This is a genomic window from Ruminococcus sp. SR1/5 (assembly GCF_000209835.1).
GTDB classification, from domain to species: domain Bacteria; phylum Bacillota; class Clostridia; order Lachnospirales; family Lachnospiraceae; genus Blautia_A; species Blautia_A fusiformis.
This window is the reverse complement of record NC_021014.1, coordinates 2,323,937-2,439,279: the sequence shown is the minus strand read 5'-3', so window position 1 is coordinate 2,439,279 and position 115,343 is coordinate 2,323,937. Positions and strand designations below refer to the sequence as shown.

At 41.1% G+C, this 115,343-nt stretch carries 119 protein-coding genes, 1 tRNA gene, 12 pseudogenes and 1 riboswitch; of the genes and pseudogenes, 105 read left to right on the top strand and 27 right to left on the bottom strand.

Annotated elements, in window-relative coordinates:
• Positions 1-2,604 precede the first annotated feature (2,604 nt).
• From CK1_RS12265 to CK1_RS12090, 35 genes and pseudogenes are all read left to right on the top strand, one after another.
• Positions 2,605-3,372, top strand: coding sequence for a ParA family protein (locus tag CK1_RS12265; RefSeq protein WP_015526537.1), 768 nt, complete (start codon positions 2,605-2,607; stop codon positions 3,370-3,372).
• Positions 3,372-4,304 (top strand): ParB/RepB/Spo0J family partition protein, encoded by a 933-nt coding sequence (locus tag CK1_RS12260; protein WP_015526536.1) that lies wholly within the window; start codon positions 3,372-3,374, stop codon positions 4,302-4,304. Before CK1_RS12265 ends, CK1_RS12260 begins: the two co-directional genes overlap by 1 nt.
• An 8-nt stretch (positions 4,305-4,312) precedes the next feature.
• Positions 4,313-4,834 (top strand): DUF4446 family protein, encoded by a 522-nt coding sequence (locus CK1_RS12255; RefSeq protein ID WP_015526535.1) that lies wholly within the window; start codon positions 4,313-4,315, stop codon positions 4,832-4,834.
• Positions 4,835-4,878: 44 nt separating this feature from the next.
• Positions 4,879-6,174, top strand: coding sequence for a serine--tRNA ligase (gene serS / locus CK1_RS12250; RefSeq protein ID WP_015526534.1), 1,296 nt, complete (start codon positions 4,879-4,881; stop codon positions 6,172-6,174).
• A 33-nt stretch (positions 6,175-6,207) separates the two neighbouring features.
• Positions 6,208-7,083 (top strand): DUF3881 family protein, encoded by an 876-nt coding sequence (locus tag CK1_RS12245; RefSeq protein ID WP_021650156.1) that lies wholly within the window; start codon positions 6,208-6,210, stop codon positions 7,081-7,083.
• A gap of 102 nt (positions 7,084-7,185) precedes the next feature.
• Positions 7,186-7,259, top strand: a tRNA-Arg gene (locus CK1_RS12240).
• Positions 7,260-7,796: 537 nt separating this feature from the next.
• Complete coding sequence (locus tag CK1_RS12235; protein WP_015526532.1) at positions 7,797-8,552, top strand: ParB/RepB/Spo0J family partition protein; 756 nt, start codon at positions 7,797-7,799, stop codon at positions 8,550-8,552.
• Between the two features lie 14 nt (positions 8,553-8,566).
• Positions 8,567-9,343 carry a ParA family protein gene (locus CK1_RS12230; protein ID WP_114001998.1) on the top strand — a complete coding sequence of 259 codons (777 nt, stop codon included), beginning with the start codon at positions 8,567-8,569 and terminating at the stop codon, positions 9,341-9,343.
• Positions 9,333-9,854, top strand: coding sequence for a ParB N-terminal domain-containing protein (locus CK1_RS18370; protein WP_015526530.1), 522 nt, complete (start codon positions 9,333-9,335; stop codon positions 9,852-9,854). The genes CK1_RS12230 and CK1_RS18370 overlap by 11 nt, the downstream gene beginning before the upstream one ends.
• 64 nt (positions 9,855-9,918) lie before the next feature.
• Positions 9,919-10,293: a flavodoxin family protein gene (locus CK1_RS12215; RefSeq protein WP_015526529.1), complete on the top strand. Its 375-nt coding sequence runs from the start codon at positions 9,919-9,921 to the stop codon at positions 10,291-10,293.
• 280 nt (positions 10,294-10,573) lie between these two features.
• A complete protein-coding gene (locus CK1_RS12210) occupies positions 10,574-10,876 on the top strand; it encodes an ArsR/SmtB family transcription factor (RefSeq protein ID WP_082413811.1) in 303 nt (100 codons plus the stop codon).
• Between the two features lie 15 nt (positions 10,877-10,891).
• Positions 10,892-11,911: pseudogene (gene arsB / locus CK1_RS12205) on the top strand (ACR3 family arsenite efflux transporter).
• On the top strand, positions 11,908-12,462 hold the full coding sequence (locus tag CK1_RS12200) for a DUF5714 domain-containing protein (RefSeq protein ID WP_015526525.1): 555 nt from the start codon (positions 11,908-11,910) through the stop codon (positions 12,460-12,462). Before arsB ends, CK1_RS12200 begins: the two are co-directional and overlap by 4 nt.
• Positions 12,455-12,859: an arsenate reductase ArsC gene (locus CK1_RS12195; protein WP_015526524.1), complete on the top strand. Its 405-nt coding sequence runs from the start codon at positions 12,455-12,457 to the stop codon at positions 12,857-12,859. The genes CK1_RS12200 and CK1_RS12195 overlap by 8 nt, the downstream gene beginning before the upstream one ends.
• A 181-nt stretch (positions 12,860-13,040) precedes the next feature.
• The gene (locus CK1_RS12190; RefSeq protein ID WP_021650153.1) at positions 13,041-13,919 is read left to right on the top strand and encodes a LysR family transcriptional regulator; all 879 of its coding nucleotides are present in this window, start codon (positions 13,041-13,043) and stop codon (positions 13,917-13,919) included.
• Positions 13,920-14,045: 126 nt separating this feature from the next.
• Positions 14,046-14,516, top strand: a complete 471-nt coding sequence (locus CK1_RS12185; RefSeq protein WP_005426704.1) for a flavodoxin — start codon at positions 14,046-14,048, stop codon at positions 14,514-14,516.
• A 28-nt stretch (positions 14,517-14,544) separates the two neighbouring features.
• A complete protein-coding gene (locus tag CK1_RS12180; RefSeq protein WP_015526521.1) occupies positions 14,545-15,312 on the top strand; it encodes a carboxymuconolactone decarboxylase family protein in 768 nt (255 codons plus the stop codon).
• Positions 15,313-15,322: 10 nt separating this feature from the next.
• A complete protein-coding gene (locus CK1_RS12175; protein ID WP_015526520.1) occupies positions 15,323-16,327 on the top strand; it encodes an aldo/keto reductase in 1,005 nt (334 codons plus the stop codon).
• Positions 16,328-16,348: 21 nt separating this feature from the next.
• The gene (locus CK1_RS12170; protein WP_015526519.1) at positions 16,349-16,540 is read left to right on the top strand and encodes a hypothetical protein; all 192 of its coding nucleotides are present in this window, start codon (positions 16,349-16,351) and stop codon (positions 16,538-16,540) included.
• Between the two features lie 685 nt (positions 16,541-17,225).
• Positions 17,226-17,660, top strand: a complete 435-nt coding sequence (locus tag CK1_RS12165) for a DUF6017 domain-containing protein (protein WP_278655461.1) — start codon at positions 17,226-17,228, stop codon at positions 17,658-17,660.
• Between the two features lie 9 nt (positions 17,661-17,669).
• Positions 17,670-17,966, top strand: a complete 297-nt coding sequence (locus CK1_RS12160; RefSeq protein ID WP_015526518.1) for a hypothetical protein — start codon at positions 17,670-17,672, stop codon at positions 17,964-17,966.
• 97 nt (positions 17,967-18,063) lie between these two features.
• On the top strand, positions 18,064-18,378 hold the full coding sequence (locus CK1_RS12155; RefSeq protein ID WP_015526516.1) for a hypothetical protein: 315 nt from the start codon (positions 18,064-18,066) through the stop codon (positions 18,376-18,378).
• A gap of 134 nt (positions 18,379-18,512) precedes the next feature.
• Positions 18,513-19,490, top strand: a complete 978-nt coding sequence (bsh, locus tag CK1_RS12150) for a choloylglycine hydrolase (RefSeq protein WP_015526515.1) — start codon at positions 18,513-18,515, stop codon at positions 19,488-19,490.
• Between the two features lie 38 nt (positions 19,491-19,528).
• On the top strand, positions 19,529-20,209 hold the full coding sequence (locus CK1_RS12145) for a GTP pyrophosphokinase (protein WP_005347231.1): 681 nt from the start codon (positions 19,529-19,531) through the stop codon (positions 20,207-20,209).
• A gap of 35 nt (positions 20,210-20,244) precedes the next feature.
• Positions 20,245-21,804, top strand: a complete 1,560-nt coding sequence (cls, locus tag CK1_RS12140) for a cardiolipin synthase (RefSeq protein WP_015526514.1) — start codon at positions 20,245-20,247, stop codon at positions 21,802-21,804.
• 198 nt (positions 21,805-22,002) lie between these two features.
• Complete coding sequence (locus CK1_RS12135; RefSeq protein WP_015526513.1) at positions 22,003-23,436, top strand: phospholipase D family protein; 1,434 nt, start codon at positions 22,003-22,005, stop codon at positions 23,434-23,436.
• A gap of 18 nt (positions 23,437-23,454) precedes the next feature.
• On the top strand, positions 23,455-24,126 hold the full coding sequence (locus CK1_RS12130; protein ID WP_021650144.1) for a response regulator transcription factor: 672 nt from the start codon (positions 23,455-23,457) through the stop codon (positions 24,124-24,126).
• A pseudogene (locus CK1_RS12125) lies at positions 24,126-25,167 on the top strand (HAMP domain-containing sensor histidine kinase). The gene CK1_RS12130 and the pseudogene CK1_RS12125 overlap by 1 nt, the downstream one beginning before the upstream one ends.
• 33 nt (positions 25,168-25,200) lie before the next feature.
• Positions 25,201-26,264 (top strand): annotated as a pseudogene (locus CK1_RS12120) (FUSC family protein).
• Positions 26,254-26,825 (top strand): annotated as a pseudogene (locus CK1_RS12115) (CDP-alcohol phosphatidyltransferase family protein). The pseudogenes CK1_RS12120 and CK1_RS12115 overlap by 11 nt, the downstream one beginning before the upstream one ends.
• A gap of 221 nt (positions 26,826-27,046) precedes the next feature.
• Entirely contained in the window at positions 27,047-27,457 is a 411-nt protein-coding gene (tnpA, locus tag CK1_RS12110) for an IS200/IS605 family transposase (protein ID WP_180211310.1), read from the top strand.
• Between the two features lie 17 nt (positions 27,458-27,474).
• Entirely contained in the window at positions 27,475-28,731 is a 1,257-nt protein-coding gene (locus CK1_RS12105; protein WP_015526510.1) for an RNA-guided endonuclease InsQ/TnpB family protein, read from the top strand.
• A 650-nt stretch (positions 28,732-29,381) separates the two neighbouring features.
• Positions 29,382-30,406, top strand: a pseudogene (locus CK1_RS12100) (molybdopterin-binding protein).
• 49 nt (positions 30,407-30,455) lie between these two features.
• On the top strand, positions 30,456-30,758 hold the full coding sequence (locus CK1_RS12095; protein WP_084449111.1) for a hypothetical protein: 303 nt from the start codon (positions 30,456-30,458) through the stop codon (positions 30,756-30,758).
• Positions 30,727-31,464, top strand: a complete 738-nt coding sequence (locus CK1_RS12090; protein ID WP_015526508.1) for a molybdopterin-binding protein — start codon at positions 30,727-30,729, stop codon at positions 31,462-31,464. Before CK1_RS12095 ends, CK1_RS12090 begins: the two co-directional genes overlap by 32 nt.
• A gap of 117 nt (positions 31,465-31,581) precedes the next feature.
• On the opposite strand, the gene fdhD is transcribed toward CK1_RS12090, so the two are convergent.
• Positions 31,582-32,280 (bottom strand): formate dehydrogenase accessory sulfurtransferase FdhD, encoded by a 699-nt coding sequence (gene fdhD / locus CK1_RS12085; protein WP_244091944.1) that lies wholly within the window; start codon positions 32,278-32,280, stop codon positions 31,582-31,584.
• A 222-nt stretch (positions 32,281-32,502) separates the two neighbouring features.
• Between fdhD and CK1_RS12080 the strand changes: the two genes are divergently transcribed.
• From CK1_RS12080 to mobA, 5 genes and pseudogenes are all read left to right on the top strand, one after another.
• A complete protein-coding gene (locus tag CK1_RS12080) occupies positions 32,503-32,958 on the top strand; it encodes an MOSC domain-containing protein (RefSeq protein ID WP_015526506.1) in 456 nt (151 codons plus the stop codon).
• Positions 32,948-33,433, top strand: a pseudogene (moaC, locus tag CK1_RS12075) (cyclic pyranopterin monophosphate synthase MoaC). The gene CK1_RS12080 and the pseudogene moaC overlap by 11 nt, the downstream one beginning before the upstream one ends.
• Position 33,434: 1 nt before the next feature.
• Positions 33,435-34,409 carry a GTP 3',8-cyclase MoaA gene (moaA, locus tag CK1_RS12070; RefSeq protein WP_044960389.1) on the top strand — a complete coding sequence of 325 codons (975 nt, stop codon included), beginning with the start codon at positions 33,435-33,437 and terminating at the stop codon, positions 34,407-34,409.
• Between the two features lie 3 nt (positions 34,410-34,412).
• A complete protein-coding gene (locus tag CK1_RS12065) occupies positions 34,413-34,904 on the top strand; it encodes a MogA/MoaB family molybdenum cofactor biosynthesis protein (RefSeq protein ID WP_044960387.1) in 492 nt (163 codons plus the stop codon).
• The gene (gene mobA, locus CK1_RS12060) at positions 34,891-35,574 is read left to right on the top strand and encodes a molybdenum cofactor guanylyltransferase (RefSeq protein ID WP_114002737.1); all 684 of its coding nucleotides are present in this window, start codon (positions 34,891-34,893) and stop codon (positions 35,572-35,574) included. The genes CK1_RS12065 and mobA overlap by 14 nt, the downstream gene beginning before the upstream one ends.
• 163 nt (positions 35,575-35,737) lie before the next feature.
• On the opposite strand, the gene CK1_RS12055 is transcribed toward mobA, so the two are convergent.
• From CK1_RS12055 to CK1_RS12035, 5 genes are read right to left on the bottom strand one after another with little or no spacing between them, the layout of a single operon-like run.
• A complete protein-coding gene (locus tag CK1_RS12055) occupies positions 35,738-36,601 on the bottom strand; it encodes a TylF/MycF/NovP-related O-methyltransferase (RefSeq protein ID WP_015526501.1) in 864 nt (287 codons plus the stop codon).
• Entirely contained in the window at positions 36,598-37,623 is a 1,026-nt protein-coding gene (locus CK1_RS12050; RefSeq protein ID WP_015526500.1) for an XdhC family protein, read from the bottom strand. The genes CK1_RS12055 and CK1_RS12050 overlap by 4 nt, the downstream gene beginning before the upstream one ends.
• A gap of 31 nt (positions 37,624-37,654) precedes the next feature.
• Complete coding sequence (locus CK1_RS12045) at positions 37,655-37,963, bottom strand: hypothetical protein (protein ID WP_306289101.1); 309 nt, start codon at positions 37,961-37,963, stop codon at positions 37,655-37,657.
• Positions 37,923-38,726 (bottom strand): histidine phosphatase family protein, encoded by an 804-nt coding sequence (locus CK1_RS12040; protein ID WP_015526499.1) that lies wholly within the window; start codon positions 38,724-38,726, stop codon positions 37,923-37,925. The genes CK1_RS12045 and CK1_RS12040 overlap by 41 nt, the downstream gene beginning before the upstream one ends.
• Complete coding sequence (locus CK1_RS12035) at positions 38,719-39,651, bottom strand: NTP transferase domain-containing protein (RefSeq protein ID WP_021650129.1); 933 nt, start codon at positions 39,649-39,651, stop codon at positions 38,719-38,721. Before CK1_RS12035 ends, CK1_RS12040 begins: the two co-directional genes overlap by 8 nt.
• Before the next feature lie 209 nt (positions 39,652-39,860).
• Between CK1_RS12035 and CK1_RS12030 the strand changes: the two genes are divergently transcribed.
• From CK1_RS12030 to CK1_RS11995, 8 genes are all read left to right on the top strand, one after another.
• The gene (locus CK1_RS12030; protein WP_015526497.1) at positions 39,861-40,121 is read left to right on the top strand and encodes a hypothetical protein; all 261 of its coding nucleotides are present in this window, start codon (positions 39,861-39,863) and stop codon (positions 40,119-40,121) included.
• Between the two features lie 36 nt (positions 40,122-40,157).
• The gene (locus CK1_RS12025; RefSeq protein WP_015526496.1) at positions 40,158-42,920 is read left to right on the top strand and encodes a molybdopterin-dependent aldehyde oxidoreductase; all 2,763 of its coding nucleotides are present in this window, start codon (positions 40,158-40,160) and stop codon (positions 42,918-42,920) included.
• A 101-nt stretch (positions 42,921-43,021) separates the two neighbouring features.
• Positions 43,022-45,316: a pyridine nucleotide-disulfide oxidoreductase/dicluster-binding protein gene (locus tag CK1_RS12020; protein WP_015526495.1), complete on the top strand. Its 2,295-nt coding sequence runs from the start codon at positions 43,022-43,024 to the stop codon at positions 45,314-45,316.
• On the top strand, positions 45,316-45,537 hold the full coding sequence (locus tag CK1_RS12015; protein WP_005427475.1) for a DVU_1557 family redox protein: 222 nt from the start codon (positions 45,316-45,318) through the stop codon (positions 45,535-45,537). Before CK1_RS12020 ends, CK1_RS12015 begins: the two co-directional genes overlap by 1 nt.
• Positions 45,538-46,071 carry a class I SAM-dependent methyltransferase gene (locus CK1_RS12010; RefSeq protein WP_015526494.1) on the top strand — a complete coding sequence of 178 codons (534 nt, stop codon included), beginning with the start codon at positions 45,538-45,540 and terminating at the stop codon, positions 46,069-46,071.
• A gap of 3 nt (positions 46,072-46,074) precedes the next feature.
• Entirely contained in the window at positions 46,075-46,509 is a 435-nt protein-coding gene (locus tag CK1_RS12005) for a DVU_1555 family C-GCAxxG-C-C protein (protein WP_021650124.1), read from the top strand.
• On the top strand, positions 46,506-47,831 hold the full coding sequence (gene trsS / locus CK1_RS12000; protein ID WP_015526492.1) for a radical SAM (seleno)protein TrsS: 1,326 nt from the start codon (positions 46,506-46,508) through the stop codon (positions 47,829-47,831). Before CK1_RS12005 ends, trsS begins: the two co-directional genes overlap by 4 nt.
• A gap of 20 nt (positions 47,832-47,851) precedes the next feature.
• Positions 47,852-49,027, top strand: a complete 1,176-nt coding sequence (locus CK1_RS11995) for a DVU_1553 family AMP-dependent CoA ligase (protein WP_015526491.1) — start codon at positions 47,852-47,854, stop codon at positions 49,025-49,027.
• A 33-nt stretch (positions 49,028-49,060) separates the two neighbouring features.
• Here CK1_RS11995 and CK1_RS11990 read toward each other — a convergent pair whose 3' ends face one another.
• Entirely contained in the window at positions 49,061-49,792 is a 732-nt protein-coding gene (locus CK1_RS11990; RefSeq protein WP_015526490.1) for a DUF5714 domain-containing protein, read from the bottom strand.
• Positions 49,793-50,119: 327 nt separating this feature from the next.
• On the opposite strand from CK1_RS11990, the gene CK1_RS11985 reads away from it, so the two are divergent.
• The gene (locus CK1_RS11985) at positions 50,120-50,362 is read left to right on the top strand and encodes a cation-transporting P-type ATPase (RefSeq protein ID WP_015526489.1); all 243 of its coding nucleotides are present in this window, start codon (positions 50,120-50,122) and stop codon (positions 50,360-50,362) included.
• Between the two features lie 61 nt (positions 50,363-50,423).
• On the opposite strand, the gene CK1_RS11980 is transcribed toward CK1_RS11985, so the two are convergent.
• Positions 50,424-50,597: a hypothetical protein gene (locus tag CK1_RS11980; RefSeq protein ID WP_015526488.1), complete on the bottom strand. Its 174-nt coding sequence runs from the start codon at positions 50,595-50,597 to the stop codon at positions 50,424-50,426.
• Between the two features lie 250 nt (positions 50,598-50,847).
• Between CK1_RS11980 and CK1_RS11975 the strand changes: the two genes are divergently transcribed.
• The 4 genes from CK1_RS11975 (at position 50,848) to CK1_RS11960 (ending at position 53,098) form a co-directional block, all read left to right on the top strand.
• Positions 50,848-51,243 carry a radical SAM mobile pair system MarR family transcriptional regulator gene (locus CK1_RS11975; RefSeq protein WP_502685103.1) on the top strand — a complete coding sequence of 132 codons (396 nt, stop codon included), beginning with the start codon at positions 50,848-50,850 and terminating at the stop codon, positions 51,241-51,243.
• A complete protein-coding gene (locus tag CK1_RS11970; RefSeq protein WP_015526487.1) occupies positions 51,240-51,929 on the top strand; it encodes a radical SAM mobile pair protein A in 690 nt (229 codons plus the stop codon). The genes CK1_RS11975 and CK1_RS11970 overlap by 4 nt, the downstream gene beginning before the upstream one ends.
• On the top strand, positions 51,917-52,825 hold the full coding sequence (locus tag CK1_RS11965) for a radical SAM mobile pair protein B (protein WP_015526486.1): 909 nt from the start codon (positions 51,917-51,919) through the stop codon (positions 52,823-52,825). Before CK1_RS11970 ends, CK1_RS11965 begins: the two co-directional genes overlap by 13 nt.
• Positions 52,826-52,888: 63 nt before the next feature.
• Positions 52,889-53,098 carry a DUF6219 family protein gene (locus tag CK1_RS11960; protein WP_008392833.1) on the top strand — a complete coding sequence of 70 codons (210 nt, stop codon included), beginning with the start codon at positions 52,889-52,891 and terminating at the stop codon, positions 53,096-53,098.
• Positions 53,099-53,359: 261 nt separating this feature from the next.
• Here CK1_RS11960 and CK1_RS11955 read toward each other — a convergent pair.
• From CK1_RS11955 to CK1_RS11940, 4 genes and pseudogenes are all read right to left on the bottom strand, one after another.
• Positions 53,360-53,608, bottom strand: a pseudogene (locus tag CK1_RS11955) (ATPase); the annotation flags it as partial.
• Between the two features lie 36 nt (positions 53,609-53,644).
• Positions 53,645-55,405 carry a diguanylate cyclase domain-containing protein gene (locus tag CK1_RS11950; protein WP_161209216.1) on the bottom strand — a complete coding sequence of 587 codons (1,761 nt, stop codon included), beginning with the start codon at positions 55,403-55,405 and terminating at the stop codon, positions 53,645-53,647.
• 163 nt (positions 55,406-55,568) lie between these two features.
• Positions 55,569-55,787, bottom strand: a complete 219-nt coding sequence (locus CK1_RS11945) for a hypothetical protein (protein WP_015526483.1) — start codon at positions 55,785-55,787, stop codon at positions 55,569-55,571.
• Positions 55,784-56,068, bottom strand: a complete 285-nt coding sequence (locus CK1_RS11940; RefSeq protein WP_005612369.1) for a transposase — start codon at positions 56,066-56,068, stop codon at positions 55,784-55,786. The genes CK1_RS11945 and CK1_RS11940 overlap by 4 nt, the downstream gene beginning before the upstream one ends.
• A gap of 106 nt (positions 56,069-56,174) precedes the next feature.
• Between CK1_RS11940 and CK1_RS11935 the strand changes: the two genes are divergently transcribed.
• From CK1_RS11935 to CK1_RS11895, 9 genes and pseudogenes are all read left to right on the top strand, one after another.
• The gene (locus CK1_RS11935) at positions 56,175-56,567 is read left to right on the top strand and encodes a hypothetical protein (RefSeq protein WP_287082620.1); all 393 of its coding nucleotides are present in this window, start codon (positions 56,175-56,177) and stop codon (positions 56,565-56,567) included.
• A 25-nt stretch (positions 56,568-56,592) separates the two neighbouring features.
• A pseudogene (locus CK1_RS11930) lies at positions 56,593-57,197 on the top strand (DUF1349 domain-containing protein).
• 94 nt (positions 57,198-57,291) lie between these two features.
• Entirely contained in the window at positions 57,292-57,975 is a 684-nt protein-coding gene (locus tag CK1_RS11925; RefSeq protein ID WP_353611167.1) for an alpha/beta hydrolase, read from the top strand.
• Entirely contained in the window at positions 57,966-58,439 is a 474-nt protein-coding gene (locus CK1_RS11920; RefSeq protein ID WP_015526479.1) for a TetR/AcrR family transcriptional regulator, read from the top strand. The genes CK1_RS11925 and CK1_RS11920 overlap by 10 nt, the downstream gene beginning before the upstream one ends.
• A gap of 119 nt (positions 58,440-58,558) precedes the next feature.
• Positions 58,559-58,732: an LURP-one-related/scramblase family protein gene (locus CK1_RS11915; RefSeq protein WP_015526478.1), complete on the top strand. Its 174-nt coding sequence runs from the start codon at positions 58,559-58,561 to the stop codon at positions 58,730-58,732.
• Between the two features lie 45 nt (positions 58,733-58,777).
• Positions 58,778-58,996, top strand: coding sequence for a hypothetical protein (locus CK1_RS11910; RefSeq protein ID WP_015526477.1), 219 nt, complete (start codon positions 58,778-58,780; stop codon positions 58,994-58,996).
• Positions 58,997-59,022: 26 nt separating this feature from the next.
• Entirely contained in the window at positions 59,023-59,385 is a 363-nt protein-coding gene (locus CK1_RS11905; RefSeq protein ID WP_015526476.1) for a YccF domain-containing protein, read from the top strand.
• Positions 59,386-59,819: 434 nt separating this feature from the next.
• The gene (locus CK1_RS11900; RefSeq protein WP_015526474.1) at positions 59,820-59,987 is read left to right on the top strand and encodes an AAA family ATPase; all 168 of its coding nucleotides are present in this window, start codon (positions 59,820-59,822) and stop codon (positions 59,985-59,987) included.
• Positions 59,988-60,156: 169 nt separating this feature from the next.
• Positions 60,157-60,774: a sugar O-acetyltransferase gene (locus CK1_RS11895; RefSeq protein WP_015526473.1), complete on the top strand. Its 618-nt coding sequence runs from the start codon at positions 60,157-60,159 to the stop codon at positions 60,772-60,774.
• A gap of 129 nt (positions 60,775-60,903) precedes the next feature.
• On the opposite strand, the gene CK1_RS11890 is transcribed toward CK1_RS11895, so the two are convergent.
• Positions 60,904-61,527 carry an AIM24 family protein gene (locus tag CK1_RS11890; RefSeq protein WP_015526472.1) on the bottom strand — a complete coding sequence of 208 codons (624 nt, stop codon included), beginning with the start codon at positions 61,525-61,527 and terminating at the stop codon, positions 60,904-60,906.
• On the bottom strand, positions 61,528-61,740 hold the full coding sequence (locus tag CK1_RS18360) for a hypothetical protein (protein ID WP_015526471.1): 213 nt from the start codon (positions 61,738-61,740) through the stop codon (positions 61,528-61,530).
• Positions 61,741-61,966: 226 nt separating this feature from the next.
• Between CK1_RS18360 and CK1_RS11885 the strand changes: the two genes are divergently transcribed.
• Both CK1_RS11885 and CK1_RS11880 read left to right on the top strand, forming a co-directional pair.
• On the top strand, positions 61,967-62,095 hold the full coding sequence (locus CK1_RS11885) for a hypothetical protein (protein WP_015526470.1): 129 nt from the start codon (positions 61,967-61,969) through the stop codon (positions 62,093-62,095).
• Positions 62,096-62,370: 275 nt separating this feature from the next.
• Positions 62,371-62,733 carry a hypothetical protein gene (locus CK1_RS11880; protein WP_015526468.1) on the top strand — a complete coding sequence of 121 codons (363 nt, stop codon included), beginning with the start codon at positions 62,371-62,373 and terminating at the stop codon, positions 62,731-62,733.
• Between the two features lie 131 nt (positions 62,734-62,864).
• On the opposite strand, the gene CK1_RS11875 is transcribed toward CK1_RS11880, so the two are convergent.
• Positions 62,865-63,029 carry a hypothetical protein gene (locus tag CK1_RS11875; RefSeq protein ID WP_015526467.1) on the bottom strand — a complete coding sequence of 55 codons (165 nt, stop codon included), beginning with the start codon at positions 63,027-63,029 and terminating at the stop codon, positions 62,865-62,867.
• 724 nt (positions 63,030-63,753) lie between these two features.
• Here CK1_RS11875 and CK1_RS11870 point away from each other — a divergent pair.
• The 7 genes from CK1_RS11870 to CK1_RS11840 are packed head-to-tail and all read left to right on the top strand — an operon-like array spanning position 63,754 to position 67,624.
• The gene (locus tag CK1_RS11870) at positions 63,754-64,164 is read left to right on the top strand and encodes a peptide deformylase (protein ID WP_015526465.1); all 411 of its coding nucleotides are present in this window, start codon (positions 63,754-63,756) and stop codon (positions 64,162-64,164) included.
• A gap of 56 nt (positions 64,165-64,220) precedes the next feature.
• Complete coding sequence (locus CK1_RS11865) at positions 64,221-64,589, top strand: VOC family protein (RefSeq protein ID WP_015526464.1); 369 nt, start codon at positions 64,221-64,223, stop codon at positions 64,587-64,589.
• Positions 64,590-64,599: 10 nt separating this feature from the next.
• Complete coding sequence (locus CK1_RS11860; protein ID WP_015526463.1) at positions 64,600-65,055, top strand: YaiI/YqxD family protein; 456 nt, start codon at positions 64,600-64,602, stop codon at positions 65,053-65,055.
• Position 65,056: 1 nt separating this feature from the next.
• Positions 65,057-65,398, top strand: a complete 342-nt coding sequence (locus tag CK1_RS11855; RefSeq protein WP_021650098.1) for an arsenate reductase family protein — start codon at positions 65,057-65,059, stop codon at positions 65,396-65,398.
• A gap of 18 nt (positions 65,399-65,416) precedes the next feature.
• A complete protein-coding gene (locus CK1_RS11850) occupies positions 65,417-65,626 on the top strand; it encodes a DHHA1 domain-containing protein (protein WP_015526462.1) in 210 nt (69 codons plus the stop codon).
• Between the two features lie 42 nt (positions 65,627-65,668).
• Complete coding sequence (locus CK1_RS11845) at positions 65,669-67,195, top strand: Y-family DNA polymerase (RefSeq protein ID WP_015526461.1); 1,527 nt, start codon at positions 65,669-65,671, stop codon at positions 67,193-67,195.
• 15 nt (positions 67,196-67,210) lie between these two features.
• Positions 67,211-67,624, top strand: coding sequence for a hypothetical protein (locus CK1_RS11840; protein WP_015526460.1), 414 nt, complete (start codon positions 67,211-67,213; stop codon positions 67,622-67,624).
• A gap of 28 nt (positions 67,625-67,652) precedes the next feature.
• Here the strand turns inward: CK1_RS11840 and CK1_RS11835 are convergent, their stop codons facing one another.
• The 3 genes from CK1_RS11835 to CK1_RS11825 all read right to left on the bottom strand — a co-directional run bounded on the left by CK1_RS11835 (position 67,653) and on the right by CK1_RS11825 (position 68,971).
• Positions 67,653-68,057, bottom strand: a complete 405-nt coding sequence (locus CK1_RS11835) for an HI0074 family nucleotidyltransferase substrate-binding subunit (RefSeq protein WP_015526459.1) — start codon at positions 68,055-68,057, stop codon at positions 67,653-67,655.
• Positions 68,038-68,325: a nucleotidyltransferase family protein gene (locus CK1_RS11830; protein WP_306288899.1), complete on the bottom strand. Its 288-nt coding sequence runs from the start codon at positions 68,323-68,325 to the stop codon at positions 68,038-68,040. Before CK1_RS11830 ends, CK1_RS11835 begins: the two co-directional genes overlap by 20 nt.
• 130 nt (positions 68,326-68,455) lie before the next feature.
• The gene (locus CK1_RS11825; protein ID WP_015526458.1) at positions 68,456-68,971 is read right to left on the bottom strand and encodes a helix-turn-helix domain-containing protein; all 516 of its coding nucleotides are present in this window, start codon (positions 68,969-68,971) and stop codon (positions 68,456-68,458) included.
• 793 nt (positions 68,972-69,764) lie between these two features.
• Here CK1_RS11825 and CK1_RS11815 point away from each other — a divergent pair.
• The 6 genes and pseudogenes from CK1_RS11815 to recD2 all read left to right on the top strand — a co-directional run bounded on the left by CK1_RS11815 (position 69,765) and on the right by recD2 (position 76,775).
• Complete coding sequence (locus CK1_RS11815; RefSeq protein ID WP_502685102.1) at positions 69,765-70,076, top strand: GNAT family N-acetyltransferase; 312 nt, start codon at positions 69,765-69,767, stop codon at positions 70,074-70,076.
• Positions 70,077-70,317: 241 nt separating this feature from the next.
• A pseudogene (locus CK1_RS11810) lies at positions 70,318-71,162 on the top strand (purine-nucleoside phosphorylase).
• A 37-nt stretch (positions 71,163-71,199) separates the two neighbouring features.
• A complete protein-coding gene (locus CK1_RS11805; protein ID WP_015526454.1) occupies positions 71,200-72,390 on the top strand; it encodes a phosphopentomutase in 1,191 nt (396 codons plus the stop codon).
• Positions 72,391-72,402: 12 nt separating this feature from the next.
• A complete protein-coding gene (deoC, locus tag CK1_RS11800; RefSeq protein WP_015526453.1) occupies positions 72,403-73,071 on the top strand; it encodes a deoxyribose-phosphate aldolase in 669 nt (222 codons plus the stop codon).
• Positions 73,072-73,329: 258 nt separating this feature from the next.
• Entirely contained in the window at positions 73,330-74,022 is a 693-nt protein-coding gene (locus tag CK1_RS11795; RefSeq protein WP_015526452.1) for an MBL fold metallo-hydrolase, read from the top strand.
• Positions 74,023-74,144: 122 nt separating this feature from the next.
• Positions 74,145-76,775: an SF1B family DNA helicase RecD2 gene (recD2, locus tag CK1_RS11790; RefSeq protein ID WP_015526451.1), complete on the top strand. Its 2,631-nt coding sequence runs from the start codon at positions 74,145-74,147 to the stop codon at positions 76,773-76,775.
• Positions 76,776-76,804: 29 nt separating this feature from the next.
• On the opposite strand, the pseudogene CK1_RS11785 reads toward recD2, so the two are convergent.
• Positions 76,805-76,888: pseudogene (locus CK1_RS11785) on the bottom strand (AsnC family transcriptional regulator); the annotation flags it as partial.
• A 35-nt stretch (positions 76,889-76,923) separates the two neighbouring features.
• Here CK1_RS11785 and CK1_RS11780 point away from each other — a divergent pair.
• A complete protein-coding gene (locus CK1_RS11780) occupies positions 76,924-78,279 on the top strand; it encodes an MATE family efflux transporter (protein WP_015526450.1) in 1,356 nt (451 codons plus the stop codon).
• 233 nt (positions 78,280-78,512) lie between these two features.
• Here the strand turns inward: CK1_RS11780 and CK1_RS11770 are convergent, their stop codons facing one another.
• Positions 78,513-79,658 carry an MFS transporter gene (locus tag CK1_RS11770; protein ID WP_015526449.1) on the bottom strand — a complete coding sequence of 382 codons (1,146 nt, stop codon included), beginning with the start codon at positions 79,656-79,658 and terminating at the stop codon, positions 78,513-78,515.
• A 53-nt stretch (positions 79,659-79,711) separates the two neighbouring features.
• Positions 79,712-79,864 carry a hypothetical protein gene (locus tag CK1_RS11765; RefSeq protein WP_015526448.1) on the bottom strand — a complete coding sequence of 51 codons (153 nt, stop codon included), beginning with the start codon at positions 79,862-79,864 and terminating at the stop codon, positions 79,712-79,714.
• 150 nt (positions 79,865-80,014) lie between these two features.
• Here CK1_RS11765 and CK1_RS11760 point away from each other — a divergent pair, with 150 nt between their 5' ends.
• Positions 80,015-80,890, top strand: a complete 876-nt coding sequence (locus CK1_RS11760) for an AraC family transcriptional regulator (RefSeq protein ID WP_302415853.1) — start codon at positions 80,015-80,017, stop codon at positions 80,888-80,890.
• Positions 80,891-80,972: 82 nt separating this feature from the next.
• Here CK1_RS11760 and hcp read toward each other — a convergent pair.
• A pseudogene (gene hcp, locus CK1_RS11755) lies at positions 80,973-82,534 on the bottom strand (hydroxylamine reductase).
• 160 nt (positions 82,535-82,694) lie between these two features.
• Between hcp and CK1_RS11750 the strand changes: the two are divergent.
• Both CK1_RS11750 and CK1_RS11745 read left to right on the top strand, forming a co-directional pair.
• A complete protein-coding gene (locus CK1_RS11750) occupies positions 82,695-83,387 on the top strand; it encodes a Crp/Fnr family transcriptional regulator (protein WP_022427006.1) in 693 nt (230 codons plus the stop codon).
• 157 nt (positions 83,388-83,544) lie between these two features.
• The gene (locus CK1_RS11745) at positions 83,545-84,015 is read left to right on the top strand and encodes a GNAT family N-acetyltransferase (RefSeq protein WP_015526445.1); all 471 of its coding nucleotides are present in this window, start codon (positions 83,545-83,547) and stop codon (positions 84,013-84,015) included.
• A gap of 60 nt (positions 84,016-84,075) precedes the next feature.
• Here CK1_RS11745 and CK1_RS11740 read toward each other — a convergent pair whose 3' ends face one another.
• Positions 84,076-85,584 (bottom strand): sensor domain-containing diguanylate cyclase, encoded by a 1,509-nt coding sequence (locus tag CK1_RS11740; RefSeq protein WP_015526444.1) that lies wholly within the window; start codon positions 85,582-85,584, stop codon positions 84,076-84,078.
• Between the two features lie 502 nt (positions 85,585-86,086).
• Between CK1_RS11740 and CK1_RS11735 the strand changes: the two genes are divergently transcribed.
• From CK1_RS11735 to CK1_RS11725, 3 genes and pseudogenes are all read left to right on the top strand, one after another.
• On the top strand, positions 86,087-87,442 hold the full coding sequence (locus CK1_RS11735) for an MATE family efflux transporter (protein ID WP_015526443.1): 1,356 nt from the start codon (positions 86,087-86,089) through the stop codon (positions 87,440-87,442).
• Positions 87,360-87,952 (top strand): annotated as a pseudogene (locus CK1_RS18355) (MATE family efflux transporter); the annotation flags it as partial. The gene CK1_RS11735 and the pseudogene CK1_RS18355, both read left to right, overlap by 83 nt.
• A gap of 9 nt (positions 87,953-87,961) precedes the next feature.
• The gene (locus CK1_RS11725; protein ID WP_015526441.1) at positions 87,962-88,810 is read left to right on the top strand and encodes an MATE family efflux transporter; all 849 of its coding nucleotides are present in this window, start codon (positions 87,962-87,964) and stop codon (positions 88,808-88,810) included.
• A gap of 90 nt (positions 88,811-88,900) precedes the next feature.
• On the opposite strand, the gene CK1_RS11720 is transcribed toward CK1_RS11725, so the two are convergent.
• Complete coding sequence (locus CK1_RS11720) at positions 88,901-91,720, bottom strand: bifunctional diguanylate cyclase/phosphohydrolase (protein WP_015526440.1); 2,820 nt, start codon at positions 91,718-91,720, stop codon at positions 88,901-88,903.
• Positions 91,721-92,026: 306 nt separating this feature from the next.
• Here CK1_RS11720 and CK1_RS11715 point away from each other — a divergent pair, with 306 nt between their 5' ends.
• The 5 genes from CK1_RS11715 (at position 92,027) to CK1_RS11695 (ending at position 95,271) form a co-directional block, all read left to right on the top strand.
• Positions 92,027-92,248, top strand: a complete 222-nt coding sequence (locus CK1_RS11715; protein WP_015526439.1) for a hypothetical protein — start codon at positions 92,027-92,029, stop codon at positions 92,246-92,248.
• Positions 92,249-92,250: 2 nt separating this feature from the next.
• A complete protein-coding gene (locus tag CK1_RS11710) occupies positions 92,251-92,463 on the top strand; it encodes a hypothetical protein (RefSeq protein ID WP_015526438.1) in 213 nt (70 codons plus the stop codon).
• Positions 92,451-92,756 carry an ABC transporter permease family protein gene (locus CK1_RS11705; RefSeq protein WP_306288897.1) on the top strand — a complete coding sequence of 102 codons (306 nt, stop codon included), beginning with the start codon at positions 92,451-92,453 and terminating at the stop codon, positions 92,754-92,756. Before CK1_RS11710 ends, CK1_RS11705 begins: the two co-directional genes overlap by 13 nt.
• Positions 92,757-92,759: 3 nt before the next feature.
• On the top strand, positions 92,760-93,092 hold the full coding sequence (locus CK1_RS11700; protein ID WP_015526437.1) for a branched-chain amino acid transporter permease: 333 nt from the start codon (positions 92,760-92,762) through the stop codon (positions 93,090-93,092).
• Positions 93,093-93,771: 679 nt separating this feature from the next.
• Positions 93,772-95,271 (top strand): CoA-acylating methylmalonate-semialdehyde dehydrogenase, encoded by a 1,500-nt coding sequence (locus CK1_RS11695; protein ID WP_015526436.1) that lies wholly within the window; start codon positions 93,772-93,774, stop codon positions 95,269-95,271.
• 152 nt (positions 95,272-95,423) lie between these two features.
• On the opposite strand, the gene CK1_RS11690 is transcribed toward CK1_RS11695, so the two are convergent.
• On the bottom strand, positions 95,424-96,188 hold the full coding sequence (locus CK1_RS11690) for a DeoR/GlpR family DNA-binding transcription regulator (protein WP_015526435.1): 765 nt from the start codon (positions 96,186-96,188) through the stop codon (positions 95,424-95,426).
• A gap of 210 nt (positions 96,189-96,398) precedes the next feature.
• Between CK1_RS11690 and CK1_RS11685 the strand changes: the two genes are divergently transcribed.
• The 8 genes from CK1_RS11685 to CK1_RS11650 all read left to right on the top strand — a co-directional run bounded on the left by CK1_RS11685 (position 96,399) and on the right by CK1_RS11650 (position 104,451).
• The gene (locus CK1_RS11685; protein ID WP_015526434.1) at positions 96,399-96,815 is read left to right on the top strand and encodes a Fur family transcriptional regulator; all 417 of its coding nucleotides are present in this window, start codon (positions 96,399-96,401) and stop codon (positions 96,813-96,815) included.
• A complete protein-coding gene (locus CK1_RS11680; protein WP_015526433.1) occupies positions 96,812-97,762 on the top strand; it encodes a metal ABC transporter substrate-binding protein in 951 nt (316 codons plus the stop codon). The genes CK1_RS11685 and CK1_RS11680 overlap by 4 nt, the downstream gene beginning before the upstream one ends.
• Positions 97,763-97,800: 38 nt before the next feature.
• Positions 97,801-98,463: a metal ABC transporter ATP-binding protein gene (locus CK1_RS11675; protein ID WP_015526432.1), complete on the top strand. Its 663-nt coding sequence runs from the start codon at positions 97,801-97,803 to the stop codon at positions 98,461-98,463.
• Positions 98,460-99,257: a metal ABC transporter permease gene (locus CK1_RS11670; protein ID WP_015526431.1), complete on the top strand. Its 798-nt coding sequence runs from the start codon at positions 98,460-98,462 to the stop codon at positions 99,255-99,257. The genes CK1_RS11675 and CK1_RS11670 overlap by 4 nt, the downstream gene beginning before the upstream one ends.
• A gap of 96 nt (positions 99,258-99,353) precedes the next feature.
• Entirely contained in the window at positions 99,354-100,823 is a 1,470-nt protein-coding gene (locus tag CK1_RS11665) for a S1C family serine protease (protein ID WP_015526430.1), read from the top strand.
• A gap of 267 nt (positions 100,824-101,090) precedes the next feature.
• Positions 101,091-101,297, top strand: coding sequence for a hypothetical protein (locus CK1_RS11660; protein WP_015526429.1), 207 nt, complete (start codon positions 101,091-101,093; stop codon positions 101,295-101,297).
• Positions 101,294-101,851, top strand: coding sequence for an LOG family protein (locus tag CK1_RS11655; RefSeq protein WP_015526428.1), 558 nt, complete (start codon positions 101,294-101,296; stop codon positions 101,849-101,851). Before CK1_RS11660 ends, CK1_RS11655 begins: the two co-directional genes overlap by 4 nt.
• 80 nt (positions 101,852-101,931) lie before the next feature.
• Positions 101,932-104,451: a beta-mannosidase gene (locus tag CK1_RS11650; protein WP_015526427.1), complete on the top strand. Its 2,520-nt coding sequence runs from the start codon at positions 101,932-101,934 to the stop codon at positions 104,449-104,451.
• 93 nt (positions 104,452-104,544) lie between these two features.
• Here the strand turns inward: CK1_RS11650 and CK1_RS11645 are convergent, their stop codons facing one another.
• Complete coding sequence (locus CK1_RS11645) at positions 104,545-105,954, bottom strand: alanine/glycine:cation symporter family protein (RefSeq protein WP_015526426.1); 1,410 nt, start codon at positions 105,952-105,954, stop codon at positions 104,545-104,547.
• Between the two features lies 1 nt (position 105,955).
• Positions 105,956-106,063, bottom strand: a riboswitch (glycine riboswitch).
• A 225-nt stretch (positions 106,064-106,288) separates the two neighbouring features.
• Complete coding sequence (locus tag CK1_RS11640) at positions 106,289-107,131, bottom strand: LysR family transcriptional regulator (RefSeq protein ID WP_015526425.1); 843 nt, start codon at positions 107,129-107,131, stop codon at positions 106,289-106,291.
• A 329-nt stretch (positions 107,132-107,460) separates the two neighbouring features.
• Here CK1_RS11640 and CK1_RS11635 point away from each other — a divergent pair, with 329 nt between their 5' ends.
• The 8 genes from CK1_RS11635 to CK1_RS11600 all read left to right on the top strand — a co-directional run bounded on the left by CK1_RS11635 (position 107,461) and on the right by CK1_RS11600 (position 115,235).
• Positions 107,461-108,726, top strand: a complete 1,266-nt coding sequence (locus CK1_RS11635) for an SLC13 family permease (RefSeq protein WP_015526424.1) — start codon at positions 107,461-107,463, stop codon at positions 108,724-108,726.
• Positions 108,727-108,969: 243 nt separating this feature from the next.
• Entirely contained in the window at positions 108,970-109,848 is an 879-nt protein-coding gene (gene ttdA / locus CK1_RS11630; protein ID WP_353611246.1) for a L(+)-tartrate dehydratase subunit alpha, read from the top strand.
• A gap of 20 nt (positions 109,849-109,868) precedes the next feature.
• Positions 109,869-110,501 carry a L(+)-tartrate dehydratase subunit beta gene (gene ttdB, locus CK1_RS11625; protein ID WP_015526421.1) on the top strand — a complete coding sequence of 211 codons (633 nt, stop codon included), beginning with the start codon at positions 109,869-109,871 and terminating at the stop codon, positions 110,499-110,501.
• Between the two features lie 353 nt (positions 110,502-110,854).
• Entirely contained in the window at positions 110,855-111,484 is a 630-nt protein-coding gene (locus CK1_RS11620; protein ID WP_306557266.1) for a YczE/YyaS/YitT family protein, read from the top strand.
• Positions 111,485-111,992: 508 nt separating this feature from the next.
• A complete protein-coding gene (locus CK1_RS11615; RefSeq protein WP_015526418.1) occupies positions 111,993-112,913 on the top strand; it encodes a CHAP domain-containing protein in 921 nt (306 codons plus the stop codon).
• A gap of 38 nt (positions 112,914-112,951) precedes the next feature.
• Positions 112,952-113,965: a hypothetical protein gene (locus CK1_RS11610; RefSeq protein ID WP_306288896.1), complete on the top strand. Its 1,014-nt coding sequence runs from the start codon at positions 112,952-112,954 to the stop codon at positions 113,963-113,965.
• Positions 113,966-114,267: 302 nt separating this feature from the next.
• Positions 114,268-115,077, top strand: coding sequence for a PD-(D/E)XK nuclease family transposase (locus CK1_RS11605; protein WP_306288895.1), 810 nt, complete (start codon positions 114,268-114,270; stop codon positions 115,075-115,077).
• Positions 115,078-115,082: 5 nt separating this feature from the next.
• Positions 115,083-115,235 carry a hypothetical protein gene (locus CK1_RS11600; RefSeq protein ID WP_306288894.1) on the top strand — a complete coding sequence of 51 codons (153 nt, stop codon included), beginning with the start codon at positions 115,083-115,085 and terminating at the stop codon, positions 115,233-115,235.
• Positions 115,236-115,343 lie beyond the last annotated feature (108 nt).

Genomic DNA, 115,343 nt, shown 5'->3' with positions numbered 1-115,343 from the left:
AAACAAGGTACTGCACTAATTCATGTGGCCACTGTTATGGGTACATTGTAAGCAGGTCCTGATAAATTGCAAAGTAGCTATTGGGTGTAGAACTGCGTAGCGAATACGGGTATTTTTATTCGTTTGATCCCAAATTGGATAGATATGTTTGCACACTTGAAGGTGAGTTGCCAGATACTGTCATCAGTATTCCCCATGATTTCGGTCAGATGCTTTTGTGAACTGGATGGGGAATTAACAAGTTAAGTGAATGTAATAAAAATGTGTATTTATATGAAAAATGGAGGGTAAGGCGGAAAATATGGGGGATTTTATAGAAGAACGATATAAGAGTAAGGATGAAATAAAGAGAAATAAGAGATTATTTCTGTGAAGAGAACACTATGATAATGACAATAACACAAATGTTAAGTACGATAAAAAGGACTTTATAAAAGAAAATACTGGCAAATAAATAGAAATAATAGGATATTTACGAATGAAAAAAGCATTAAAGTACAAATTATAGTACTTTAAATAAAAAGTACGATAAAACGTACTTTATATGTATACACATATAAAAAAGTCTAAAAATGCAAAATGTGCACCTGCACACATGCGGCAAAAAGATAAAATATAGATCCGTTCCTACTTTAAACATGTAAAATTTTGATTGATCGAATAAAAGAAAGCAGCTGCTTCGATTACAAAAAACAATAAGCTGTGGGTGGGAAAATACTTGTGCTCTTCCTGATAAACTGTAAAATAGCTATTTTGTGTAAAACTATGATTGAATGCAAAAATTTTTGTCCGCATGACTGGGATAAAGAGAAGACAGGGAAGTGTTTTACGGCTTGATTTAGAAGAAAAAGCCTATTAAGTGAAATTTATTTTATGCCAGTTCTATGCCGGAACTTTATTCAGATACATTTTATATTGGATATTACAAAATGAAACTATGCTTGAAAAAGCCTTTAGTTAACATGTACATAACGAATATATAACAGGATTGGAAGAAAAATGAAATAAATACGCAAATCTTTCGTAAACATAATAAAATAAACAAAAATCGAAAATTCCAGTTTCATAATATTATATTTTTTTCACGAGAGATACATGTATTTCACGCTATAAAAACACTCCGGGAAAAGAAGTTTCCATTTACTATATATAGATGCTTTTGGGGAATATAAAGATAACAGCCACATTATTTTGTGGATGGAGTTTCTTGTATTTTTTACATGCTTTCGTGATACAGATAATGCCAGAGAGAATATATCGGAGTATTTTTTGATATTTCTCATTGATTTTATAATGTGTTCGTAACTGTTCAGTACCCTTGCAGTTACAAGTCAAACCGTGTCCTGGATCGATTTCGTTGATGGCATTTTTAACCGGATCGAGGAAGTCACTTGCTTCAATTATGAATATTGGTTTGATAATCTATCTTCGGATGTTTCACGTGAAACATCCGAAGACAGATTAAGAATAAAGAGTTATAACCCCATCTTTGACAATTGCAGAAATAAAAAACAGCTGTAGTTCGTGCTTATGTGATTTATGGTAGGTTTAATGTAGATTTTAATCGAATCAAGTAATTCACCTGCTTCAATTGTGAATTACAATAAGCAGTGGTTGGGGACTTGCTTGTATCAGGAGAAGTACAGTCTCCTTCTGATAAACTGCGAAGCATTTATTAAACTATGAGCAGTAGTGAAGAGGATGTTTTTATCCGCTTGACTTAAAAAATGTTTCGCAACAACGACAACTCATATGCGCTTTACGGTAGCGTGATATAGTTTTTAATCGAGTCAGGAGGTCCCCTGCTTCAAGTGTAAGAAGCAATAAACAGCGGTTGGTGACTTGCTTATATCAGGAAGAGTACAAGCAAGTTTTAATAAACTGCGGAGCAGTTATTCGGTGTAAAGCTGCGTAGCAACTGCGGATGCTTTTGTTTGTATGACTCGAATCAGGAGGTCCCACTGTTTTTGGCTTCAATTGCAAGAAACGATAAGCAGTGGTTGAAGAACTGCTTCTTATCAGGGAAGAGTAGTTTGTAGTCCTTTTGGTAAATCGCGAAGCAGTTATTCAGTGTAGAACTGCGAATGCGTTTACAGATGCTTTTATTCGCTTGATAATAATAGTAATGTTTTTAGCGTTCAGATAAAATTTGAAAATGCTATAAATGCTGTAAAAGAAAGGAATTTCGATGCCTATGTAGCAGTGTGCAAGGTTCCATAAAAGATAATATATCTATACCGAGAAAATCGAATTATTTTCGAGATTACGATAAATCAGAACAATTTCAGCAAAATATCTATAAATGGGAACTTCATTTCTCGGTACGTTTTTATGGCGTGATGGCGTAAAATATATAGTCTGATTGACAGCAAATAAAACTGGAAGTTTATGCGGAGTTGATGGACTTTATAATCGATGTACTGTTACTGTCAAACTTCTGTTTAGTCCGGAATGAGTTTGGGTATACTACACAATAAATAAAATAATTCAAAACCTATTTTCTATTGTTTCACGTGAAACATTATGTGGCAGTTTAAAAATAAAAGTGTTATAATGATATCCAATGAGTAAAAATCCCTTAAAAAAATAAAAAGGAGGGGTACAATGGGACGAATCATTGCAGTTGCCAATCAGAAAGGCGGGGTTGGAAAATCAACGACAGCCATCAATCTATCGGCCTGCCTTGCTGAAAAAGGGAAAAAGGTTCTTGCCATCGACATTGATCCGCAGGGAAATACGACCAGTGGACTTGGCGCAGACAAGAATGCAGTAGAAAACACCCTTTATGAGCTGCTGCTTGGAGAAGCAGAGACCAAGGATACCATTATAAAGAACGTTGTAGATAATGTTGACCTGATACCATCGAATATGAATCTTTCCGGTGCAGAAATTGAACTGGTTGATCTTGAGGATAAAGAATTTATTCTGAAAAAGATCACGGATAAACTTCGCCGGAAATATGATTACATAATCATGGATTGTCCGCCGTCACTGAGTATGCTTACAATTAATGCTTTGACAGCCGCAACCTCCGTTCTGGTGCCGATTCAGTGTGAGTATTATGCATTGGAAGGTTTGTCACAGTTGATACATACCATCGAACTGGTAAGAGACCGATTGAATAAGAGACTGAAGATCGAAGGCGTGGTCTTTACTATGTATGATGCCAGAACAAATCTGTCACTTCAGGTTGTAGAAAATGTAAAAGAAAACCTGGACCAGAATATATACAAAACGATCATACCGAGAAATGTACGACTTGCAGAGGCACCAAGCTATGGAAAACCGATCAATCTGTACGATTCACGATCTACAGGAGCAGAGAGTTATCGCCTCCTGGCAGAAGAAGTTATAGGCAGGGAGGACGAGTGATGGCTGGAAGAAGAACAGGAGGCCTTGGAAAGGGTCTTGACGCACTGATCCCGAACAAAGCAGGCGGTCCGTCAAAGGAACCTGCAAAAAAGACAAGATCTGCAGTTGTAAAAAAAGACAAACCAACTGAAAAAGATAATCCGGCCGCAGAACGACTTGTGAAAATTTCCAGCGTAGAACCAAATCTGAATCAGCCCAGAAGACATTTTGATGAGGATGCGCTGCTGGAACTTTCGGAATCCATTAAACAGTACGGTGTTCTTCAGCCGTTGTTGGTATCCGATAAGAAGGATTATTTTGAGATCATTGCAGGCGAACGCCGCTGGAGAGCTGCCAAGATGGCAGGACTCAAGGAAGTTCCTGTTGTTGTAAAAGAGTTTACAGACCAAGAAATCGTAGAAATTTCCTTGATCGAAAACATTCAGCGGGAAGACCTGAATCCTATAGAGGAAGCGATGGCATACAAACGTCTGATGGAAGAGTTTCACCTGAAACAGGATGAAATCGCAGACAGAGTTGCCAAAAGCAGAACTGCAGTAACTAATTCCATGCGTCTTCTGAAGCTTTCTTCAAAAGTTCAGGAAATGGTAATTGCAGATATGATCTCAGCTGGTCATGCGAGAGCACTTCTGGGAATTTCTGATGAAGCTCTTCAGGAAACAACAGCCATGAAGGTTTTTGATGAAAAACTCAGTGTTCGTGAGACGGAAAAACTTGTAAAGAATCTGGTTTCTCCTGCGAAAAAAGTAAAAACAGAGAAAAACACAGCAGAAGATGCCATTTATGAGAGCCTGGAAGAAAAAATGAAAGGTATCATGGGAACAAAGGTATCCATTCAGCGAAAGAAGAACAACAAAGGTAAAATTGAAATTGAATATTATTCCAGAGATGAACTGGAGAGGATCATTGATCTGTTCGAATCTATCAGATAGGAGGCAGAATGAGCGGGATTTTTGAAAGCATGGGAATTGATTCCGGGATTGTGATCATTGTTTTGCTGATCCTTACCATCATTCTTCTGATCAATGTGGTGAGTAGCAATATGCGTCTCAGCCGTTTGGAACGGAAGTACAAGATGTTTATGAGAGGCGGAGATGCACAGTCACTGGAAAAAGTTTTTGTAAGAAAATTTGCACAGATCGACCGGCTGTATGAAGCAAAGGAAGATCATGATCATGACATCAGCTTTATCAAAAAAAATATGAATGTAATGTTCAGCAAATATGGCGTTGAAAAGTATGATGCATTTGATGATGTAGGTGGAAAACTCAGCTTTGCACTGGCGCTTCTTGATAAAAACAATACGGGTCTGATCTTGAATGCGGTTCACAGCCGCGATAACTGTTTCCTTTATTTAAAGGAGATCGTAAAAGGTGAGTCCTATGTTGTACTTAGTCAGGAAGAAGTGGAAGCTTTGAGAAAAGCAGTAAACTTTGGCCTTGGTGAGATTGAGAAGGAATAAAAAACTGCAAAGAGTAAGAATATTTTTAATACAGGAGGAATATCATGTTAGACATTAAGTTTGTGAGAGAGAATCCGGAGGTTGTAAAGCAGAATATCCGCAATAAGTTCCAGGACAGCAAACTGGAGCTGGTTGACAAGGTTCTCGAACTTGATAAAGAAAACAGAGAGATCAAGCAGGAGGTTGAGGCTCTCCGTGCTGAGAGAAACAAGATCTCCAAACAGATCGGTGCTCTTATGGGCCAGGGAAAAAGAGAAGAGGCAGAAGAGGTTAAAAAACAGGTTGCTGCATCCGGAACTCGTATTGAGGAACTTTCTCAGAGAGAGAAAGAGGTTGAGGAAGAGCTTCTGAAAGATATGATGGTGATCCCGAACATCATCGATCCTTCTGTACCGATCGGTAAAGACGACAGCCAGAACGTAGAGATTGAGAAATTTGGTGAGCCGGTTGTTCCGGATTTTGAAGTTCCGTATCATACAGATATCATGGAGAATTTTGATGGAATCGATCTTGACAGCGCAAGACGTGTTGCCGGTAACGGATTCTATTATCTGATGGGTGATATCGCACGCCTTCATTCCGCAGTAATTTCCTATGCAAGAGATTTCATGATCAACCGGGGATTTACTTACTGCGTACCGCCTTTCATGATCAGAAGCAACGTTGTTACAGGCGTTATGAGCTTTGCGGAGATGGATGCTATGATGTACAAGATTGAGGGAGAGGATCTTTACCTGATCGGAACAAGTGAGCATTCCATGATCGGTAAATTCATTGACCAGATCATCCCGGAGGAAGAGCTTCCGAAGACACTTACAAGCTATTCTCCGTGCTTCCGTAAAGAGAAAGGTGCTCATGGACTTGAGGAGAGAGGTGTTTACCGTATCCATCAGTTCGAGAAACAGGAGATGATCGTTGTCTGCAAGCCAGAGGAGAGTAAGATGTGGTTCGACAAGCTGTGGCAGAATACAGTAGATCTGTTCCGTTCTCTTGATATTCCGGTTCGTACGCTTGAGTGCTGCTCCGGTGACCTTGCTGATCTTAAGGTAAAATCCCTCGATGTTGAAGCATGGTCTCCACGTCAGAAGAAATACTTTGAGGTAGGAAGCTGCTCCAACCTTGGAGATGCACAAGCACGTCGTTTGAAAATCCGTGTAAACGGCAAAGATGGCAAGAAATATCTTGCTCATACATTAAACAATACAGTAGTAGCACCTCCGAGAATGCTCATTGCTTTCCTGGAGAATAACCTGAATGCAGATGGATCTGTAAACATTCCAAAAGCTCTGCAGCCATATATGGGCGGTATGACAAAGATTGAGAAAAAGACACGCGCGTAAGAGAAACGCAGGCTTTTTCAGGGAGGTGTTCTTGTGCACAGTTATTTAAAGACCGTTGGTTTTTCACAGATTACCAGAAGAAGTGAAATAAAAGAGATCATCCGTGATGTGATCGCAAGCTACGATGAAAAGGTTTGCGTGGAAAATCATCCGGAAGGCGTATTTGTACAGTTTTCCAAGAATTATGGCTGTGACTGTGGAATCAGCGTTTGTGGTCAGTACGATGAGAACGGTGAGTTTCACGTGGAATATTATTTCCCATTTTTCAGGGGAACAGGAATCACATCCAAGGAAAAAGTGACTGTTGAACGTCATACAGATAAGGAATCTTATGCAGGAGCATGTGATGATTTGCGTATTGGCGTGACTATGATCTTTTATCTGCAGAATCTGGCAGAATATATGCAGGAGAAATACAAAGGCCTGAAAGACCCGGGGGACCGTCCGGTGACGGTTTCCGGTCTGGCTTCTGAGGGAAAGATCCTGTTTCCGCTGCAGAAGGATAAGGAAGCGGTAAAGGTGGAGAGAGAGCTTTCCAAAAACAGGACTAATCTGATCGCAGCAGCGCGTAATGGTGATGAGGAAGCTATGGAGAGCCTTACAATGGAGGATATGGATACTTACTCCATGATTTCCCAGAGAATTGTTACAGATGATGTTCTCACGATCGTGGATTCTTATTTCATGCCTTATGGAATCGAATGTGATCAGTATAATGTTCTTGGTGAGATTCTGGATATCATGAAATTTAAGAATATCCTGACAGGTGAAGAAATCTGCCAGATGACTATAGAGAGCAATGATATACAGTTTGATATCTGCATCAACAGCAAAGATCTTCTCGGTGAACCGGCAGTTGGACGCCGCTTCAAAGGAACAATCTGGCTGCAGGGTCAGCTGCACTATTAAGTTTTCGAATTTAGAATTAATTCTTGTAATTTCAAAATAAATATAGTAAAATAATGGTTGTGAAACTTTTGGAAGTGTTCGAAATGTTTCACAACCATATATGTCCATATAGCTCAGCTGGATAGAGCACTCGCCTCCTAAGCGAGGGGTCGGAGGTTCAAATCCTCTTATGGACGGGCTTCAAAGCGTTCGAAAATGTTAGCTGGATTAGCTGACAACGAACGCTTTTGTTATTTTCTAAACACGTTCGTGACACAAAATTCCATTCAAAAGGATCAATTTCCAGCTAACGCAATCCGATTTTTGTTAGCTGACAGCTAATCAAAATTACCGGTTTGCAAACATGGTTTTTAGGAAGTCTAGCTAACATTTGGGTTCCGCTCTGTTGTCACCCCTTATTCGGGGATGTAAATCAGAGAAAAGGCGGGAAAAGAAACAATTTCTCCCAAACCTGCAAACATAAATTAGCTGAAACAGTATTCACTTCTATTAGCTACAGCTAATGGTCAAACAGCAATGTCTGTTTGGAACTTTACTATCTATAAAAGTTCCAGGCAGGCATTTTTTAGTATCCTGAATCCTGGAGGAAAGGAGTCAAGATGACTGAGCCAAACAGACAATCAGGAGAAAACGAAGAAAGAATCATAGAAATTGAGATTGAGCGTCTTCGACCGTTCAAAGAGCATCCGTTTCAAGTGAAAGATGATAAGTAAATGTTTCTTCTGCAGGAAAGCATTGAGAAGTATGGCATCTTAAATCCGCTGATCGTTAGACCAGTACCGGATGGATACTATGAGATCATATCCGGCCACAGAAGAAAACATGCTGCGGAGAAGTTGGGATACCGTAAAGTACCGGTAATTATCCGGGTATTAAGTGAAGATGATTCCATTTTAAGTATGGTAGATTCCAATCTTCACAGAGAACGGATCAGTTACAGTGAAAAAGCTTTTGCTTACAAACTGAAAAATGACGTACTAAAAAGAAAGAGTGGTCGAAAAAAGAGCCAAGTTGACCACAAAAAACCAAGAAAACGATCGATAGATATTATCAGTGAGAATTGTGGTGATAGCCCAAAACAAGTGCAACGTTATATATCACTGACAAAGCTTATACCAGAAATGCTGCAGAAGCTGGATGATGAGATTATTTCTTTTTGTCCGGCCGTGGAGATAGCAGCACTGAAAGAAAATGAACAAAGAGAACTGCTTAAAGCAATGGATTATGCACAAGCGATTCCATCACTCTCACAGGCCCAGCGGATAAAGCAGCTGAGTAAAGAAAAACAGTTATCGCTAGAAAAGATGGAAGAAATCATGTGTGAAGTGAAAAAGGGTGAGATCACAAGAGTGGCATTCACAAACGAGCAGTTACACAAGTATTTTCCAAATTCCTATACACCGGCAATGATGAAACGGGAAATACTGGCACTGTTGAAATTATGGAAAAAAGAATCATGGGAAAGTTAAAGGAGGAAGAAATCATGTGTAAAGTTATATCCGTAGTAAACCAGAAAGGCGGCGTTGGAAAGACCACCACAACCGTAAATGTAGGCATTGGACTGGCAAGAGAAGGTAAAAAAGTGTTGCTGATCGACGCGGATCCACAGGGAAGTTTAACAGCAAGTCTTGGATATGAGGAACCGGATGATCTTCGCATCACACTGGCAACGATCATGATGGATGTCATCAACGAAGAAGAAATCTCTCTGGAAGATGGTATCTTACATCACCAGGAAAATGTAGATTTACTTCCGGCAAATATTGAGCTTTCTGCCCTGGAAGTAACGATGGGAAATGTTATGAGCAGAGAAATGATCATGAAGGAATATATCGATGCGATAAGATGCCGATACGATTATATCCTGATCGACTGTATGCCAAGCCTTGGTATGATGACAATCAATGCACTGGTCTCTTCTGATTCTGTTCTGATACCTGTGCAGGCCGCATATCTGCCTGTTAAAGGACTTCAGCAGCTGATTCTTACAGTAAAGAAAAGACTGAACCGAAAACTGGCGATTGAGGGCATTCTCCTGACTATGGTAGATTTCAGAACCAATTATGCAAGGGACATTGCATCAAGAGTACACACAACCTACGGAAGCCAGATCGAGGTATTTGAAAATGTGATCCCGATGTCTGTAAAAGCTGCTGAGACCAGTGCAGAGGGAAAAAGCATCTACATGTATTGTCCGAAAGGAAAGGTTGTAGAGGCCTATATGAACTTAACACAGGAGGTTTTGAAGAATGAAAAATAGAAGTGGCGAAAAGATTAAACTGGCAAGCATTGATGAACTGCTTGGTGTGGTAAATGAAGAATCTGCAATGGAGATAGAGATTAGTAAGATCCATCCGTTTAAAAATCATCCGTTCAAGGTGCTAGATGATGAAAAGATGCAGGAGCTAGTTGAAAGCGTAAAGATCAATGGCGTGCTAGCATTTATGTGGGAGTATATGAAAGTACCGGAGAATTCAAGAGAAAAAGTTAAGAATCTGCTTAAAGATGCAAATGAAAATGGAGTAAAATTAAGTCATCAGGCACCAACCTTGTATGATGTTGTCCCAAAAGAAGAAATTGCTGAATTTGAAGAGCTTATGCGCAAAACCATAGCTGACATTGTATCAGAAGCCAGTAGCGTTGCCTGTTGGGTGTATGTGCAGAAATATGTGAAACAGAAAACTCTTGATGAAATGCTGCAAGAATTGCCAGGAGTAGGCCAGTTTATCATTGTCATGGATACCTGGTTCGAAAGACTGATGGCGGATTAATAGAAGTTGTGATAGAATGAAGAAAACGATTTGATGTGCAAATCGGAAGTTGGAGGATACACGCATGAAAATTGTAATCATTAATGGAAGTGCCAGAAAAGGAAATACGCTGGCAGCAATCAATGCATTTATAAAAGGAGCGTCAGAAAAGAATAAAATTGAAATCATTGAACCCGACAAACTCAACATTGCACCATGCAAGGGATGTGGTGTCTGTCAATGCTCTAAGGGATGCGTCGATAAGGATGATACAAATCCTACAATTGATAAAATTGCTACCGCAGATATGATTCTTTTTGCTACGCCAGTTTATTGGTGGGGAATGTCAGCACAATTGAAATTAGTCATTGATAAGTGCTACTGCCGTGGATTGCAGTTAAAAATAAAAAGTGGGCACGATTGTTGTAGGTGGTTCTCCCGTAGACAGTATCCAGTATGAGCTGATTGATAAGCAGTTTGACTGTATGGCAAAATATCTTTCATGGGATATGCTTTTCAAAAAATCATATTACGCAACAGCCAGAGATGAACTTGAAAAAATAAGGATTCCATGAACGAACTTGAGTGGATCGGAAAAAATTTATAAAGCACACACCAAATTCCTGTTTTTAAAGCTGTACATGAAAATGTATGGCTTTATTTTATAAAAACACATTGACAATTATCTATGTATATGCTAATCTACACACATAGATAAATATCAATGCGAGGTAAATGAAATGGAACTAACAAATGTTGCATTAATCTGCAAGGCACTTGGAGATTCAAACAGATTAGAAATAGTGCAAATGTTGTCAGATGGCGAAAAATGTGGATGCAGGCTCTTGGAAAAATTTGAAATTACACAGCCAACCCTGTCTCATCATATGAAGATACTGGTGGAATGTGGATTGGTGAATGATCGCAAAGAAGGTAAATGGCATCATTACTCTTTGAATTGTGATACTTTATTAGAATTCAAGAATTTTATTGGCAGTTTGACATGTGAGTCATGCTGTGACAAAAAAGATAGCTGTTGTTAGAGTGGAAATGCTAAGATGAAGTTTTTTCAAAAGTATTTATCTGTGTGGGTCATTCTATGCATGATCATCGGTGTATCCATAGGACATTTTTTCCGATGATACCCAATATATTAAATAAGTTTGAATATGCAGGGATATCTATTCCTATGGCTGTATTAATCTGGATTATGATTTATCCAATGATGATTAAGGTGGACTTCAAAAGTGTCAAGTATATCAGCAAAAATCCGAAAGGATTATTTGTGACTTGGATCGTTAATTGGCTGATCAAACCATTTACAATGTATGGAATTGCATGCTTGTTCTTCTTTGTGTTATTCAGGGCATTTATTCCGGTTGAACTTGCTACAGAATATCTGGCTGGGGCAGTATTGCTTGGTGCAGCACCATGCACAGCAATGGTATTTGTATGGAGCAGTCTGGCGCAAGGGAATCCGGTATATACTGTCGTTCAGGTTGCAACGAATGATATTATCATTCTTTTTGCATTTGGACCGATTGTGAAATTTCTGCTGGGTGTGTCCAATGTAGCAGTGCCTTTTAATACAATATTTTTAAGTGTCGTGCTTTTTGTAGTAATACCGCTTGTTGGTGGAATTATTACCAGAATGGCTGTAATCAGAAAACATGATGAGAATTATTTAAACCAGCAGTTTTTAAATAAATTTGATTCAGTTACAACTATAGGGCTACTATTGACATTAGTGCTGATATTTATGTTTCAGTCGGAAGTTATTCTGAAAAATCCTATACACATAATACTGATTGCAATACCTTTGATAATTCAGACATTTTTTGATCTTTGGAATCGCATACGTAGCGTGTTATCTGTTAAAACTGCCACACAATATTGCAGCACCTGCAGGAATGATAGGAGCATCTAATTTCTTTGAACTTGCGGTGGCAGTGGCGATTGCATTGTTTGGAACAACAAGTGAGGCTGCACTTGCTACTACTGTGGGTGTCTTAACAGAAGTTCCGGTAATGCTTATGCTTGTAAGAATTGCAAATAAGACGAAAGGAAGGTTTCTATGACAGTAAGAGAAAAAGCAGAACTGATTGTAAAAGATATAAAGAAAGAACAGGGAACAAATCCGGTTGTTATTTTTAAGCAGATTGCAGAGAAGGAATATATCAGCATTCATGGACCGGAACACCATATATTAGATGGTGCAAGTTTGCTAGTAGCCTACAAAAACGCAGGTGGAGAGATAGACTTAGAACAGGCATTGGACAGGCTGATGTCAGAAGGACTTCGGATGCCGGGAGCAATGTGCGGTTTATGGGGAATATGCGGAGCAATCACATCCATTGGCGCTGCACTTGCAATCATCGACGGAACAGGTCCGCTTTCAACAGATGGAACATGGGGAAATCATATGCAGTTTACCTCGAAAGCAATCGGAGAATTAGGAGCCATAAACGGACCAAGATGTTGCAAGAGAGATGCAATGATAGCATTTAAGAATGGTATTGATTATGTGAATGCTCATTATGGAGTAACATTGCAATACGAACAAATGCAATGTGGATTCACAGATTTTAATGAGCAGTGTATAAAGGAGAGGTGTCCATTTCATGAGTAATGTAAAAGTGGCATTTATTTGTGTCCATAATTCCTGCCGAAGTCAGATTGCTGAGGCTTTTGGAAGACATCTGGCATCAGATGTGTTTCAAAGTTATTCGGCGGGTACAGAAACAAAACCACAGATTAACCAAGATGCTGTCCGTATTATGAAGGAATTATATAATATAGATATGGAAGCAGATGGGCAGTTCAGTAAGCTGGTTAGTGATATTCCAAATCCGGATATTGCAATATCAATGGGGTGTAATGTGGGATGTCCATTTATAGGAAGACCGTTTGATGATAACTGGGGACTTGAAGATCCAACAGGAAAAAGTGATGAGAAATTTAAGATAGTCATTGAAAAAATCAGAAAAGATATTTTGAAATTAAAAAATGGATTGGATAAGAGGTAGACAGCATCAGATTCCAGTTTGCAGAGCTGACAATCTATCATTTTATCAATGTAAGAAAAGTAATTACCAAAGAGAAGGGTTCATTATTCAATGTGAAGGTTTAGATGAAGATACTGGTGAAAAAGAGTACACTATGCTATGGAAACAAAAATAGAAATCGGAAGTTGTGGGAATAAAAAATATGGAATTAAGACTATTGCGCTATTTTCTGACGGTGGCAAAAGAACAGAGCTTTACAAAAGCAGCAGAACAATTGCATATTACTCAGCCAACGCTATCCAGACAAATGGCGGCATTTGAAGAGGAGCTTGGAGTAACATTATTTATTCGAAGCGGGAAGAAAATTTCGCTTACTGAAGAGGGGATTTTATTAAAAAGGCGTGCCCTGGAGATCCTTAATCTTGAGGAAAAAACACTTGAGGAACTGAAAGGAAAAGAAGATGTTGTAGAGGGAAATATAACCATTGGATGCGGTGAATTTGCAGCGGTGGAGACATTGGCGGAGATATGTAAAACATATAAAGAAAAATACCCGCTGGTTCAGATTGTATTGCATACTGCAACAGCAGATGCAGTGTATGAGATGATGAACAAAGGACTTGTAGATATTGCATTATTCATGGAGCCGGTGGACACCGAAGGTCTGGATTATATCCGGATCACAGATTGCGATCACTGGTGTGTTGGAATGCGGCCGGATGATCCGCTGGCAGAAAAAGAGTTTATAAGAAAAGAAGATCTTATTGGAAAACCATTGATCCTGCCGGAAAGAGTAAATGTTCAAAGTGAACTTGCCAATTGGTTTGGAAAAGACTTTTCGAAACTGCAGATTGCTTTTACAAGTAATCTTGGAACGAATGCCGGAGTTATGGCAGCAAATGGACTGGGCTATCCGGTATCCATCGAAGGTGCTGCAAAGTATTGGCGGGAGGATATTCTTGTACAGCGAAGAATTTCTCCTGAAATCACAACAAGTACTGTGATTGCCTGGAGACGAAACATTCCATATTCTCTGGCGGTCAGTAAAATGATAGAAGAAATAAATGCTTTTCAGGCATAGAATGGAATTCAATATAAGCATTAGACATAATAAAAATATCAGGTATAAAATAGATGTATAAGAGAAATTCAAATCTTATACATCTATTTTTATACGAAAAATTCGCAAAGAAAGGGGATTTTTATTATGAGTAAAAATTTAGTCGCATTTTTCAGTGCAAGCGGGACAACAAAAAAAGTAGCAGAAATGATTGCAGAGGAAGCAAAAGCGGATTTATTTGAGATTGAGCCAAAAGTTCCATATACAAAGGCTGATCTTGACTGGATGAATAAAAAATCCCGCAGCAGTGTGGAAATGAGTGATAAGAAATACAGACCGGAGATTATGAAGAAAAAGATGGATATGAGTTCTTATGATGAGATCCTTCTGGGATTCCCAATCTGGTGGTATGTAGCTCCGACAATTGTCAATACATTTTTGGAAGCCTATGATTTCAGTGGCAAAAAGATTGTGCTCTTTGCAACATCCGGTGGAAGTGGATTCGGTAATACTGTAAAGGAATTACAGCCATCTGCACCGGATGCGGTTATCACAGAAGGCAGCCTGTTAAACCGTGGAACAAAACAGGAAATCAGTGAGTGGGTAAAATCTTTATAAATAACAGTGCTATGGAGGTATACAGAAAATGGGAAAAATAGTACAGACAGCAGGAAGAAATACACTTGGTGAATTCGCACCGGAATTTGCACATTTTAACGATGATGTACTTTTCGGCGAAAACTGGAATAACCAGGACATCGACGTAAAAACAAGAAGTATCATCACAGTGGTTGCTCTGATGGCTTCCGGAATTACAGATTCTTCTTTAAAATATCATCTTCAAAATGCAAAAAATCATGGTGTAACACAAAAAGAGATTGCCGCAGTAATCACACATGTCGCATTTTATGCAGGATGGCCAAAAGCATGGGCTGTTTTCAATCTTGCAAAGGAAGTGTGGGAGGCAGGTGAAGGAGATTTACCATACGAAGAGGAAGCAATGCGGGCGCATGCAAAAGAGATGGTATTTCCAATTGGTGCACCAAATGATGGCTTTGCACAGTATTTTTCTGGCAGAAGTTTTCTTGCACCGATTTCCACTTCTCAGGTTGGCATTTTCAACGTGACATTTGAACCCGGATGCAGGAATAATTGGCATATTCATCATGCAAAAAGCGGTGGCGGGCAGATCTTAGTATGTGTAGCCGGCCGAGGGTTTTATCAGGAAGAAGGCAGGGATGCGGTAGAAATGAAACCGGGTGACTGTATTAACATTCCGGTAGATGTAAAGCACTGGCATGGGGCCGCTCCGGATGAATGGTTTTCCCATCTGGCAATTGAGGTGCCGGGAGTGGATTGTTCCAATGAGTGGTGTGAGGCGGTATCGGAGAAAGAGTACGCTGGATTAAGATAAGGAGAGCACTATGGAATACGGTAAACTCGGAAATACAGATATAGAAGTGTCAAAATTATGTGTGGGCTGTATGAGTTTTGGGAAAGCTGGAACCATGCATAACTGGACGTTGGATGAAGCTGAAAGTGAGAATGTTATCAAGCATGCACTTGATTTGGGATATAACTTTTTTGATACAGCAAATGGATATTCAGCAGGAACAAGTGAGGAATATTTAGGTAAAGCATTGAAGAAAAATGTAGCGAGAAATCAGGTTGTGATTGCATCCAAGGTATATTTTAATGAAGGTCGTTTATCAAGACAGGCAATCATGAGGGAAATAGATGGAACTCTGTCACGTCTTGGAACCGACTATCTTGATTTATATATCATCCATAGATTTGACTATGATACACCAATTGAAGAAACTATGGAGGCACTGCACGATCTGGTAAAAGCAGGAAAGGTCAGGGCACTTGGTGCATCTGCCATGTATGGATATCAGTTTTATAATATGCAGTTAGCCGCAAGAGACAATGGATGGACACCATTTTCTGCGATGGAGAATCATTATAATTTGCTTTACAGAGAGGATGAGAGAGAATTGCTACCAATTTGTAAGCAAATGAAAGTTTCGTTAATGCCGTATAGCCCTCTTGCAGCCGGACATCTGGCAAGACCACAGTGGAAATCAGAGTCTCTTCGTGGAACCACGGATAGGGTTGCCATGGGAAAATATGATAAGACTGAAGCGGAAGACATGCAGATAGTTAAACGTGTAGCGGAGCTTGCCGAAAAGTATAACTGCAAAATGTCCCAGATAGCCATTGCATGGCAGTGGGCAAAGGGAATTCTATCGCCTATTATTGGGGCAACCAAAACGCAGTATCTGGATGATTCAGCCGGAGCATTTGACATTAAATTAACTGCCGAAGACCTTGCATATCTTGAAGAGCCATATGTTCCACATGAGATAGTTGGTGCAATTGATAAAAATCCGGCACAAGGTGTTATTTTGCTTGATGAAAAGAAATAATAAAGAACTAGGTGTAGCCATATGAAGAAATATTTATCAGTTATTCTGGAAATTATCCTCACAGCCTGTCTGGTTGCATGTGGTAGTTCTAACAAGGATTCCGTGAACGATGATAAACAAGAGGTAAGACTGGGAAAAATGAATATGCCAGAGCGTGAGGTTGTAGAATTGCTGAGTAACGGAGACGTAGAATTAAAAATTTCGAAAGAATGAAATTACTGTTTTTCTATACGAAGAGCTCGACAGATTTTAGATAATTGCGATCTGTGAAGGATTTGCAATTTTAGGAATGATATTTTTGATTATCAGTTGATAGTCAACTTCCAGTTTGTTGAATTAAAAATGAAATAAAGTTTCAGTAATCATAGAGTGTATGGATTCAATTCCATATGCTCTTTTTCTTTTACTTAATTTCAAGAAAATGCAGAAATCTAATGTTACGAGTTTCTTACGAGTGGCATTTAAAAAAACTCGCAAGAAAACTCGTAAGAAAAAAAGTAAAAAAATTTGCTTTTGACCACTGTAAAACAGGCTCTGAGCGTTTCGTTATATGAAGGGATAATTTTTCTTTCATAATTCAAAGAAAAGAGGACAAAGAAATGTCAGAGAACTGGATGACGAAACAGGAATTGGTCTGATTGAGAAACGCAGACAGGGATTTGGAAAGGTGAACGTTATCTACGTGAAAACCTTTATGCCTGAGAAAACAGATGAGAAAAAATCTGGAGAGGAATTAAAGAAGTTTAAAAAACAAACTTCTGTGGAAAATGAGGAATCTACAGAAGTTTACAATTCAAACTTCATGAAGTCCCAAAATCAAACTTCTAGAAGTCCCGAAAACAAACTTCAAGAAGTTTACATTTCAAACCCTAATAATACTAATCTTAGTGATACTGAAATGAATGATAATAAATCTAATCATATCATATCTGTGGATGAGAAAAGATTTGATAGCGATAATCGCTCTGAGGATTATCAGGCTTATGAAAACCTTGTCAAAGAGACCATTGATTATGAATCACTGGAAGTAACCCATCATGACGATATGCGACAGGTAGATGAAATCGTGAACCTGATCGTAGAGACTGTGATGTGTAAAAATGACAAGATCTTGATTGCCAGCAACTGGTATCCGGCATCACTGGTGAAGAAAAAATTTCTGATGCTGACCTATTCACATATCGAGTATGTCTTACACTGTATGAGTGGTAACACCACAAAGGTGAAGAACATCAAGAAATATTTATTAGCAGCCCTGTTTAATGCACCGTCAACGATGAACGGGTATTATCAGGCAGAGGTGAACCATGATATGCCAGGACTGGTAAGATAGGAGGTGCACATGTTTATTTTAAAACTTGCTGGAAAGATATTATTACTGCCGGTATGGCTGATCCTTTTTGTGATCGGCCTGGCAGTGAAGATGACAGTACAGACTTATGCGGTTGTAAGGGGAATCCTTGGTTTTATATTCACTTTGTTGATTATAGCAACTGCATACTGTTACCATGACTGGGTACAGGTTGTATTCCTGTTTGCGCTGAGTGTTATTCTGTATCTGATCCTGTTTGCAGGAGTGTTCGTAGATACTGTACTGGACATGACAAGAGAACGTATTATTGATTTTATTATATCGTGAGGAGGATATGAAAATGAGCGAAAACAATGATTATATTCAGTTACTACCACTTAAAAAAGACACACCGTCCGATGTGGTAGCATTTATGTGGTAGTACATGAAAGTACCGGAGAATTCAAGAGAAAAAGTTAAGAATCTGCTTAAAGATGCAAATGAAAATGGCGTAAAATTAAGTCATCAGGCACCAACACTGTATGATGTTGTCCCAAAAGAAGAAATTGCTGAATTTGAAGAGCTTATGCGCAAAACCATAGCTGACATTGTATCAGAAGCCAGTGGCGTTGCCTGTTGGGTGTATGTGCAGAAATATGTGAAGCACAAAACCCTAAACGAAATGCTGCAAGAATTGCCAGACGTAGGTCAATTCATCCTAGCTATGGATACCTGGTTTGAAAAACTGATGGAGAAATAATCTAGGAAAATAGTTTAAAGTTTACATGTTATGATCATGTATGAAGTTGGAACAGAATAAAAGATTGTGCTATACTATTGTTCAAGAAAAAAACTCATTGACATATTTCAATCTATTTAGGAGGATAAATGATCATGTGTACAGCAGCAACTTATAAAACAAAAGATTTTTACTTTGGACGAACCCTCGATTATGAATTCTCTTATGGTGATCAGATAGTAATTACACCACGTAATTATGCGTTTAATTTTCGCCATGTTGACGATATGAAAAATCATTATGCAATTATTGGAATGGCTCATGTTGCAGAGGATTATCCTTTGTATTATGATGCTATGAATGAAAAAGGAGTGGCAATGGCAGGACTGAATTTTGTCGGAAATGCTGTTTATTCCGCGATTAAGCCAGATGTGGAAAATATTGCACAGTTTGAATTTATTCCGTGGATTTTAAGTCAGTGTTCTTCTTTAGTTGAAGTTCGCGAGCTTCTTGAACGAATTAATATTGTTAATACTCCTTTCAGCGAGCAATTACCATTAGCACAATTACACTGGATCATTTCTGATGAGAATGAGTCAATTACGGTAGAATCTATGTCGGATGGTTTGCATATTTATGACAATCCAGTAGGAGTGCTTACGAATAATCCGCCATTTCCACAGCAGATGTTTCAACTAAATAATTATATGTATTTATCTCCTAAACAGCCCAGAAATACTTTCTGCGAAAATTTGGCTCTTGATGCATATAGTAGAGGTATGGGAGGATTAGGTCTTCCGGGAGATCTCTCATCTTCCTCACGCTTTGTACGTGTAGCTTTTACAAAGGTAAATGCAATTTCAGGTGAATCAGAGGAAGAAAGCGTTAGCCAATTCTTCCACATTCTCGGATCTGTGGATCAGCAACGAGGATGTTGCGAAGTAGCGGATGGAAAATATGAAATCACATTGTATACGTCGTGTTGTAATGTTACAAAAGGTATTTATTATTACAATACTTATGAAAACCATCAGATCAGTGCAGTAGATATGCATGTAGAAAATCTGGATAGTGATAAAATGATTTGTTATCCAGTAATTCAAGGAGAACGAATCAACTATCAAAATAAATAATGTTTTGAAATCAGGGATGAGGTAGAAAGGAAAGTTCCATGACAAAAGATGAAGTAAAAAAACTCAGGATGAACAGTCCGGAATCACTACAGTTTTTAAATAATGCTACAAAATTTTATAATTTAATGATGATGTATCGTTGTGCTATTCGGGAGATACAAACTAAACTTGAGGTTTTGGATGATGAATTTTCAGTTGAGAACAATCGAAATCCTATTTCTTTTATAAAAACAAGAATTAAGAAGCCCAATAGTATTTACGATAAACTGCAGAAGATGGGATATGAATTTACAACAGAAAATATACAGACATATCTCAATGATGTAGCAGGCGTTCGAATAGTTTGTGCGTTTATTGACGATATTTATATGATATCAGATTTGATTACTCAACAGGATGATATTAAAGTTATTGAAATAAAAGATTATATAAAAAATCCAAAATCGAATGGTTATCGAAGCTATCATATGATTGTCGAAATACCAGTATTTTTTGCTAAGGGTAAAACACCTATGCGTGTAGAATTACAGATTCGAACCAATGGTATGGATTTCTGGGCAACATTGGAACATCAACTTCGCTATAAAAAAGGAATTGAAGAAATGCCTGGCTATGATGAGATAAGTGAAGAATTACTTCATTCTGCAAGAGCTATCATTGAAGCAGATAATGAAATGCAGAGAATAAAAGACAAAATTGGTATGTTCCACGAAATTTAGGGAGAAAACTGAGCAAGTAGGAAGGTGGAATATATATGAAACAAGATACTTTAGAGGGCAAAGCAAAAACAAAAAATGGGGTAAAACGGCTGTGTTTTTCCATAATCTGCATTCTTCTGGAAGTGATTTTTATTATTACTATCGTAACACGCTTGAATGAATATGCAGAAATCATAAATTTATTTACAAGGATTTTGAGTGGGATCTTGGTTTTGGGATTGTACGCATCAAATAAGACATCCTCTATGAAAATGCCTTGGGTCATCTTAATTCTAATTTTCCCAATTATGGGTGTAGGCCTGTATTTGTTGATTGGTTTGAATGGTGGCACACATAAAATGCGTGAGCGATATGCAGAAATTGATAGCAAATTGTTACCAATGCTTCCGGACGGTCAGGAGTGTTTGAGCAAAATAAAAGAAACAATTCCGAAAGCAGGAAATATAGCAAGTTACATACAAAGAAATTCGCAGTATCCAATCTATCAGAATACGGATATTGTGTATTTTGATGAAGCAGTGAAAGGATTAGAGGCACAGCTTAAGGATTTGGAGAAAGCACAGAAGTTTATCTTTATGGAATATCATGCGATAGAAGACGCTGAAGCATGGCATAAGATTCAAGATGTTCTGGAAGAGCGAGTAAAAGCAGGTGTGGAAGTTAGAGTATTCTACGATGATATGGGTTCTATAGGCTTTATTAACACAGATTTTGTGAAAAAGATGGAGGCAATAGGAATTCATTGCCGTGTATTTAATCCGTTTATGCCAGGTTTAAATCTGTTTTTGAACAATCGTGATCATAGAAAAATAACAGTTATTGATGGAAAAGTCGGATTTACAGGTGGATATAATCTAGCAAACGAATATTTTAATTACACACACCCGTATGGACAGTGGAAAGATACAGGTATTCGTTTAGAAGGAGATGCTGTTCAGTCGCTTACGGTGACATTTTTGGAAATGTGGAATGCAGTAAGTGATAAGGATGCTAATGATTCTGATTTTAGTAAATACCTTTTCCACTATGATTATGCGGCACAGCAAACTGGGTTTGTTCAACCTTATGCAGACAGCCCTATGGATAATGAGCAAGTAGGAGAAGAAGTTTATATCAGTATGATAAATAAAGCTGAAAAATATTGTTGGTTTATGACTCCATATCTAATCATAACAGATGAAATGACGCATGCGTTATGTCTGGCTGCTAAGCGAGGGGTAGACGTAAGAATTATCACACCTGGTATCCCTGATAAAAAATTCATTTATAATATAACTCGTTCTTTTTATCATGGATTAGTTAAACATGGTGTTCGTGTTTATGAGTGGACTCCTGGTTTCTGTCATGCAAAAATGAGTGTGGCAGATGACTGTATGGCAACTTGTGGAACAATTAATCTGGATTATCGAAGTTTATATCACCATTTTGAAAACGGCTGTTTTATGGCAGATTGTCAGGCAGTTGTGGAAATAAAAAATGATCTGATAAGAACGATGGGAGAATGTCGTGATGTGACAGACCAATATCAAACCGGACGAAGTGCATATTTGCGACTGGGACAATTATTTATGAGATTATTTGCTGGATTGCTATAAGAATCTGATGAAACGACCTTTCAAAAAACAGTTGATTTAGAAGTTAACTGTTTTTGAAAGGCCGTTTTTGCTATATCTAACAGTCTGTTGTACAAAGAAGATTTTGCATGGATGAAAAAAACAAACCTTGTTGAGGTTAAATTGAGATTGACTTTGTATTGTATAAGTATGAAATAAAAAGGAATCAGGTGATGTACAATGAAAAAGCATAAAATATGTAAAATCCTTCTTGTTATACTGGCAATTTTTTTATGTGTGGCTTTTTATGAATTGCTCGGAATCTGCGTTGCATATAAAAAGCAGCCGGAAGTGTCCAATACAACCAAAAAAGAAACAAAAAATGGGTCATGGAACGAATGCAGTGAAAATACAGAACGGGCAGTAATCATAGAAAAGAATCCAGAAGCGCTTTTACAAAGAGTGCGTTTGATCAAGAATGCAAAAAAGGAAATTATTCTTTCTACTTTTGCATTTCAATCCGATGAAAGTGGAAAATTGATTTTAGGAGCATTGCATGATGCGGCAGACAGAGGTGTACATATTCGTCTGTTAGTAGATGGAATGGAGAGCTGGATTGATATGGAAGGAAATCCGTATTTCTATGGATTATCTTCCCATGAGAATGTTGAAATTAAACTGTATAATAAGGCCAATCCGTTGAAACCGTGGAAAATGATGGGTAGAATGCATGATAAATATTTGATTGCAGATGGAAAGAGATATATTCTTGGGGGAAGAAATACATACAATTATTTCCTGGGTGATTTTCCGGGACATAAGAACTATGACAGAGACGTGTTAGTGGTTTGCGATGAACCTGAGAAAGAAAATTCAGTTAACCAGTTGTCAGAGTATTTTGAAACCATATGGAATCAGGAAGACTGTGGTTATTTTCATAACAATAAAAAACTGGCAAATAGAAAATCTGTAAAGAACGCAGTTTTAGAGCTGCAGAACAGCTATCAGAAATATTTTGAAGAGAATAAGGAAAGAATCTGCGAGACCAATTATACGGACGAAACTTTTGAGACAGAAAAGATTACATTAGTGTCAAATCCTATTCACACAGGTTCCAAAGAACCAGTAGTGTGGTATCAGTTGGGAGAATTGATGAAAAATGCAAAAAATCGTGTGAAGATCCACACGCCATATATTATCTGTAATGATATGATGTATAATACATGGGAGGAAATTGCAGAGAACGTTTCAGATTTTTCTATCATGACAAATTCAGTTGCGAATAATGGGAATCCATTTGGGGCTGCCGATTATGCGAAAAACAGAAATAGAATCTTAAGTACAGGAATTAATATCTGGGAATATGAAGGCGGTTATTCATACCACGGAAAAAGTATTCTGATTGACGATGATCTGTCTGTAATCGGTTCCTTTAATATGGACATGAGAAGTGCATATCTGGATACGGAACTGATGCTTGTAATTCGCAGTAAAGATATTAATAAACAGTTGGAAGAGGGCATGATGGAATATGAAAAAGTGTCCCGCCAGATATTAGAAGGCGGAACTTATAATGATCCATATCATGTAGAGCCAATCGAATTAACAAAGAAACGTCAGAGAAACGTACTTTTGGTACAGCATCTGCTTGGATGGGCAAGATATCTGTTCTGATAAAGGAGGAAGAAGATCGTGTTTCAAATATTAATTGTAGAAGATGATAAAGAATTAAGCCAGCTATTCCAAAAAGTGCTTGAGAAGAATGGATATCAGGTCAAAAGTGCATCGGATGGAGCACTGGCATTAGAAATATTGGATAAAGAGTATATTGATCTGATCATTTCCGATATTATGATGCCGGTTATGGATGGCTATGAACTGGTGTCAGAACTTCGTTCAGCAGGATATCAGATACCGGTACTTATGATCACTGCGAAAGGTTCCTTTGATGATATGCGCCAGGGATTTCTTTCGGGAAGTGACGATTATATGGTAAAACCGGTAAATGTGAATGAAATGGTTTTAAGAGTCGGAGCACTGCTTCGCCGTGCACAGATACTGAATGAACACAAAATTGTGATCGGTTCAACAGAGTTTGATTATGATGCAATGACGATTACAACTGATAAGGAAAGTCTTGTTTTGCCTAAAAAAGAATTCCTGCTTTTATATAAGCTTGCAGCTTCGCCAGGCAGAACATTTACAAAACAACAGTTGATGGATGAAGTATGGGGATACGAGACGGAGGCAGACCCACATACAATAGAGGTACATATAGGAAGAATCAGAGAGCGTTTTAAAGATACCCCGGATTTTGAAATCGTAACAATGCGTGGAATTGGATACAAGGTGGTGAAAAAATAATGGAACAAAAGAAAGAAAAAGGATTGCGGATCCGATCCTGTCTGACTGGTGCAATCTGGCTGGCACTTGTATTTTCAACAGTCATATCTGCGTTATTATTTGCTTTTTTGAATCATTTTTTAATCTGCCGGGCAGCATACCTGTGCTTGGCTGGCTTTTGATTTTCAATACATTGATTGCCGGGCTGATCACTTCCTTTATCAATGCAAAGTTGCTGGAACCAATTACCAGACTCAGTAAAGCAATGAAGGAAGTTTCGCAGGGAGATTTTGAACAGCACTTGGAAACGAACAGCCGTATCGCAGAAGTTGGAGAATCTTACCAGAGTTTTAATGTGATGACAAAAGAGCTTCGTGCAACAGAAGTACTGCAGATGGATTTTGTCTCCAATGTTTCTCATGAGTTTAAGACCCCGATCAATGCCATTGAAGGGTATACAATGCTTCTTCAGGGAGAAGAATTGTCTCAGGAGCAAGAGGAATATGTAGAAAAAATCTTATTTAACACCCAAAGACTTTCCGGATTGGTTGGTAATATTTTGCTGTTATCCAAGTTAGAGAATCAGAATATACCAATGAAAAAACAGAATATCGTCTGGATGAACAGATCCGCCAGGCATTTCTTTCATTGGAAACAAAATGGACAGAAAAAGAAATTGGTTTTCAGGTAGAATTGGAGGAAGTTAAATATACTGGGAATGAAGGACTTTTTATGCATATCTGGATAAATCTTTTGGATAATGCGATTAAGTTCAGCCCTTCAAAGGGGACAATTACGATGTTTCTGAAACAAGAACAGGATTCTGTTAAGTTCATTCTGGAAGATGAAGGACCAGGAATAGAGGATGATGTAAAATCCAGAATATTTGACAAGTTCTATCAGGTAGATGGATCTCATAAAGCAGAAGGAAATGGCCTAGGTCTTGCACTTGTAAAACGGATTGTAGATAGTGCCGGAGGAACAATCAAAGCAGAAAACCGTGAATATGGTGGATGCAGATTTGTTATAGAGCTGCCAAAGCAGAAAGATGAGATTATATAGTTTTAAGATAAATTAGAAGATGGGAGGATTTATATGACATTTTATCAGGAGTTGCAGTTAAATCAGGCAGGTTCTAAAAACCTGTTGAAAAAGAGTGAAACACTAAAAGAAAAATTATATCATATGTGGGTATATCTAGTGAAGATAGCTGTTACAATGGCATTTTGTTTTTTCTTTGTTAGTATTTTCAGCATCCTATTTGGAAATGAGAACAGCATTGTAGGTGTAGTAGTCTTATTATGTCTCATGGTGTTTAGAAATGCGGATCTGGGGATCCACACCGGACAATCTACGATGCTTTTGGCTTTGTTCTTTGTAATTATGACTGTATGTCCGCATTTAGCAAACCAGCTTTCACCGGTACTTGGAATGCTGTTAAATATTGCGGCACTGGCTGTGTTGATTCTGTTCGGATGCCATAATCCATTTATGTTTAATCAATCTACATTGGTTCTTGGGTATCTGCTGCTATATGGTTATGATGTTACGGGAAAAAGCTATCAGATGCGATTAGTCGGAATGGCTTTAGGTGCAGCACTTACCTGCTTCGTATTTTATCGAAATCATAAAAACAGAACTTATAAAAGAAATCTGAAAGATCTGATACAAGAATTTGATATCACTTCTTCCAGAACAAAATGGCAGATATGTCAGATTTTATGCGTACCGATTGTCCTTTGCATTGCAGAACTTTGTAATATGCCACGTGCAATGTGGGCTGGTATTGCGGCCATGTCCGCGATTTTGCCGTTTATGGAAGATATGCACTACAGAGTCCGTAAAAGGATTGTCGGAAATATTGCAGGTGTTATATGTTTTACAGTATTATATTTTCTGCTTCCTTCGTCAATCTATGCATATATAGGAATTCTTGGTGGAATCGGTGTAGGATTTTCAGCACAATATGGCTGGCAGGCAGTATTTAACACATTTGGTGCTTTAGCCATTGCTGCAGAGACTTATGGACTACAAGGAGCGGTTAGTCTTAGAGTGATTCAAAATGTTTTTGGTGTTGTGTTTGCTTTAGCATTTTGTGTTATATTTTATTGGTTTATGTCTAAAAAAAGGAAAGTGAGATGACCGTACATGCAGAGTGAAGTGAATCAGGAAGAAAATTTGAATAGAATTATTACGGTTCCTAATCTTCTTTCTTTTTTCGGCTTTGTCTGATTCCGGTAATTATATGGAGTTATTGTGTAAAGAAAAATCCTCTGTTAGCTGGTGAAATCTTATTGCTGTCTGGTCTTACGGATCTTGCTGATGGATATATCGCAAGAAGATTCCATAGGATTAGTAATTTAGGAAAAATACTTGATCCGGTGGCTGATAAGCTGACACAGGCAGCGATGTTAATCTGTCTGTTTACTCGTTTTCCGCATGTGCTTCTTTTAATCGTAATAATGGCAGGTAAGGAGCTGTATATGGTAGTCAGTGGATGTCTTGTGATACGAAAGACAGGAAAAGTACATGGTGCAGACTGGCATGGAAAGATAGTAACCTTTTTATTATATGGAACTGCAGCGGTGCATATTATATGGTTCCACATTACACCGATGGTATCAGATCTGTTGATTGGTTTGTGCGCTATAATGATGGTCATATCGGTCGCTCTGTATATTATCCAGAATACCAGGACTCTTAAGGAAGAGACTGTATAAGCAATTTTATATTACAATGACTAGAAAAATATTTAGGAAGATAAGCGGGAATCCTCGGTAATTCAATTGCCGAGATGAAAGCGTAAACTGTGCATATCTGCACATTATAAGTAAAATATATTTATTTTTTTACTAAAAAATGCTGTATCCAGCTTTATTAAAAAAGAAAATATGTTCGGCATTTTATTGTGATATTCTTAATACTATGCTATACTATATGTATGAAGGAGAATCTTATACATTACCGCACTTGTGTGTGCAATATTAATTACCATATGGTATGGTCAGTGAAATACTGGCGGAAGATATTGAATGCGGAGATTGAAGCATATCTTCAGGAGCTGGTGCAGGAGATCGCAGCGGATAAAGGTTTTACCGTCCATTTGTTTGAATGCGGGGAAGGAGACCATGTGCACTGTTTTGTGTCTGCTCCTCCCAAATTATCCATAACTGCGATCGTGAAATATCTGAAAGGGATCACCGGCAGGAAATTATTCGAACGTTTTCCGGAAATAAGAGAACAGCTTTGGAAAGGAGAGCTGTGGAACCATTCCTATTATGTGGAAACGGTCGGGTCTGTGTCGGAAGAAAACATCCGCAGATATATTGAGCATCAGAGTAAAGTTTATTGAGATCATAGAGGTGGGAAATGCTGCTGTCAAAGAAAACATCCATAAAGGTCAGTCAGGAATATGCAAACGTCATCGGACATATGTGTTATGCGGCATCCAAGCTCTGGAATGTCTGTAATTACGAACGTCAGCATTACAAAGAAATGGGAATGGAGAAATACCCGGACTGGTATTATCAGAAAAAATCCCATAGAGAGGATCTGTGGTATAAACAGCTTCCATCTCAGACAGCCCAGGAAGTCTGCAAGCTGCTGGATAAAGCATGGAAATCTTTTTACGCCTTGAAAAGATCCGGAGGGATTGAGAATCCCAGACCACCGCGGTTTAAACAGGAAAGTATCCCCATTACCTATATGCAGATGGGAATTGTACATGAATGGGACACAGAAAAAGTCCGTCTGTCCCTTCCAAAAGCATTAAAAAGATATATGGAAGAAACGTATCAGATCCATGAGAACTTTCTTTATCTTGAAAATAAGATTTTCAGGGGCATGGATCAGATCAAACAGTTGCGGATCTACCCACCGGAAAAAGGTGAATGTAAAGTTATTGTTGTTTATGAGATTTCAGAGAGGGAAGAACTTTCGCAGAATGGACACTATCTGTCAGTTGATCTGGGACTTCATAATCTTATGACATGCTATGATTCCGGGAATGGGAATACATTTATCCTGGGCAGAAGATATCTTGCATTGGAAAGATATTTTCATAAAGAGATTGCAAGGGTGCAGGCACAATGGTATGGACAGCAGTCTGTGAAGGAAATAAAACATCCAGTCACATCAAAACATATTCGCAGATTATATCAGAAAAAGCAGAACTCGGTAACGGATTATCTGCACAAGATCACAAGATACTTTGCAAAATACTGCCGTGAACAGGGAATTACCTGTGTTGTGGCAGGGGATATCCGGAATATCCGGAAAGGAAAAGACCTGGGACACAGAACAAACCAGAAGTTCCACAATCTGCCGTATAACAGGCTCTATAGCATGATGGAATATAAGCTTAAGATGTACGGGATCCGTTTTGTAAGACAGGAAGAAAGCTATACCAGCCAGTGCAGTCCGCTGTCACCAGAGGTGGAAAAAAGATATGCACAGCCATGCAACCGAAAACAAAGGGGACTGTACAGGGACAGAAACCGGAAGTATAACGCAGATGCTGTAGGTGCATATAACATCCTGAGAAAATATCTCTCCGTATCCGGAGAGAAAAAGGAACTGTCCGTAACCGGACTAAAAACGCCAGAAATAATAAAAGTAGCTGTATAGCTCTAAAGAGCAAACAGTAGTGGTGTCATGGACGCACCCTGAAAAGGCGGTATCCCGCCTTAATTCAGATGCTCTGGTAACTCAGTTGCCGAGTAGTTCACATAGAAAATAAATCATTATAAAAAGATCCTGTTCATACTATGATATATGCGATGATTATGGAGATAACAATTATGACTGCCAGTATGGAAAGCCAGAAATAATCTATAATTCTTTGATTGCAAGGTATTTTGTTGTATTGCGTGTCTTGGTCAGGTTCACCTCCTCTCTATTTCGTCGAGTTTTTTAAGAAATCAATCTCCATTTGTTGCTGCTGTGTTTGAGCTTTTAGTAGTCGGTTTTCAGCTTTCAACTTCTCAATATCTGATAATTGAGAAATCGCTTTGTTCTTACCTCGTCGATCATATAATCCTTCGATTCCTTTATCTTTATATTTTCTAACCTATGCATAAACTTGTCCGTAGGAGCAACCATATTTATTCGCTGTAGAAGAATAATTACATCCCGTGTTCAAGGCTTTGCGGTATTTTTTCGGATTTCAATGTGTCAAACTCCCGTGTTTATGAAAGTTGTGTTTTTCTTGGCAATATGTTACAATTACTCCATATAAATTTATAACTTTTCTAGACAGAAAGTAAAAGGGGAACGTCATGAAGTGTATTAAAACAACGGACGCGGTAGGACATGTACTGTGCCATGATATTACCAGAATTGTGAAGGATGTGGTAAAAGATACAGCCTTTCGTAAAGGACATATTGTACAGGAAGAAGATATTCCGGTTTTGCTATCTCTGGGAAAAGACCATCTTTATGTGTGGGAGAAGGATGAAAATACTTTGCATGAAAATGAAGCAGCGCAGATTCTGTGTGATGTGTGCATCAATGAGAATATGCATCCAACGGATGTAAAAGAAGGAAAAATTGAGTTGATTGCAGATTGTGACGGAGTATTTCAGGTGGATGTGCCGAGGCTGGATGCTATTAATGAGATCGATGAGATTATGATTGCCACCCGTCATACAAATTTCCCGGTAAAAAAGGTGACCGTCTTTTAGGAACCCGTGTGATTCCGCTGGTGATTGCAAAAGAAAAAATGGATTTGGTGAAGAAAACAGCAGGAGAAAAACCGCTGGTATCGCTGGCACCTTATAAGAAACGGAAGGTAGGAATTGTAACCACCGGAAATGAAGTATTTTATGGAAGAATTAAGGATACTTTCACACCGGTAATCATCGAAAAAATGAAATCTTACGGTGCTGAAATTCACGGACATATTCTGTGCAATGATGATATGGAAAAAATCACTGCCGCTATTATGAAATTAAAAGAAGAAGGGGCAGATCTGATTGTCTGTACCGGTGGTATGAGCGTGGATCCAGATGATAAGACACCGGGCGCGATCAAAAATACAGGAGCGAGAATCGTATCTTATGGTGCTCCGGTACTTCCGGGAGCGATGTTCCTGTTATCCTATCTGGAAGATGGCACACCGGTAATGGGACTGCCGGGATGTGTGATGTATGCAAAAGCCACCGTATTTGATCTTGTTCTGCCACGTATTATCGCAGGTATAGAAGTGACAAAAAAAGATCTGGCACATATGGGAAATGGCGGATTCTGTCTTGGCTGCAAAGAATGTCATTATCCGAACTGCAGCTTTGGAAAGGGCGTATAAGAGCAGGACAGGAGGAATAAGCATGGAAAAGCTTACGGTAGAGTAGGCACTGGAAGCACTGCTGGAACATACAAAAGTAATAGAGGAAACGGAAACTGTACCACTTTTGCAGGCATGTGGAAGAGTGTTGGCAAAGGATATGATTGCAGGATTTGATAACCCGCCGTTTGACAGATCACCTGTGGATGGTTATGCCTGCAAAGCGGAGGATATAACGGATGCATCAGAAAGTCATCCGGTACAGTTGACGGTATTGGAAGAGATTGATGCGGGGCAGTATTCCAGAGTCACAGTGGAAAAGGGGGCAGGCGGTTCGGATTATGACAGGCGCAGCTATTCCGAAAGGCTGTGACTGCTGTGTCCGTCAGGAGGATACAGATTATGGAGAAGAGACTGTCAGAATCTTCCGTCCGACCGGACAGTGGCAGAATTACTGTTATCAGGGAGAGAATTTTAAAAATGGAACGGTTCTTTTGAAAAAGGGTGACAAAATCGGATTTATTGAAGCAGGTATACTGGCCAGTATGGGAGTCATAAAAGTGAAGGTTTATCGTCGGGTAAGAGCAGCTGTTCTGACTATCGGAGATGAAGTAATGGCACCCGGAAAAAGATTGATTCCGGGGAAGATTTATGATTGTAATCAGGGACTTCTGGCGGTTCGCATGAAAGAATTTGGTGCAGAACTGGTGGAAGTGGCAGCCATAGAGGATCGCCCGCAGGCTATGACAGCAGCAGGCGAAGTCATGGCTCTGGACTGGGGAATTACATTGCAGTGTGATACCACAGGAAAAGAAGACGCCAGCAGTGTAGGAGTGCGAAGTCACTTTATACATCCGGTACTACCGGAAGCAGATGGCACAACGAAAAACGTATTTCCATGTAAAGTGGAAAGAGTGATTGAGGACGTGTTTTCGTATATCTTGATCGTATCTACGAAAGAAGAAGCCAGGATTCGCGTAGATGTGACGAAAGAACAATGGCAGCAGTACCAAAAGCATATTTCTGGAAATAAGATATGGATTGGGATAGATGAAAAAGATGTGATGTTATTAAAATAAATGAAAGAATCACCGTATCAAGGTTGAGGTAATCTATGATACGGTGATTCTTTCGTGAAAAATGCGAAAAAGCTTTCAATATCCAGTTCCGGTGGTTTAATATGCGGTTGTCAAACATTATTTCGTAAATACTTTCATTCGATCCCTTCTGGCTGCACAGATCAGGGTCAGGTGATATTTTTTTGCAAGATCAATTGCTTCAGAAGTAGGAGAAGCCTTGCTGGAGAGAATTGGAATCCCTGCATGGATGACCTTTAAAGTCATATCAGTAGGTATTCTGCCGCTGGAATATACCATACATTGATGCAGGTCAATATTGTGCCGCAGAGCGTAGCCGATCACTTTATCCAAAGCATTGTGCCGTCCGATATCTTCGCAGGAAAACAGAATGTGATCTTTTTGAGCGAGAATGCAGCTATGTGTGGCAAAGGTAATGCCATGGAGAGGAGAACCATCCGCAAAGGCATCCGCCATATGAAAGATCCATTCTGGTTTCCAGAAAATCGGTGTAAGTGACTGCGGCTCTTTGGATGTAACAAAGTAATCATTTAAAATATGATTGCCGGTACAGCAGGTAGGAGTTACTTCTACAAAGGCATCCGATGAGGATTGTGTGCTGCGTGCCGAATTTTTTAAATAGACTTTTGCACGTTTTCCATATTCACAGATATAGATATGATCTACATCTTCGGAAGACGTGATGATTTGTTCTGTCAGCAATCTTCCAAGAACCAGTTCAGTCAGATGCTGGGGCAGGCAAACAAGTTTCATAGTCAGATGATCATTTATATAGACATCCATCATATGTTCGTTCAATATTTCTTCTTGTTCCGTACGGGATTCTCCATTTCTTCCGATATATTGATATGTTTTTGTCTCTAGCAGAGACAGATTTTGTTATTGTTCGTTAATATACATAATTTCTCCAATTGAAAAAACAATTCTTTTATCATGTTTACTATGTGGTATACTAGATCTAGTATAACGGACATCTCTTTATTTCGAAAGAGTGAATTGAGGGATGAAGGAGGAAATAAAATGGGAAAGATTATGGCGGTAAATATCAGTGAGAAGAAAGGTACACAGAAAAAGAATGTACATAGTGCCAGACTGATGGAAGAATTTGGAATCGAGAAGGACGCCCATGCCGGCAAGTGGCATCGCCAGGTGAGTCTTCTTTCTTATGAAAAAATAGAAGAATTCAAGGCAAAGGGAGCACCGATCGAAGACGGAGCATTTGGAGAAAACCTGATTGTAAGTGGATACGATCTGAAGGCATTGCCGGTTGGCACCAGACTTCGCAGCGGAGAGGTATTATTAGAAGTGACACAGATCGGGAAAAAATGTCATAGTGGATGTGAGATTTATAAAATTATGGGTGACTGTATTATGCCAAGAGAAGGTATCTTTACCAGAGTACTTCATGGTGGCGTATTGACAGAAGGCGATGAAATTGTGATAGAGAAGGCAGCAGGTGAGGCAGATGGAGAATAAGCTGAATCATTTTGATCAGAAGGGTAACGCTGTTATGGTGGATGTGTCCGGAAAGATACCGACATCCAGAACAGCAGTAGCAAAAGGCAAGATTTGTGTCTGTCAGGCTGTGATGGATGCAGTGAAACAGGGGACTGTGAAAAAAGGAGATGTACTTGGAATAGCAAGAGTGGCTGGCATTATGGCGGTAAAACAGACATCTCATCTGATTCCGATGTGTCATCCGCTGATGATTTAGAAGTGTTCGGTAGATTTTGAACTGGATGAAGAAAATCTTGAAATTACGGCAATCTGTACAGCCAAAATGGAAGGTCAGACCGGTGTGGAGATGGAGGCGCTTACTGGTGTGAATGTGGCACTTTTGACAATTTATGACATGTGTAAGGCAATTGACAAGTCCATGGAGCTGACGGACATTCATCTGGTAGAAAAAAGCGGAGGAAAAAGCGGGTTATATCGAAACCCGAAAGAATAGTATGAAGGATAGATTTGGAAGAGAGATTGACTATCTGCGGATATCCATTACAGATCGATGTAATCTCAGGTGCGTCTATTGTATGCCGGAAAATGGAGTTGTGCAGATCCCGCATGAAGAAATTCTGACTTATGATGAGATTACCAGAATCAGCAGATGTATGACTGGTTTAGGTATACGTAAGATCAAACTGACCGGAGGAGAACCGTTAATTAGAAAGAATTGTGCCACACTGGTTCGAATGTTAAAAGAACTTCCTGGCATCGAAAAAGTGACATTAACGACCAATGGTGTATTGCTCGAAGAACAGATAGCAGATCTGGCAGAAGCGGGGCTTGATGATATAAATATCAGTCTGGATACTTTAAATGCAGCAGAGTTTGCAAAGGTAACCAGGAGAGAAAGTCTGGATCGGGTGCTGGAGGGAATCCAGGCGGCATTACAGTATCCGCAGATTGGATTGAAGATTAATTGTGTGCCGGTAGTGGAAGAGCAGGAAAATCTGGTATCGATAGCGAGACTTGCAAAGCAATATCCGATTCATGTTCGTTTCATTGAAATGATGCCGATTGGATATGGAAAGGATTTTCAGTTTCGGGGAGAAAGTGAAATATGCGAAATATTAGAGAAAGCATATGGAAGAATGACTCCAATAAAAGAACGATATGGGAATGGACCGTGTCATTATTATAAAATAGAAGAATTTCAGGGTAAAATAGGATTTATCAGTGCGATGACGCATAAGTTTTGCGACCAGTGTAATCGTGTGCGTATGACAGCAGAAGGATTTTTAAAAGCCTGTCTGCAATATCAGACTGGAACGGATTTGAAGAATTTGATGCGTTCAGGATGCACAGATGATGAACTGACAGAGGCAATACAGAAAGTAATATGGGAAAAACCGGTCAGTCATCATTTTACATCGGAAGAGATTGAGACAGATGAATGTAAATTAATGTCCCAGATAGGAGGATAAGGAATTATGAAAGCTGCGATTATCACATCCAGTGATTCCGGATATGCAGGAGAGAGAGAAGATAAAAGTGGTTCGGTAATCCAGGAAATTTTGGAAGCGAACGATTACGAAGTGGTGCATACCATTCTTTTGCCGGATGACAGAAAGATGCTGGCAGATGAGATGGCTCGTATAGCAGATGAGGGAATAGCAGAGATGATTGTAACTACGGGTGGAACCGGATTTTCGCCGAGAGACTGTATGCCGGAGGCAACAAAGGATATTATAGAACGTGAAGTGCCGGGGATTCCGGAAGCAATGAGAGCATATAGTATGACGATTACACCAAGAGCTATGCTCAGTCGTGCAGCAGCAGGTATTCGAAAAGGAACACTGATCGTGAATCTGCCGGGAAGCCCGAAAGCAGTCAGAGAAAGTCTGGAATATATTATTCCAGCGCTGGAACATGGATTACAGATCCTGACCGGGGAGGCAACGAACTGTGCCAGAAAATAATCGGAAAATGCAGACTGATATATCTGAATTAGAAAACGGTCAGTTGGCAGAACAGCAATTGCCATCAGATTTTACGCTGGTAGTCCTGGCAGGTGGTGCCAGCAGCCATATGGGAAGGGAGAAGTCAGATCTGCTTTTAGATGGACAGACATTTTTGGAGATACAGATCGGAAAAGGATGTCAGTTGGGAGCAAAACAGATCTTAATTTCTGGATATCGTGGAACACAGTGTGGGGAAGAGATTGTGCCGGATCGAATTTCCGGTCAGGGTCCACTTGGCGGTCTGGAGAGCTGTTTTCGAAGGGCAAAGACAGAAAAATGCCTGGTGCTGGGGGTAGATACGCCGCTGGTACCTGTGGAAGAACTTCAAAATCTGTTGAAGTTCGCAATGGAAAAAGCCGACCAACCGGTGACTATGCTGTGTCATAATGGAAAAGAAGAATCGCTGATAGCGGTATATGATGCCAGACTTTATAAAGAGATCACAGATTTTCTGGAATCAGGAAAATCATCGGTGTATCGTTTTTTAAATACAGTGGGATATTCCCTATACCATACCAGTGCACCGGAAAACTATTTTCAGAATATCAATGATCCGGAAATCTATAAGAAAGTCTGCACGGAATGCGAAATTGCTGATATTTTCACAAAGGAATCCGTTAAACTATAGATTTTTAAATACTGTAGGAATTTTTGTTTGTTATACGGAAATCCAATGAGGGATATTTTCAGAATATTAACGATTCTGATACATATTTAAAGACTGAAGGGTATCTCGTAAAATAGCATAATACAGAAGGCGTATAGGATTATGAAAGGCTTTCGATTAGGTTTTAAATGATTTTTCGGATAATAGCACTTCCATGCAGATCGCATACAGGATCTGCAAACAGGTGGTGTTTCAGGCAGAATTCGTCTACAGCTTTGTTACATCCGGAAAACTGGGTACTGTATACGTCATGGATCAGGAGAACTCCGCCGATAGACAGACGTTCATAAAACAGAGGTAATGCAGCAGCAGTTGGAGCATAGAGATCTGCATCTAATGATACGAAACAGAAAGTTTCATCGGTAATATCGGAAAAAGTATCCGGAAACCATCCTTTATGGATGATCACATGTGATGGATCAGGCATGATGCGAAGAACAGAATCTACATCTGTAGAAGAAAAGTCACCTGTTTTAGCGCGAGACAGATGCCTGGAGGTTTCTACGGCAATATCTTTTTCTGAAAAGCCTTCAAAAGTATCAAAAAGATGTATTTTTCGATCTGGAAAGGCTGTACTGATCAGGCAAGAAAAATCACCCTGGAAAACACCAAGTTCTGCCACATCTCCAGGGATATTTTGTTGATGCATCTGTTCGGCTAAAAGGCGCATAACCGCAACCCGTGCATCGAACATGCGAAGTGCAGAAGGATCACAAAATGAACCGTGATAGCCCAAGTGCTCCATCTGCTGCATCATAGAACCACGCCGCTCTTCATCCAATACACCAAGAATAATCAGATCAGGAAGAAGAGCAGCGGCCTTTGATGGAGAACAGATTGGGATATTACCAATAAATTGTCCATGTTTGCGCGGATCATTATCGGCAAAGCACATGATCTGATAGGCATTTCCAAGAAGTCGGGCAGTCATCTGCCCAATCTGTCCGGCACCGAATATAATAGTTTTGTAGACATGTTTTGTCATCATTTCATAGCAGCCTTTCTTTCAGCTCGAACCTGAATCATTTGTCCTGTGATAGATATTGCGATTTCAGCAGGTGTTTCTGCTTTAATATTAAGTCCCACAGGCGTGATAATACGGTCTAATTCTCGCTCATCGATTCCATACTCTTCTACGAGACGATGAAATACACCAGCTCTTTTGGCGAGACTTCCAATGACGCCGATATAGCATGCAGGTGTGGCAAGAAGTTGTGCCTGCACAATCGTATCATAGGCATGACCTCGTGTCATGACACAGCAATAATCAGCATCTGTGATAGAAATGCTCTGATCCAGATGATCAAAATCGCAAAGGATTGTCTCCGCTGCATCCGGGAAAAGAGCAGGATCTGTAAATTCCGGACGGTCATCCAGAACGATGCAGTGAAAGTCAACACTTGCAAGTATTGGTACCAGCTTTTGTGAAACATGCCCGCCTCCAAATACATAGACAGTTCCGGATGTACCGATTTGTTCTGTAAACAGGTCACAGGTTTCATTGCGATGACGGCATGGTCTTGCAGATAAGGAAGATAAGATGGAAGAAGGAACATCAGCATTTCCAGTCAATCCATAGGATGCACTGTAAAGACTCATACCGGATGTAGCATGAAGATCACAGATCAGCCAGAAATCTTTTCGTTCTTTATATAATGTTTCAGCAGTTACTGCAAGTTCCATAATAATAGGGTCATTATGGTCCAGATACTGGAAAAATACGGTAACATCACCACCACAAATCATACCGATATTCTCAACATCTTTGCGATTCAACCGGAATTCATGTTCACAGGATTCTTTCTTTTCAAGAATATCAAGTGCCATAAGCTCTGCACGATATTCGACAGAACCTCCGCCTATGGTTCCGGCAACTCGGCCTTTTTTTCCAACCAACATACGGGAACCGGCACCTCTTGGCGTTGATCCTGAGGAAGCAACGATGGATGCAAGCACAAGGTCGTTTCCTTTTTGAAATTCTTGTTGTATGATCTGAAATAAAGTTCTCATATATAAAACACCTCCTGTAATTTTCTATAAGTCATATCGTCATGTGACAGATGGTCTGTATCATATTTTGCAGATCAAGAGCCTGTTTAAGCTGTCGTTCATGAGATTTCAAAGCTTCGGGACTGTTACACTTACACAGACTGTCCGCAAATCGTTTTTCGATGGTTACACGTTCGGTTTCCTGAATCAGTTTATCTGATAAAAAGACGATAGCCGCTTCATTCAGAAGTGTCTTCTGTAAACCATGATGTTGTGAAATAATCTGACTGATTTCAGTATAGCCTAATTGTAAGAAAAGATCACCACCTGTTTTGGTGTGATGTTTTTGAAGTCTGGCAATATCGTGAAGGAGTGCTCCGGAGCGAATCAGTTTTTATTAAAAAGTAACCATGAGATTCCAGCAGATCGCAGAAATGGCAAGCCAATTCAGTCACTGCATCACTGTGCGCTTGTACATGATGAGGAAGAGACACCGAATCGCGAAGCATCCGGCATAGTTCGTCATGCAAGTCAGGATGAGGCAGCAGGTAAGTCGAATCAGATAAGGCAACATGATCGTTATCGTCTGCGTTCAGATGATAATAGGAACCACATGGAAGACGAAAATACTGTCTGGCATGCTGTTTTGAATCAAGCAAATACAGATAAGAAGAAATTACATCTGTATGAGCAACAATCGCAATATCACCCTCAGAAGAACGAAGAATCTCATAAATTGCCTGCGAAAAACGCATGCCAGATGCGAAAGGAGTTTCTGCTCCTGGAATCGGGTAATCAGGATTCATTCCACGTGCTTCATATATGTCCGGCCATCTTTTGCGTATCTCATCAAATGAAAGACCATCCCATTCTCCCAGATTTCGTTCTGTTAAATCTGAGATAGTGATATGTGGAAGATCAGGTGTGATATGTGCAGCCGTTTCCATAGCTCTTGACAAAGGACTGCAGTAAACAGCAGTTATTTTATCATCCAGTTCTCCGTGAAGAAGGACTGACTGCAGATGTCCAAGCATAGATAAAGAAAAATCAGTCTGACCGATACAGTAAGAATGTTCATCTGGATATTGTGGTTTTCCGTGTCGAATAAGATAAAGATTACGCATTGAAAAATCCTCTGAAACACTTTTCAAATATTGCTTCGGAACAGGTACGTGTTTCCTCTGAAAAACGGGCATATCGCTTCAAAAATTCTTCTCCGTATGGTGTCAGCTCACTGTGACTGCCCTTTACACCGCCCTGACTTCGAATAATCAGCGGTTCATGAAGCTGAGATTCTAATGTATGGATCAGATTCCAGCTGGTGGAGTAGGAAATGTGCATGCGTTCGCAGGCATCACGAACAGATCCTGTTTCATGAATCAGTGTAAGCAGCGAATAAAGCTGTTCATCAAAGAAGACCTTTTCCCGTGCCAGCTGAATCTGAATCTCTGAACGGATCAGACTTTGATTGTGTGCACGAAGAAGTTCTACATAATCCTCTGGTGTATCCGCATCATGAATGATTCCAGGATCTTCTACATTTAAACAATACATGGGAGTTCCACAATGTTCTACAGCACCCTTCAGACCAGTGTTTCCATCATTGCTTAAAATGGACTCAATTAATGAGGAACGAATCAGGATCGGATGACCTGGAGTTCCGTTACAGACCGGAGTGACAAGAGGCTGTCCAAGAGAAAGCATTTGTGTAACGGTATGTGCTGTGAATAGTGGAACATCTACAGGTGTAAAGAGTACCGTATCCACTTTGTCTTTTAAATATTCCAGTCCAATCCTGACAGAATCAAACATATGAGTAGTTTCATAGTCCTCATTTCGAAGAAAAATAACATGATTGGAAGCAAGGTGGCGTTCCAGAGCATCCGCATTGTATCCGGTTACCACCACTATTTTAGAGATTCCGGCCTGCCGGAAGTTATTAATCACACGCTGCGCGATGGAAATGGATCCAAGCTGAAGCATGGGCTTGAAGTCTCCCATTCGTGACGATTTCCCTGCAGCTACGATGAGAGCACCTGTCTGCATCATAGATACCTCCTAAAAATAACATTGTACAAATTTGATATTATTATAGCATGAAAAGTGGGAATAAATAGTAAAATTTTTCGACAAAGTAATAAAACAATATAAAAAAGAACAAAAAATAGCCAACTAATAATTATTTACAATTTGTAAAACTGTACAAAATTATGATAACATGAAATTATACAAAATAATGTAAACAGGAGAACGTTTCCATGGATAAGATTTTTGAAATTACCGCAAAAGAAGTTACGATACAGGTAAAAGATGAGCGCACAGGAGAGCAATACAGTCGGACACTTCCGATTGATTATTATGAGAATGCGAATGTTTTAAAACTCAGCGGTGAGAATCTGGACGGAAGCAGTTCTTCCATTGTTTTCTATTCTGTCAGAGGAATGGAAAGACTTAAAGATCTGACGGGTAAGGGAGCCGATCATGATCCATGTGGAACACATAAGTCAGAAGATTTGTAACATCGGAACGTGTATTTTTTAAAGGAGGAATGAAACATGATTAAAAAGACATTGAAGATCAATGGTGTGGAGCGAATCCTTATTCTTGATAAGGATGAGACACTGGCTCAGGTACTTCGTGAGCATCTTCTTCTTACAGGATGTAAGATCGGTTGTGGAGAAGGTCATTGCGGAGCATGTAATGTTATTATGAACGGAAAAGTTACAAGATCCTGTATTTACAAGATGAGCCGTGTTCCGGACAATGCAGAGATCACAACAATCGAGGGTGTGGGAACAATTTCTGATATGCATCCGATACAGGTTGCATGGATGGCATATGGATGTGCACAGTGTGGTTTCTGTTCACCAGGTTTTATTATTTCAGCAAAGGTTCTTCTCGATAATAATCCGAGCCCTACCCGTGAAGAAGTGAGGGACTGGTTTAACAAGCAGCGTAATCTCTGTCGTTGTACAGGTTACAAGCCGCTTATCGATGCGACCATGGCGGCAGCAGCAGTTATGCGTGGCGAGATGACTAAAGAAGACCTCGTATTCAAGCAGACAGGTGATTCTATCGTCGGTACAAACTATATCCGTCCATCAGCAGCACAGAAGGTAACAGGTACCTGGGATTTCGGTGCAGATGATGCATTAAAGATGCCGGAGGGAACTCTTCGTCTTGCACTTACACAGGCCAAGGTTTCTCACGCAAATATTCTCAGTATCGATACAACAGAAGCAGAGAGTATGCCGGGAGTTGTTCGTGTTATTACAGCGAAGGACATTAAGGCAGCAGGCGGAACCAACAAGATCAATGGTCTTGTAATGCTTCCGAAACACAATAAGACAGACGGATTTGAGCGTCCTGTACTCTGCGACGAAAAGATCTTTCAGTTTGGTGATGCGATTGCGATCGTAGCTGCCGACACAGAAGAGCATGCACGTGCAGCAGCAGATGCAGTTAAGGTGGAGATCGAAGAACTTCCTGCATATATGAACGCAATGGATGCAATCGCACCGGATGCAGCAGAGATCCATCCTGGTACTCCAAACGCATTTTTTGAGACAAACTGTATCAAGGGACCGGACTTTGACTGGGACAGCATTCCGGATTCACAGCAGGTTGAGATCGAGTCCTACTGTTCACGCCAGCCTCATCTTCACCTTGAGCCGGACTGTGGTTATGGATATATTGATGAAGACGGTATGATAACAGTGCATTCCAAATCTATCGGTATACATCTTCATATGCCTATGATCGCAGATGGTATCGGTGTACCAATGGAAAACTTAAGACTTGTTCAGAACCATGCAGGCGGAACATTTGGTTACAAGTTCTCACCGACAAATGAGGCTCTGATTGGTGCAGCTGTTAAGATTCTGGAACGTCCGGTATCGCTGGTATTTAATCAGTTCCAGAACATTACTTATACAGGAAAGAGATCTCCTGCATTTATGAATATTAAGCTTGCAGCAGATGAAAATGGTAAACTCTTAGCACTTTGGGGTAACAACTATGTAGATCACGGTCCATATTCAGAATTTGGCGATCTGCTTACCATGAGACTTTCTCAGTTTACAGGCGCAGGTTATGGAATTAATTCTATTCGTAATAAATCAACAACCGTATTTACAAACCATGCATGGGGCTCCGCATTCCGTGCTTATGGTTCACCACAGTCTTATATGGGATCTGAGATTGCGATTGACGTGCTGGCAGCTAAGATGGGAATCGATCCGTTTGATATCCGTGAAATGAACTGCTATAAAGAATCAGAGGGCACTACCATCCCGACAGGTTATCCACCGGAGGTATATTGTGAGGAAGATTTGTTTAAGAAAGCACGTCCATTGTATGAAGCGGCGAAAAAACGTGTTGCCGAAAAGAATGCAGCTTCTGACGGAAAGATGAAATATGGTATCGGTGTATCTCTTGGAGTATACGGTTGTGGTCTTGATGGTGTTGATACATCAAATGCATTTGCAGAATTAAATCCGGATGGAACCGTTACGATGTATGCTGCATGGGAAGATCATGGACAGGGGGCTGATATGGGTGTTCTTGTATCATCTCATGAAACACTGCGTCAGGCAGGAATCAGACCGGAACAGATTAAACTGGTTATGAATGATACGAAGACATGTCCGAATGCAGGACCTGCAGGAGGATCACGCTCACAGGTTATGTCAGGTAATGCATGTCGTCTGGCTGCAGAAAATCTTGTAGCAGCAATGAAGAAAGAAGACGGAACATTCCGTACTTATGATGAGATGGTAGCAGAAGGGCTTGCAACAAAATATGAAGGTAACTGGGTAACTACATTCTGTGCAGATCATCCGATCGATCAGGATACCGCACAGGGCGATCCATTTGCAACTTATATGTATACTATCTTCCTGCCGGAAGTTGCTGTTAATACAGAAACAGGTAAAGTTACCGTTGAGAAATTTACTTGCGTAGCTGACGTAGGTACGATCATGAACAGACTTCTTGTAGAAGGTAATTTCTATGGTGGTCTTGTACAGGGTATCGGTCTTGCTCTTTCGGAAGATTTTGAAGATTTGAACCATGACACCACTTTGAAGAATTGTGGTATTCCATATCCAAAGGATGCTCCGGATGATATTGAACTTCACTTCAATGAAACATATCGTCCAAGTGGTCCTTACGGTGCGGCTGGTTGTGGTGAGGCTCCACTGGATGCTCCACATCCTGCAATCCTGAATGCAATCTTTAATGCGACAGGTGCACGTATTACACGTATCCCTGCCCGTCCGGAAAGGGTTCTTGCAGCATTAAAAGAACTTGAGAAATAAGCTTAATTCATAATGTGGTTGGAGTAAAAGCTGCCAACTGTGATATAATCAGGGGAGACGGGAAACTGCCTCCCCTTTACAGACGAAAGGAGTATCAGGTTATGACATACATACAGGAGAGGGGTTCTACTCACGTTTATCATGTAAATCGAATGTCAAAAGAAGAGATGGATCATATGATCAGTCTCTGCGTCCATGAACAGCCGGCCTATTGTGTTGCAGCCTGTCCTTTCAAAATGGATACAAAAGAGATGCTGTATTATGCTGCAAAAGGAAATTTTAAGAAAGCGTTGGCAATTTATGAGAAAATTACACCATTTCCAATGATTCTCTGTGATGGATGTACGGCACCTTGCGAAGATAATTGCAAGCTTTGTGAACTTGGTGATGGTGTCTCCATACGAGAAGTAGAACGTGCGATTGTCCGGTATGGAGAACCGGGAAGACGAAGCAGTGTATTTCGCATGAGAAAGAAGAAAAGGGCAGCAATCTTTGGTTCTGGATTATTTCCACTGTTTCTTGCAGGGGAACTGGAAAAGAAAATGTATCCTACGACAATTTATTGTAAGGAAGAAGATTATGAAAGCTATATTGCAGCGGCAGCCGGACATCTTTTGGAATCAGACCGCAGCAATGAAGCGAAACGTCTGAAATCTATGGATCTTTCTTTTGAATTTGGATGCAGTTTGAATCTTTCGTTTATCAGAGAAAAAATGGAACTGGCAGATGTGGTATGCGCATCAGAAGAAGTGGCAAAAATGTTAGCTCCGGAAGAAGCAGCAGATGTCGAGATTATGTTAAGAGAACAGGCAAAGATTGTCAGCGGACCTGCGGAATCTGTGATGGATGCGGCTTTTGCCGCAAAGCGGGCAGCTTTGACAGTGGATCTTCTGGTACAGAATTTATCGCCGCACAGCAACAGAGGCAGTGAAGGAGCAGTGACTACCAAGCTTTATACGAACATGGAAGGAATCCATGAATCGAATAAGATTTTCTGTGGTCAGGATGGGTATTCAAAAGAAGAAGCTGTAGAAGAAGCAAAACGATGTATTCAGTGTCATTGTGACGAATGCATGAAAGGCTGTGTGTATTTAAGTGAATATCAAAAACATCCGGGTTTATTAGCCCGTGAGATCTATAATAATACGCAGATTATCATGGGAGATCATCCGATGAACAAACCGATGAATGCCTGTGCCCTCTGTGGACAGTGTACGGTGATCTGTCCGAATGGATTTGATATGAGTCAGGTGTGTAAGTCAGCAAGAGAAAATATGGTATCTACAGATAAGATGCCGCTGGCGCCACATGAATTTGCACTGATGGACATGTTATTTTCAAATTCAGAGGCTTTTTTAAGCAGACCCCAGCCGGGATATGAAACTTGCAGATATGTATTTTTCCCGGGCTGTCAGGCAGGGGCGATAGCGCCGGATGTGGTTATGCAGGCATACGAAGATTTAAGTAATCGGGTAGATAGAGGTGTTGCTCTGATGCTGGGATGCTGTGGTGCAATCAGCGAATGGGCGGGCCGCTATGAAATGACAGAAAAAGTAAATGAGCAGCTGAAACAGGAACTAGCCAAGCTTGGTGATCCGATCATCATAGCAGGTTGTCCAACCTGTATGAAGCAGCTAAAAGAAAGTATTGGAGCGCATGTTATAGGAATCTGGGAAATTTTGAAAGAAATCGGACTTCCACAGCAGGCAAAAGGACTGGAGATACCGGTTGCCATACATGATGCCTGTGGTGCCAGAGGGGATGCACAGACACAAGATACGATACGACAACTTTTGTCGGATATGGGATGTATCGTTGAAGATACAGAATATTCCAGAGATTTGTCTCCATGTTGTGGATATGGAGGTCTGACGGCATATGCCAATAAAGATATGGCAGCGAAAATGACAGAAAAGTGTCTGGAACGTTCCGATGCACCATATATTACATACTGCATGGCATGCAGAGACCGATTTGCCAGAGAGGGAAGAGAATCCAGACATATCATGGAACTTCTGTATGGTGCAAATGCCAGCAACATGCCTGATATCAGTGAGAAACGCTACAACAGGCTCATATTGAAACAGACACTTTTAAAAAACATCTGGAATGAGGAACCGATCATGGAGAAAAAAGACTATACTGTTGCCTATACAGAAGAGGCAATCCATATGATGGATGAGCGCATGATACTGAAAAGTGATGTGGAACGTGTGTTATCAGATTACAGAGAAAATCGGGAAGCAATCCTGGATGAAGAAACAAAAGAACTGGTGACAAGAAGCAGACTGGGAAATGTCACATTCTGGGTGCGGTTTGTGGAAACAGAAGACGGATATCTGGTACACAGAGCATACAGTCATCGAATGAATATTATGAAAAGGGTGGGACAGTAATGGCAGTAGAAAGAACATATTATACGATTGATCCGGAAGGAAAGCTGACCTGCATGAAATGTAAGGTTCCTCTTGTAAAAGGAAAAGCAAAATTTATGTATCTGGAAAATGGGTTTCCTGTGGAAATGCCTGTCTGTCCAAAGTGTGGGTTTGTGTATGTTCCGGAAGAACTCGCACTTGGAAAAGTGCTTGCGGTGGAGCGTGCACTGGAGGATAAATAGATGAACAGGCATCCGGGAGGGGAAGCGCAGACGCTTCATCTTCTGGAGAACATAGAATGGAAAAAAGAAATGAAAGCACTGGATCTTGGAGCAGGAGAAGGAGACACGGTTCGAATCCTGAAATCATTTGGGCTGGAAGCACATGGCGTGGATCTTTTCCCACGGGGCAGTGATGTGGAAATTGGCGATTTTCTGCATTTGCAGTATTCATCAGACAGTATAGATCTTTGCATCAGCCAGTGTGCATTTTTTGTCAGCAGAGATCAGAAAAATGCACTATCTGAATGTTGGCGTGTTTTGAAAAAGGGAGGTTTTCTATTATTGTCAGATCTGGATACTGGAAATCTTTCAGAAATGGCAGAACAGACAGGATTTACCATTCTCCGGCAGGAGGATCAGACGTTACTTTGGCGGGAATATTATCTGGAAGCAATCTGGAATGATTCGTTCTGTTGCGAAGAGTATACGATTCTGCAGAAAGAATATAAAGGAAAGAAGCTGCGCTATACCATGTTGGTTGGCAGAAAGGAGTAGCACATGGATCTTTATGAAAGAATCATAGAACTTAGCAGTATGGGTTATCATTGCTCACAAATGGTTATGATTATGACACTGGAAGCCATAGGTGAGGAAAATCCACAGCTTGTAAAGGCTCTGGGAGGTCTTGGCGGTGGGATCGGTTACTGTGGAGATACCTGTGGCTGCCTGACAGGAGGAGCCTGTGCGATAGGTTTGTTCCTTGGCAATCTGGCTCCGCAGGAGAAAGAAGATATACAGATGAAACCGGCTGTGCAGGAATTATATCAGTGGTTCCATAAGAAGACCGAAGAAGAATTTGGTGCTTTTTATTGTAAGGATATCACTTCTAATTTGGATTGGGGAGTGATTATGGAGCAATGTCCTGCGCTGATTGCAGATACTTATACGAAAGTGATAGAAATACTGACAGAACGGGGAATATTGGAACTATGATTACGCTGGGTAAAACAAAAAGTGTATGCCCGATATGTATGAAAGTACTTACGGCAAAAAAATGTATTGGTGAAGATGGCATTTATCTGGTGAAAGAATGTGATATCCACGGAAAGTTTCAGACACTGATCTGGGAAGGAACGGCAGCAGAGTATCTTTCCTGGGGAAGAGAAAACCTGTCTGCGGAGACTCCGGTAAATCCCAAAATCAAAGAGAAATCCTGCCCGGATAATTGTGGACTCTGTGAGGAGCACGAACGAAAAGGCTGTTGTATGATACTGGAAGTGACAAAGCGCTGCAATATGCACTGCCCGGTCTGCTTTGCTTCGGCAGGAGAATGTCTGGAAAACGGTGATCTTTCAATTGATGAAATAGAAAAGCAATATGATTTTCTGATGGATCATGGAGGACCATTCAATATTCAGCTCTCAGGTGGAGAACCAACCATGCGGGAGGATCTTCCGGAGATCATACATATGGGTAGAGAAAAAGGGTTTACATTTTTTCAATTGAATACCAATGGAATCCGTCTTGCGCAGGAAGCAGGATATGCCAGAAAACTAAAAAAAGCAGGACTGAATACAGTATTTCTTCAGTTTGACGGTGTCACAGATGATGTGTATCAGACATTGCGCGGACGCTCTATGATAGAACTGAAAGAAAAGGCTGTGTTAAACTGTTCGGAAGCGGAACTGGGAATTGCCCTGGTACCTGTCATTGCGCCAGGAGTAAATGACATGCAGGTTGGAGATATTCTGAAGTTTGCGATGGATTATATGCCATTTGTAAGAGGAGTACATTTCCAGCCGATCAGCTATTTTGGCAGATGTTCTCAGCAGCGTCCACAAGCTCCGATTACCATACCAAAGATGTTGAAGCTGATCGAGGAACAGACTGACGGGCTTATGAAAAGCAAGGATTTCGCCGGTGGTGGAGCAGAGAATCCATACTGTTCTTTTCATGCAAGTTATCTGAAAAAAGGTGAGAGGGAACTGAAACTTTTGGAAAAGAAATCAGGCAGAGGATGTTGTTGTACTACCAGCGATAATTCCAGACAGTATGTGGAAAATCAGTGGAGCTATAGCACAAAAAAATTTGATGATGGAGAAATGACACAGACAGATGCGCTGGATGAATTCCTGATCCGGGTTCATAATGAAACTTTTGCAGTATCAGGGATGATTTTTCAGGATGCATGGAATCTGGATCTTGAACGTCTGAAAAGATGTTATATCTGCGAGGTGGATTCTGATTATGGAATGGTGCCGTTTTGTGCATATAATCTGACGAATTCGAAAGGAATATATTTATACAGAAAGTGAAACGATCGAATATAGATGCAATGATCTGTAAGCAGGAAGGTATTACAGAGATTACAAGAGATGAAATACACAGAATACAGCTGGAGAAATTAAATATTGTACTGAAGAGAGAGAAAGAACGAGAGGGTTTTTACCGAGATTTGCCGGAAAGACTGGAAAGCCTGATAGATTTGAGAAGCCTTCCTTTTACGACAGAAACAGATCTGGCACGAGATGGAGGCAGGATGCTGCTTTGCTCCCAGGGGGAAGTACAGAAAGTGATATCAGAACAGACAAGCGGAACTACCGGTGCCGGTAAACGTGTATTCTATACAGAGGGAGACTGTGAACACACCATAGAACTTTTTATGGCAGGTCTGGGTGAATTTATTTATCCTGGAAGTATAACGATGGTGGCTATGCCATTTTCAGGTCCTTTTGGATTAGGAGAACTGATCGCGGAGGCAATCAGACGTCTGGGAGCAAAACCTCTTTCAACCGGGACAGGAAGAACTTATGGCGAACTGAACAGGATTCTGGAAGAGGAGCAGCCGGATACGTATGTGGGAATGCCGACGGCATTGCTGTCCATGCTTCGAATGTGCGGAAAAGGCAGTATAAAAAGAGCACTGGTATCCGGAGATGCCTGTCCGAAAACTGTCATGAAAGCAATCGAAGAAATTCTGCAAACACGACTTTGGCCGCACTATGGTTCCAGAGAGATGGGGCTTGGAGGTGCCATTTGCTGCACGGCGCATGAGGGCATGCATATGCGGGAAAACCATTGTATTACAGAGATTATAGATGAGAACGGAAATGTGCTGCCGGACGGTAAATGGGGAGAACTGGTGATTACAACCATTGGAATGGAAGCACAGCCGTTGATTCGATATCGAACCGGTGACTGGTCAAGGATCATTCCAGGAAGATGCCTCTGTGGAAGTGAAATAAAACGCCTGGACTTTGTAAAGCGGATGGATCCATTGGGAAGTATCAGAGAGATGGATGAATTACTGTTTGAGATTCCGGAACTGGTAGATTATTGTGTGAAAATTGTAGATGGAAAAAAGGAAATTACAGCGCTTTTTACATCGGACAATGGAGAAGAACGAATCAGGAGTGTTTTGGAAGAGAAGGATATTCGTTCATGGAACTGCAAAAAAGCAAAGTGGGAAGATGGGGCGCTGTATCCTGGCAAACGAGTTACAAGGCAGTGATTTCGTGGTATCATGGAATCACTGCCTTGCCTGTTATTCAGGATAGTATGGACAATCTTCCTGGATACATTCGCGATTATCTTCGCAGTATTTACACGTTATAGAAGACAACGGAATGTTTACAGAACAAAACTGACTGTAAAAATGAACGGCTTCTTCAATGGCAATTCTGCTGGTACGTTTGCAGCAGCGAGGTCCACCAACATCTGCCAGTCTGGATAAAATAATGGAAACAAGTTTTTGAGGAAACGGCCATGCATCTTTGTGAAGTGGACTGGATCCAGTCATAACGGACATGAAAATACCGGCTCCGGCAGCAGCTCCACAGACACCCCAGTAACCACAGGTACCGCCCGGAACCTGCTTCGCTCTTTTACAGATTTCAGATAGTGCAGCATCGTAATCCATATGTTCTCCATTATTGCGAAACGCTGTCAGAAGAACACATGGGACAATTGCATGATGCTCCGGTCCATGCATATGTACAGATGGAAGATCCATAATTTTTTCCAGAAGAAGCAAAGCATCTTTTTCTGTACTGTCTCTGAGTGTTGTGATTACCGGAGCATATGTGCCATAGCTGTGACAGGCATCACAGATAAAGTGACCATTTTCACAGACCGCATTGGTTAATTGCTCTTTATGGCAGATGCTGCACGTCTGAATAGAGCTTTCAGCACGATACGTAATAGAAGCACCACAAATCAGACATCCGGAAAAATGTTCCGCTTCACCACAACAACAGGAATTATTCGTATGATCCATTTGATTCACCTCCGGAGAATTTATTTTAATAGTGTTAACGATGTAAAAAGTATAACATAAAATGAAAAAGTAATGATAAAGTATCTTGACAATCATGTTACTTTGGGTATATGATTTGATCCAATAAAGGGGAGTAACCTGCGCTTAACAAATTGCGTTTGTGATGTTGTCAGTACGGTGGAAGCATCCGGTATCATAAGGAAATGGTGAGACTTTTATTGCATTTTTATTATGCAATGAAGGTCTTTTTTATTATTTTTTCAAAGAGGTCTTTCATTGCATAAGAAATTCAGGTAGTAAATACTTAGAAACGATGAGGCGGAAGTGATGAAGGAAATTTATCAGCAGACGGTAGAAGAGGTTCTTGAAAGGGTGAATGGCAAGAAATCTGGGCTTACAAGTGAACAGGTGAAAAGATCCAGAGAAAAGTGTGGGTGGAATGAACTTACAGAAGGAAAGAAGAAAGGTATCCTGCAGATTTTCTTTGAAGGAGCTGTCTATTTCCCGACAGCTCCTTTTCTTGTATTCATTCGGCTGATACAAAGCGACAAAGCCGGCACAATATCATAAGTAATATATAAAACTCTGATGTACATGTGATTAAAAAGAATCAATCATATGCATTAGCCGCTCATGAAAAATATCTCTTTCTTCGTAAACTTTTTTCTAACTCTTTTTCAGTAAACAATGCATAGGCGCTATCAGGAACAGTTGTTAATCCATCACAGGTAAATGGTATACGTCGCCCACCTCTGAAAATGGCTGCTTCCCAGTACTTTTTTCTAAAATATTTAATTATTCCCATGTAGTACCATCTCTTTCCCATATTTGTTATTGACGTTCTGGCAAATAAAATACTTCTGTTCTTACTATATTATCATCAAAATCCGCAAGTCAAATTCCAGTTTGGAGAATTGAAAAAATGGAATTTACCTATTAAGACATATAAACTCTTGACAATAAAGCTCCTATATAGTATGTTTTTAATAAACTACTATATAGGAGCTTTTGCATGGAAATGAATGGAGGATTTCTTGTCACAAAAATAAAACAGCTTGGAGACCGGATTTTTTGAGAAGATTCTCAGTGAAAAGAATATTGATGCGTTTAATGGAGCCCAGGGACGTATTCTTTATGTGCTGTGGCAGGAGGATGGTATCTCAATCAGGTCACTTTCGACTAAATGCGGATTAGCGATAACATCTCTTACTACGATGCTGGAAAGAATGGAAAATCAAGGGCTGATAAGCCGTGTTCAGTCTGAAACGGACAAAAGGAAAACGCTCCTGTTTCTGACTGAGAAAGCACATGCCTTAAAGGGCGAGTACGATTCTGTATCTGATGAGATGGGCAGTATTTATTACAAAGGTTTTTCTGAGGAAGAAATTACCCGGTTTGAGGAATGCCTCGACCGCATCAGAAAGAATCTTGAGGAGTGGCAGAAGTCATGAGTATTTGTATCAAAGATCAGATTCAGAACATGAATATCGTCATTGGCTGCACAGTGGGGTGTGCATATTGCTATGCCCGCAACAACGTGAAACGCTGGCATATGATTGATGACTTCGCTAACCCTGAATTCTTTCCGGGTAAGCTCAAGATGATGGAAAAGAAACGTCCGCAGAACTTTCTTCTTACCGGCATGAGCGATCTCTCCGGATGGAAGCCGGAATGGAGAGACGAGGTATTTGCAAAGATCCATGAAAATCCACAGCATCAGTTCCTGTTCCTTACCAAGCGACCTGATTTGCTGGATTTTGATACCGATCTGGAAAACGCATGGTTTGGCGTTACGGTGACGAGGAAAGCAGAACTGTGGCGTATCGACGCCCTTCGGAAAAACGTCAGAGCAAAACATTACCATGTTACCTTTGAGCCGTTATTCGATGATCCCTGCACAGTTGACCTTTCCGGAATCAATTGGATCGTTGTCGGCACCATGACCGGAGCTCAGAGCAGGAAGATTCATACGGAGCCGGAATGGGCATGGTCTCTGACGGACCAGGCACATAAGCTCGGCATTCCGGTGTTTATGAAGGAAGACCTTGTCCCTATCATAGGGGATGAAAATATGATTCAGGAAATGCCGGAAGAATTTAATAAAGTGTTAGAGGTACAGAAATCATGGAAGAAGTAATAAATGGAATCCTCATTCGTGAGGTGGAAACAAAGAACATCATGACCAAGTCCAGTCTGCCGGTAGGCGGTTACTCGGTCAATCCCTATGTGGGCTGTACACATGCCTGCAAGTATTGCTATGCTTCTTTTATGAAGCGCTTTACCGGGCACAAGGAGGAATGGGGAACTTTCCTTGATGTGAAGCATTGGCCGGAAATAAAAAATCCGAAGAAATATGCCGGACAGAGGTTGGTCATCGGTTCTGTGACAGATGGCTACAATCCACAGGAGGAGCAATTCGGGAATACCAGAAAACTTCTGGAGCAGCTGATCGGCAGTGACGCAGATATTCTGATCTGCACAAAGTCGGATCTTGTGGTACGGGATATTGATCTGTTGAAGAAGTTTGGACGTGTAACCGTTTCATGGTCGATCAACACACTAGATGAAAATTTCAAGAACGATATGGATTCTGCTTCGAGCATTGAGCACCGTATCGCTGCTATGAAGCAGGTATATGAGGCAGGTATCCGTACAGTCTGTTTCGTATCCCCGGTATTCCCCGGTATCACGGATTTTGAAGCAATCTTTGAGCGGGTAAAGGATCAGTGCGATCTGTTCTGGCTTGAAAATCTCAATCTTCGAGGCGGTTTCAAAAAGACAATTATGGATTATATCGCCGGAAAATATCCTGATCTTGTACCACTTTACGACGAGATTTATAACAAGCATAACCGCAGCTACTTTGAAGCACTTGAAGTAAAAGCTGAGAAAATGGCTAAGAAGTATGATTGTGCCTTTGTGGATAATGAAATGCCTTATGGCAGAGTCCCGCAGGGACATCCGGTGATCGTAGATTATTTCTATCATGAGGAAATCCGTGGGACAGAGAATACCGGAAAAAGAAATCGCTAACTTCCAGTTTGTATATATCTTTTAAAAGGTATATGATTAAGAAAAACGGCAGGAGGTATCTGAATGAAATCACATAAATATTGGTCTATCGGTGCACTGATTACAATGCTTGGAACTTTTTATACAGGTTATAAGGGATCAAAAGAAGGCCATAAGTACTTTGCAGCAAGTTCTTTGCTTTGCATGATTATGGCTATTTATACAGGACACAAGATGATTTCTGGTAAAAGTAGGAAGAAAAAAGAAGTTTCAGTAGAGAGTGTTGAAGATTAAAAAACAAAATATTTTAATAAATAACGCCGGTGCGGGATTTTTGATATCCAGTACTGGCGTTATTTATTCTACAGGGGCTTGGGGGGGGAGCCACCAAATAGTCAGTTCGCATTCCTTGTCAAAAGACATCGGATCACAGTTCAGTACATCCATATAAAACTCTTTTCGTAGGATGCTTTGTCTGAATTCATCTGCAATCTCCGTCATAATAAAAATATCTCCATCATTTCAAAAGAGAATGCTGGAGATATTTCGCCTTGCTTATTCTTGTAGTAACCAATCGACTATATCGTGAATTACGATTCCTTCATAGCTATATTGGGGATGTTTGGTTCTAGCAATAATCATTTTCGGATAAGCATCTCGAATCTGAAGCCGAGGAAAGCATTCTCTCTCAAATGTTTCCTGCCCGGAAATGTTGTCGCTGATCTGAATATAAAACTTCTCGTTGCTTCTCTGAGCAACAAAGTCGATTTCCTTTTGATAGAGCTTGCCGACATAAACATTATATGAAAATAGATCATACGCTCTGTTTTTTGCAATATTTTATCTTGCGAATTTATCATTGTAACGAATATGCATATCTTCCCAATCCATGAACAATACATAAAATACTTTCCCGTATTGCGGGCTCTCTACAATTCTTCCATGATCAAGAACAGAAAAATAAGTTCCGTCAGCTTTTCGAAGATGAAAGTGAATATAGTCATTTTCATTGCCGTTGTCAATCTGTTCCCAGATACTTGATTCTATCTGTTGCTGTTCATCTTCACGAATCAAGTTGCGAAAACTTTTCTCAGTAAGTCTGAACAGTTCATCTATATCTTTATATCCGGACATATGAAGAAATTCATCATTTGCAAAAATTAGTTCATCATCTTCTTTGTCTGCTCTGTATATGATGAATGCACCTGGAAGATGTTCAGAGATATCCTTGAATGCGAATCCAAGTTGTTTGCGGGCACCTGACTGAAGTCCTTCTCTGTAGACCATACATCCATTTTTTCCATGAAGCTTTATTTCATAAAGAGCGGCATCTGCGCAGCGCATGAGTTGTGAACGATTGGATGCAAATGTTGGATATTCTGCATATCCTAGAGAAATATAAAATGCATGTTCCTTACCATGGTATGAGAATGATTTAGGAAGTTTGGTGAATTTCTGCAGCTGTATATCTGCTTCTGCAAAGGTACAATTTGGTAAAAGAATGCAGAATTCGTCACCACCATTTCTTCCAAGTAATGCATCGGATGGGAAAAAAGTCTTCATGCTGTCTGCAAGATTCTTTAGTGCCCTGTCTCCGTAATTATGTCCATAGATATCATTAATAAACTTGAAATCATCGATATCAAGGAGCGCAGCCACAAAATGTGCTTTTGGATTTTTTTGAATCATTTTTTCTGCAAATTCATCAAATCCATAGCGGTTATAAATATTTGTAAGAGAATCTGTGTGCGCCAGTATCTGAAACTTTTTCTTATGTTCTTTTGCTACTAACCATACTCTGGTAAGAATTGACAGGAGAAGGCTTATTGTAAGAAAAATTCCGATGATGATTATCAGTAATGTGGCATTTCTCCATCCACTTTTAGGAGTTACTTCAAATTTCCAGTTTTCGTCTCCTATTGTAAATGTATAAGAAACAGGACGATTTATTTGCCCATCTGATTGATAAACCACTTTATAAGTATCACTCCATGGAGCGTCTGTTTTTGAAATTTTGTATTCGTATCCAAAATTTGAAAGTGCACTGATTGAATCTGAAAAAATATTCGGAACACGCAGGATAACAATAGTAAATCCCCAGAAATACTCATGTCCGTTTTTATCTTTCAGGTATATGGGATTACGGATTGCAATTCCATATCCTCCCTGTTTTAATTTGAAGGGGCCCTGCGTAATGATTGTATGGTTGTCTCTTGCGTAACAGGAAATTTTTCCGCGGTCTTTATCATGGATCAAATCAATCTTACCTGCCTCATTTTCATTAGCCGGATAAATATCTGTAACAACACCATTAGGAGCGAGCTGTACACTTTCAATAGAATCAGACATAAGATTTCCTGCAATTGTTTCAAACTGACGGATTTCGCCATCTTCACTTATTAAGATTTGCTTCAAGGTATCTGTGATCTCAATTCCATTTGTAATTTCATTCTTTATTTGTTCGCCATAGGTGGCCACGTTTAATTGTGCTGTTATGTGTCTCTGCTCTTTTTCGTGGGTGTCTGTTTTGTATACAATCAAACTAATAAGGCATATGCCCAGTAAAAAAGTGATAAGAGGCACAAGTGTTTTCTTTTTCACTTGGTTTACCTCATTTTGTCCATGGGAATTATTATAATAAAGCATTATATCACAGAAGTTGAAAAACAGAATAAGTTTTATGAAAAAAACGAACTGTGCAAAATCTTTATACATCTATGACAGAAGAATGTATATCGATAGGGATTTGTGAAATCTATATATTTTAAGAAGGAGCCTTGGAATCATCATAAATATCCTGTATTTTTGCTTTTACAGCTTTACGACGTTTTTCTGTATCAGAAGGTACGTGGTGGAGCCATGCAAGATATCCTGAGCGAGAGACACCTAAAAATTTCAACATTCCGGAAACGGAAACCCGACGTCCAGCCTTTTTGGCAGCTTCCGTCTTCTCAGACACTTCAAGATAAATGGCTTCCGTCATTTTCCCAGAATGTTGATTGCTTTTTTTAACACATCAAGTGCATCTTGGGCATCACGTAATTCACGTCTGAGACGGGCAATTTCCTTCTGCTCATCAGATGCATAATTACCAGAACCACGAACAGGAATATCACCTGATTCCCGGAAGTCTTTTAGCCATTTTGTTAATGTGCTGTATCCGATGCCAAGATTTTCTGCACATCCACGTACTCCGAGATCTTTGTGATCCTGATAGTACTGGACTGCATCAAGTTTAAATTGTTTGTCATGTTGCTTTGCCATATGAGATCTTCCTTCAGCATGTCTCTATTGTATCATGCTTATGTGTATTTGGAATTTCTCATTTTGGTTTGTACTATTTATATTCTAGCACCAATACCTGCAATCTATGAAGGCAAATCTGAGAGAAATTATTCACTATATTGACGAGTCAACACTTGAAAAAGCGAAGAACGAAAAAGTTCAAAAGCAAGAGTCTCCCTCAAAGATGTCAAAAGACGTAGAGGAGTCTGTTGATAAGATGATCTCCAATCGTATGAGCAAAGCATATTCTGAATGGAAATCAAATCAAGATACACAGCCATTTAATGAAAATATAGAGAAGGAATACCAGAAGCTTTTGGAAACACTGTCTCCGGAACAAGAGGAAGTGCTTACGAAGTATTGTGATGAAATATTTGCCAGCGGAGCAGAGACAGAAGAGTTTTTTTATCGCCTGGGTATAAAGGATGGACTGGGATTAAAAAATACGGTAAAATCTGTATTAGAAATGATGTCGTGAAATCGGAATTTGGAGGGATAATGAGATGAATATAAAAGATTTTAAGTGGACGAGAGAACCTGATGATTACACGCTGACAGATGACAAAATTGAGATTATCACACAGCCTGGAACTGATTTGTGGCAAAGAACTTACTATCATTTCCGCAATGATAATGCTCCGGTTTTGCAGATAGAAACAGAGGAAAAGTTTTTTCATTTATGGTGAAAACAGATTTTAAGGAAAGCCATCATCGCTTTGATCAGTGCGGTGTGGTTATGTATCTTGACAGTGAGAATTGGTTGAAAGGTTCTATAGAATATGAGAATGACAATTTTCAGCACCTGGGAAGTGTTGTGACAAACAATGGATATTCAGATTGGGCAACTACGGAAATTGATGCAGAGATTAAATCTATGTGGTATCGTCTCAGTAGACGTGAAGATGATTATTGCATTGAATGTTCTGAGGATGGAATACGGTTTAAGCAAATGAGGATTTGTCATATGTGGGCTGGTGCAGGAAAAATCAAATTTGGAATTTATGCATGCAGTCCGGAAGATTCATCGTTTAAAGCGGTATTTACAGATATGAAATTGACGGAGTGTCAATGGAAAGCCCACGATGGTCAAAAGCCGGATGAGATGTAGCAGACTGTATTTGATATAAAAAACCAATATGAAAATAGTTAAAGTTTTTCAATTTGTGTAACTGAGAAAAATGAAAATTGCGGAGGTGGATTTGTTGAAGGAAAGTACATATCAAACTCCTTGCGGAACAATTCACTATTGGTCAAATAATCTAAGTTTGGATACAACGACGCTTGTATTTTTACCAGGGCTGACTGCTGACCATAGATTATTTGATAAACAGGTTGAGTACTTCGATGGAAAATATAATATTATTGTATGGGATGCACCGGCTCATGCCTCTTCCTGGCCGTTCCGCTTTGACTTTGATCTGTTTGATAAGGCAAAATGGCTGAATGGGATTCTTGAAAAAGAAGAAATCATAAAACCAATTATAATCGGTCAATCAATGGGAGGATATGTAGGCCAGGCTTATGCACAATTGTATCCTGACCGGCTGGCAGGTTTTATTTCCATTGATTCAGCACCGCTCCAGAGAAACTATGTGACAGCAGTGGAGATCTGGCTTCTGAAAAGAATGGAACCAGTATATGCATATTACCCATGGAAGTTGCTTTTGAAATCCGGAACTGAGGGAGTTGCAACTTCTGAGTATGGCAGAAATCTGATGAAGGAAATGATGCTGGTCTATGATGGTGATCAGCATCGTTATGCCCAAATTGCCGGGCATGGATTTCGTATTCTGGCAGAGGCAATGGAAAAGGATCTGCCATATGAAATCAAATGTCCTTCCCTGTTGATATGTGGTACAAAGGATCATGCCGGTTCATGCATCTAAATAAAATATCAGTAACTCAGTTGTGTATAGAGTCCGGTATCAATAGAGCGACCTTTTATCGTCATTATGAAGAGCCTCGCGATATATTAAATGATATTAAGTATGAAATATTTCAGGAAGTTTCAGCATTTGCGGAAAAAGCTGCATCTAAGGGTGACACGAGGAAATGGCTGGAACTTGCATGCTGCTACTTTTACGAGCATTCTGATATATTAAAAATTCTTTTTCGGTACAGGACAGATGATGATTTTGTATTGTTTTTAAATGAGAGATTTAATGAGCAGTATCCGAATCTGATAAATAAAGGATATTTTACTGATGTTGATGATGATACGATGAGACTTGGTACTTTTTATCATGCAGGTGGTATTTATTATATCCTAAGACAGTGGATTACAGAGCCAATCAACAAAACACCACAGGAAGTAGCCGTACTGATGTACCATTTTCTCAATGTGGATTAACTTGATAACTAGGGATTTATAAAAACGGCAGTTATATCGGATGCCTGAGCAAAGAATTTTCATTCCTGACGCCACATTATAATATTGATTACAATGGATGGCATATTGATGGAACAATTATGGAATGGGATTATAGCATTCTTGATCAAAGTGGTTATTTAATTGCACGGGTCAATAAAGAACTGTTTCATATGTCAGATACTTATGTCATTGATGTACAGGATCCAGGAAATACGTTGGATGCGTTGATGTTTGTACTGGCAATCGATGCAGAAAAATGTTCCAGAAATTAAATAGTTGATCTTGTTGTCGAAGATATTCGGAGATGGGGAGGTAGCATGGGATTATTCAAAAAGAAAATCGTGAAAAAAACATATGACCGAGAACATATGAAACCAGTTATTCGTGCAAGCATTTGTACCGGAGAAGAAGTAGCAGGATTCAAAGACATACGGACTGGAAAAATCGAAGAAATCATGCTGATCAGATCTCCAGAGGACTTAGAAAAATTCAAAGAGATATATGAGATAACAGAGGAAATTGCAAAAGAATATTAGACATTGGATGAGGAGGAGATGTTGTCATGAGAACTATAGGTAATATCCTTTGGTTTATATTTGGAGGATTACTGGGCGGTTTGGCCTGGGTTTTTGCAGGTTGCATATGGTGTATTACAATTATTGGAATTCCGGTAGGTCTGCAATGCTTTAAATTTGCAACCTTGGCATTTTGGCCGTTTGGAAAAGAAATCGTGTATGGAAATGGCATGTTTTCATTTCTGGTAAATCTTATATGGATTATATTTTTTGGATGGGAAATGGCACTTGGAAACCTGATAGTGGGTTGTATTTGGTGCATTACGATAGTTGGAATTCCATTTGGAAAGCAGTTCTTCAAGATGGCAAGACTCTCTTTCATGCCATTTGGTGCGAGTGTGATAGGGTAGAATGTGTAAGGTCTTATTGATGAAAAATGAAATAATATTATTCACGGATGGTAATATTAATATTGGAGTTCAAATAAACCCTGAACAGGAAACAGTCTGGTTGACACAGAAGTATTGTTTGATGTTAAGCATATGCAGCAGCCGGTCACTGATAAGGAATTTAAAAATTTCACAGACTGTGCGGTTAAGAAAAGTAACGAAAATGCTCTGATTTTCACAACTGAAGATATGGAGAAGCCTTTCATAAGCTTTAATGAAGGAATGTAGAATTTCTTTGAACCGGAGCTTCAGAAGAGATTGTATGAAATGGAAAAAGTCATTTAATATATATTGATCAATGATATAATATTCTAAAATGTTGATGATAAAAGAAATATAGTAATTAAAAATGTTACAAAGTTGTTCTTGATAAAAATATTATTTGGTAACAGGAGATGTTTTATGTTAAAAAGAAAAGTGACGCATTACATAAAAAATGGGTAGATTCAAAAAACAAAAAATGTCTTGTAATTCAGGGAGCCAGACAAACAGGAAAAACATATATAGTTGAAAGATTTGCAGAAGAGAACTATGAAGAAATTGTTGAAATTAATTTTAAATAGATACCTTCTGCGATGGATATTTTTTCCGGTGATCTAACAGTAGATAATATGGTTATGGCTATGTCCGTATTTGATGACGGAAAGTGCAAAAGCATTAGATAAAATATTGCAGACCATGAGAGAGTGGGGAAACTGATATTTATAACTTTGAATTTGGAGGTTATCGGAAATGACTGAAAGAGAAAAAATGCTAAGTGGAGAGTTGTACGATCCAACGGATAAAGAATTGGAGCAATTACGCGTGAATGCACGTAAATTAGCAAGAAAATACAATTCGACAGATGAAGATGATCAAGAAGAACAAGCACAGATATTGAGGGAATTATTGCCAGCAACAGAGGAACTCCCCTATTTACAGGCGCCTGTTTATTTTGATTACGGATGTAATACGTTCTTTGGAAGATTCAGCTCTGCTAATTTTAACTTTACATGTTTAGATGTATGTGAAATACATATAGGCGATAATGTGATGATTGGTCCAAATGTTACATTGGCAACTCCTATGCATCCATTATTACCTGAAGAACGCAATATTAGGAAAAGAGAAGATGGAAGTTTTTATAATCTTGAATATGCGAAGCCAATAACTATAAAGGATAATTGCTGGCTGGCATCCAATGTGGTTGTTTGCGGTGGTGTCACCATAGGAGAAGGGTGTGTAATTGGTGCAGGGAGTGTTGTAACAAAAGATATTCCGCCGTATAGTTTGGCAGTTGGAAATCCATGCCGGGTCATTCGAAAAATAACTGAGAAAGATCATATGCCAGATGGAATTGAAAAGAATTAAAAATTTGCATTGATGATAAGCAGTTCATCTGAATAAAGAAAATAAAATGATCACGATTAATAACGCCGATGCAGGATTTTTATAATCCTATATCGGCGTTTGTTGGTTACAAGAGAATGTATTTTACACTTATTTTCCAAATGTATTGCTGGATTTAGCAGCAGCTTTAGCTGCCATGGTGTTAGTGGACTCAAACAAGGAAGTTGTCGGTGCGACCGGACACATCAGTACCCGTCCTGTTCCACGATAAACATTTACCAGACCCTCTCCGCTAACTGCAGATCCGACAAGTGTTTTTGTAGATCTTTCTACGGTAAACTCAAGATTTGATGACCAGCATACAGCAAGGTTTCCATCAATTTTCAGTTCATCATTTTCCAATATGACTTCAATCAATTCATCTTCGGGAACATTAGACTCCAGTGCAGCTACACCATTTCCCTGCAAACTCAGATTAAACAGACCTTCGCTACCTAATACTGCTGATGAAAGGTTCTTTCTGGCTACAACTTTACTTTTTACATTTGCATCACAAGCCAGGAACATGCCATCTTCAATTGTCATTCCGGCTGGTCCCCATTTGCCAATGTCTGCAAGGATAATATATTTGTATGTCGGTTCTAATACCAGACAGCCTTCACCAACATATTCCGGTTTAACTGCGGTTTCTTTTGTAACCGCACCCTTGAGTGCCTTTCCAAGGAAATCTCCGATACCTTTTACACCAGATGTGGCTTGTACATTACCACCCATCTATTGCATGGCACCAGCCTGGATAACAGCTGAATGGTCTTTATCAATATCAATAACAACCTGTCTTCTTCTGACATTCATTTTACTCATGAAATACTCATTCATTGCATTCATAGGCGAAACGCTGGCATCCTGCACATATTCAAGCACATGGAAGTTTTCGATACTTTTCGCATATTTTCTGTTTTCATTTTGCAAGTTTTCAATTCGCATAGCATAATCTCCCTTTTAATAATAATTTATGATGTTGCTCGGATATGCTTATTATAAAAGAGGCAGCATAGATAGGAAACAATTCGTGCAGAGAAATATAAAGACAGAATTCTCAAAATTCGAGAAATATAAAGATGCAATTCCTCATGGTGGATGTGTATTATGAAAAATAAATTTGTTATAGTGACAATATCAACAAAAAACAGAATATAAATGGGGTGATCAGATGGAAGCGGCACAGAGAATTCGATTAATCCGGATAATAGAAAAGATGGAGAAAAATCCGGCATTCAGTAATAAGCTTGGCATAAAGAACACATCTGAATATTTAGCAGAAAAAGAACAGAAAAAATGAAAGACACATATCAGAATGAGTTTCAGAAGGAGTAAAAAATGTTATCGTTATTATTTGCAATTTGTATGATTTGGTTTGTTGGAAAATTTTTTGTTTTTGGGTTAAGAGCATCCTGGGGAATTATGAAATTACTTTGCACAGTTATTTTCTTCCCGGTGATATTGATTGGTATGGTTGTAGGTGGACTGATGTACATTGCTTTTCCATTGTTGATTGTCGGTGGCATTATAGCATTGGTGACGTCACATTCATAATCGATCAGGAGGAGAAAACGAATGGTATATGATATTGAAAAAGAAAAAAGAGAAGCAATTGAAGCTGGACGTAGAGCTTTGAACAGTCTTCAGGCAGCAAAAGAAAATTTAAACAGTGCAAAGAACTGGGGACTGGTAGATATGTTTGGCGGTGGTTTTTTCACTACGATGCTAAAACATTCTAGAATTGATCAGGCCAAACGGAATATGGAACAGGCAAAGTATGATCTTCGTAATTTCAGTAGAGAATTAAATGATGTAAATATGGTATGTAACTTGAATATCGATACTGGAGATTTTCTTTCTTTTGCGGATTATTTTTTGATGGATTTGTTGTGGACTGGGTGGTCCAGGATCGAATCAATAATGCAAAAAGACAGGTAGAAGAAGCTATTCGAAGAACAGAAAGTATCGTCAATCAATTACAGCGTATGTAAAGGAAAAGGCAATGAGTCAGAAATGGTTCATTGCTTTTCGTCGCGTTATGGCTTATTTTAATTTTTCTTTTTCGGCATTTAAGAGCTCAAGATTCTTGGTGAAGGCGCTTTCTCCGGAACCTTGATACCAGCTTTGCGGATCATAGCATCAAAATTTTTTTCAATTATATGCAGGGTATTCTGTTGCTTCTGGAGATCCTGCTTTTCTTTTTTTGCTGAGGACAGTTCTTCTTCCAGTTTCATCTGTTGTCGCTGCAGTTTTTCAGCCGACGGAAGTTTGTGAATACCAAATTCTGAGAACGTATGATGTCACGACAGGCCCGATAGACTTCACAGTGTTTCTGAATTACTTGTTGATTTTGAATTGCCAGTCTCGTTTGCTGAATCTTATTATCGGTGGCATGAATGGAAGCCTCCAAATCTGCAACATGATTTTGGAATTCTTTGTAGTTTAGTTGGCAATTAAAGGCCTTTAATCAGCGTTTAATCTGCCATAGAGCCCAATTATCTCCGCCATAGAACCAGTTGGTTGTCGGGATTTTCGCACAGCCATTTATTGTAAGATGATAACATCAAAAAAGAAGAAAAATCCAAGGAGGACTGGCAGATGAAAGGTTATAACACAAGGTCAGTATGGATAATATCAGCAGAAATAAGGTATCTGCTGTCGGAACAGAAAAAGTTTCAAAATAAATCAAAAAATATTGATGAAGTCTACCAATCAGTGTTTTTTCGTTGTATAATGTTTTTGTCGTACAAGGTCACTTTCCTTTGTAATGTTTTGGGTCAAATTCATTATACATCAGAAAGTCCTGTACGATATTTTTTTATGAAAAAGTTGTAAAGTGGTGTTAGATAATAAAATATTGGAACAATGAAAGAGGAACAGGAAATATTTGAGCGAATTGTTATGACGAGAAAGATTTCTGGTCAAGATAGATAAGAATTAGAGTACAGGAGAAAGTAAATGGTAAAACAAATAGTAAGAGATGTTTTCTTCTTAGGCCAGCCATCTGAACCGGCCACGAAAGCTGACATCCAGGTTGGAAAGGATCTGCAGGATACGCTGCAGGCGAACAGAGAACGTTGTGTTGGTATGGCGGCGAACATGATTGGTGTAAAGAAGAATATCATCATTGTGAATATGGGATTCATAAATGTTGTGATGTTCAATCCGGTGATTGTTTCAAAACGTGACATGTATGAGACAGAAGAAGGCTGTCTGTCGCTGGATGGTGTTCGTAAGACGACCAGATACCAGGAAATAGAAGTAGAGTATTATGACTTCAAATGGAAAAAACAGCGCCAGAAATTGTCAGGATGGACAGCACAGATTTGCCAGCATGAAATTGATCATTTGTCTGGAAAGATTATTTAACCGCATGCGGATTGCGAATATTCGCTTGACTCAAAGCGGATTGTGAGGTGACGGATATGCTGAAAAACGTACTGATCGTGGTGGATGATATAGAAAAATCCATAGAGTTTTATAAAGACTTATTTGGACTGCAAGTGATTCTTAAGAATGAAGGTAATGTGATCTTATCGGAGGGACTTGTTTTGCAGGATGCCGACGTATGGGGGAAAACATTGAATGAAACTTCTACGCCATTCAATAACATGATGGAATTGTATTTCGAGGATTTTGATATAGATGGATTGCTTGCAAAATATGAATCTGGTAAGTATTTCGTCCGATATGCCACTGAACTGACAGAACTTGCAGGTGGGCAGAAGCTTGTAAGGCTGTATGATCCGAGTGGTAATCTCATCGAGGTTCGTACGCCATTTATGTGTAATTAAAGGAGAAGATATGCAGATTTTTGTTGATGCAGATGCCTGTCCGGTAATTGGTATTGTTGAAAAAGTTGCAAAAGAGCACAGTGTTCCTGTAACGTTGTTGTGTGATACCAATCATGTGTTATCTTCTGATTACAGTGAAGTGATCGTAGTTGGAGCCGGAGCAGATGCCGTGGATTATAAACTGATCAGCATTTGCCATAAAGGCGATATTGTTGTATCACAGGACTACGGTGTGGCTGCAATGGCATTAGGAAAAAATGCGTATGCGATTCATCAATCCGGGAAATGGTATACCAATGAAAATATTGACCAGATGCTTATGGAACGGCATCTGAATAAGAAAGCACGAAGGGCATCCGGAAAGAATCATTTAAAAGGACCACGAAAACGAACATCGGAGGATGATGAGCATTTTAGAGAATCCTTTGAGAAAATGATACATATGGCAATGGATAAGGAGAATTGATTTGAACGTACAGATTTTTGGAACAAAGAAGTGCAATGATACAAAGAAAGCAGAACGTTTCTTTAAGGAACGTGGGATCAAGTTTCAGTTTATTGATATGAAAGAAAAGGGCATGAGCAAGGGCGAATTCAATTCGGTTGCCCAGGCAAATGGTGGACTGGAAAATATGATAAACTGGGAGGGCAAGGATAAGGATCTGCTTGCGCTCATTAAGTACATTGCAGAGGAAGATAAACTTAAGAAGGTGCTGGAAAATCCGCAGGTGATTAAGACACCGGTGGTTCGTAATGGAAAACAATCCACTCTTGGATATCAGCCGGATATCTGGAAGGCGTGGAAGTAAGAAACAGGATGTTTTACCATGTATGAGGAAGAAGAAAATCGCTGGCGTTGTTCCTTCCGGTCTGATGGAAAATGGATCAATGTAAACGAACTTCTGCAGACGTTTGGCGGAGGTGGACATGCTGCAGCAGCTGGTGTGCGCAAACGGACGAATGATGTTGAAAAATTCAGGCAGGAAATCCTTGAGTGGATTGTTATGATGAGAAAGTTTTCCGGGCAGGATAAATAAGAATTAGAAACAGAACACAGAAGAATCGGGAGATGTAGAATGATGGAAAAGGAAAGAACCTATATTGCAATCGATCTTAAGTCATTCTATGCGTCTGTGGAATGTAAAGAACGAAATCGGGATCCTTTGACGACCAATCTTGTGGTTGCAGATAAAAGCAGAACAGAAAAGACAATCTGTCTTGCGGTATCGCCAGCATTAAAGTGTTATGGGATACCAGGAAGGGCTCGTTTATTTGAGGTTGTTCAAAAAGTAAAAGAAGCCAACAGCGCCCGCAGGTGGAAAGTGCCGAACAGAATTTTTATCGGAGCCTCTGATGACAGCACAGAATTAGATACCAATCCGGAACTGGAGATTGATTATATTGTTGCTCCTCCCCGGATGGCTCTCTATCTGGAATACAGCACCAGAATTTACAGTATTTATCTGAAATATATTGCGCCGGAAGATATTTTCCCGTATTCGATCGACGAAGTATTTATGGATGTAACGGATTATCTGCATACTTATAATATGACAGCAAGAGAACTTGCAATGACCATGATACAGGATGTGCTGAAAACGACAGGTATAACGGCAACTGCTGGAATCGGAACGAATATGTATCTGTGTAAGATTGCGATGGATATCGTGGCAAAGCACATTAAAGCAGATAAAGATGGTGTACGAATTGCAGAACTGGATGAAATGTCATACCGAAGGAAACTCTGGGGTCACAGACCACTTACTGATTTTTGGAGAGTAGGAAAAGGATATGCAAAGAAGCTGGAAGAATACGGGCTTTATACAATGGGAGATATTGCCAGATGTTCCATCGGAAAAGAAAATGAGTTATATAATGAAGACTTGTTATATAGGTTGTTTGGTGTTAATGCGGAGCTGCTGATCGACCATGCCTGGGGATATGAGCCCTGTACCATGGAAATGGTCAAGGCTTATAAGCCGGAAACGAACAGTGTTTGTTCCGGGCAGGTACTTCATTGCCCTTATGATTTTGAAAAAGCAAAATTAGTCGTTAAAGAGATGACAGACCAGATGGTTTTGGATTTGGTGGATAAGAAGCTTGTAACGGATCAGATCGTGTTGACGGTTGGTTATGATATTGAGAATCTGAACAATGCCGACAGGAGAAAGCAGTATCATGGAGAGGTTACGATCGACCGTTATGGAAGAAGAATTCCGAAACATGCACATGGAACGACCAATCTGAAACGGCAGACTTCCTCAACCAAGATGATAACGGATGCAGTAATAGAGTTATATGACAGGATCGTTGACAGAAACCTGCTTGTCAGAAGAATCAATATCACAGCGAACAGGCTTGTGGATGAAAGTTCTGTCAAGAAAGAAGAAGTATATGAGCAGCTGGATCTTTTTACGGATTATGAGGCGCAAAGGAAAAAGCAGGAAGAGGAAGAGGCTGCGCTGGATCGCGAAAAACGTATGCAGGAAGCAATGCTTAGTATCAAAAAGAAATTTGGAAAAAACGCTGTACTGAAGGGGATGAATCTTCAGGAAGGTGCAACTGCCAGGGACAGAAATGAACAGATTGGCGGTCATAAGGCGTAAAGGAGTTGAAAGAGGATGAAAAATAATTCTTATGACGATATCATTAATTTACCGCATCCGGTCTCTAAGAATCATCCGCAAATGCCTCTTCGGGATCGGGCAGCGCAATTTGCTCCTTTTGCAGCCCTGACCGGACATGATGCTGCGATAAAGGAAACGGCAAGATTAACCGATGAAAGATTGGAACTGAGCGAGGAAGCGATTGCTCAGCTGAATGAAAAAATCAATATAATCAGAAATAATATCGGTATAGAACAGAAAATATCGATAACTTATTTTATTCCCGATGCAAAAAAAGCAGGCGGCTCCTATGTTGTGTGTTCTGGTGTTGTAAAAAAGGTAGACGAATACGAGCATGCTATAATCATGACGGATCAAACGGTCATTCCAGTCGAACAGATAAGTGATATTAAATGTGAAGAGTGGTAAATGTGAAAAATGTTTCACTGGTGTTGATTTACTGTTTATAGTATTTCGCAACATCGTTTTTGAATTTTTCAAAAAGAGGATAATAAATATTTATAATGTCCTGAAATTTCTCTGCGGCGAAAGTACCATCGTAATCATGAGACAAATGATTTCTGGATTTCAGCATTTGCAGCCAGGTGTCATCATCAATAATACCATTGGTAAATGCCTGTTGCAGAGTTTCGCGTGGAGAGCCAACTGCAAAATTAAGAATTCCCATTTTTTTGATCAGGATATCTTTCATAACTTTCCAGGAGATGTCGAAAGTAAGACTGAAATTGAGAACAGTTCCCTCGAGAACAAAATCGGTCTTGGGGTCGGCTGTTTTGCTTTTTGCAAGATTGGAGAGACTTTTACAGAAAGTGTTATAGCGGTTAATAAATTTGTTTTCCATATTTTTTTATATCCTCCAATAAATACTCATTTTTTATATTGTCAAAGTCAAAAATATCAATTTTCCTTAGCGTTTCAATCTGCAGAAGATCATCTTCTAACTGCATTAGATTATCACAGCCGTATACTACAAAATCAATATCACTGGTGGGGGTTGCAGTGCCTGTGGCGAAGGAACCGAATAAATCAAGGCGTTTTACGTTATTTTTTTGCAAATCATGGTTACTTTTTCGATGATTTCGGAAATTGGCATTACGTTCATGATCCACTCATGTCCTCCTTTACTTGGAAAATTCTGATAAAAATATGATAGCAGTTTCTATAGATTAATTCAACTTTAAAGACACTGACTGCGGTTGGTGTTATTCTATAGTCGTAATCCTTTCGTGGTGTTATGGATTATTTTAATTTTTCTTTTTCGGCATTTAAGAGTTCAAGATTGAGCCCTTGTTCTCCAGCTGTTTTATCTACCCAAAGATTCAAGGAGTCTATGGCTAAAGAAATTTCATCAAGTTTTTTACTGATATAAGCAAAATCTTTCATTTCATCATCACTGATCTTACCGTCACGGGCAATCTGGATCAGACGACCGGTAAGAGGATTGATTTCATTTAAACTGGCAATTGTCTCCAAAATGATATTTGACAGATCGGTCATTTCTATTTCTGGAACATAACGATAGCCGATTTCGCATTTGTGAGAGCAATAATAATTGCAAAGATCTGGTCTTTTATAGGCATCTGCCATCTGGAGGATATCATAAGGCGTAGGTTCTTGTGTTTCATATTCAAATTTTTCAATTTTTGAATCAGAGACAGCATCCATTTTTTCACTGGCTTCTGCTCTTGTAAGTCCTGCCGCTTCGCGGCAAAGCTGGTAAATTGTTTTGTTTTCCCTGGTGGATTGTTTACCCATGAGAATTTCCTCCTCGTATATCGCTAAACTTGCGGATTATTTATGTTCCAGGCCGCATGCTGAGCATGTATTTCTTATATTAATTTTATTATACATAAATTATGAATTAACAACAAGTAATAGACTTTGTAAAATTACCTATTTTATAAATCATTTCACGGGAATTTTTTACAATTAAATAATCCATTCCAAGGGAAAGCCAGCCCAGCTATTCATTGGAAAGACCATAGAAAAGACAGGTTCAGATACACTGATTAACCTCAGTATGTCCGGAACTGTTTTTTGTTGCTATCGTTACTTTCGGCTGCCTTTGCCACGCTTGCTTCCTGGAGATTTCAATGACAAACCCTCTCCCATAAGGTATAATAAAGCAGAGTATTTTGTTTTGCTCACCACGAAACGAGAGGGAGATCTACATTAATGGATGCGAATGTGATCAATGAATTGAATTAAAGGAAGCAGAAGCGGCAAAATGGCTTACAAGGGATCAGTTAGATAGTGTTGCCTGGTTACCGGCAGATGTCACATTGATAGATAAAATCCGAAGGTACATGAAATAAGATAAGATCGAGGAGAAACTTCCTGGACAAAACGATAGAATATTATAATCAAAATGCGGATATGTTTGTCCAGGGGACTCGGTTGGTAGATTTTACGGTTGTACAGGAGCGGTTCGCTAAAATGCTTCCGGTAGGTTCAAGGATATTAGATTTTGGTTGTGGTTCTGGTTGAGATTCACGATATAGCTGATTGGTTGTTACAGAGAAATCAAAGTTGGTGGAGAATATTTGTTATGATCAGAAAGATGCAGAACATAGATATTGATAGAGTCGCTGACATATGGTTAAAGACTAATTTAAAAGCACATTATTTTATTCCTGAGCAATATTGGACAAGTAATTATGAATCAGTGAAAGAAATGATGTCACAAGCGGAAGTCTATGTGTATGAAGATGATAAAATGATTCAAGGTTTTGTCGGATTAAGTAACGAATACATGGAAGGTATTTTTGTTTCTGATGAAATGCAGTCATGTGGTATAGGTAAGCTTTTATTAGACTATATCAAGAATAAAAAAGTTAGATTGCGATTAAACGTATACTAGAAGAATGCCAGAGCCCTCTCTTTTTATCAAAGAGAAGGGTTCGATATTCAATGCGAAGGATTCGATGATGCTACTGGTGAAAAAGAATACACAATGTTGTGGCAACAGAAATAGAAAGCGGATTTTTGGGGAGGATTTTATATGGAGTTTAACAATAAGGTAGTGATTGTGACGGGAGGCGCGCAGGGCATTGGAAAGACCATTGCAGAGGAATTGCCTTTATGAAAAAAGCATAAATATAATGACAACACCCAAAAGAAAGGAAGAAGTAATCATGTATAAAAAATTAATGACATGCCTGGAAAGCGTAAGAAAGAAAATTGATTTCAAACCAGAAGTTGCACTGATCCTTGGATCCGGACTTGGAGATTTTGCGGATGGAATTCAGATTGAACAGACCATCGACTATACGGACATCGAGGGATTTCCGGTTTCTACTGTAAAAGGACATAAGGGACGTTTTGTGTTTGGGTATGTGGAGAAAACACCGGTTGTAATCATGCAGGGACGTGTTCATTATTATGAAGGATACGCAATGTCAGATGTTGTTCTTCCAACGCGTCTTATGGGAATGCTCGGTGCGAAAAAATCCTTCTCACTAATGCAGCAGGAGGAGCTAATCCTTCCTATAAACCGGGAGATTTCATGATGATCACAGATCACATTACAACGGGAGTTCCAAGCCCTCTGATAGGACCGAACATAGATGAGCTGGGAACCAGATTTCCGGATATGAGTGAGGTATACAGCCGCCGTCTTCAGGATGTGATCCGCAAATGTGCAAAAGAATGTGACATCAAACTTCAGGAAGGTGTTTATGTACAGTTTACAGGACCAAATTATGAGACTCCTGCAGAAGTAAGACTTGCACAGAGATGGGGTGGAGATGCAGTTGGAATGAGCACCGCATGCGAAGCTATGGCTGCCCGGCACATGGGAATGGAAATCTGTGGAATTTCCTGCATCACAAATATGGCAGCAGGAATTTCCCAAAAAGAGCTTAACCATAAAGAAGTGCAGGAAACAGCAGACCGCGTAGCGAAATCCTTCAAGGAATTAGTAACAAAAGTTGTTGTAAATATGTAAGATCCATAAGTAAGACATCAGAAAGGAGACAAAAATTATGAAGAAATATAAGAGAATATTTACTATTGTAATAGACTCCTTTGGGGCAGGAGAAATGCCGGACGCAGCCCAGTACGGGGATGAAGGAACAGATACTATGGGACATATTTCCCAGAATGTAGATGAATTTACGATTCCAAACCTTCAGAAGCTTGGAATTGCAAATCTTCATCCGTTGAAACAGGTTGCAGCAGTGGAGCGACCAATGGGTTATTATACATTTTTAAAAGAAGCCAGTACCGGAAAAGATACTATGACAGGACACTGGGAAATGATGGGGCTTCACATCACAAAACCGTTTAAGACTTTTACAGAGACCGGATTTCCAAAAGAGCTGATCGATGAGCTTGAGAAGAGAACGGGACATAAAGTAATTGGAAACAAGAGCTCCAGCGGAACAGAGATCCTGGATGAACTGGCTGAGGAAGAAATCGCTACCGGTCATATGATCGTTTACACATCTGCTGATTCTGTATTGCAGATCTGCGGAAACGAGGAGACTTTCGGACTGGATGAACTGTATCGCTGCTGTGAGATCGCCCGTGATATCACCATGAGGGATGAGTGGAAAGTCGGACGTGTTATTGCAAGACCTTACCTTGGCAAGAAAAAAGGTGAGTTCAAACGTACCAGCAACCGCCATGATTATGCACTGAAGCCTTACGGAAAAACTGCGCTTAATGCATTGAAGGATGCAGGTTATGATGTGATCTCCGTTGGAAAGATTTTTGATATTTTTGACGGCGAGGGACTGACAGAGTCTAATAAGTCAAAAAGCTCTGTTCATGGAATGGAGCAGACAATTGACATTGCGAAAAGAGAGTTTGAGGGGCTTTGTTTTGTAAATCTTGTAGATTTCGATGCTCTTTGGGGACATCGACGCAATGTAAAGGGATATGCAGAGGAACTTGAAAGATTTGATGTAAAACTTGGTGAACTTCTTGATGAGCTTCGTGAGGATGACCTTCTGATCATTACAGCTGACCACGGAAATGATCCGACGCATACAGGAACTGATCACACAAGAGAAAAAGTACCATTTTTTGCTTATTCCCCATCTATGGAGGGATACGGAAAACTGGAAGATCAGAATACTTTTGCAGTAATCGGTGCAACGATCGCAGATAATTTTGAAGTTAAGATGCCGGAGGGAACAATTGGAAGTTCTCTTCTGGATGAGCTGAAGTAAAAGGAACGTAAAATGGATAAAAAAGATATATTAAAAAAGGTGGATCACACATTACTTGGACAGACTGCAACATGGGATGATATTCGAGGAATCCTGGATGATGCCATGAAATATGAGGCTGCATCTGCATGTATTCCGGCTGCTTACGTAAAACAGGCAGCAGAATATGTAGCGGGAAAACTTCCGATTTGTACAGTGATCGGTTTTCCGAACGGATATAATACAACTGCTGTAAAGGTATTTGAAACAAAAGACGCCATTGCAAATGGTGCTTCAGAAATCGATATGGTTATTAACATCGGATTTTTAAAGGATGGAAGATATGAGGAAGTAGAGAATGAGATTCGTGCGATCCATGAAGCTTGTGATGGAAGAATCCTCAAAGTCATCATTGAGACATGCCTTCTTACAGAAGAAGAGAAAATTAAAATGTGTGAGATCGTTACAAATGCAGGAGCAGAATTTATCAAAACTTCTACCGGATTTTCCACAGCGGGAGCAACTTTTGCAGATGTAGAGCTGATGAAGAAATATATTGGAAAAGATGTAAAAGTTAAGGCAGCAGGTGGAATTTCATCCTTCGATGATGCAGAAAAATTTATCAGTCTTGGCGCAGAGCGTCTTGGAACAAGCCGTCTTATTAAGATCCTGAAAAATACGGACACTGGTGCAGGATATTAACACTGTGAAAGAGGACTGTCAAAGACAGGATTATACATAAATTATGAACTAACAACAAGTAATAGAATTTGTAAAAGTATCATTTCACATTTTTCTACCAGCTGTGGATAAAGGATGGACGGAATCTAAAAAATACGATAAAATCTGCATTAGAAATGCTGTTGTCGTGAAATTTACAAACGCTCGAAAAAGGAAAAATAAACATGGCAAAGAAAGATTTGCTATCCGGTACCGGCGTTAATTTATATAGGTGATATTATGAAAATTACTTACATTAACCACAGTGGATTTTTGGTTGAGACCAGAGACTGCTACTATATTTTTGATTATTACAAGGGTGAATTACCGAATCTTGACAAGGAGAAAGAAGTGATCGTTTTTTGCAGTCACTTCCATAAAGATCATTTTAACCCACAAATTTTTGGGATCCTTGATGATATGGGAATGACTTATCAGGCAATCCTGGCGAATGATATACGAAAAAGGAATCATTTGTCGGATATGAAGATCACATATGTTTATCATGATCAAGCTTATAGTTTGGATAATGAAACCAAAGTTGATACATTGCTATCTAACGATAGTGGTGTCGCATTTATTGTCAAAACAAAGGAAGGTACCATTTATCATGCCGGTGATTTAAACGACTGGTATTGGGATGGTGGGGCGAAAGCTGATAACCAGAGACTTACTTCAGCATATCGCGCGGCGATCAGGAAAATCAAGGGTATGCATTTTGACGCTGCATTTGTTCCCTTGGATCCGAGACAGGGAGATCACTATGCTGACGGGATCCTGTATTTCCTTAAAAATGTAGATTGCAATGTCATTTTTCCAATGCATTACTGGAATGATGCCAATGTAATTAAGCGGTTTATTACTGAATATCCGCAATATAAGTCACGCATTAGAAACACAGAATGTACAAAAGGAGAAGAAATTTCATCGTAGACCCAGATGGCTACTGGCTTGAGATTCTGCCGTAAAGCGGATGTATGTTGGTGATCTTTTATGGATCAGAGCATTTTATTCTGTGGTCATTTGTGATGAATTATGAGTAGAAGGAGACGGGCATGGAGCACTTACGTTGTGTAGTTGAGAGAATTACATATCAGAATGCCGACAATGGCTACACGGTTCTGAAATGTGCGGTGAAGAATTACAGTGATCTTGTCACAGTAGTTGGCACGATGCCGGATACCCATGTTGGTTCTGTGCTGTCTCTGGAAGGTATGTGGAAGATGGATGCCAAATATGGGCGGCAGTTTTTGGTGGAGAAATTTGAGGAGACACTTCCTGCTACAGTATATGGAATTGAAAAATATCTTGGTTCCGGTCTGGTGAAGGGCGTTGGTCCAAAGTTTGCAAAAAGAATTGTGGAAAAATTCGGGAAGGATACACTGGATGTTATTGAAGAGACACCAGATGAACTGCTCAAAGTATCAGGTATAGGAAAAGTACGTGTAGACCGGATCAAAACAAGCTGGCAGGAGCAGAAAGAGATCAAGAATATCATGCTTTTTCTGCAGAGTCATGAGGTCAGCACCTCTCATGCGACAAAGATTTTCAAGACGTATGGAAGTGAGAGCATTGCGATCGTAAAGGAGAACCCATACCGGCTTGCAGATGACATCTGGGGAATTGGATTTAAGACAGCGGATTCCATTGCACAGAAGATGGGGATTGACAAAGGTAAATTTGTCCGTCTGCGCAGTGGTATTTTTTATACATTGAATAAGCTGGCAGAAGCAGGTCATTGTTATACAACAAGAGAACAGCTGACTGGAAGGGCAAAGGAACTTCTGGAAGTGGAAGAACCGGAGCTGGAGATCACCTTGGATGAGATGATCCGCACGAATGATGTGATCAGAGATGAAGCAGAAGATCGGGAAGCAATCTATCTGCCCCCATATTATTTTTCAGAAAGTGGCTGTGCAAAGCGACTGCTTCGGTTGATGTCCTGTGGAAAGAAGAAATCTGAGGATACGGAAGAAATATTGAAGAAAGTAGTAGCTTCATCAGAAATTACTTATGACGAGATTCAGTGGCAGGCGGTAAAGACAGCGGTTTCCTCTAAGGTCATGGTGCTGACCGGTGGACCTGGAACCGGAAAGACTACAACAACTCTGGGCATTATTTCTGCATATAAGCAGGCTGGATGTCAGATCATTCTTGCTGCACCGACTGGAAGAGCAGCAAAGAGAATGTCAGAAGCAACTGGAATGGAAGCAAAAACGATTCACCGGTTATTGGAATATAAACCTCCGGAAGGCTATCAGAAAAATGAAGAACATCCGCTGGAAGGAGATGTGCTGATACTGGATGAATGTTCCATGATCGATATTATGCTGATGTATAATCTTTTAAAAACATTGCCGCAGCAGATGTCTCTGATTCTGGTAGGCGACATTGATCAGCTGCCAAGTGTCGGAGCGGGCAATGTTCTCAGAGATATCATTGATTCCGGATGTGTTCCTGTAGTTCGTCTGACCAGGATTTTCCGTCAGGCACAGGGAAGCCGGATCATCATGAATGCACACCGGATTAATAGAGGGGAAGGCATTGATATGAGAGGCGGGAAAGATGCCGACTTTTTCTTTGCTAGCAAAGAGAGTAATCAGGAAGTGGTGGATACTATCGTCCAATATTGTAAGACGAACCTGCCGAGATACTATCATGTAGATCCACTGCAGGATATTCAGGTGCTGACTCCGATGCAGAGAGGCGAATGTGGGGCAGTAAATCTGAACCAGGTGCTGCAGGAAGCCATGAATCCGTCAAAGATCTTTCTGCGGAGAGGCGGCACACAGTACCGGCTGAAGGATAAGGTGATGCAGATCCGGAATGATTACGATAAGGAAGTATTCAACGGAGATATTGGGACTATCACAAAAGTTGACGTGGAAGAACGGGAACTGACAGTTCTGTTTGATGAACGGGAAGTAGTCTATGATGTGACAGAGCTGGACGAACTGGCGCTTGCCTATGCAGTAACGATCCACAAATCCCAGGGAAGCGAATATCCAATCGTTGTCATGCCATTTACCATGAGTCATTTTGTCATGCTGCAGAGAAATCTCCTTTATACGGGTGTGACCAGGGCGAAAAAGATCCTGGTACTTGTCGGAGAGAAGAAAGCTGTGTATTATGCGATAAAAAATGAAACTACAACTGGCAGAAATACATGTCTGGCAAGACGTCTGCAGCCGAACAGCAAAGAAGCACAGGAAGTGAAGGCACAGCTTTTGAAAGAGGCAGTAGACGAGACCGCAAATGAGAACGGAAGTGACAGTAATAAGATGATCGTCTATAAGGGCAGCATCCAGCCTTCTATGGTATGTGAGACACCGGCAGTTTATGAGGGAAATCTCTGGAAACGCCTGTCGCAGTCAAAGTTCAGAAGCAGTTTTTCCCTGAAGGCAAACGATCGGAGTTATGTATCAGAAAAGGGAATGGAGAAAGTACGTGAGCATGCCTGTGATTTTATCAGAAAGCGTCTTGCACCGGCAGAAATACCAAATGATGGAAAACAGACACCGATGAGAGGGCATCCGGTTTTTGTAGCCCAGCATGCCACAGCTACCTGTTGCAGGGGATGTCTGGAAAAATGGCATCGTATTCCGAAAGGACGGGAATTGACAGAAGCGGAGCAGGAATATATTGTAAATGTGATCATGGAATGGATCGGTCGGGAAATTCATTGAGAGAACGTCTCAGCTTTGGGGTCTGATTTCTATAGCCGTAATCCTTTAATATCTTTAATACGTGATAAGATTGTATTGCAGCTGCAGCTGATAACGCCGGGCAGTGTAGCAATAAATGAAATTATGAAACCTGTGGAGGAATATGATAATGTCAAAAGATGAATATTTGATCACAGATGCGCCTCTTAAAGCGCTGACGGTTTTTGCAATGCCAATGATTTTGGGCAGCTTTTTTCAGCAAATATACAATATGGCTGACTCTATCATCGTCGGCCAATTTGTTGGTTCCTCCGCACTTGCAGCTGTCGGGGCCTGTGCAGCGCTGACCAATGTTTTTATTTGTGTGGCACTGGGGGCAGGTGTCGGTGCCGGTGTGCTGGTGAGCCGCTATTTCGGTGCCAGGGAGTATGGAAAAATGAAGACCATCGTGTCAACATCCTTGTTTAGCTTTTTAATTCTAAGTATAGTCCTTGGGGTTTTTGGATTTTGCTTTTCCCACTGGATGATGAGTGTGTTACAAACCCCTGGCGATATACTGGATGATGCAGTGTTATATCTGAGGGTCTATTTCGTGGGATTTCCGTTTCTGTTTATGTATAACATTCTTTCCAATATGTTTACTTCCATAGGCGAATCAAAAATCCCGCTGGGGCTCCTGATATTTTCGTCAATCTTAAATATTTTTATGGATCTCTGGATGGTGGCCGGACTTGGTCTCGGTGTGTTTGGTGCAGCCCTTGCGACTCTTATAGCACAGGGAATTTCTGCGGTGTTTTCACTTTTGCTTTTCCTTAGCCGGATGCGTCGATATAAAAGTCATTTTGACTGGTTTGACAGGCAGGAGTTACATTCCATGCTTCAAATTGCTGTACCTTCGGTTCTTCAGCAGTCTACAGTGTCCATCGGTATGATGATCGTACAGGCTGTTGTAAATCCCTTCGGTACACAGGCACTTGCGGGGTATGCGGCGACGATGCGGGTAGAGAATGTTTTTTCATTGATTTTTGTATCCATTGGCAATGCGGTTTCCCCATATGTTTCCCAGAATCTTGGCGCAAAGAAAATTGAACGGATCAAAAAAGGATATCACGCTGCACTGGTGTTAGATGTATGTTTTGCAGTTCTTGCTTTTATAGTCATTGAAACACTGCACACGCAGATTTCCTCGCTATTCCTTGGTAAAGATGGAACTGCCCTGGCCTATCAGGTATCCGAGGGCTATATGAGATGGCTTGGTTACTTTTTCATCTTTATGGGAATCAAAATGGCAACCGATGGGGTTCTTCGTGGTCTTGGGATCATGCGCCCGTTCCTCATTGCAAATATGGTGAACCTGGCGATCCGCCTGTCTGTTGCTTTGATCTGTGCACCGCGTTTTGGCATTGTATTTGTCTGGCTTGCTGTACCAGCTGGTTGGTTTGCGAACTTTTTAATATCCTATGTGGCTCTTCGGAGATCATGGCCGACTGATAGCAGCACGGAAGAAGGGGATTACAGTTTGTAATATCCTGGCATACAGCACAGAACGTGTGGCACGTACTGCGATCATGATGATATTAAATCTGAGTTCTGCAATGCGGGTACAGATGAAGATGCTGGCATGCGGAAATCATGACAATTTTACCAGAAATCTTCAGGTTCCGCTCAATGCTGTATCAGGTCTATAGTATCTGGCAGCAAAGTGATGATACAGCTTCCGGGTTTGCAGAGTGAAAAAATATAATTACAATCAATAAGTCAGTGCTTTGATATCTTCTTCCGATACAGCAGGAATAACATAAACAATAGAATTACTGGAAAAATAAGTCCGAATCCCATGCCGATCTTAATATTATTTCCAGCATTCTGAGTGATACGACCAACAATTCCAGGTCCAATGCTGCCACCTAAATCTCCTGCCATGGCAAGAAGAGAGAACATAGCCGTTCCACCTGTTGGAAAAGTTTTTGAGGAAATACTGATGGTTCCAGGCCACATGATTCCAACTGAAAATCCACATGCAATACAACCGATCAGTCCGATGATCGGGTTGGATGACAAAGCAGTAAGCAGATAACAGACAACGCATAATATGCCTGAACCACTCATAAACTTCATTAAATCTAACTGCTCTCCATATTTACCAAAAATTATACGGCTGATTCCCATTGTTACTGCAAACATGCAGGGACCTGTTAGATCTCCCAGAGCTTTTGATAATCCCAGTGCTGATTCTGCATAAGCAGATGCCCATTGAGCCATTGCAAGTTCAGAAGCTCCGGAACAGATCATCAGACATATTGCAACCCAGAAAAATGGCTTGGAAAACAGATCCTTAATTCCCATTCCAGAACCATTGTCAACCAGAGATTCAATGGGACAGGTCATGAAGTTATAAGTATTAATTGCAGGAATGATTGCCCATATTACGGCGAGCCACTTCCAACTGTCTATTCCAAATATCAGGAAAAATAAGCTGGAAATCAAAATTGTCCCAACAGCTCCCCAACAGTAAAACGAATGGAGCAGACTCATAGTTGCTTCTTTGTTTTCAAACGGACAGGCCTCGATAATAGGACTGCAAAGTACTTCTATTAAACCGCTTCCGATGGCATAAACAATAACACTACATATAATTCCAATAAAAGGATCAGGTAAAAAATCAGGTAAAAATGCCAGTCCAAGCAGACCCAATGCAGCAAATATTTCTGATGCAACAATGCACACACGATATCCGATATGATCTACGAATTTGGCACAGAACAGATCAACCAGAAGCTGTGTGAAAAAGAAGAAAGTGGATATCAGAGCAATGTTACCGAGAGAAATATGGTAGTCACTGTGAAATTTCAAAAAAAGAAGCGGTGCGAAGTTTGCCGCAATAGCCTGTGTGATAAATCCCATATAACAGGCTATTTTTGTCTTATGGTAGTTAGTTTTTTTACAGCATTCATTTTTTATTTTCCTCTCCGAATGTTTTTAACAGTTTTATGTTCAATCTTCACATTCATCAATACTTCCACAAAAAAGTCTGTTCTGGGTGGTGCGGTTATTTCAATTTTGTCGCCCTCAATGTTGATCTCACTTTCATTCATCCATTTAAAAATCATAAGAATACCTCTTTTCTTTTTTACTTGATTATATAGCAAATATCAGATATATACATTGAATTAAATTGTAGAAATACTGTATAATATCGTAAAAAAGAAAGAACGTGATATGGGATGGATTATAATAAAATACTTACAGACGAGGAGTTCATGGAAATTAAACAGCATGGAAGCAGTGATTATCCATTCCAGTATTATTATGATAATCTGGAATTGTTTGATTTTCATTGTATTGAGTGGCACTGGCACAGAGAATTTGAGTTTTTATATGTCGAGTCCGGACAAGTTACATGCGGAATAGGAGAAAAACAGATTATATTGTCAGAAGGAGAAGCAATTTTTATTAATTCTAAAATATTGCACCGCTTTTACGCATCATCAGGTGGTATCATTCCTAACTTTGTATGTATGCCGGAATTTATTGCGCCGGAGAACAGCCTGATCTATAAGAAATATATCTTGCCAATCATTTCATCGAATATATATTTCCAGCGTTTTCAGCCTGATGAACTATGGCAAACAAAGATCATACAAACTATGATAAAAATAATGGAAATACAGAGGAATGAGAAAATAAGAGAACTTGCTACTTTGGCATTGCTGCAGGATTTATGGCTGACTTTTTATGAAAATGTAAAGTTATCTGATAAAGGAGATGTACAGACAGTGGATGAAGTTGCACAGAAAAGAGTGCAGTTGATCATGCAATATATACATGAAAACTATAATCGCAATTTGTCTCTGGATGAAATTGCTTCGTATATAGGAATCAGCAAAAGTACTGCACTTAATTTGTTCCACCGTTTTTTACATACTACACCGGTTAATTATCTGATAGGATATCGACTTCAGGCAGCTTCCTGGTTATTGAAAAATACGAATAAAAAAGTAAAAACGATCGCTTATGAAAGCGGATTTCATAACGTTGATTATTTTTGCAGATTGTTTAAAAAACGTTATCATTTAACTCCATCAGAATATCGCTGCACATGTTTAAAAGTGTTGTCGGCTGATCCGAGTCTTTAGACCTGTAAATAAAGCCGATGCAGGACTTTTGGAATCCTGTATCGGCTTTGTTGATTTTGTAAAGGCTTTGAAAAATTTACTTTTACTGGTTCATCAGTGCTTTGATATCTTCTTCCGGTGTGGTGATAGGTGCAATGCCATAATTTTCAACCAGAAAGTTCAGAATATTAGGAGACAGGAACGCCGGAAGAGAAGGACCAAGGCGGATATTTTTGATACCCAGATGCAGGAGGGTTAACAGGATACAGACTGCTTTCTGTTCATACCAGGAGAGTACGAAGGAAAGCGGAAGCTCATTTACAGAACATCCAAATGCATCTGCAAGTGCCACAGCAACCTGGATCGCACCATAAGCATCATTACACTGACCCATATCCATCAGTCGTGGCAGACCACCGATCTCTCCCAGATCGAGATCATTGAAACGGAATTTTCCACATGCCAGGGTGAGAACGATACTGTCAGAAGGTGTCTGTTTCACAAATTCCGTATAATAGTTTCGACCTGGCTTGGCACCGTCACAGCCGGCAACCAGGAAGAAATGGCGGATCGCGCCTGATTTTACGGCTTCTACCACAGTACCTGCATGGGACAGGATAGCTGCATGACCAAAACCAGTTGTCACTTTATTACCACCGTTGATACCGGAGAACGTCCGATCTTCTTTGTAACCACCCAGCTCCAGTGCTTTTTCAATAAGCGGTGTGAAATCTTTCTTCTCGTCAATATGGACAGCTCCCGGGAAGGCAACCACTTCTGTTGTAAACACTCTGTCAGCGTAGCTGCTTTTTGGAGGCATCAGACAGTTGGTAGTGTAGAGGATCGGGGCCGGAAGATGGTCAAACTCTTTCTGCTGATTCTGCCATGCAGTTCCGAAATTGCCTTTCAGGTGAGAGTATTTCTTTAAGAATGGATAGGCATGGGCAGGGAGCATTTCACCATGTGTATAGATATTGATTCCTTTTCCCTCAGTCTGTTCAAGTAAAAGCTGCAGATCTTTCAGATCATGTCCGGTCACGACAATAAAAGGCCCTTTTTCTACCGTAAGTGTAACATCAGTTGGCTCTGGTGTTCCATAGGTTTCTGTATTTGCCTTATCAAGAAGTGCCATGCACTTCAGATTGATCTCTCCTGTTTTGAGTACTGTGGAAAGCAGTGCTTCTGTGCTTTCTTCATAACCGATCTTAGATAATGCCTCGCAGAAGAACTGATTCACTTCGGCATCTTCATAATTCAGAACATTTGCATGATAGGCATAGGCAGCCATTCCGCGGATACCAAAGAGAATAAGAGATTTCAAGGAGCGGATATCTTCATTGGCATTCCACAGCTGCTGAAGATCATATTCCTTTGTTCTGCAGTCAGGAGCCAGTCTTTCTTTTTCAGCTCTGACTTTTTGTATCATATTTTCGATTGCTGCATTGTCAAAACTTACATTTGTAACTGTAGTAAACAGTCCTTCGATTATGATCTGTCCGGTTCTTTTTGAAATAGTTTCCGTGCTGTCGGCAGCTTTAGCCAGACTGATCAACGCACCTGTCAGTTCGTCCTGTAATTTCGCTGTATCTGCTTTTTTCCACAGACACCGGAATTTCCGGTGCAGCCGGTACACCCGACAGTCTGTTCACACTGAAAACAAAACATTTTTTATCCATTATTGTATTCTCCTTTTATTCTGTGATTTTTTCGAAGGATCTTTCTTATTATTTTATCCTCGACCAGTAGTATTTATCCTTGGTTTCTGTTAGGAGTATAGTATAATAATTACAACGTGTATGTTTGATTTCCAACAGGAGGATTAATTTTGAAAAAATATTTACCCATTCTAAGAACGAGCCCTTTCTTTAAAGGTCTTACTGATAATGAGATATTATCCATACTGCATTGTGTAAATGCAGCAACGATCTCCAGAAAACGGGATTCTTATATTTTCAGAGCCGGAGACTCTACCGAAGTAATGGGACTTGTGGTGGCAGGCTGTGTTCTTGTTATTCAGGAAGACCTGTGGGGACATCGGAATATTCTGTCAAAATGTCATGCGGGAGATTTTTTTGGTGAACCATATGCAGCAAGTCCGGGAGCTGTTCTGAATGTCAGTGTGGTAGCAGACGAAGATTGTGAGATTATTTTATTAAATGTTCAAAGGCTTCTGGTTTCCTGCCCAATAGTATGTGAGCATCATCAGAAGCTGATCCGTAACCTGGTCGGTGTCCTGGCAAATAAGATCCTGATCCTCAACGATAAGATCACACATGTGGGCAAGCGAACGACAAGGGATAAGCTGTTGTCCTATCTGTCGTCGGTATCTATCAGACAGGCATCGTTATCCTTTGATATTCCTTTTGACCGGCAGCAGCTGGCAGATTATCTTTGCATTGACCGTGCGGCAATGTCTTCGGAGATATCAAAGCTGCAAAAAGAAGGACTTATAAAAACAAACAGAAACCATTTTGAGCTGACTGTCTGTAATGATACGGATTCAGGAATAAAAATGTGATATACATCACGGAAAACGATAAACTTTTTCATTATAATGCAAAAGGAAAGTGAGACTGCTTAAAGAGATTCTATTGTTATAAGCGTTCACACGATGGTATTATGGTGTATGTATAAAGAATCTATGAAATCAGTTATTGAAAAATAGGAGGAAAAAAATGCTCATCAGAAAAGCAGAAGAAAAAGATATTCCGAGGATCCTGGAATTGTTAGGACAGGTGCTGCAGATCCATGCAGATATAAGGCCTGATATTTTTATTCCGGGCACAACAAAATATACGACAGACGAATTGACAGAGCTTTTGAAAAATGAAGAAAAGCCAATATATGTTGCAGCGGATGAGGCTGATGTTTGTGTGGGGTATGCATTTTGTCAATTAAAGGAGCAGCCTTTTTCAAACAATATGGTACCGTTTAAATCTCTTTTTATAGATGACCTGTGTGTCGATCAGGAGACACGAGGTCAGCATATTGGGGAAAGCCTGTTTGAATATGTAAAAAATAAAGCAAAGCAGCTAGGATGCTATGAAGTGACATTGAATGTGTGGGCAGGAAATACTTCAGCAGAAAAATTTTATGAAAAAATGGGAATGCGGACAAAAGAAAGGCAGATGGAATACATATTATAAGATGTTGAATTGTTCAGGAAAAAAACAGCCGGCTAAGATACAGACTGAGATGTCTGTACCTTAGCCGGAAAATTTATCACTGTAATGAACATGCATGGCTTCCCAGTCCATAAACAATACATAAAATACTCTTCCGTATTGCTGGCTGTCTACAATCCTTCCGTGATCAAGAACAGAAAGGTAAGTGCCGTCAGCTTTTCGAAGATGAAAGTGGATGTAATCATTCTTATTGCCGGCATCGATCTGTTTCCAGATGCTTGCTTCTATCTGCTGCTGTTCATCCTCACGGATCAGGTTGTGGAAGCTTTTATTTGTAAGGCTGAAGAGTTCATCTATAGTTTTATATCCGGTCATTTGAAGGAACTCATGGTTTGCATACAGGAGTTCATCATCATCTTTGTCCGCTCTGTATATGATAAATGCACCCGGAAGGTGTTCAGAGATATCCTTGAATGCAAATCCGAGCTGTTTGCGGACTCCTGACCGGAGCCCCTCCCTGTAAGCCATACATCCGTTTTTTCCGTGAAGCTTTATTTCATAAAGTGCTGCATCTGCACAGCGCATAAGCTGTGAACGGCTGGATGCAAAGGTTGGATATTCTGCATATCCGAGAGAAATAAAAAACGGATATTCTTTTCCCTTGCATGAAAATGTCTTTGGAAGCTTGGTAAATTGTAGCAGCAGTTCTCCCGCTTCTTTATAGGTATGATCCGGCAGAAGAATGCAGAACTCATCGCCACCGTTTCTTCCCAGTAATGTGTTTTTTGGGAAAAAAGCCTTCATGCTATCTGTAAGACTCTTTAATGCCCTGTCTCCATAGACATGTCCGTAAATATCATTAATAAACTTAAAGTCATCAATATCAAGGAGTGCGGCCACAAAATGCGATTTTGGATTTTTAGTGATCATCCTTTCGGCTAATTCATCAAATCCATAGCGGTTGTAAATATCGGTGAGAGAATCTGTGTGTGCCAGTATTTGAAATTTGTTTTTATTTTCTTTCGATACTAACCATACCCGGGTAAGACCTGAGAAAAGTAAAACGACAGTAGTAAACATTCCGCCGACGATTACCAGTAATCTAAGGTTTCTCCATCCGCTTTCAGGAGCTACTTCTAATGTCCAGTTCTCTTCCCCTATCGTAAAACCATAAGAAACAGTAGGAGTTAATTGGTCGTCTGACTGATAAACAACTTTATAAGTATCGTTCCAGGGAGCGTCGGTTTTTGAGAGCCTGTATTCATATCCGAAATCCGAAAGTGCACTGATCGCATCTGAAAAAATGTCAGGAACACGTAGGATAACAATGGTAAATCCCCAGAAATATTCCTGGTTGTTTTCATCTTTCAGGTAGACTGGATTGCGGACAGCAATTCCACAGCCGTCCTGTTTTAAATCGAAAGGACCTTGTGTAATGATCACGTGATTGTCTCTTGCGTAACAGGAAATTTTGCTGCAATCTTTATCCTGGAGCAGATTGATCTTACTCGCTTCCGTTCCCTCAGAAGGATAAATATCTGTTACATTACCATCCGGAGCAAGCTGTATGCTTTCAATAACGTCAGACATAATATTTTCCGCAATTGTGTCAAACTGACTGATCTTTCCGTTTTCACTGATCAGGACCTGCTTTAGCGTATCTGTGATCGCAATTCCATTTGTAATCTCATTTTTATACGTTCGCCGTAGGTTGTTGCATTTAATTGTGCTTTTATGTGTTGTTGTTCAGTTTCATGTGAGTCTATTTTGTATACAATTAAACCAACAAGGCATATGCCCAGTAAAAAAACGATAAGAGGTACAATTGTTTTTTCTTCACCTGGTTCACCTCGTTTTATTAGTTTCGCAATAAAATATTATATCATAGAAGTGAAAAAATAGAATGATTTTTTGCGTTAAAGTGATATTGTTTTTTATGTACAATGGAAATATGACCAGAGGGTGAAATATAGTATACAATTGAGGATTATATTGGAAAGAGTACTGAAAAAACCTCGCGGTTTTGTAGGGTATATGATATACTGTTCTTTATAAGTAAATATCTTATCGGAATTCACGGAGGATCTGACCGATGCTGAATAAAAAAGATTTTTTAAAATATGCATCAAAATTAGCATTTCCGATCATGATCCAAAATCTGATCGGAACATTAGTAAATGTTGCGGATACTGTAATGCTAGGATATGTAAGCCAGACTGCCATGTCAGCTTCATCTCTTGCCAACCAGTACACATTTATTCTTTTCTGTTTGTATTATGGTATGGCTACAGGTACTTCGGTTTTATGTGCCCAGTACTGGGGAAAGGGTGATAAAAAGACAGTAGAAAAGATTCTCGGCCTGGCGGAGCGGATCTCACTGATCGTTTCTCTTGTATTTTTCGTTATCTCCTTTTCCATGCCGACTACGATCATGAAGATTTTTACAAACAGTCCGGATACGATTGCTGCCGGCAGCGAGTATTTGAAGGTGGTCTCATTTTCCTTTATGTTTATGGGCTTCTCTCAGGTTTTCATGAGTGCCCTTCGAAGTGTCGGAAAAATAATGCTGCCTTCTGTTACATACATTGTATCGCTTTGCGTCAATGTATTTTGTAATGCCACCTTTATCTTTGGCCTGTTTGGACTTCCAAAGCTTGGTGTTACCGGTGTTGCCCTTGGTACTGTTATTGCCAGGATCGCAGAGGTATTGATCTGTCTCATCTATTCATTAAACAGCTCCGATGTCAGATTTCGGATAAAATATTTCTGTGCGAAATCCGGTATTCTGTTCAGGGACTTTATGAAAATTGCTTCTCCGGCTGTGATAAATGATGTTGTCTGGAGCTTTGCCAGTTCAGCGTTCGCAGCGATCCTTGGCCACATTGGCGATGATATGGTTGCTGCAAATGCAGTTGCTGTTATGGTGGTAAACATTGGTGCCATCGCCTGTCGCGGTTTTGCCAACGCTACTACCATCATTATCAGCCAGGAGCTTGGTAAAGATCACAAGGATACAGCCAGAGAATATGGGAAACGTATGCTGAGAATAACAATTATCGTAAGTCTCATCGGATGTGCCATTATTCTGGCAGTCCGCCCTATGATACTGGACTTCTACCGGGATAAACTGACAGAGACAGCCATTTATTATCTTGGTATTTTTATAATCATGACAACCTGGCGTCTTGTAGGAGAGGGTATCAATACCTGTCTTATATGCGGATGCTTCAGAGGAGGTGGCGATTCCAGGTTCGGAATGATCGTAGATTCCATATTTATGTGGCTTGTTGCAGTTCCTCTCACCTTCCTTGCAGCATATGTTTTAAAACTGCCGCCTGTCTGGGTATATTTTATAATGACCCTGGATGAGTTCGAAAAAATGCCTGTGGTGTTCATCCACTATTTCAGAAATAAATGGCTTACGAACATTACCAGAGATTTTGACTGATTATGTAACTAAGCAGGAGGCTTTTATAGAAATGAAATACTTTGAGGCAAAAATGTCTTATCCTCAATTTTTAAAATATCTGGTTCCATCAGTGCTGACCATGATCTTTTTATCATTTTATACAACGATAGATGGATTTTTTGTATCACGGTATGCAGGCTCTGACGCGCTTGCAGGAATTAATATTGTTATTCCGATCACCTGTGTTATTTTCGGAACATCTGTCATGCTTGCAACGGGATCAGGTGCCATCATAGGAGAGCGGATGGGACAAAAAAGAGAACAGGAAGCAAATGAGATATTTACTTTTATCACGATCGTGCTGTTCGTACTTTCAGTTGCTTTTACAGCTGTGGGAATCCTTTTTCTGAAACCGATCTGTATTTTTTAGGAAGCAGTGAGCGCCTGATGGAGCATGTGGTGCCATACGCATTTGTCATATTTTTAGGATCGGTTTCGATGTCATTCAAGCTATTTTTTGAATATCTTGTGAGGACGGATGGGAGATCGTACATCGGAATGATCATGTCTCTGACAGGTCTGGCTTTTAATATTGTTTTCGACTATATTTTTGTGGCTGTATTCAGACTGGGAACGCTTGGAGCTGCATGGGGAACATTTCTCTCCATTACAGTAAGCATGTTGATCGGCTTTATCTATTTTCTGAAATACAGCCATATAAGGTTTTGCAGACCGAAGACCGACATGAGTGTTCTTCTGAAATCCTGCACCAATGGAAGCAGTGAAATGCTGACGGAGATGTCTACCGGGATCACTACATTTTTATTTAATCTTATTATCATGCAATATTTTGGTGAAGATGGAGTTGCGGCTGTGACGATCATTATGTATATTTACTATTTCTTCATCGCTTTTTATATGGGAATTGCCGTTGCAGCAGCTCCGATCATAAGCTATAATTATGGCTCTGAAAATCATGATAAGATCAGAGAAATAACACGATATAGTTTTATTACGATTGCCATCAGTTCAGTATTGATCCTTACAGTATCGCTTGTATTTGGAAAACAGATCATCCATTTATTCGTCGGGAACGGAAATGTATTTACATTGACATGGGATGGCCTGAAGCTGTTTAGTCCGGTTTTCCTGTTTATTGGTTTAAATGTATTTCTTTCCGGATATTTTACTGCCCTGGGAAAAGGTTTTATTTCGGCATTGATCTCATCAATGCGTTCTTTGATCCTGGTGGCTGTGTTCATATTGATCCTGCCAAAGCTTATAGGGGTTGCAGGCATCTGGATGACGATGCCGCTGGCAGAAGCCGTGACTATTTTCATGGCGGTTTATCTGTATCGAACATACGGAAAAAGTTTCATGCAGGAAAATTCCAGAGCCACGTCTTAATGATATTTTGCAAAATTCTAACGAAAAAGAGGCCGTACTTGACGGCCTCTTTTTCGTTATGGCTTTATCATGTCCATGCCATGGGAGTATTTATAACTCCTGTGGAGATATTTCCAGGTATTCATAGGATGGCTGGAAATCATGGCTGTCACACTGACAGTAATATTGGGTAAAAATACGTTCTATGATGTCCGGGATATGCGTTTCGTCAGGCTCAAACAGTATGATGAGATACTGCAGGGAACTGTAGCGTGTACAGATATCCACACGGCGGATATTCTGCCGGATGGCCTGTTCCATATACTCCAGAGCCTGCTCAATGGATTCGATATCAGGAACTGTATCCACAAGTGTCTCGATGGTGATCATCGCCAGATAACATCTGCACTGGCTGCGTGTGACAAGCTGACTCATGTATTCATACTGTCGTGCGAAATCCCGGTAATTCAGATCAAGAGCACCTACATAGATGCCGCTTTTCTGAAGGGACTCTGCCACAAGCGCCAGATCCTTTCCGGAACCGGATGCCGCAAGAGTGCTGCGGTCGATCTGCTGGTAGAAAAAGAACTGGTTTTTGCCGTTTTGTTTTACGTAATACAGAGCTTTATCTGCTTTGGAATAGCAGTCCTCAAAGGAATCATCGGTGCTGCACAGACACAGGCCTGCGGACAGTGTGGCAAACCGGAGTTCCGGATCATCGGTAGTGATGGTGTGAAATTTCTGGAACAGATCGTCCATCTGCAGAGATAGGGAATCAGGATCTGTGTCCGGAAGGAACATCAGGAATTCATCTCCGCCAAGTCTGCAGGAAATTCCCTGATCTGCCCGTTTCTGAAGCAGCTTTCCAAGACATTTCAGTGCACGGTCGCCGGCTTTGTGGCCATAGATGTCGTTGATCTTTTTCAGGTTGTCCATATCAAGGAATACCAGACATCCATCATGTGTCTGCATAAATTCCGCGGTAAGACGTTCGCCCAGGTTACGCATGGGAAGACCGGTAAGGAAATCATAGCTTTTTGCGTCTTCCTGACTTTTTATGGTGGCCATTATGTCCGAGATGAATTTGCTGACGGTAAGCTGCATATCCGGAAGGTTATAGGTGTCCGGTTCTTCCTGGGAAGGATCCCACTGAGGCAGCCGTTTTTCATTGAGCAGTTTCAGAAAAATGTCTGTGATCTCCGGGTCGAACTGTGTACCACGGTTTTTGCGGAATTCTTCGTAAACAACCTCCGGTGGAAGCGCATTACGGTAGATTCGGCGGGAGTTCATGGCATCGTAGCAGTCGGCAACAGCCACGATCCGGGCATGGATGGGGATTTCTGTTCCGGCCAGCCCGTCCGGATAGCCTTTTCCGTCATAACGTTCATGGTGACTTCTTGCGATTTCTGCCGCATGCGGGATCAGGGTTATATCCTTCAGGATCTCGGCGCCGATGACGGTGTGTTTTTTTATAAGATTGTATTCATCATCGGTCAGCTGTGCCGGTTTGTTCAGGAACGGATCCGGGATACCGATCTTTCCGATGTCGTGAAGGTGAGTAGCCCGTTTCAGATTCAGGATCTCCTCCGGTGTCCAGCCCAGCTCCTCTGCGATCAGGGCCGCATATTGTGCAACCCGGTAGGAATGACCGCGGGTGTACGCATCCTTTGCCTCAATGGTGGTGGAAAGGGTCTGTATCATCTGCAGAGACATTTTTTCATTCTGTTCCTGGTTTTTGCGGATTTCGCTTTGCTGGCGTTTCAGTTCTATATCCTGGACATTTTTGATGGCTCTTACAATATTGACAAAGAGCAGGATCAGCATGCCGGCGCCCACAAACAGTCCGGACATTAATGTGACAAAGTATACGGAGGTTGCCTCAACGGCAATACACAGGATCGCTGCCAGCAGACCAATGAGCAAAAGCCGGTCGGCCTTGTTTTTTTCGGTGCGTATATATTGGAAAAGGTGTACAAATATTGTGGCAACGGTGATCGCCAGGATTCCGTGACTTACAGGCATGGTTTCGATATAATCTGCGATACCTGCAGCAGTGAGGATCGTACAGACTGCAAAGTTTATCATTGCGATGCTTCCAAGACAGACATAAAATCTGTGATGCAGCCCTTTCTGGAGACTGTCCGCAAAAAACAGGATCGGGAGCGGACACAAAAGGATCATAACGAAGCACAGAGATCCGAGAGCGGAAGCGTTGGGGACCAGGAACTGACGGAGCTTGGATTCACCCAGCATCCAGACGGCGCCCATAACCATGCACCATCCAAGATATTCCGTGTCAAATCGTGTATGATAGACCAATCCCAAAGCGAAACTGAACAGGATCGTGACGATTCCGGCAAACAGGATAAAAAAAGCAATGTAGGTTTCCAGTCCGTATCTGCTGAAAATATATATCCAGATATCTGCCTTGTTTCCGCAGTAAACAGGATTGACAACTCCGGTGTAATTGGAGGTGTAGGTGGTCAGTTCAATACGGAGCTCTTTGCCGGCATCGGACGCATAAACCGGGCAGAAAACATAACGGCTGGCGGAGTTTTTGCCCACAAGCCTTGTTTTATGCGTGGAGTAGCTGGTCCTGAGGTTGTCCTCTACATAAAAATTCACATCCTGCAAGGAAGAACGGATGGCAAAGCAGGTATCTGTAAGATCATCGGGAAGCTGGATGGTGAGGACCATCGTGTCACCGACGGGAACCTTGTAGGTGCCCGGAACGGAGATTTCCTGGGTGGTTCCATCCGGTTTCTGCCAGGTAACGGTACCGGAATAGATCACAGAGGCTGCTGAGGTGTCGGAAGAACGTTCATCCGCACCAAAGATCTGCATAAAAATGAACCAGCCAAGGATGGCGAACATCAGAATATAAAAGAAATATCTTTTTCCCTGGTTAAAGGTGTCGGTTTTTTCTTTCATGGCAATATGCCTCCTTGTAATGGGAAAGGAGTGTTTTGTAAATTGAAAAACTCCTTTAGATCGATTATACCAGACCGGAGTGGAAAAATCAGTATAAACAGACTAAGACGGGTAATTTGGTAAGATTTTACCAAATTTTTTATGAATTCGGTGGTATTATATAAAGCGGATAGAAAACATATCCGATGCATCTGCGTGCAGGATATGGTACAATGGGTAAATGTGGAGTATGACATGCAAAACATGATATATGCAGAATAAAGGATCAGAATAAAGAATGAGAGTAAAGCGACAGGAGGAAGGATTATGAGTAAGATCGTAAATATCACATCAAAAGAGGACAAAGATCAGAAGCTGCAGGACATTGCAAACTCACTGGAAGAGCTGAAGGATGTAATGGCTGAAGTGATAGAAGCCTATGAGGAAGAAAATGCGGACAGCCGGAAGATGGACACGCTGACAGAGGCACTGGATGCGCTTGAGGACGCTTATGAGGCTGTTAACGATGTGCTGCTTGAGGAAATCTGATCATGCAGTATAAGGTTCTGAAGATAGAAGAAGACATGGATTTCGGCTGTGAAGAGCGGCAGCCGGGTGAAGCACTTATGTCAGTAGTGCTGATGGAAGATGAAAATGGAAATGAAACGAGTCTGCGACATGATGACGGCCTCCTGTATGAAAGAGATATCAATGAGGGAGATCTTGTTACCATGGACGGTCAGCATCAGCTGTGGAAATTGTAAAACAGAAGGGACGTACATCGTTGGATTTTGTCATGACTGCGCTGTTTGTGGTTATGTTCATTGATCAGTGGGAAGATGCACAAGATCATAAGCCGGCGCTGGTCGGAATTGTATGCTCTGTAATTTGCCTGGTGATCTTTGGAAGCGGGAAGTTTATCCTTCCGTCAATGGCATCGATCGTTTTATGCTTCCTGGGAATGAAGAAGCATGAGGAGAAGAGAAAAAAGAACGTATACAGAAGTCAGGAGAATATTAGGCATGACAGTTGGGATATAGCCGGACAGGAGGGATAAGGAATGACTATGACAATAACACAGCAGATCATAACGGTTGTGGTAGTGGTCCTGGGGACTATGACAACGCGATTTTTGCCGTTTATCATATTCCCGGAAGGAAAGGAACCGCCGGCTGTGATCACCTATCTGGGAAAAGTGCTGCCCTGTGCAGTGATCGGATTGCTGGTGGTATTTTGTCTGAAGGATGTGCCGGAAAGTACGCATTACGGACTGCCGGAGCTGATCGCAATACTGTTCATTGTGGTATTACATAAATGGAAGAAGAGTACATTGCTCAGCATAGGAGGGGGAACGGTGTTTTATATGGTGCTGGTGCAGACCATATTTGGTTAGGCAGAAATATGTGAAAAACAGAAAATGAAAAGCTAAGGCAGGATACGATAACCGTATCCTGTTTTTTTGATTGCTGCAGTAATTTATGAAAATGCTGTAGATCAGATAAGCAGGCGCAGGATTGTATGTAAAGGTGCAATAAGCCGTGAAAAGAAGCGAGTGGTCGTGAAAATGAGTGCGTCCGCAAGGGACGCACAGATGTATTTCCTTGTTCCTGGAAAATACAGAGAAAATATGCCGGGAGCAGAGGAATCTGTAATTGTAACAGAACAACGATACCCCTTACTTGTCTGTGAATCCGATTGCACAGGTCTAAAAGCCTCAGCGTAGCTGGAAGCAATAAATAGTGTGTGTGGAATGGTGTGTTATGAAAATAACAAAAATGAGTAACTTTTGCTCTCACAATGGAATAAAAAACGACAAGACACTATGCAGTTTTATGGCTGTAAATGCATGCGTTTCAAGAGTTTATACAGGGAACATGGAATACCATGAAATGTGAATAAATTAACACATAATTTTGAAAATATACTTAAAATATAACCATACTATATTAACAAAATTAAAAATAAATGATAATATGTGGCCAGAACAAAACGAGAATGACTAAAATTTTTATGAAATTAAGAATAAAAAGGTAAGCACGAAAGGAGTATCCTAAAATGGCTGAGATCAAAAAATGGGTTACTGTGTAAACGGTGAGTGGAAAGAGTCAAAGGCAGAGAAATACATGGATGTTACAGATTCCAGTACAGGTGAGGTGATCGCGCAGGTTCCCTGCTGTACACCGGATGAGGTAGAAGAGGCGATCGCTTCCGCACAGGCTGCATTCCCGGAATGGTCCTCACTTTCTCTTGCAAAGAGACAGCAGTATATGTTCAGATGGAGAGATGTTCTTTATGCTCATAAGGAAGAACTTTCCGTACTTTGTGCAAAAGAGCTCGGAAAGAACATCAAAGAGGCAAGAGGAGATGTTCAGAAAGCAATTGAGCCTACAGAAGAGGCATGTGCACTTCCGACAATGATCCAGGGCGATGCTGCAATGCAGGTAACTACAGGATATGATACAGCTACATATCGCAAACCACTTGGAGTAACTGCTGGTATTGTTCCGATGAACTTCCCGGCAATGATCCCATGGGGCTGGATGGTTCCGCTTTCCATTGCATGTGGAAATACAGTAGTACTGAAAGCAAGCTCCCAGACACCACTTACAGCTATGAGGATTATGGAGCTCTTCTATACAGAGGGCGGATTCCCGAAGGGTGTTGTAAACCTTGTGACCTGCAGCCGTGTAGAGGCTGATATCCTTCTTACAGATGAGAGAGTAAAGGCTGTTACATTCGTAGGAACAACAGGTGTTGGTAAACAGGTATATTCCAAGGCAGCAGCTCATGGCAAACGAGTTCAGGCACAGTGTGAGGCAAAGAACCATGCACTTGTACTTGAGGACTGCAACCTTGAGGCTACTGTTAATGCGATCATCAACTCTACATACGGATGCGCAGGTATGAGATGTATGGCTCTTCCGGTTGTATGCGTACAGGATAGTATCGCAGACGAATTTGTTTCACTTCTTAAGAAAAAAGCAGAGGCTATGAAGCTTGGCTGTGCATATGATGAAGATACCGATCTCGGCCCGGTTGTAAATGCAGGTCATAAGGAGAAGATCTGCAACTGGATCCAGAAGGGTATCGATGAGGGTGCGGAGCTTGTACTTGACGGACGTAATGTAGTAGTTCCGGGATATGAGAACGGATTCTTCGTAGGACCGACAATTCTTGATCATGTAACACCTGAGATGACAGTTGGAAACCGTGAGATCTTCGGACCGGTAACCTGTATCAAACGAGTAAAGGATTACGAGGAAGGCATCGCAGTCATGAATGCCAATCCATTTGCAAATGGTTCTTGTATCTTTACACAGAGCGGATATTACAGCCGTAAATTCGCTATGGAGACAGATGGCGGTATGGTAGGAATCAATGTAGGTATCCCGGTTCCGACAGCATACTTCCCATTCTCCGGAAACAAGGATTCCTTCTTCGGTGATCTGCACGTTCTCGGAAAAGACGGCTATCGTTTCTTCACAAGAGCAAAAACAGTTACAACACACTGGTTCGATGAAGCTGCCGGAAAGAGAAAGGTCGGCACATGGGAAGGAAGTACTGAGGCTTAAGAAAGCTTCATAAATAAATTTATGACACTGAAAGGCAGATCGGGTAAGATCTGCCTTTCAGATAAAATCCTCTAATGAAATGAGCATATTCAAAAACGGTGCATCTGCTGGATTTCCGGCAGATGCACCGTTTTTTAGGGTCAATATCCGATTTAATCGATCGTCATAACACGGATGCCGTGCTCCTGGCAGAAGCTGTCGTATTCTTCAGGAAGTGGCTGGTCGGTTACGATGGCGTCCAGCTTTTCCATGGAAGAATAGGTCATAAGCGAGATCCGGCCGAATTTGGAATGGTCTGCAAGAAGGATCATGCTGTTGGCATTCTCTGCGATGGCTTTTTTGGTGATGTATTCCTCTGCGCTGGCATTGGTAAGTCCGCTCTTCATGGTTACACCTGTGCAGGCCATAAAAGCCATGGAAATGTTGTAGGTCTGCAGATAATCATTGATATCCGGTCCTGTGAAGGACAGGGTCTTGCGGTTCAGCTTTCCGGGAACGGAAATGATATCCAGGTTCGGATAGGATGCTGCCTTGTTGAAGATAAGCAGGCTGTTGGTCAGGATCGTACAGTGCTTATCTGCAATAAAATCAACCAGGTTCAGGCAGGTTGTACCTGTATCGATATAGATGGTATCGTCTTCTGCCACAAGCTCTGCGGCACGGCGGCAGATTTCTTTCTTTTCGTCAGGAAAACGTCCGCCACGCTCTTCGTAAGACAGAAGGGGAAGAGTCTGTGGAGTTTCGAGTGCTGCGACACCGCCATATACTTTCATGATACTGCCACGTTTCAGAAGGATATCGACATCTCTTCTGATGGTGTTTTTGGATACGTTGAATTTCTCACATAATGTATCGAGAGAAGCGTTCTTATGCTCCAGCACATATTCTTCGATCATGTCCAGTCGCTGTGATTTCATAGAGGTCTACCTTCTTTCTATTGGTTAAGTCTTGGTTATATTTTATCATAAAAGAAGGTAGAGATAAAGTGCTTTTATAAGAACATACCAAAAATTATTTCCCTTCAAAAATATCTTGACGAAATTCTTATTTGAATGTAATATGAAAACGGTTTTCAAATTCAAATCTGCCATGTAAGGTGCAGTTGATAGAAGAGAGTAGGAAATATAATGGAAGAAAAAATGAAATACAGCACCAGGCAGCAGAAAATAATTCTGGAATGCCTGCAGGAATATGGAGATACATTTTATACCATAGATCAGTTTATGGAGCTCCTTCGTGGAAAAGAGATCCAGATCGGAAGGACAACGGTATACAGAGGACTGGAGCGGCTGCAGAAGGAGGGAGCGGTGCTGAAGGTTCCGTCTGTGGAGGGAGCGCCTGCCCAGTATCGTTTTATACGTGATGAGGAGCGGAAGAATTACGGTAAGCTTGTGTGTCTGGAATGTGGGCATACGATTCCTCTGCAGTGTGGATGTATCGATCATTTTGTGGGACATGTGCTGGATGAACACGGATTTGAGATCGATCAGAGCCGGACGATCTTTTATGGATATTGTGACAGCTGCAGGAGGCTTAAAAAATGAATGTTAACAGAGGGAAGATGACAGCGGCAGCAGTTCTGGCGGTGACGCTTCTTGTTGTGGGCGGTGTGACCGGATATGGTTTGCACAGGGCCGGAACGGTGGGACAGCCATTTGTGGAGGATGGCCGACTGAAGGTGATGGCCAGCTTTTATCCCATGTATGATTTTGCCCGGAAGGTAGGGGGCGACAGGATCCAGGTGAAGGATATGGTTCCGGCGGGAACGGAGCCTCATGACTGGGAGCCGGCGGCAATGGATATCCGGAATCTTGAAGATGCAGATGTGTTTGTCTATAATGGTGCGGATCTGGAGCACTGGGCGGAGGATGTACTGGATACTCTGGAGAATCAGGATCTGGTTGTGTCTGAGGCATCGGATGGTGTGGAGCTTCTGGATGGAGGACATGATCATGCTCATGGTGATGAAGGAAAAGATCCTCATGTCTGGCTTGATCCTATGCGTGCAAAGCAGGAAATGAAGAATATCAGGGATGCTTTGGTAAAGGCTGATCCTGGGAACGGTGATTATTATGAAGCAAATTATGAGAAATATGCCGGTGAATTTGATGAGCTGGATCAGGAGTTCAGAGATGGTCTGAAAGGTACGAAGAGCCGGGATATCATAGTGGCGCATGAGGCTTTTGGATATCTATGCAATGCCTATGATCTGAAGCAGCTGGCTATCGAAGGGCTGACACCGGATTCAGAGCCTGATCCTGCCAAGATGCAGGAAGTGATCGAGTATGCGAAAAAATACGACATCCATACCATATTTTTTGAGGAGCTGGCAAGTCCCAAGGTGGCGAAGACAGTGGCGAAGGAAGTGGATGCGGTGACTGCTGTGTTGAATCCGATCGAGGGATTAAGTGAGGAGGATATCGAGGCCGGAGAGGATTATTTTTCTGTGATGAGGAAGAATCTGGAGGCACTCAGGAAGGCATTGAACTGAAGGTGCAGGACAGTAGCTGTAACAAAAAAGGAGAAATTATGGGAATTTTGATAGAAAATCTTTCGTTTCACTATACAGGGACACCTGTGCTGGATCAGGTGAACCTGGAGGTGAAGGATGGCGATTATGCCATCCTTACCGGTGAAAACGGAAGTGGAAAAAGTACATTTCTGAAGCTTCTTCTGGGCGAACTGAAGGCGCAGGAGGGAAGTATCACTGTAAATGGAAAAGATATTTCTGCCACATTCGGAAAGGGAGATCTGGGATATGTTCCACAGAACAGTATCAGCAGAAACCAGAATTTTCCGGCGACTGTGGAAGAGATCATGATGACAGGTGTGTATTCCTCTTCCTGGAAGGCACGTTTCCGGGCAAAAAAAGAGATCCCGCGTTTGAAAGCCGCACTTGCGGAAATGGAAATGGAAGAGTTCTGGAAAAGAAGGATCGGAGATCTTTCCGGAGGACAGCAGCAGAGGGTTATGCTGGCACGTGCACTGGCAGGAAAACCGAAGATCCTGATCCTGGATGAGCCTACCACAGGAATGGATATGGTTTCTGTGAAAACACTTGCAGAAGTTCTGAGGAAGCGGAATGAGGAACAGGGGCTGACGATCCTTATGGTTACTCATGGAAATTCCGGTGAGTTTAAAGGCGCAAACCGGTTCTTTAAAGCGGAAGAGGGGAGGATCGACGAAGTATGAGTATTTTACAGTATGGATTTATGCAGAGGGCTTTTCTGGTGGGAATCCTTCTGGCTGTGATCACGCCCTGCATCGGGATCACCATTGTTCTGAAACGGATGTCCATGATCGGAGATGCGCTTTCCCATTCTTCACTGGCCGGTGTTGTGCTGGGACTGATACTTGGAGTGAATCCGGTAGCCGGTGCAGTAGTGATGTGCATCGTAGCTGCTCTTGGAATTGAGGCTATCCGCAAAAAAATCCCGCGTTATTCGGAGGTGGCGATCTCCATCGTCATGTCTGCCGGGATCGGACTGGCCGGTGTGCTGTCCGGCTTTGTGGAAAACGGTGCCAGTCTGAACAGCTTTTTGTTCGGAAGTATTGTGTCCATCAGTGAAGGAGAGCTGGCGCTGGTAGTTGTGATCAGTGTGCTGGTACTGGCAGCAGTGCTGTTTTTTTACAGGGAACTGTTTTATATCGGATTTGATGAAAATGCGGCAAGGATCTCCGGTGTTTCCGTGCGGAATATTAATTTTCTTTTTACTATTCTGACGGCTCTGACAGTTTCCATTGCGTCCCGAACAGTAGGAACCCTGATCGTTTCCTCCATGCTGGTAGTTCCGGTGGCGTGTGGGATGCAGATGGCAAAAAGCTATAAGGGTACACTGATCTGTGCCATTATCGTGGCGGTATGTACCACCATTGCCGGACTGTTTCTTTCCTATTATGCCGGACTGAAACCAGGTGGAATGATCGTTCTTCTTGAGGTTGCGTGGTTTGTAGTTGTGATGACAGTGAAAAGTTTTAACAAATAAAACACATTTTTCCCACAAAGTAAACACAATTAACCCATATACTTTGAAGCATCAAAAGGAAACAGAGAAGAATTTTTTCCCAGGGAGGACTTAACCATGAACAACAACAGAAAATTAAAAATAAAGAAAATGATGAAAAAGGGTGCAACCATCAGCCTGTGTGCAGTACTTGCCGGCGGCATTGGAGTTGGTGCATATGAAGGTATAAATTATTTCTCCGGTGCACAGTCCGTACAGGCGGCAACCGATAGCTCCGAGAATCTGACTCTTATGAAGTCTGATAAAAAATCAAATAAAGACAGCGAAGATACAGAGGCTACAAAATCCTCCGATACAAAGGGCAGTCTGGATGTATCAGATGTTGCTGAGAAGGCAATGCCTTCTGTAGTTGCCATCACAACCAAGTCCGTTCAGGAGGTTCAGGATTATTACAGCATGTTTGGTTCCCAGTATGCGCCGAGCCAGGAGCAGGAAGTTGAAGGAAGCGGTTCCGGTATTATCATCGGAAAAACAGATTCTGAGCTACTGATCGCCACAAACTATCATGTTGTGGATGGTGCCGATACCTTGTCAGTTGCCTTTGCAGATGGTAATGCTTATGAGGCTACGGTAAAGGGCTTTGATGAAAGCGAGGATCTTGCAGTTGTTTCTGTTGCAACGAAGGATGTTTCGGATGATACAATGGATGCAATTTCTGTTGCAAAGATCGGAAGCTCTGATGATCTGAAGATCGGTGAGCAGGTTGTTGCCATCGGTAATGCACTTGGCTATGGCCAGTCCGTTACTACTGGTATTGTCAGTGCTAAGAACCGTAAGACAGATGCATCAGGACAGATCGAGGGTGATTCTACAGATAACAGCAGCAGTATCAACAAGGGCGTGAACCTGATCCAGACAGATGCGGCTATCAATCCCGGTAACAGTGGCGGTGCGCTTCTGAATATGGATGGTGAGGTTGTTGGTATTAACTCTTCCAAGCTTGCTTCTACTGAGGTTGAAGGTATGGGGTATGCCATTGCAATTTCTGATGTTGCGGATTCTCTTGAGAACATGATGAATGCCAAGGCAAGAGATAAAGTGGATAATCATGGTATCCTTGGTATCACAGGCAGTACAGTAAGTACGGAGGCAGTACAGATTTATGGTATCCCGCAGGGTGTATTTGTTTCGAAGGTAACCGAGGGCGGCCCTGCCGATGATGCAGGTATTACCAAGAATATGGTCATTACAGAGTTTGATGGTAAAACGATCACCAGTATCGATCAGCTGGTTGAGCTGCTTCAGTATTATGAGCCGAAGGAAAAGATCGATGTGACGGTTGCAGTTCTGGATGGCAATGAGTATAAGGAGAAGACACTCACTGTAAAACTTGGTAAAGATGACAGTTCCAGCAAGGATAGCAAGGACAGTTCTGAGGATAGCGTGTCCCAGGATTCCCAGGATGCAGATATCCCATATATCCAGGGAGGACAGGATGACTCCGATCAGGGGGATGCAGATGCATTTGCTGATGATGGAGAAGCCAGCCTGTTTAGAGATTTTGAGCAGAATGGCTTGTATGACTGATCAGTCCTAAATTATAATGGAGAGCATTTTCGAGGTGAAGAACCGCAATCAGTTCATCCCCTCCATGAATCCGCAGGAAAAAACCAGAAATACAGCGGATGGAAAGACGCAGTAGAAAAAGTTCTTGTATAAGCATAAAAATTTCTCAATATAAAAAAGGTGTTGCTGATCACAGAGTGAGCAGCAACAAAACGGGAGCTTTAGGCAGCGGCAATTGCTTGACCCCATGTGTATGTCAGATTATAATAAAATAACAGGCATTTCCGGATGCATTCCAGATGTATCGGAAATGACGGAAAGCCGGTCTTTGCCAGTATCATGTGCAGAGGCCGGCAAAAGTTATATTCAGAGATAAACGATCATCCATTTGCAGTAGCTGTGCAGTGGCATCCGGAGATGATGTATGATTCTTCAGAACAGCTGAAGCTTCTCCGGGCATTTGTGGAGGCAGCAGGGAAGGAGACGGAAGCATGAATATTTGTATCTATGGAGCGTCCAGCGCAGAGCTGAAAAAGATCTATTATGAGAAAACGGAAGAGCTGGGACAGCTGATGGGAAAGCGAGGACACGGCCTTGTTTTCGGAGGTGGAAAAGAGGGGCTGATGGGGGCGGCAGCCCGGGGTGTTGACAGAGAAAAAGGCTATATCCTGGGTATCGCACCGAGATTTTTTGACCAGCCGGGAGTGTTGTATGAGCATTGTACAGAGTTTATTTTTACTGAAAATATGCGTGAGAGGAAGCACCTGCTGGAAAGCCGCTCGGATGCGACTATCGTGGTACCTGGGGGAATTGGTACTTATGAGGAGTTTTTTGAGATTCTGACATTGAAGAGTCTGGGACGGATCGACAGGCCGATCGTTCTTTATAATATTCAGGGATATTACGACAGCATGCAGGCACTCCTGGAATACACAGCCGGGGAAAAATTTATGTCCAGAGATGTTGTGGGTATGTGCCGGTTCATGAAAGACCCGGAGGAGATCCTGGATTATATTGAGAATTACCGGAATTATGGGGGAAGGCTATAAATAAAATACAGTACGGCTGATACAACAGCCCTGTATATAAGATCGTGCGAAGGGGATTTTTACAGGAGAAGATATATTTTATGAGGAAAATAATGTTAAATGGCCAGTGGGAGCTGGCAGAAGCAGGAAATGACAGATTATGTGAGGTACAGGTTCCGGGATCTGTGCTTTCCGGGCTCTATGGTGCCGGGAAGATCGAAGATCCTTTTTACCGGACAAATGAGGATGTGACAAGGGAACTGTTCCGGAAGGATTATGAATTCAGCAGAACATTTGTGGCTGCAGAGGATATCCTGAAAGAAGAAAAAATAATTCTGGTCTGTGAGGGGCTGGATACTCTTGCAGATATTTATATCAATGGGCAAAAAGCCGGATCTGCAGATAACATGCATCGTACCTGGAAGCTGGATGTGAAAGAATTTCTTCATTCCGGGGAGAATCAGATCCGGATCGTATTCCGGTCGGTATTCAAGTATATCGAAGCTTATGAGTATGAAGATAATAAAGAGATCCACTATGTTCCCTGCGGTGGAATGAAAGGAAACCAGCTGATCCGGAAGGCTCATTGTATGTTTGGATGGGACTGGGGCCCCCAGACCATTGATGCCGGGATTTTTCGGGATATTTATCTGGAAGCATACAGTCATCCGAGAATTGAGGATGTGAAGATCACACAGGTGCATGGGGATAATGCTGTGGATGTGTGTACAACTGTGGCTGTAAGCGGAGATGCTGTGGATAAGTGTCAGGTGAGAGTGACGATCCAGGAGGATGCAGAGAGCGTCTGTGGACATAGAACAGGTGCTAACGACCGAAAAACGGAAGCCCATGTATGCAAAGTGGGGGAGACTGTATCAGCGAATAATAATCCAGCAGTGCTGACATCCTCGATCCACAACCCGAAGCTCTGGTGGCCAAACGGCTACGGCGATCAGCCGTTATATAAAGTTCAGGTGGAACTTCTGGACGAGTATGGCACAGTTCTGGAAACCATAACGAAGCGCATCGGTCTCCGTACCCTTACCATCAGCCAGGAAAAAGATCTCTGGGGAAAAGAGTTCGCGTTCTGTGTCAATGGCGTGAAAATTTTTGCCATGGGCGGAAATTATATTCCGGAGGACTGTATTTATTCCAGGATCACGCCGGAGCTTCAGGAGTACCTTCTGGAATCCTGTAAACGTGCCAATTTTAACTGCGTCCGTGTGTGGGGTGGCGGTTATTATCCTTCGGATCATTTCTATGATCTCTGTGACGAGATGGGGTTGATCGTATGGCAGGATCTGATGTTTGCTTGTAATGTTTATGATCTTACAGAAGAATTTGAAGAGAATATCACGAAGGAAATTACAGAAAATGTAAAACGTCTCCGTCATCATGCATCTCTGGGACTGTGGTGCGGAAATAACGAGATGGAATCTGCCTGGGATCACTGGCCGGAGGTGCAGAGTGAGTCGAAATATCTTCGTGCGGACTACATAAAAATGTTTGAGCATGTGGTGCCAAAAGCAGTGAAAGCGGCAGACAGCGAGACCTTTTTCTGGCAGTCTTCTCCGAGTTCCGGGGGTTGTTTTGATGAGCCGGATGATGAGAACCGGGGGGACTGTCACTACTGGGATGTATGGCATGGCCAGAAGCCTTTTACGGATTATCAGAAGCATTATTTCCGGTTCTGTTCGGAATTTGGTTTCCAGTCCTTCCCGTGTCTGAAAACAGTAGAGAGCTTTACGGAAGAAAAAGACCGGAATATTTTTTCCAGGGTGATGGAGAAACACCAGAAGAATCCGGCAGCCAACGGAAAGATCCTGTATTACCTTTCGGAGAATTTCCGTTATCCGGAGAATTTCCGCAAGCTTCTCTATGTGAGCCAGATCCTTCAGGGAATGGCCATGAAGTATGGCGTAGATCACTGGAGACGTCACAGAGGCCGCTGTATGGGAACTCTTTACTGGCAGATCAATGATAACTGGCCGGTGGCGTCCTGGGCAAGTATCGACTATTTTGGTCGCTGGAAGGCACTTCATTATATGGCAAAAAAATTCTATGGGCCACAGGCGGTGAGTATGTGCATGGAAGAGGATACCATGCAGGTTTATCTGGAAAATGAAAGTTTGGATGAAATACCGCATCAGGTGGATTTTTATGTGAAAGATATGGAGTGTAACATTCTGGATAAGATCACGGCAAAAGGATCTGTGGGACAGCAGGAATCCGGGCAGATCCTGGCAGTGGATATTTCCCGGTGGGAGGAACGGAAGTATGAGATCTTTCTTGAGGCGGAGGTTACCCTGAAGGATGGAAGGATACTTCAGGATGTGGAGACGCTGGTTCCCTATAAGTATCTGGAACTGGATCAGCCGGAAATTACAGCAGAGGTGGAAGAGCAGGAAGATGCCTTTGTGATCCATCTGAAGAGCAGCTGCTTCAGCCCATTTACAGCTATTGGATTTACAGACGCGGATATGATCCTGGAGGATAATTTTTTCCATATGACAGGTGAGAAGGGAAAAGATATCCGGGTGGAGAAAAGGGATATCCGAAATGGGGAAATCAGGAATGCGGAAGAGATGACCAGACAGATGGAGATCCTGACACTGGCGTGATTCTGGTATAGAAAAAGCAGAAAAATAAAAGACGCGAAGTCTTACATGAAAAATGTAAGATCTCGCGTCTTTTTTATATATGACATTATGGGTTTACTCGTAGTTTTTATGTCTTTTGAAGAAATCTTTTGTTTCTTTTACAACCACACCGCTCAGGGCAAGAAGAGCGATCAGGTTCGGGAATGCCATCAGGGCATTGAAGATATCTGCGATGTTCCATACAGCTGCTACAGTCATATATGGTCCGATGAATACGCAGATGATGTACAGCCAGCGGTATGTTGTAACTGCGGCTTTGTTTCTGTTGAACAGGTATTCCAGACATCTTTCACCGTAGTAATCCCATCCGAGGATTGTTGTGAATGCGAAGAATACCAGGCACAGCATCAGTGAGAAGGATGCTACAAACGGCGGGAAAGGAAGACCTTTCTGGAAAGCAGCTGTTGTGATGGCAACACCCTCAAGACCTGTGTTCCATGTCTCTGTGATGACGATGGAAAGACCTGTCATGGTACAGATAACGATAGTATCAATGAATGTACCTGTCATGGATACAAGACCCTGACGTACCGGCTCCTTTGTCTGAGCTGCAGCGGCTGCGATCGGGGCACTACCAAGACCGGACTCATTGGAGAAGATACCGCGGGCGATACCCTTCTGCATAGCTACGACCATGGTTCCCATTGCGCCACCTGCAAGTGCACTTCCTGTGAAAGCAGATTTTACGATAGTTACGATCGCTGTAGGTACTGCCGTGATGTTTGTGATCACAATGATCAGTGCCAGTGCAACATAGAGAACTGCCATAAACGGTACAACGACCTGGGATACCTTTGCGATTCTCTGGATTCCGCCGAGAACGACAAGTCCTACACATACGGTAAGTATCAGACATGCAACTACAGTTGCCCAGGAATATGTATTTCCGAAAAGTGCTACCGTGTGTGCTTTATCCGGGTCAAAGAAATTGGTAACTGCAGATGAGATACCGTTTACCTGTGTAAAGGTTCCGATACCGAAAAGTCCCACACCTGCTCCGAAAAATGCGAAGATCTTGGCAAGCCATCTCCACTGTTTTCCCATACCGTTTTCGATGTAGTAGAAAGGTCCGCCGAGAACGTGGCCTTCTTTGTCAATGGTACGGTACTTGATCGCCAGAAGTCCTTCTGCGTATTTGGTTGCCATTCCGAAGAATGCGGCTACGATCATCCAGAAAAGTGCTCCTGGTCCGCCGGCTGCGATAGCAGTTGCGACACCTACGATATTTCCGGTTCCGATGGTTGCTGAAAGCGCAGTACACAGAGCTCCGAAGCTTGTGACCTCACCATCGCCGCCTTCTTCATTTTTTACCATGAATTTCAGTGCCTTTCCGAGGTGCCTTACCTGTAAAAGACCTAACCGAGTGGTTAACAGAATTCCTGTGAACAGGATCAGAATGATCAGCGGAAGTCCCCAAACGACTCCGTCAAACCATGTGATAAAGTTGTTGATTTGTGTAAACATTACTCTTTCCTCCATCCTTTTGCCTGAGAGATTTACAGCATTTTGTGTGCTGCGTACACCTTCGGCGCTCTTCCCTTTTGATTTGAAGAGACTCTCCTGAGTTTTTTATTTTTGAATGATGCCAGGACCTTTTTGTGTACGGTGGTGGCGGTCATTCGTTTTGTGTAGAAAAACACTGTAACACAGAGTATCACATGAATTGATGGATTTCAATGGTTTTTTAAAAAAAATGCATTTATTAGAAAAATTAATCGACATATAATTGGAAGTTTTGGGATTTACTTTTCTATCAGCGGATGTTCTTTGTAATACATGCGGGTGAAATGCAGAAATGTCAGCATATCGCCGCTGATATATTTGCTTTTTTCCATACCATGCCGATTTTTATGCGGACAGGTGGATTGAGCGGGATACCGGTAACATTGGAAGTGGAAAAGTTATCGGTCATGCTGGAGTAGAGAAAGCAGCCATATTTTCCGGTTTTTACAAATTGTAGGGTGGTGTAAATCTGGCTGCTCCGCATAACGATATTGGGTGTGTGGCCATCCATCTCAAAACGCATTTTCAGGATTTGATTCTGGACGGAGTCAGCATTGAAAAAGATCAGCTGCTCTTTCGCCATATCTTTTGTTGTGACTGATTTTTTTTCTGCCAGCCTGTGGTCGTTGCTCACACAGAAAACCACCTGGTCGTTGGCCAGGACGGTGTTGTGAAATTTATCTATATTATACTGTTCCATATTGACCAAAGCTACATCCAGGGTGTCATCCTGTACCAGATTGCAGGCACGGACAGATCCGTATTCTTCCAGTACTACGGCAATTTCCGGGTGTTTTTCGTGAAACGCCGTAAGCAGCTCCGGAAAAAATACGGTACTCAGCATGGGAGGGATCCCGATGCGAAGAGGGGGCTTTATCCTGGACATGCTGGAGTAATCGGCCTGAAGCTCATTACAATATTGAAGGATATAGGTAGCTTTTTTGTAGAAGGACTCTCCCTCCTGGGTCAGACTCAGCTGATTTCCTTTTCTGGAAAAAAGGCTGATCCCGAATTCAATCTCCAGATCGCGGATAGCCATGGAAATGGTGGGCTGGGTCACATATAATTCTTCGGCTGCCTTTGTGATGCTGTGGCAGCGGCTGGCTGTGCAGAAATAGCGTAGTTGATTCAGTGTCATGATAAACCTTCTCTCGATGAATTGTCAGATTAAATTTTTAGTAAAGTTTTTCATTTCTGTCCGGAAAAGATGTGACAGAGTATTTTGGTGTCTACATAAAAATAGCATAGAAATATAATTTTTGCCAGATTCATTTGCTGATACGCTGATTTTATGTTAGTAATGTACAAAAATTATCATTAAAAACTGATACTATAAATATTTTTTATGCGGATATATGTTTCATTAATTTGTTTTTTATATGTACACCGGTTATAATGGAACCATCAAAAGAAACGTGTACGGCCTATACTTTTCAGGAAAAAACCAAATGGAAGGAGAGTACAGAAATGTCTCAGACAACTATCACATTGCTGTTTCTTGTGTTCACCATTATCAGTTTCATCCTTGAAAAAATTCCTCTTGGTCTGACGGCTTCGATCTGTGCGATTGGCCTGACCCTTACAGGAGTTGTGGATGCAACAACAACATTTTCACAGTATGTAAACAGTAACGTAATCCTTTGCGTTGGCATGTTTGTAGTAGGCCAGGCATTGTTCGAAACAGGAATGGCAAATAAGATCGGAGGACTGGTCACGAAATTTGCCAGAACAGAAAAAACACTGATCATTGCGATCATGGTGATCGTAGGTGTAATGTCCGGATTCTTATCCAATACAGGTACTGCAGCAGTGCTGATCCCGGTAGTCTGTGGAATCGCCGATGAGTCCGGCTATTCCAGAAGCCGTCTTCTGATGCCGCTGGTATTTGCCGCAGCACTTGGCGGAAACCTTTCTATTATCGGTGCACCCGGAAACCTGATGGGTGTGAATGCACTTCAGGAGATGGGGCTTTCCACAAGCTTCTTTATGTATGCGCCGGTTGGAGTTCCGATGCTTCTGATCGGAATCCTTTACTTTGTCCTTATCGGATATAAATTCCTTCCGGATGGAAAGAATGCATCCGGTGCAGCTCTTGAAGATCAGCAGGATTTCAGTCATGTACCGAAGTGGAAACAGACTGTTTCCCTGGTAGTACTGATCCTTGTGATCCTTGCAATGATCTTTGAGAAAGAGATCGGCATCAGCATTGAGGTTTCCGCATGTATCGGAGCGATCCTCCTGGTTCTGACAGGAGTTATTTCCGAGAAAGACGCACTGAATTCCATTGACCTGAAGGTTGTATTTCTTTTCGGCGGTTCTCTGACACTTGCAAAAGCATTGGATACAACCGGAGCCGGAGAACTGATCGCAGATAAGATCGTAGGACTTCTTGGAGCAGATCCGAGTCCGATCCTTCTTCTTCTGGTGATTTTTATTGTAACCTGTGTGCTGACAAATTTCATGTCAAATACAGCAACCACAGCACTGATGATTCCAATTGCGGTATCTCTTGCAAACAACCTCGGAGCAGATCCGAGAGCCGTTGTTATCGCAACTGTTATCGCAGGTTCCTGTGCATATGCAACACCGATCGGTATGCCGGCAAACACCATGGTAGTCGGTCTTGGAGGATACAAATTCAAGGACTATGTGAAATCCGGTCTGCCGCTGATCCTGGTATCCTTTGTGATCTGTATGATTCTGTTACCGATCCTGTTTCCGTTCTATCCGTAAGGAGAGAAACTTTTGAGTTACTGTTCACTTTGTGACCAGCAACACTTTTAATTAAGTTCATTCCCTTCTGCACTGACCATACAGTGAAGGAGAAATGATAAATAAGCCAAAAAAGCCATCTTAACCATTAATCAGCCAAAATTAATGATGAAACAACCAACAAAAACCTATGTAACTAAAAAACATTAAACCATCGAACCATATCAGGAGGTAAATCATGACTAAGGAAAATGGAGTTAAAGTATTAACAGACATGGTAGCAGATTTTGTTGCCCATATTGGAAAAAATTACCGGATGACGTAGTTAATAAACTTGAAGAGCTTGGTTCACAGGAAACAGCTGCACTTCCAAAGGTTCTTTATGAGACAATGACAAAGAACCAGGGTCTTGCTGTAGAGCTGAACCGTCCAAGCTGTCAGGATACAGGTGTTCTTCAGTTCTGGCTGAAATGCGGAACAAATTTCCCGTATATCAATGAGCTGGAAGCACTTCTGAAAGATGCTGTTGTTCAGGCTACTTTTGCAGCACCGTTAAGACATAATTCCGTTGAGACTTTTGATGAGTACAACACAAAGAAAAACGTTGGTAAAGGAACCCCGACTGTATGGTGGGATATTGTTCCTAACAGCGATAAATGTGAGATCTACGCATATATGGCAGGCGGCGGATGTACCCTTCCGGGAAAAGCAATGGTTCTGATGCCGGGGGCAGGATATGAAGGTATTACAGATTTCGTTCTTGATCAGATGACAACCTACGGACTGAATGCGTGTCCTCCACTTCTTGTTGGTGTTGGTGTAGGAACATCTGTAGAGACAGCTGCTCTGAACTCCAAGAAAGCGCTGATGCGTCCGATCGGTTCTCACAACGATAACGCAAACGCAGCAAAAATGGAGAAGCTTCTCGAGGATGGTATCAATGCCATCGGCCTTGGACCGCAGGGTATGGGCGGAAAGTATTCTGTAATGGGTGTTAACATTGAGAATACTGCACGACATCCATCTACCATCGGTGTTGCAGTAAATGTTGGATGCTGGTCCCACCGTCGTGGACATCTGGTTGTAAATCCGGATCTTACAGTAACCTGTGATACTCATTCCACATGGAAATTTAATGCATAATATAAACGGAGGGAAAAATCATGATCGAAATCAGAGGAGATAAAAAAGTTCTTATTACACCTGTAAGCGCAGAAGACCTGGCTGATATCAAAATCGGTGATATTGTATGGCTGGACGGAGATCTGATGACCTGTCGTGACGTTGCTCACCGTCGTCTGGTTGAGTATGGAAGAGAGCTTCCGTATGATATCCGCAACAAAGCTATTTTCCATGCCGGCCCGATCGTTCGCAAGATCGAGGGTACAGAGGATGATTATGAAATGGTTTCTGTAGGACCGACAACCTCTATGCGTATGGAGAAATTCGAGTATGAGTTTACCAAGCTTACTGGTGTCAGAGTGATCGTTGGTAAGGGTGGTATGGGTCCGAACACGGAGCGTGCCTGCAAAGAGTTCGGTGCGATCCACTGTGTTTTCCCGGCCGGCTGTGCAGTTGTAGCTGCTACAGAGGTTGAGAAGATTGCTGAGCATCACTGGGATGAGCTTGGAATGCCTGAGACTTTATGGTGCAACAAGGTTAAAGAATTTGGGCCGCTGATCGTATCTATCGATGCACAGGGACGTAACCTGTTTGAGGAGAACAAGGTTGTATTTAATGAGCGTAAAGAGGCTGCCAAGCAGGCAATTTATCCTGAGGTTAAGTTCATTAAATAATATTGGATATTGGAAAAAATTTTTCGGGATATCTGAAATAACGAGGCTCTGCCATGAGAGCTTCGGGATTGACTGGTGATTGTGAAATTGAATTAACAGCGTGATATAAAAAAGAGAGATGTCCTGCAGATCATATAATGTGGTCTGCAGGATGTCTTTTTTGTTGCTTTTTGTTGTTTCTTGGGGTTTTTGTGTTTTACAGGGGTGAGGGGGTGTGATAGAATATAAGCGTTGCAGCAGGCTGGTTATTAAGGTATTATCTGGTATGGATCTTGCGCAGTGAAGGTGGATCGTGGATATCTGCCTGACAATATTTTCAGAGAGGATGAGGTATGAGGTTTATGGGGGATTTTTTGAAGAATATTAACTGGAAGCATGTTCTGATCATGTGTATCGGAAATGTTTTTGCAGGTATGGGGATTGGAATTTTCAAGCTTGCCGGGCTTGGAACGGATCCGTTCAGTGGAATGAATATGGCGGTTGCGGATATGATTGGTATGGCGTATGGTAATTTCCAGCTGATTGTAAATATTGTGCTGCTGATCATTGAGATTGCTTTTGGCAGAAGGTTCCTTGGGATCGGTACGGTTGTGAATGCGGTTTGTCTGGCTTATATTACTACTTTCTTTTATAATATTTATACTGGTGTTTTTGGATTGGAGCTTGTGGCGCTGCCGGTACGTTTGGTGGCACTGTGTGTGGGTGTTGTGATCTGCTGTCTGGGACTGTCGATGTATCAGATGCCGGATGAGGGGGTTGCGCCTTATGATAGTCTTTCGCTGATCATGACAGAGAGATGGCCGAAGATTCCTTATTTCTGGCACAGGATGTCTAATGATGTGCTTTGTGCGCTGATCTGTTATCTGACTGGTGGTGTTGTGGGTATTGGTACGCTGGTGACGGCTTTTGGGCTGGGACCGGTGATCCATTTCTTTAATAGGGTTTTTACCGGGAAGCTGCTTGCCTGGGTTGATGGTGAGTGAGTTTGTAGTTGTATGGGGTGAGCTGAACTGGCTGCGGGATGTGGCTGGTTCGGCTTTTTTGGTGAAAAGGGACGCCCGTGAGGCGTGTGCTGCCTGCCGCCGGGGCTTCGTCGGGGGCCAGCCAAGAATCAGCTCCCCTCCTGCAGAGTCCGGCGACAGGCAGCACACGCCTCACGGGCTGGCTTTTCTGTGGCTGCTCGGGAGTTGGATGGGCTATCAGCGCTACGCTGGATAGCTGGGAGGAAAGGCTAAGTTTGCAGTAAGTGGCCGAAAAAATTACCGATGCGAATATCCACTTGACTGGATCTCTTTACCTTGACATCTTCCGTGAGAGTATGCACAATAAAGGTATCATAAATTTGCCGGACAGAGATAAAATATGAAACAAGAGTAATAAACATGCAGAACATTTTCATCGTAGCAGACATGCCAGACCAGACTTGTCTGTTAAGAAGGATGAAACCGCAGGAAAGGAGAACACTATGAAAAAGAAGCTTCTGAAAAATTAATGGTCCTTGCGCTGTCTGCAGTAACTGCTTTCAGTGCGGTACCGGTGGCAACGGTAACAGCAGCAGGTAATCCTTATCCTACAACACAGGATGTGGATCGAGATGGCTTATACGAGATCCCCTGCACACGCTTTGCATGGCAGTGCGTGTATGACAGACAGGGAATCGCATTGCCTTCGTGGGGAAATGCGGTAAGCTGGTGGCAAAATGCTATCAATCAGGGCTATGCAGTAGGAAATGAGCCTGTTCCCGGTTCTATTGCTGTATGGAGCGGAGATTATTACGGACATGCTGCTTATGTAACAGCTAATCTTGGAAACAACAGATTTACGGTAGATGAGGGAGGAAGAACGGACAAAGATCAGACATCCTCTCATGGAGTTGCATATGGATATACACTGACCAATGCAGTCGGAGGAAGGCGCCCTTATGATTCTAACAAGGTGCTGCTTGGCTTTATCTATCCGGGCGTTCGTGTACCGGGCAAGCCATATGTGAGCGTGAATCCGGGAAAAGCGAATCAGACCACAACGTTTTCCTGGAATGCAACAAGCTATGCCAGATATTATGATGTATATGTGTATAAAGCAGGAGAATCCAATCCGACGCAATTTCAGTATGGAGTGAATGGAACAAGCTGGTCCTGCACATTGCCGGCGGGGAATTACAGGGTAGCGGTGGCATCTGTGAATCATGCACAGTATGCATATACATTTTCGGATTCTGTGAATTTCACTGTCCAGGCAGCTCCGGTCACACATACACATAACTATCAGAGAGTAACAGTAAAGGCAACCACCACTGCCAACGGATATACACAGGAGCAGTGCAGCTGCGGAAGTATACAGAATAAACAGATCATCTATTATCCGAAAAAATACAGCTTTCCAGAACAAGCTATACTTATAATGGAAAAGTAAAAAAGCCAACAGTAAAGGTTACAGACAGCAATAATAAGGTGATCAGTGCAGACAATTATACAGTTACCTATTCTGCCGGAAGAAAATATGTTGGAACTTATCGGGTAACAGTTCGGTTTAAAGGCAATTACTCGGGAACCGTTACAAAAACCTTTAAGATCACCGGAAAAGCTCATAAACACAGCTACAAAAAACAGGTGAAGAAAGCAACTACATCCAGGAACGGATATGTCCAGTATCTTTGCTCCTGCGGTGCGGTGACCGGAAAGAAAACAATCTATTATCCGAAGACAATAAAGCTTTCTGCAACAAGCTATACATACGACGGAAAAGTAAAAACACCGAAGGTAAAAGTGACTGGTGCGAATAATAAAACCATCAGTTCCGGCAATTATAAGGTGTCATATTCCCGTGGAAGAAAAAATGTTGGTACTTATAAGGTAACGGTGAAGTTTAAGGGGAATTACAGCGGAACCGTAACAAAGACCTTTAAGATCAAGGCGAAACCTAAAAACTGGGTTTATGTGGATACGCTTCCCAAGAATATTACTTCCGATAAATATACGATCCAGTATAAACACACCTATCAGAAAACAACCTCCAGCTATGTCAACGATGGTGGTGTTTATGAGTCTGTAAGACCACTGGAGACATCTGCTTCCAGACAGCTGGTGGGCTATTATTACTATCATTTCTGCGGACCGAATACCGGAAAGAATGTAAACTTCGCACAGACGGGATCTTATGTACATTTTGACAGTGTGGCAGCCAGTCAGGTAACCGTAGCTGCTTCCGGCGCAGATGGAGATGACCCGAGTATTACCTATTATCTGCTGAACTGGAACGGGAACGGCAGCCGGGTATGGTGCTCCAGCGGAACTACCTGTAACGGCGCCTACGGAAGCCACGGAGCCAGAGGCCAGGCCTGGTACCGCATGAACCAGTACCAGAACAAAAAACTCCAGACTCAGACCACAACCTCCGAAAGTGATTGGACAACCGGTAAAGACAGCACAGCAGTAAAAACCGTTTACCGTTATAAAGCAAAATAGATCATAGATCAGTCATAAATCACAGTCATAAATCAGAAACTCCCTCATGTATCAGAAAAAACTGATATGTGAGGGAGTTTTTTTGCAGAAGGATATTTGTAGTCTGCGCCGTATCTGGTTGATTGCCATAAAATATTGTGTCGAAATACAGAGAAACAACAGGAAGGAAAAATCTTGGATGAAAGATAAAAATATGATATTCTATAAGTATCTTATAAGACTTATTCTAGCCGTATGGCATTCACAGATGTTTCAGATCTGAAACGGAATTTCCATTTTTTATCAGACAAGGAGAAGATTAATTGAATACGAAATTAAAGGCTTATTTTCCAATGATAAGAACCCGCGAGGAGATTTTGCGGGACATTCAGCAGAACATAAATCTGACAGAGAGATTTTATAGCTGGAAAGAAGAACAGAGAGAGGAATTTATGGATTTCTGTACGGGAGTGAAGGGGGTGAAAATGCTGTATGATGCATTTTTTAAGGAAATTATGAATCCGGAAACAGTACCGGAAAGATTAGAGGATTTTCTTGAAGTATTGCTTCAGAGAAAGGTGAAAATTATCGAAGTTTTACCAGGAGATTCTACAAGACTGGCAGATGAGCAGTCTCTTTTGATCATGGATATTCTGGTACGATTTGATGATGGTTCATATTGTAACGTGGAAGTGCAAAAAATAGGTTACGCTTTTCCTGGGGAAAGATGCGCATGTTATTCTTCTGATCTATTATTAAGGCAATATAAAAATGCCCGAAGTACCAGAAAAGAGAATTTTTCCTATAAGGATATAAAAAGTGTATATACAATTGTACTGATTGATAAAAGTACAGGAGATTTTCATAAATATAAAGATAGATACTGCCATATTTTTCAACAGAGATCAGATACAGGATTGGAACTTAATCTGCTTCAGAAATATGTATTTCTTCCGCTTGACATCTTTCGTGAGAATATGCACAATAAAGGTATCACAGATAAACTGGATGCATGGCTGGCATTTTTGAGTATGGATTCTCCGGAAGTAATCGTGAAATTAATAAAAAATATCCGGAGTTTACGGTCATGTACGAGCACATATATAATATATGCCGGAATGTGGAAGGGATGATGGAAATGTATTCAGAGGAATTAAAGATTCTTGACAGAAACACAGTGAAGTATATGGTTGATCAGATGCAGGAGCAGATTGATAATCAAAAGGAGAAAATTGCAGCTCAGGAAAAAGAAATTCAGATGTTAAAAAGAAAGCTTGAAGAACAGAAATAAAATATAAGATCAGAAACTCCCTCATATATCAGAAAAAAACTGATATGTGAGGGAGTTTTTTTGCTTAAAAAACGGCTTATTTATTTAGATTATAGTTAGTAAATTTCA

What these genes read in the sequence shown, in the direction of transcription:
- CK1_RS12200 (WP_015526525.1), top strand. Translation starts at nt 11,908, where the DNA reads ATGACAGTAAGAGAAAAAGCAGAACTGATTGTAAAAGATATAAAGAAA.
- CK1_RS12195 (WP_015526524.1), top strand. Translation starts at nt 12,455, where the DNA reads ATGAGTAATGTAAAAGTGGCATTTATTTGTGTCCATAATTCCTGCCGA.
- CK1_RS12135 (WP_015526513.1), top strand. Translation starts at nt 22,003, where the DNA reads ATGAAAAAGCATAAAATATGTAAAATCCTTCTTGTTATACTGGCAATT.
- CK1_RS11910 (WP_015526477.1), top strand. Translation starts at nt 58,778, where the DNA reads ATGGGATTATTCAAAAAGAAAATCGTGAAAAAAACATATGACCGAGAA.
- deoC (WP_015526453.1), top strand. Translation starts at nt 72,403, where the DNA reads ATGGATAAAAAAGATATATTAAAAAAGGTGGATCACACATTACTTGGA.
- serS (WP_015526534.1), top strand. Translation starts at nt 4,879, where the DNA reads ATGTTAGACATTAAGTTTGTGAGAGAGAATCCGGAGGTTGTAAAGCAG.
- ttdB (WP_015526421.1), top strand. Translation starts at nt 109,869, where the DNA reads ATGATCGAAATCAGAGGAGATAAAAAAGTTCTTATTACACCTGTAAGC.
- CK1_RS12160 (WP_015526518.1), top strand. Translation starts at nt 17,670, where the DNA reads ATGTTTATTTTAAAACTTGCTGGAAAGATATTATTACTGCCGGTATGG.
- CK1_RS11870 (WP_015526465.1), top strand. Translation starts at nt 63,754, where the DNA reads ATGGTAAAACAAATAGTAAGAGATGTTTTCTTCTTAGGCCAGCCATCT.
- CK1_RS11700 (WP_015526437.1), top strand. Translation starts at nt 92,760, where the DNA reads ATGACTATGACAATAACACAGCAGATCATAACGGTTGTGGTAGTGGTC.
- CK1_RS12170 (WP_015526519.1), top strand. Translation starts at nt 16,349, where the DNA reads ATGAAGAAATATTTATCAGTTATTCTGGAAATTATCCTCACAGCCTGT.
- CK1_RS11650 (WP_015526427.1), top strand. Translation starts at nt 101,932, where the DNA reads ATGAGGAAAATAATGTTAAATGGCCAGTGGGAGCTGGCAGAAGCAGGA.
- CK1_RS11740 (WP_015526444.1), bottom strand. Translation starts at nt 85,584, where the DNA reads ATGTCTGACGTTATTGAAAGCATACAGCTTGCTCCGGATGGTAATGTA.
- CK1_RS12015 (WP_005427475.1), top strand. Translation starts at nt 45,316, where the DNA reads ATGGCAGTAGAAAGAACATATTATACGATTGATCCGGAAGGAAAGCTG.
- CK1_RS11760 (WP_302415853.1), top strand. Translation starts at nt 80,015, where the DNA reads ATGGAAATTAAACAGCATGGAAGCAGTGATTATCCATTCCAGTATTAT.
- CK1_RS12005 (WP_021650124.1), top strand. Translation starts at nt 46,075, where the DNA reads ATGGATCTTTATGAAAGAATCATAGAACTTAGCAGTATGGGTTATCAT.
- CK1_RS11665 (WP_015526430.1), top strand. Translation starts at nt 99,354, where the DNA reads ATGAACAACAACAGAAAATTAAAAATAAAGAAAATGATGAAAAAGGGT.
- CK1_RS11735 (WP_015526443.1), top strand. Translation starts at nt 86,087, where the DNA reads ATGCTGAATAAAAAAGATTTTTTAAAATATGCATCAAAATTAGCATTT.
- CK1_RS11765 (WP_015526448.1), bottom strand. Translation starts at nt 79,864, where the DNA reads ATGATTTTTAAATGGATGAATGAAAGTGAGATCAACATTGAGGGCGAC.
- CK1_RS11980 (WP_015526488.1), bottom strand. Translation starts at nt 50,597, where the DNA reads ATGGGAATAATTAAATATTTTAGAAAAAAGTACTGGGAAGCAGCCATT.
- CK1_RS12145 (WP_005347231.1), top strand. Translation starts at nt 19,529, where the DNA reads ATGACAAAAGATGAAGTAAAAAAACTCAGGATGAACAGTCCGGAATCA.
- CK1_RS11860 (WP_015526463.1), top strand. Translation starts at nt 64,600, where the DNA reads ATGCAGATTTTTGTTGATGCAGATGCCTGTCCGGTAATTGGTATTGTT.
- CK1_RS11965 (WP_015526486.1), top strand. Translation starts at nt 51,917, where the DNA reads ATGGAAGAAGTAATAAATGGAATCCTCATTCGTGAGGTGGAAACAAAG.
- CK1_RS12255 (WP_015526535.1), top strand. Translation starts at nt 4,313, where the DNA reads ATGAGCGGGATTTTTGAAAGCATGGGAATTGATTCCGGGATTGTGATC.
- CK1_RS12040 (WP_015526499.1), bottom strand. Translation starts at nt 38,726, where the DNA reads ATGCGTAATCTTTATCTTATTCGACACGGAAAACCACAATATCCAGAT.
- CK1_RS11835 (WP_015526459.1), bottom strand. Translation starts at nt 68,057, where the DNA reads ATGGAAAACAAATTTATTAACCGCTATAACACTTTCTGTAAAAGTCTC.
- CK1_RS12185 (WP_005426704.1), top strand. Translation starts at nt 14,046, where the DNA reads ATGAGTAAAAATTTAGTCGCATTTTTCAGTGCAAGCGGGACAACAAAA.
- CK1_RS11895 (WP_015526473.1), top strand. Translation starts at nt 60,157, where the DNA reads ATGACTGAAAGAGAAAAAATGCTAAGTGGAGAGTTGTACGATCCAACG.
- CK1_RS11865 (WP_015526464.1), top strand. Translation starts at nt 64,221, where the DNA reads ATGCTGAAAAACGTACTGATCGTGGTGGATGATATAGAAAAATCCATA.
- CK1_RS11900 (WP_015526474.1), top strand. Translation starts at nt 59,820, where the DNA reads ATGTTTTATGTTAAAAAGAAAAGTGACGCATTACATAAAAAATGGGTA.
- CK1_RS11695 (WP_015526436.1), top strand. Translation starts at nt 93,772, where the DNA reads ATGGGTTACTGTGTAAACGGTGAGTGGAAAGAGTCAAAGGCAGAGAAA.
- CK1_RS11725 (WP_015526441.1), top strand. Translation starts at nt 87,962, where the DNA reads ATGATCATGTCTCTGACAGGTCTGGCTTTTAATATTGTTTTCGACTAT.
- CK1_RS11850 (WP_015526462.1), top strand. Translation starts at nt 65,417, where the DNA reads ATGTATGAGGAAGAAGAAAATCGCTGGCGTTGTTCCTTCCGGTCTGAT.
- CK1_RS12230 (WP_114001998.1), top strand. Translation starts at nt 8,567, where the DNA reads ATGTGTAAAGTTATATCCGTAGTAAACCAGAAAGGCGGCGTTGGAAAG.
- CK1_RS18360 (WP_015526471.1), bottom strand. Translation starts at nt 61,740, where the DNA reads ATGCGAATTGAAAACTTGCAAAATGAAAACAGAAAATATGCGAAAAGT.
- CK1_RS11680 (WP_015526433.1), top strand. Translation starts at nt 96,812, where the DNA reads ATGAATGTTAACAGAGGGAAGATGACAGCGGCAGCAGTTCTGGCGGTG.
- trsS (WP_015526492.1), top strand. Translation starts at nt 46,506, where the DNA reads ATGATTACGCTGGGTAAAACAAAAAGTGTATGCCCGATATGTATGAAA.
- bsh (WP_015526515.1), top strand. Translation starts at nt 18,513, where the DNA reads ATGTGTACAGCAGCAACTTATAAAACAAAAGATTTTTACTTTGGACGA.
- CK1_RS12175 (WP_015526520.1), top strand. Translation starts at nt 15,323, where the DNA reads ATGGAATACGGTAAACTCGGAAATACAGATATAGAAGTGTCAAAATTA.
- recD2 (WP_015526451.1), top strand. Translation starts at nt 74,145, where the DNA reads ATGGAGCACTTACGTTGTGTAGTTGAGAGAATTACATATCAGAATGCC.
- CK1_RS12215 (WP_015526529.1), top strand. Translation starts at nt 9,919, where the DNA reads ATGAAAATTGTAATCATTAATGGAAGTGCCAGAAAAGGAAATACGCTG.
- CK1_RS11715 (WP_015526439.1), top strand. Translation starts at nt 92,027, where the DNA reads ATGAGTAAGATCGTAAATATCACATCAAAAGAGGACAAAGATCAGAAG.
- CK1_RS11710 (WP_015526438.1), top strand. Translation starts at nt 92,251, where the DNA reads ATGCAGTATAAGGTTCTGAAGATAGAAGAAGACATGGATTTCGGCTGT.
- CK1_RS12260 (WP_015526536.1), top strand. Translation starts at nt 3,372, where the DNA reads ATGGCTGGAAGAAGAACAGGAGGCCTTGGAAAGGGTCTTGACGCACTG.
- CK1_RS11995 (WP_015526491.1), top strand. Translation starts at nt 47,852, where the DNA reads ATGATCTGTAAGCAGGAAGGTATTACAGAGATTACAAGAGATGAAATA.
- cls (WP_015526514.1), top strand. Translation starts at nt 20,245, where the DNA reads ATGAAACAAGATACTTTAGAGGGCAAAGCAAAAACAAAAAATGGGGTA.
- CK1_RS11780 (WP_015526450.1), top strand. Translation starts at nt 76,924, where the DNA reads ATGTCAAAAGATGAATATTTGATCACAGATGCGCCTCTTAAAGCGCTG.
- CK1_RS11640 (WP_015526425.1), bottom strand. Translation starts at nt 107,131, where the DNA reads ATGACACTGAATCAACTACGCTATTTCTGCACAGCCAGCCGCTGCCAC.
- CK1_RS12030 (WP_015526497.1), top strand. Translation starts at nt 39,861, where the DNA reads ATGGATAAGATTTTTGAAATTACCGCAAAAGAAGTTACGATACAGGTA.
- CK1_RS11920 (WP_015526479.1), top strand. Translation starts at nt 57,966, where the DNA reads ATGCATCTAAATAAAATATCAGTAACTCAGTTGTGTATAGAGTCCGGT.
- CK1_RS11915 (WP_015526478.1), top strand. Translation starts at nt 58,559, where the DNA reads ATGGAATGGGATTATAGCATTCTTGATCAAAGTGGTTATTTAATTGCA.
- CK1_RS11960 (WP_008392833.1), top strand. Translation starts at nt 52,889, where the DNA reads ATGAAATCACATAAATATTGGTCTATCGGTGCACTGATTACAATGCTT.
- CK1_RS11825 (WP_015526458.1), bottom strand. Translation starts at nt 68,971, where the DNA reads ATGGGTAAACAATCCACCAGGGAAAACAAAACAATTTACCAGCTTTGC.
- CK1_RS11685 (WP_015526434.1), top strand. Translation starts at nt 96,399, where the DNA reads ATGGAAGAAAAAATGAAATACAGCACCAGGCAGCAGAAAATAATTCTG.
- CK1_RS12105 (WP_015526510.1), top strand. Translation starts at nt 27,475, where the DNA reads ATGCTGCTGTCAAAGAAAACATCCATAAAGGTCAGTCAGGAATATGCA.
- tnpA (WP_180211310.1), top strand. Translation starts at nt 27,047, where the DNA reads ATGAAGGAGAATCTTATACATTACCGCACTTGTGTGTGCAATATTAAT.
- CK1_RS12190 (WP_021650153.1), top strand. Translation starts at nt 13,041, where the DNA reads ATGGAATTAAGACTATTGCGCTATTTTCTGACGGTGGCAAAAGAACAG.
- CK1_RS12055 (WP_015526501.1), bottom strand. Translation starts at nt 36,601, where the DNA reads ATGATGACAAAACATGTCTACAAAACTATTATATTCGGTGCCGGACAG.
- CK1_RS11795 (WP_015526452.1), top strand. Translation starts at nt 73,330, where the DNA reads ATGAAAATTACTTACATTAACCACAGTGGATTTTTGGTTGAGACCAGA.
- CK1_RS11940 (WP_005612369.1), bottom strand. Translation starts at nt 56,068, where the DNA reads ATGGCAAAGCAACATGACAAACAATTTAAACTTGATGCAGTCCAGTAC.
- CK1_RS11845 (WP_015526461.1), top strand. Translation starts at nt 65,669, where the DNA reads ATGGAAAAGGAAAGAACCTATATTGCAATCGATCTTAAGTCATTCTAT.
- CK1_RS11745 (WP_015526445.1), top strand. Translation starts at nt 83,545, where the DNA reads ATGCTCATCAGAAAAGCAGAAGAAAAAGATATTCCGAGGATCCTGGAA.
- CK1_RS11885 (WP_015526470.1), top strand. Translation starts at nt 61,967, where the DNA reads ATGGAAGCGGCACAGAGAATTCGATTAATCCGGATAATAGAAAAGATG.
- CK1_RS11805 (WP_015526454.1), top strand. Translation starts at nt 71,200, where the DNA reads ATGAAGAAATATAAGAGAATATTTACTATTGTAATAGACTCCTTTGGG.
- CK1_RS11675 (WP_015526432.1), top strand. Translation starts at nt 97,801, where the DNA reads ATGGGAATTTTGATAGAAAATCTTTCGTTTCACTATACAGGGACACCT.
- CK1_RS11880 (WP_015526468.1), top strand. Translation starts at nt 62,371, where the DNA reads ATGGTATATGATATTGAAAAAGAAAAAAGAGAAGCAATTGAAGCTGGA.
- CK1_RS11660 (WP_015526429.1), top strand. Translation starts at nt 101,091, where the DNA reads ATGCATTCCAGATGTATCGGAAATGACGGAAAGCCGGTCTTTGCCAGT.
- CK1_RS12010 (WP_015526494.1), top strand. Translation starts at nt 45,538, where the DNA reads ATGAACAGGCATCCGGGAGGGGAAGCGCAGACGCTTCATCTTCTGGAG.
- CK1_RS11875 (WP_015526467.1), bottom strand. Translation starts at nt 63,029, where the DNA reads ATGAAACTGGAAGAAGAACTGTCCTCAGCAAAAAAAGAAAAGCAGGAT.
- CK1_RS12025 (WP_015526496.1), top strand. Translation starts at nt 40,158, where the DNA reads ATGATTAAAAAGACATTGAAGATCAATGGTGTGGAGCGAATCCTTATT.
- CK1_RS12090 (WP_015526508.1), top strand. Translation starts at nt 30,727, where the DNA reads ATGACAGGCGCAGCTATTCCGAAAGGCTGTGACTGCTGTGTCCGTCAG.
- CK1_RS12165 (WP_278655461.1), top strand. Translation starts at nt 17,226, where the DNA reads ATGAATGATAATAAATCTAATCATATCATATCTGTGGATGAGAAAAGA.
- CK1_RS11905 (WP_015526476.1), top strand. Translation starts at nt 59,023, where the DNA reads ATGAGAACTATAGGTAATATCCTTTGGTTTATATTTGGAGGATTACTG.
- CK1_RS11970 (WP_015526487.1), top strand. Translation starts at nt 51,240, where the DNA reads ATGAGTATTTGTATCAAAGATCAGATTCAGAACATGAATATCGTCATT.
- CK1_RS11985 (WP_015526489.1), top strand. Translation starts at nt 50,120, where the DNA reads ATGAAGGAAATTTATCAGCAGACGGTAGAAGAGGTTCTTGAAAGGGTG.
- CK1_RS11935 (WP_287082620.1), top strand. Translation starts at nt 56,175, where the DNA reads ATGAAGGCAAATCTGAGAGAAATTATTCACTATATTGACGAGTCAACA.
- CK1_RS11945 (WP_015526483.1), bottom strand. Translation starts at nt 55,787, where the DNA reads ATGACGGAAGCCATTTATCTTGAAGTGTCTGAGAAGACGGAAGCTGCC.
- CK1_RS12155 (WP_015526516.1), top strand. Translation starts at nt 18,064, where the DNA reads ATGAAAGTACCGGAGAATTCAAGAGAAAAAGTTAAGAATCTGCTTAAA.
- CK1_RS11990 (WP_015526490.1), bottom strand. Translation starts at nt 49,792, where the DNA reads ATGGATCATACGAATAATTCCTGTTGTTGTGGTGAAGCGGAACATTTT.
- CK1_RS11815 (WP_502685102.1), top strand. Translation starts at nt 69,765, where the DNA reads ATGATCAGAAAGATGCAGAACATAGATATTGATAGAGTCGCTGACATA.
- CK1_RS11615 (WP_015526418.1), top strand. Translation starts at nt 111,993, where the DNA reads ATGGTCCTTGCGCTGTCTGCAGTAACTGCTTTCAGTGCGGTACCGGTG.
- CK1_RS12035 (WP_021650129.1), bottom strand. Translation starts at nt 39,651, where the DNA reads ATGATGCAGACAGGTGCTCTCATCGTAGCTGCAGGGAAATCGTCACGA.
- CK1_RS11600 (WP_306288894.1), top strand. Translation starts at nt 115,083, where the DNA reads ATGTATTCAGAGGAATTAAAGATTCTTGACAGAAACACAGTGAAGTAT.
- CK1_RS11670 (WP_015526431.1), top strand. Translation starts at nt 98,460, where the DNA reads ATGAGTATTTTACAGTATGGATTTATGCAGAGGGCTTTTCTGGTGGGA.
- CK1_RS11655 (WP_015526428.1), top strand. Translation starts at nt 101,294, where the DNA reads ATGAATATTTGTATCTATGGAGCGTCCAGCGCAGAGCTGAAAAAGATC.
- moaA (WP_044960389.1), top strand. Translation starts at nt 33,435, where the DNA reads ATGAAGGATAGATTTGGAAGAGAGATTGACTATCTGCGGATATCCATT.
- CK1_RS12180 (WP_015526521.1), top strand. Translation starts at nt 14,545, where the DNA reads ATGGGAAAAATAGTACAGACAGCAGGAAGAAATACACTTGGTGAATTC.
- CK1_RS12020 (WP_015526495.1), top strand. Translation starts at nt 43,022, where the DNA reads ATGACATACATACAGGAGAGGGGTTCTACTCACGTTTATCATGTAAAT.
- CK1_RS11645 (WP_015526426.1), bottom strand. Translation starts at nt 105,954, where the DNA reads ATGTTTACACAAATCAACAACTTTATCACATGGTTTGACGGAGTCGTT.
- CK1_RS11770 (WP_015526449.1), bottom strand. Translation starts at nt 79,658, where the DNA reads ATGGGATTTATCACACAGGCTATTGCGGCAAACTTCGCACCGCTTCTT.
- CK1_RS12050 (WP_015526500.1), bottom strand. Translation starts at nt 37,623, where the DNA reads ATGAGAACTTTATTTCAGATCATACAACAAGAATTTCAAAAAGGAAAC.
- CK1_RS12265 (WP_015526537.1), top strand. Translation starts at nt 2,605, where the DNA reads ATGGGACGAATCATTGCAGTTGCCAATCAGAAAGGCGGGGTTGGAAAA.
- CK1_RS12235 (WP_015526532.1), top strand. Translation starts at nt 7,797, where the DNA reads ATGTTTCTTCTGCAGGAAAGCATTGAGAAGTATGGCATCTTAAATCCG.
- CK1_RS11690 (WP_015526435.1), bottom strand. Translation starts at nt 96,188, where the DNA reads ATGAAATCACAGCGACTGGACATGATCGAAGAATATGTGCTGGAGCAT.
- CK1_RS12210 (WP_082413811.1), top strand. Translation starts at nt 10,574, where the DNA reads ATGGAACTAACAAATGTTGCATTAATCTGCAAGGCACTTGGAGATTCA.
- CK1_RS11890 (WP_015526472.1), bottom strand. Translation starts at nt 61,527, where the DNA reads ATGGGTGGTAATGTACAAGCCACATCTGGTGTAAAAGGTATCGGAGAT.
- CK1_RS11720 (WP_015526440.1), bottom strand. Translation starts at nt 91,720, where the DNA reads ATGAAAGAAAAAACCGACACCTTTAACCAGGGAAAAAGATATTTCTTT.
- CK1_RS18370 (WP_015526530.1), top strand. Translation starts at nt 9,333, where the DNA reads ATGAAAAATAGAAGTGGCGAAAAGATTAAACTGGCAAGCATTGATGAA.
- CK1_RS11635 (WP_015526424.1), top strand. Translation starts at nt 107,461, where the DNA reads ATGTCTCAGACAACTATCACATTGCTGTTTCTTGTGTTCACCATTATC.
- CK1_RS11840 (WP_015526460.1), top strand. Translation starts at nt 67,211, where the DNA reads ATGAAAAATAATTCTTATGACGATATCATTAATTTACCGCATCCGGTC.
- CK1_RS12080 (WP_015526506.1), top strand. Translation starts at nt 32,503, where the DNA reads ATGGGAAAGATTATGGCGGTAAATATCAGTGAGAAGAAAGGTACACAG.